We start from the raw sequence: 115,343 nt of genomic DNA, 5'->3' as shown, positions 1-115,343 counted from the left end.
AGCCCACACCATTTCCAGCGTCACTTTTAGCTTGCCATTGTGCACCACTGTCACACCTTGCAAGTCCGTTACTTCCCGCATTTTTTCTTGGTAATAAATATCAATATCCCATGCATCAAAATTCATCGGTTTATCTTCAAAAACTTGCAGCACATTGCCTCGTTCACCGCTCGCCAATACTTCTCGCTGATTCTGCTTATCATAGAGCCGTGTCCATTGCCCCGCCTCATTCCAAGTCAGCACATAGTGATTCGTTTCCAAACATTGCTCACCAACCTCCGCAAGCTTCTCCTCATTCACGGCGCCATCAGCCACCTCATAAACAAGCGTCCCAGCTCCCATCGAAGGCAACTGTTCCACAGCCACAAGCCAGCTTCCAGCCTCATTTTTCTCCGCATCCAATAACTGCCCAGTCTCATCCTTCCAAACAACAGTATCCTCCGTCGGAATCGCAATCTCCGCCAAACGAGGCCGCTCCCAAATCGAACTATTTAGCAATGTCACACTACCAGCCGCTGTCTCATCCATCGAGCTCATTTCATCATATGCCGCAAGCGCTAAATTCTCTGCCTCCTCATATTCCACAACACAGTCCTCATATACCTCCTGAATCGAAGAACCCGGAATAATATCATGAAACTGATTCCGCAACACAATGCGCCAACTCTCACGCAACAAATCGCTCGGATACGCCGCGAAATCCCCATTCGAAAGTCCTTGCAACACTTGGAACCATTCCGCATCCCGCAACAACAGCTCTAATTTTCGGTTCATCTTCTTGTTATACGCCTGCGAAGTATACGTCCCGCGATGGTACTCAAAATAAAGCTCCCCATTCCACGTATGCACATAATCCTCCGTGTTCTCAATCCGCTCATGCAACCGCTCAAAATAAGGCCCCGCAAGACCTGTCTCCACTTTTGGCATGCCTGGCATCTTATCAAATCGCGCAATCATCTCAAGCATTTCCCGCGTCGGACCACCGCCACCATCACCAAAACCATACGACACCAGCATCTCATTGTTCAAATTCTTGTCCCGATAACTATTCCAAACACCCTTTACTGTTCGCGCCGTGATATTCCCATTATACGTATAATAAATATCATGCACTTCCGGCGTCGTAATAAAGTGCGTCAAAATCTCCGAACCATCTATCCCACGCCACCAAAACGTATCATGCGGCATTCGATTAAACTGATTCCAGCTAATCTTCGTCGTCATAAATGTCTCAATCCCAGACTTCTTCAAAATCTGTGGCAGCGCCCAGCTATAACCAAACACATCTGGTAACCACAGATATTTACTCTCCTTACCAAACTCCTCCTTAAAGAATCGCGTTCCTTGCAAAATCTGCCGTACAAGAGACTCGCCCGAAGGAATATTACAATCCGCTTCCAACCACATCGCGCCTTCCGCTTCCCAACGCCCATCCGCAATCCGCTCTTTCATTTTCGCATAAATGTCTGGATAGTCCTCTTTAATATACGCGTACAACTGCGGCTGAGACTGTAAAAATTCATAGTTCGGATACTGCTCCATCAAACGCATCACCGTCGAAAACGAACGCGCCGACTTCTCACGCGTATGCTTCAATCGCCATAGCCAAGCTACATCAATATGCGTGTGCCCAACACACGTCACCGTCACATCGAAATTTTTAGGCATCGCATCTATTTTTTCATTCAGCAAGTTTCCCGCAACATACAATGATTCCAAATGCATCTGACTCCCCGGTTTCGTCCAATCAATTACCCGAAAGCTATGATCCAGTGCCTGCAATAAACCATGGCGCTCCGTACTTTTCTCATCCAAATAATCCAACGTTTGCACAGCCGCATGCGCCGTATAATACAAGTCATCAATTGTCATATCTAAGTAACCAATAAACGCTTCATTCAAGCGATGCTCCTGCGTCGTTACCTTCCCTCCGCCTTCAAGCCCCGACCAAAGTCGAAACGTTAATTCTAGCGTCTCCCCGGCAAGCCCATCATCAAAAAATACTTCCTTATGATTCTGATCTACGCCTTGATACGGCTTTCCGTTCACATACAACAATGACTCAAAACCAGAATTGTTCCCCGCTCCCGTTTTACCAAAATCAAAAAAACCCAGAATTCGCTTCCCATCCTGTTTCTCCGGTAACGTCACAGTCGCACGCAACCACACATACCGATCTCGACCTCGCCAATCACTTCCAAGACCAATCGTGTCTTTAAAAACCAAATTATCCGGCCGGCTCCCAATCTCACCAGCCATATCTTCCAATATACCAAACTCTCGAATGACTTCCGATTTGTTATAGCGATACAACTCTACCTCACGATTCCGATTTTGCACCTTTTCCTTCGTCCAAAACATTCATAGCCCTCCTAATTTAAACGCTTTCATTTATAGCAATTAATATATCATATAAACCAAATATGTCAAATAGACAAATTAAAGAAAGAAGCCACAGCAAACATGCTAGAAACCGTATTTCTACCTATTAATGCTATATACATATGGACAACCCACCTAAAAAACAGGAATCATCGCTCCGTTAAATAAATATATAGCTCCAAATAGTTACTTTTCATGGCAAATTTTCTTTATTTTATCATGAAATTCTAATTTGATTTCTCCCCCTTGGGATGATACGATAAGTAGTAAGTATCGATTCTCACACTATTGATATTTCTATGCAATTTTGTAATTTAATCTACTAAAATAAGACGTGTCAATACACAGAAAGACAGGCCAAATTATGGATACTATTGATTTTCAGCCGTATGAGAAGAAACCGTCCAAGCTTGCACACTGGTTGCAAGTATCATTTGTCGTATTATTAGGTATTGCTTTTACAATCGGTACCTTTGGAATTCATTACTATAACAGTATTCAAGAAACGTTAAACAACATCCATGTGCCACTTTCCAAAGATAAAGCTTCTACAAGTACATTAACAGATGGGCATTCTTTTTCTATTTTACTTATCGGAACTGATGCTCGTGCTGGTGAAAAGAATGGTCGCTCCGATTCGATGATACTAGCTACAATTAATAAAGAGAAAAATTCTGTGAAGATGCTTAGTATTCCACGTGATACAAAAGTAACGTATGACAATGGTGATATCGGAAAAATAAACGGGAGCTATTCTAAAGGTGGCGCAGAAGGTACCGTAGACGCGGTTGAGAAGCTAATGAACGTTCCCATCGATTATTATGTTACCATTAATATGAAGGGCTTTAGCGACCTTGTATCAGCTGTAGGCGGTGTTCGCGTTACAAACGACATCAACCTAACAGAAGTAAATAAGAAATTCGTCAAAGGAAAAATCGACTTAACCGGAAAAGAAGCATTGCAGTACGTCCGTATTCGTCATGAAGATCCTCGAGGCGACTTTGGTCGTCAAGACCGTCAACGCGATGTAATTATGGGAATCAGTAACGAGCTTGCTGGCACTACATCTATCACACACTTCAATAAATTGATGAAAGCAGTCGGCGATAATTTCACAACAAATCTCAGTATGGATGATATTGTTGAAGTTGCAACAAAATATGCAAGCGTCCGAAATGACGTAGAAACACTAAAAATGGAAGGCGAAGGCGTCTCTATCTATAGTGAGGCATATGGCTTTAACTTATACTACTATGAATTAGACAGCAAATCTAAAGCCGCAGCAACAAAAATTTTCCGCAATCACTTAGGCTTATCTACAGATACCACAACAACCGAATAACAAACAAAAACCAGCTGGACAGGAGGATTTTTCTTCCTAACAGCTGGTTTTTATTATATCGCCTGCATTTTTTGCTCTGTTTTCATATATAACTTCTCAAAAATTTGTTCATGGAACGCAATCACTTCCTGTACTTCAGCATCTACTTCTGGATGATGATATAACACTTCCATGTTCTGTAACATCTGTTCCAAATCATGAATCATCAACAGCATTGGCTCAGCTTCCTCTATTTTCGGTACAAAACTACTATCTTCTATCATTTTCGCCCGTTCTTGCTTCAGCCCCTGTAATGCCTTCCAAGCCGCTATCAAATCGTCATGTAGATTTTCCTTATTTCCATACTTCGTTCGAATGTCCCTAATCTGGGCAAAACAAGCTTTGGCATGGTAATTAAAAGTTTGATTCATCTCCGTCTTTTTCTTCGGATACAAGGCGTAAATAATAAAACCAATTGTCAGGCCGACTAACGTATCAATCATCCGGTTGTTAATATAAAGCACTGGCTCTCCCTCACCCTTACCAACAAGTACCATCACCGTAATAACCGCAATAACTGGCGTAAACTTCCCAACAAATAAATAACCCCATAACACAGCAATCGTTGCACCAATCGGAATCATCAAAAAGTGATTATCTGGCAGCAAAAAATAAAAGAAAACACCTGTCAAGCCACCAAGAATCGTCCCCAAAATCCGCTCCACGCTCGATTTATATGTCGCACCTTTCGTTAACTGGGCCGTGATATAAATCGCATTAAATACATATGCTGGATATACAATATACTTCCCGAAAAACGGATACAACAACACACAAATTAGCAGACTAAGCAAAACTTTGGCTACGCGTGGATCTAACGCTACACGTTCTTTAAATGTTGTTTTCATTCTGCTTGTCCTCCTTTCAGTGTTTCTAAACTTGTTCGTATTTCTCGCATTCCCTCCACGTATTCGCCAAGATGGAAAGCCAAAATAGGATCTTCCATTTCGCTTACAGGAACTTTTTGAAAGCCGAGGCTGGCAAGTTCTTTCGCTTTTGTCTCACTCACTTGATATTGATTCAGCTCTGAAATAGTCGTTAAACTAAAATAGACACGTAAATACGAAGTTAATACCTTTTGATAAACAACAACATGTGCCTCCTGCTTATTTTTGCCACTCGCATATTCATGAATCAACATCTGCGATTGGATGAAAATTCCATACAATGGTTTTGGACGACCTTTTTCACCTTTTATGAGCATAGTTTGTAATTCTTTTTGAAAGAGTCCCATTGTTTGCTTCATCATCATTTGGATCATTTTCTCGATTGGAATGTGGATAAAATGAACAATGAGGCGGACAACTACGAAAAAAATAGCAACGTCAATAAGCGCAATAATCAGTACAAACCAGTATGGCACGCTCATATCCGATGTATCAAGAAAGAACAATGCCGTTCCAACCGCCATCGTGATAACCATATATTTTTGCGGCATTAAAAAGTTGATGATAAGTAACGCAATCACCATCACGACAAAATAAACATATACATTCGTATCAAAAAATGTGGACGATATGCCAACGATAAAGCAAGCCGCAGCAAACATGATACCGATTTTAGGCATCGCCTTTTTTGTGAATCCGCTTGTTGGTTGAATAGATATAATCCCCATTAAAAGTGCGATGGGAAGAAGTCCAACGAATTGAGGAACAAGTACCGTATGGGCAAACACACAAATAACAGAAAAGACAAAGACTTGGAGCATATGTATTAATCCCTTAATTCCCAGTTTTGATAATATTACTTTTTTCATTCTATGTTGCCCCTTCTTTTTTTAGTTTATATTACTTAAAAATTTTATCACACATTGCATTTTTCCGATAGTTGTTTCTTCTTTACCCTTATTTCAAGCCACTAAGACAGCAAAAGCCAAAATAAAAAGGCTTAGCACACAATCCGTCACTTCGCCTCCTTACTTTATTGAATTTGTTCTTGCAATCGTTCAATATCATCATCGCTACCTATCACAATCAAAACATCGCTGGATTGTAGAACATCGTTTGCTTCAGGTGTGATAATCATTTGTTTGTCGCGCTTAATACCTACAATATTAACGCCAAACGAGTTTCGGAAATCGAGTTCATGTAAGCTTTTTCCGAGAAAGCGACGATTTGAAACAGAAATTTCGACCAAGCTGTATTCATCGGATAGTTCCAAATAATCCAGCATATTTTTGGAAACAATGTAATGCGCAATGCGTCGACCCATATCACGCTCTGGATGAACAACTCGGTCCGCACCAATTTTGTCGAGTAACTTAGCATGTTTATCGTTAGTTGCCTTCGCAGTGACATATTTTACGCCCATTTCTTTTAAAATCAGCGTCGTTAAAATACTGGATTGAATATCTTCACCAATGGACACAATCACATGTTCAAAATTACGAATACCGAGTTGGCGTAATGCATTTTCATCCGTCGAATTACAAATTACGGCGTGTGTCGCAATTGACATGAATTCATTTACGCGCTCCTCATTGGAATCGATGGCCAACACTTCCATCCCTTGTTCCACAAGCGATTTACAGATGCTCCCGCCGAAACGTCCTAAACCAATAACCGCAAATCCTTCTTTCATCGCAGTAATCCGCCTCCTTACTCTTTTTCCACTAGATCATGCTTAAACGCATAGATTGCCGCTTGTGTACGGTCTTGTACGTCTAATTTCGATAAAATATTGCTGACATGTGTTTTCACTGTTTTGAGTGTAATAAAAAGTTCGTCCGCAATTTCTTGATTGGACTTTCCTTCTGCAATCAGTAACAAAATTTCATTTTCACGATTCGTTAAATCATCATGTAGATTCTTCTCTGGTTTCGCCGTCAAACGTTGCATCATCTTACCAGTCACTTCTGGTTCTAAAACCGAGTCCCCACCGTATGTAGCACGAATAGCATCCGCAATTTCGCCAGCAGTCGATGTTTTCAGCATATAACTCGATGCACCAGCTTCAAGTGCAGGATATACTTTCTCATCATCAATAAAACTCGTCACAATAATAATTTTGGCTGTCTTCCATTGACGCATAATTTCCTTTGTCGCTTCAATGCCATCCATTTCATCCATTACTAAATCCATTAAAATAATATCTGGGCGCAATTCCATCGCAAGCTCTACGCCTTCACGACCATTTTCTGCCTCGCCAACAACTTCCATATCGTCTTGCACAGAAAGATACGCTGAAACACCAATGCGCACCATTTCATGATCGTCAACTAGTAATACTTTTATCATTCGCTGTCCACATCCTTTTTCACCAGTGGTATTTTAATTTCCACACTTGTTCCCTTCTTAGGAAAACTGATAATCTTAATTGAGCCACCAAATTCAGCCACTCGTTCACGCATATTTTGCAAGCCATAAGAACCTGTCTGTACTTTGTTCATATCAAAACCAATCCCATCATCGACTACTTTTAGTACAACCAAATTATCAATGACAATCATCCGCACTTCTAGTAAATTGGCTTTGGAGTGGCGCAACGTATTCGATAACAATTCTTGAACAATACGGAATAAATGATCTTCAATTCCTTTTTGAAAAGAAATGTCCTCGATTTGCCATTCGACTTTGATCGGTAATTTTGTCGTTAATTCTTTTAGCAACTGCTCAATTCCCGTTTTTAGCGACTTTCCTTCTAGCTGGATTGGTCGCAAGTGAAGTAAAAGCGCGCGCATTTCAGATTGTGACTCGTTGACGATGGATTCTACCATTTTCAATTGTTTTTGCATCGTTGGTGTTGCATTCTTCTCGCTTTGCTCGTTCAATGCCGATAAAAGCATCATTGCAGCAAACAACTGCTGGCTCACCGAATCATGCAATTCCCGCGCAATCCGGTGCCGTTCTTCCGCCAAAATGGCTTCCTTTGACTGGCCTGTTGTCTCGGCACGCTCATTCGCAATTTCTTGTGTCATAACAGTCTGTGCTTTCATTTTATCGCGTAATCGGTCAATTTGTTTATACACCTGCTGAATTTCCGCGTAAGTATCTTCCTCATCCGCCGAGCGTTTCTCAAGCTCGCCTTGTTCTAGTAATCGCAACGAAAAATCAATCGCTTCAAACTTCCGCTTAATGATGTAGCCAATAACGGCCCCAACAATCAATCCAATCGAAATCGCCATCAGTACAATAAAAACAATATACGGCAAATAAAAAAATCTTCTGGCCTATCAATAAATCATACCAAGACATCTTGCTTCCCGTCTGATAAACCAAAGTCGTTCCAAGCGTTGCTAACAATAATAAAGTCGTCGTTGTTGCCATCGAGATACGTGTGAACGTCATAAGCGAATCACCTCTAAATCTCCAAGCACAACCGACGTTATAATTTTCACCTTCCGCGGTGCTTTCTCATAATTATCCGAGTAAATCTTAATCGTGTCATTTTGGACAACCGTACTTTCTTTATCGTACTGCAAATGACCGAAAATCGCGGAGTGCTCCAGACAAATACCTAAGTCAAACGGCACAAGCAAACGAATTTTCCCTGAAAAGCTCCGAATTAGCACAACACTATCTCCTGTTGGCAAAACCGTATTCCCAAGATCAATAATCGTATCACCAATTCCAGTCTGAATATTAATATCATCCCATTCATATACAACATCTAGCACCCGCTGGTTACCAAACCATTGATTGCGAATAAATGTATTACGCGGATTGTTGTTCTCTGCGGTCTCTTTCGTCTTCACCATCAACAATTGTGGCGCACGTTTCCTGCTAATATAATAATAAACTGCAAAAATACCCGCAACAACTAAACCGATTTTAAATGTTGCCGTTAATAATACCGATATCAGAATAAATACAGCAGCAATAAAAAGTCTTGTCCGCGCTTTCTTTTTCGGTATACCTTCTTTCCGCGATATGAACAAGAAGCAAATACCAATCGCAAACAAAACAAGCAATTCCCACCTAAAAAGCATCTCAAAAGCAATACCTACAGCAATTAATACCAAAAACAAGAAAATAAACGAACCTTCTAGTTTTTTCATCTGAATACACCCCCCTTCGCTGTTCATTTTTTGAGTTAATCAAACCTCAAGGAACGGACACTGGAAAACTAGCTTCTGCTCTATTATAAATAGTTTGGCAGAGCGAAAACAGCCGCTATAGCTGGACATTTCACTCATACTCGAGCCCTATTTTTTCGCTCGATAGTTATAGTATTGTCCAGCATATTTGTTCAAAGTTAGGCTTCTGATGTTTCGTCCTTTTCGACGAGGTAGGTGAAACCTTCTTCTTGTTTGATACGGCGTTCTTTCATTAGTGTCCCAAGGGCGCGTTTAAACTGTGCTTTGCTTACACCAAATTTAGCGCGAATCGCATCGGGATCAGATTTATCGCCAAATGGCATTTTGCCCCCAACGCTTCTTAAATACGTTAAAATCATTTCGGCATCATCACTTAATACTTCGTGTACACGTCCACGCAATGATAAATTTAGTGTGCCGTCTGGTTTTACAGCGATAACTCGCGCGTCTAATTTTTCACCGACGCGAGGTTCTGATGTACGCTCACTTTCATGTATAAACCCGATATGAAAATCATCCGTAATCACAAACGTACCAACTTTTAAAAGACGATATACAGTTCCTGTCACGTTTTTATTGAACATGTCTTGTGTTGCTTTAGTTGCGATAGCTTTGAATTCTTGTTCCTCACCTAGCACACCCCAAATGCGCTCCTTCTCATCTACGCGTAATGCAATCATTAGGCGGTCGCCTTTTTTGGGCCACAAATGGTTTAATGCTGGCATGTCATCCATTGAAACAACTACATCTTTTGGAATGCCAATGTCGACGAATACGCCTAAATCTTTTCGAACATCCGTCACCGTTCCCCAAGCATAACGTCCCACTTGAATTTTTGGAATAATCGTTGTTGCCACAATTTCATGGTCATAGTCACGATAAATAAATACAGTTTCCGTGTCACCAACAGTTAAATTCAAATTCGCAGCATTCGTAAATGGCAGCTTTACTTGTTCTCCATTTTTTTCTAACAAAAATGCCTCTTCTTCTCTTGCAATAACGGTCATTGTTTGCGCCGTTCCAATCATATTTATCAACGTCTCCACCTCATTAGTTATTCTTTCCTCATTATAGCTTAAATAAATAGTCCGGTACAGCTAAATCGAGTAAAAAGAATTTGGAGATTTAGCCCAAATGAATCGACAGCAAGCACTCGCGTTATTGAGGTAGTTCCAGGGCACGAAACTAAATCCTCCATATACCTAAGAGTCTGCGTTGTATTTCAGTATAACTCGTATCCTAGTCAGAGTATAGAATTGGTGGATTCCTGTGCGCTTTATTTGAAACTGATTTTTACCTCTGTTTCTTCTTTCTCTTATTTTATAGCATCTTGCAAAACTTTAACCTTCTCTAAATCGAGTCCTTGGCTAAAATCTCCGTCAATTCGCGCGCCGCCGCCAACATGGTATTGTCCGTTTTGCAAGTTTTCATGCAACAACGCTATATTTTCTGTCGTCACGCCACTACCTATCAAAATTTCAAAAGAGTTGCTGTCCTTTTTACTATCAGTAATCCATTGCGCTAAGCGATCTATCGAATCTGTTGCTTTTGCGCCGCCACCTGATGTTAAAATTTGTGTAATGTCACTACCGTATTCGCGGAGTTCTAAATACGCTTGATCAATGTCTCGTGCATCTTCAATTGCGCGGTGGAACGTTAAATCCATGCCACCTTTCCAATCAATAACGTTTTCTAGTAGGTCACGATCAATATCTCCATATTTTGTCAAAGCACCGAAAACAATGCCTTGTGCGCCGAGCTCGTTTGCCATGATAATATCTTCTTGCAAGACTGCAATATCGTAATCGTCATAACAAAACGAATAGCTATGCGGACGAATCATAATCATTGCCGGTACTTTAATGTTCTCCGTAATTTGCTTGATGACACCATAACTCGGAGTCAAGCCACCTTCACTAATTGCCGAAACTACTTCCAACCGGTCTACTCCAAAATGCTCTGCTTGTGATGCCTCTCGAAGATTTTCCACGATAACTTCTAAAACCACGGACTCCAACTCCTTTTTTTCATTATTGCTATGTATTATTTTATCCTAATTTCTTTACAAAAGAAACGAAAAGCATTACTCTGCCGCTTCGCAAAATAATGCTTTCTCGTCTCTTATTTATTTTCCAGTTAAATCATGCATTTTATCCGCTACAAACTCGACGTCTGCGCCAACGATGATTTGGACATTTTCTTTGTTTAGTTTTACGACACCACGCGCACCTGATTTTTTCAATTGGGCTTCGTTTAGAAGTTCGGAGTCTTTGACTTGTAAGCGTAAGCGAGTTGTACAGTTGTCCACTTTAACAAGATTATCTGGACCGCCTAGACCTGCTAAATAGCCAATTGCCATCACTTCATATTTATCGCGTTTTTCACCACCAACTGGGAAATCAGCTTCCGATGAACCTAATGCAGCAGTAGCCTCTTGAACGCCAACATTATCCATCTCTGCGGCCAGCTCTAATTCTGACTCATCTTCACGACCCGGTGTTTTCAAGTTGAATTTTTTGATGATAAAGTAGAATAAGAAGAAGTACACGGCTGCGAACACGAGCCCAATTGGAACAAGCATCCATGCTTTTGTCCCCTTCGTAAAGTTGAGTGCAAAGTCAATGAAACCGGCACTAAATGTAAACCCGAGCTTAATGCCGAGCAAATTCGTAATGTACATCGATACACCGGTTAACACAGCGTGAATACCATATAGGAATGGCGCGATGAACATAAATGTAAACTCAATCGGTTCTGTAATACCTGTCAAAAAAGCTGTGAAAGCAAGCGAGAACATCATTCCGCCGACTTCTTTTCGTTTGTTCTTTTTAGCAGCAAGCGTCATCGCAAGCGCTGCACCTGGAAGAGCGAACATCATGATTGGGAAGAAACCAACTTGGAATGTTCCGGCAGTTGGGTCGCCCGCGAAGAAACGGTTAATATCCCCTGTCGCAGTAACGCCAGTAACCGGATTTGTGTAATCGCCATACGCGAACCATAAATAGGAGTTCAACACGTGATGCAAACCTGTTGGAATCAAGCCACGGTTTAGTAAGCCAAACACACCAGCACCAAACGCGCCCGCACTTGTAATCCAACCATTCAATAAGTCTAACCAATCTTGAATCGTTGGCCAGCACCAGCCGAAGATTGCTACAAGTAACAATGCAGCGATTGCATTTACAATAATCGCTAAATGCTTCCCATCAAAAAATGCTTGATCTCCGAAAGGCTTTTTATCATACAATTTGTTATATAAAATAGGTGCACATAAACCAGCAATGAAACCTGCAAATACACCCATTGCAATGCTATCATTAACACCGATAACACCGAAGTTCAAAATAAAGTAAACAAGTGCTCCATTCAAACCAGCAGCCCCACTATTGTCTTTAGAAAGACCAATAGAAAATACCAATTGCAAAAAGTAATGCTAGAAAATCAAATATCGCGGCTCCACCAGCATGAATAAAAGGTACATTGAAAACGTCGTCCGCCCCAAGACGGTTTAATAGTCCCGCTGCCGGTAATACGGCAATCGGTAACATAAGGGCTTTCCCTACTTTTTGTAATCCACCTAACATTTTTTCTCCTCCATTCTATTCTATATCTTTAGAATATTGCTGCAACGAATGACCCGATAAAAAGTGCTACAACAGCAGTAATAATCGGAACGAAACGTCGCCCTCCGAAAAATGCCAACCATTCTGGCAAGCGAATATTATAAAATCGGTTATAAAGAATTCCAGCAGTAATCCCCATATAAATACCGCTTAAAAAGTTAAAATTCGCAGACATTGTTGTTGGATTAAATGCACCATCTTTTGGATAGTTGAGTGAAACGATGACCGCTCCGTAAACTAACCAACCGACTGCACCAGCAAGTGCTGCGGCTCCACTTTGATCTTTTGACATCCCAATTGCAATTCCGATTGAAACAACAAGTGGGAACATCAAGATGAGTCCGTTATAAATTGAATCCATTGCCTTCAAACCGCTTAGTTGAGCTATCCAAAAAATACCGATAATAATTAATACAACAACTGGATAAACGGCACCAACGGCGAATCTTTTTAAAGCATCCATTCCTATTCCTCCTAAAAATTATTTTTCCCAAAAACTCTGTAAACGTTCCACATGTAGCGCTATATATCCTAATTCCGCATCTGGCAACACTTTGTTATAGTTCTCCCTTAACAAGTCAGCTACCTTCCTAGCGGTATTAAAACTAAATTCAAACTTACTTTTAATCATGTTTAACATTTCTACATCCATCGTGTGCAATTCTCGTTGGTCGACACGATTCAAAACAAAACGTAGATGTGTCATCAAGCGTTGGTATGCAATATCATGTTCGGATAAATCAATTTTTAACTCGTCCGTAATAACCTGCACCATGCTTGAGATAATAGTTGCTTGACGCACCGTTTCGTGAATATCGCTTGCCCCTATTTTTGCTGTGTGAATATGTAAGGCGATATACGCGGCTTCATCAATTGGAATGTCCATTTGAAAGCGTTCCTTAATAAGTGCTACAGCCCATAAACCGATTTTAAATTCTATATCGTAGAGCACCTTAATCTCGCTTAGCAGCTTATTTTTCAGAATAATTCCTTCTTTTAGACGCTCAATGGAAAAAGCGATGTGATCCGTCAACGCGATATGAATATGTTCGCTCATCTTGTTCCCTAATGTGGCTTCTGCATATGAAATGATTTCCTCTGAGACGACGAAGTATTCCTCGCTAATATGTTGTAATAACTGTTGAAAACGCTCATTTTCTTCTGCCATAATAAACATTTTTTCTATCTTGTTCACATTGACAATATCATTTCTTTTTTTTCTGAAAAGCAATACCAGCGCCAATCGCAATTTTTTCCTGGTCTCCGTCCATTACAACCACTGCATTATTATTCAATATTTTGCTTATTTTCACGCGTTTGGACTCCCCTTTACGATTGGCTTGGTGGGAACGACATGGCTCCCACCAAAGCGGTATTATTTTGTTTTTGCTTCGAAAACGACTGTTTCTCCGGCTACAACGTCTGTTATCTCTTTCCAATCGAAATCGAATTTATCTTCCATGCTGTTTGTTACAACAACGGGAATGACTGTGCTACTTGCATTTTTTTCGATGAAATCAAGGTCTGCTTCTACAACCGGTTGGCCTGCTGTTACTTTATCACCAAGTTTTACAAGAACATTGAAGCCTTCCCCTTTAAGTGCTACTGTTTCTAAACCGATGTGTACTAGAATTTCTTGACCTAACTCAGTTCTAATACCAAATGCATGTTTTGTTTCAGCAACTTGAATGATTTCTCCTGCTGCTGGTGCAACAATTGTGCCGTTTGTTGGCTTCACCGCAACGCCTTCACCCATCATTTTTTGGCTGAATACAGGATCTGGAACTTCTTCTAATTTCACAAATTGTCCTGTTGCTGGAGCAAATACAGCCTCTTCTTTGTCTTTTTTAAACATCTTCTTAAACATATTGAATTCCTCCTTAATAAAAATACATCTCTTTCATTGTACATTAAACAGCAAAAAAGGCACAGAGAAAACCTTAGTGAACGTAAACTGTGTCACCGAAGTCTCTCCATGCCTGTTCGAATCAGTAACATGAATTACGATATGTAGATTCCTTACAAAACTTATCTTAACGCGTAGCTCGCAAAATTGCAACCCTTTTTTCTGCAAAAGTGAAAAAATGTTAAATTCAATTCATTTTGTTATATATTCTCGTATGATAGACAGTTGCTTTGTTTTTTTGGTAGAATAGACTATAAATGCTTGAGGGTAGATAAGGAAGTGACATTGTTGGATCGTTTAATGCAATGGTTTTCCCAAATTGATTGGGATAAATTCTGGCTAGATATGATTTCAAAAAGTATAAAAATATTGATTTTGTTAATTTTATATTTTGTATTGTCTTGGGTTGGACGCAAACTAATTCGTGGCTTTTTCCGTAGATATCGGACGCAACAGATGGTGTCGGAAAATCGAGCGAACACATTAGAAAGCTTGATTCTAAATTTATTTGGTTACCTCATATTCTTTACGTTTGCGATTCTGATTTTGCAGAACTTTATTAATGTAACTGCGATTATTGCAGGAGCCGGTGTTGCCAGTTTGGCGATTGCATTTGGTGCGCAAGGCTTAGTCAGCGATGTTGTGACTGGATTCTTTATTTTGCTTGAAAGACAGCTCGATGTTGGTGATAGTATTACGCTAGAGCAGGTAAATGGGAATGTGGAGGCGCTAGGATTGAGGACGACGCAAGTGCGAGATTTTGATGGTACATTGCATTTCATTCCAAACCGCCAAATTATGATTGTCAGCAATCATTCGCGGGGAAATATGCGTTTTTTGGTAGATGTGCGAATTGCGCCGAAAGCTGATGCGGAAAAGGCAATGGAAATTATTAAACTTGCTTGTGAACAAGAAAAAGCAACAAATAAAAATATCGTAGACGGGCCAACTGTACTCGGTGTGCAAGAAGTAAGCGCGACAAATACCGTGATTCGTGTCATGGGAAAAGCTGTGAACGGAGAACAATTTGAAGTCCAGCGTAACCTTCTGAAAGATATTCGTGAAGAATTGGTTGCCAATCAGATTGAGCTACCGCTTTCTTACTTAGCTCCTTTAGAACCAGGAAAATAGCAATAGCGCAAAACCGCTTTCTACATTGCAGTTTTGCGCTATTTTTATATACTTTTGAGATAACCTGTTAAAACTTCGATTGCAAATGGAATTGCATTTTCATCTGGGTTTAGTTTGGCATGATGTAGACTATATTCTGAGTCTACGCCAAGCCAAAACATGAATCCAGGTATTTTTTCAAGAAAGTACCCGAAATCTTCGCCTGTCATAGCTTCTTTGCATGGGATGTAGCTTTGCGGATAGTTTTTTTGTAAGTAGTCGATAAATTGTTCCGTTTGGGCTGTATCGTTGTCAACTTGCATATAATCAGAACCTGGAATAAAGTTAACTTCGCATTGATATGCTTCTTCCCAGCCTTTTGCGAGCTGCTTTAGACGTGCCCAGACAATATTCATCGTCTCTTTAGAAAGCGTGCGAATCGTGCCATCCAAGTAAGCTTCTTCAGCAATGACATTTTGCACTTCCCCGCCCCGAATTTGGCCAATCGTAATAACTGCGGAGTCAAGTGGATCAATATTTCGGCTAATAATCGTTTGCATTTGGCCGACAAATGCACTTGCCGCTACAACCATATCATTCGCTAAGTGAGGATATGCCGCATGTCCCCCTTTGCCTTTAAACGAAATAAATAACTCTGATGTATTCGCAAAAAGTAAACCAGGTTTCACTGCGATTTCTGAAACTTTGTATTCTGGCGCAATATGCAGCCCCACCATTATATCCGGCCACCATGATTTAAACTCGGAGCTCTCCATAATTGGTTTCGCGCCGCCTGGGCCTTCTTCTGCTGGCTGGAAAACAATCAGCAAATTATCACGTAAAGGCTGACTTGCAAAATGTGTCAGCAATCCAAGCGCAATACTCATATGGCAATCATGACCACACGCGTGCATTTTTCCAGGATGCTTACTAGCAAAAGATAAACCTGTTTCTTCAGTGATTGGCAACGCGTCAATGTCTGTCCGATACCCAATTGTTTTCAATGGCGCACTCCCTGCTATGCGAACCAAGACACCCGTACGCCACGTCTTCACTTCCAAATGCTCTTGCGGTAATTTCGCTATGTAATCTAATAAAAATTGCTGCGTCTTCACTTCTTCATACCCAACCTCAGGTATTAAGTGAAGTTCCCGTCGCAATTGTATAAATGGATTGATTTCTGTCATACATATCTCCTCCTAAAAAAGCGCCCATCTCCAGCAAAAAGCCGAAAACAAACGCCATTTCGTAAATGCCTATAATTCGCGAAGTTCTTGCATAATTTCTGTTTTTGATTGTGTTTTCGCGTCAATTTTCTTGATTTCCTTTGCCGGAATTCCAGCTACAACTGTGTATGGTGCCACATCCTTAGTAACAATCGCGCCAGCTGCTACGACAGCACCTTTTCCAACGCGCACACCTTCTAGTACAACAACATTTGCACCAATAACAACATCGTCCTCAATGATGACTGGTTGCGCAGATGGTGGCTCAACAACGCCCGCTAATACGGATCCTGCACCAACATGGCAATTTTTGCCAACAGTAGCGCGACCTCCAAGAACTACATTCATATCAATCATCGTACCTTCACCAATAACAGAACCAATATTAATGCTTGCGCCCATCATGATTACTGCATTGTCGCCGATTTCGACTTGGTCACGAATTACTGCACCCGGCTCAATCCGCGCGTTAATATTTTTCATATCTAATAATGGAATCGCGGAATTACGACGATCGTTCTCCACCACGAAATCCTCAAATTTATCTTTATTCGTCTCAAGCAGCTCACTAACAACCGCCCATTCACCAAAAATTGTTCCAACTTCACCAGTAATAAATGTTTTTACATCTTCTGGAAAAGTAATATTCGCCAAATCACCCTTCACATAAACCTTGACAGGTGTTGCCTTCTTGCTATTTTGAATAAACGCAATAATTTGGTGTGCATCCATTTGTTCCATCAATAAAAAACCCCTTTCAAATATGTGTCTACCTCTAATAGTGCCATAGCTAGTTATGACTTTCAAGATATTTATCTACAATTCCCAAAAATGCCTTCACTTGGGGCAATGCGAGCGACTGCTCATAACCAATCAACGACGTATCACGGCTTAAAATTTCTCCTGTTTTATCCACAAGTGGGATTTTGTGAATATCGTCTGAAGCATCCATTAGAGTCACCTCTGGCAAAATCGCAAATCCAATACCGTTAAAAGCCATTTGGCGACATGTCTCAATCTGATCCATCACCATCGCTTGACGCGGCATTTTTCCATAGTTTCGTTGCCAATAATCTTGAATAACTTGATAATAATTCGAATCGCTTTGAAACTGGATAAATGGACGCTCCGAATCTAATACATCTTCTAATCGATTAATTTCTTTGTCCACTAAGAATAGCTTGTCTTGGAATAACGGTTTATGGACACTTTTCCAAGCAATATTTCCACGAACAATACCGACATGCGCCGAACCATCAACAAGTGCCTGATGAATCTCACTACTCCAACCAGTTACAACAGAAATATGGACGTCTGGATATGCTTTAATAAATTCCTTTAGCACACGAGGTAACCACATTTGCGCGACGATGCTAGCACACGCAATTTTTAGAGTGCCTCGAACAACACCATCTTGGGCCTCTAGCCGCTCTTGAATTTGCCGTTCTCGCTCAATAACGCGCTCGGCATGCTGAACGATAGCTTCTCCTTCTGGCGTTAATAATAAGCCTTTTTTGCGTTCGTAAAAAAAATCTTGGTTTCCCATCTGCTTTCAATGGTTTGTAAACGTTGTGAGAGCGCGGGTTGCGATAAGAATAACTTCTCGGCACTTTTTCGCATATTAAGCTCTGCCGCTAAGCAAACTAACAATTCATATTCGGTGACAATCACTTGGCTCTCTCCTATCTATTCATGAATATAGCGTTGTACTTGTTTTAAAATTACATGGCGCGTAATAATACCTTCAAAAATACCAGCATCGTCTACTACGCAAATAAATGGGTTATCTACGAGCAATTTCACGATCTTTTCAACATCGGTAGCATTGGTTAGCACGGGCATTTTGGTTTGCATCACGTCTTCCACTTTCAATTGTTCTAACCGCTCATATTCAATTCGTTCCAAGCCAAGGATGGCATCGGTTATCATTGCTGAGCTAATAAGTCCGTGTAATTTGAATTCAAAATCTAAAACAGGGATAACAGAATAGCCACATTTAGTAAGAACTAGTAACGCATGCTCTAAGTTATTTCCCATCTGTACATGGGCAACTTTCTCGGCCGATATCATATAGCTATCTAACTTATCACTTAAAAAATTCCCTAATTTACTAGAGATCATTGCAATCTCCCTCTTCTCTATACGTATTGGTGGTTTGAAAATAAAGCCGGCCAGTTACTGAAAATCAGTGTATTTGGTTGTTCATTTCAAGTCCTCTGTATGTTTAACCTTAAATGGAAGCCATTAAACCTGTCTGTGTTTATTTTACCACAAAGGAGAGGGATTCTAAAGAGAATGGGTTGGGGGTTAAATGAGCTCTTTCGGCTTTTCATACAAAAAGATTACCAAAAGCAACAGAGTTTGTCGTCTTTGGTAATCTTTCCGTTTTATTTTGCTTTGGAGACTGATTTGCTTCGTATTAGTCGTTTACTGCTACTGCAAGATGTCGTAGATTTCTAGTGTTGTCATGTCGATATCGTCAAATTGATATTTGTTGTTATCGCCATAGATTTCAATTTCATATGAGTTGGAAGCATGGAAATACCTTACTTCGCACAACGGTTCACCGTCTTTTTCGAATCGACGCGACTGCGTTTCAGATGATTCGTCCTCCTGCATTGCTTGTAAACGTTGAATAATTCCCAATAACTGAGACATTGTACATTCTCCTCTCTATTCAACCATGGATTGTCATTTGTTTAAAACCGTACTAACAGATTTTATCGCACATCGTACCTATTTAGCAAGTGTTCTGTTGAATTTATAATAAACAAATAATTTACTTCTCACTATTACTGCTTTCCTCCTATCACCCGCCTTGAAACCTAAATATGAACGAAAGCGTAAAAAAACTGCAAATCAGACTTGAAAGGCCTTATTTACAGCATCATCTATTATTTCAAAATTTTTAACCTTGTTTTTTGTTCACATTTGAATCCAACATCATTTTCACAGAACGCATAATTGTTTTGTGACGATGGAACCCTTTAACACACACTGTTTGTTCGTTTAAAGTCGTGTATACTTCTCCCCAAGAACCTACTGGATTAAAGCCATATACATACAATTTCAACATCCCGTCCTTGGTCGGGAAATAAAATGATTCTACTTTGCCGATTTTATTCAATTTCCATCAAGCTCCTTCCAAAACAAATCCAATTCTTCTAAATGAAAATGATTATCATTATTGATAGTATACTCGAAAATTTTAAAGAATACAAGTAACGATGCAAAAAAATTGTTCGACAATTCTATAAATGTTGCATTATCGACTGAAATAGTTCAAATCGCCGACACATTTATGAATTTTTTAAGTTTTTTTAGCTATTTCCCTTTTTTCAATCCTTGTTTTCCGTTATAATTAGTTATAACTGGAAAGGAGGTTCACAATGTCTGACTCAAGCAAGAAAATTGCAGAAGCCATCTTTATTGTCAATCGTCATAGCAAAGCCGCCACTGATCCGCGTTATTTGTATCGTTTGAAGAAAGCTGCGATCGAGAAACTCATTCAAGAAGGCCAAGCGAAAAAGTTAGGATTACAATATTCTAATAATCCAAAAAAATCGTATCAACATTCTAATCTATTAATTGATTGTCACGGCTTCTTATTTCACCTGCCGCCTCAAAAACAAGATATGAAAGATTTGCCACATTTGGGTACTATGCAACCAGTGAAAGCAACGGCGCAAGTACGAATGTCGCTTTCCCATGCCAAATCTACCTTAGAGAACTACACCGGCGTCAAGCCTGACCCTCTAAAAAAATCTGCATTTTATGAGAATGCCTCCCCCTATTTCCGTTAAAAAATGCTATGATAGAACTAGCCTTATGTTGGAAAGGAAGTTGTATCATGCAAAAACATGTAAGACAGTCCGTTCAGGAAATTGAAATTAGTGGTATTCGCAAATTTAATAATCGTGTTGCAGGCATTCCCGATATGATTCGGTTAACGCTTGGTGAGCCTGATTTTCCGACTCCCGATCACGTTAAAAATGCAGCGATAGAAGCCATTCATCATGATTTTACGAACTACACACCGAACGCTGGGACACAAGAACTCTTACAAGCAGCCTCTCATTATTTCTACGATAAATATGACCTCACTTACAGTCCGAAAGAAATTATTGTTACTGTTGGTGCTACAGAAGCAATTAGCGTTGCCTTACAGACGATTTTGGAAGCCGGAGATGAAGTTCTATTGCCTGATCCGATTTATCCTGGATACGAGCCGATTATTCATTTAATGGGCGCCGTGTCTGTCAAAATCGACACCACGGAGACTGCATTTAAGCTAACTGCCAAACAATTGCGCGCAGCGATTACGCCAAAGACTAAAGCACTCATTTTGCCTTATCCATCTAATCCGACTGGCGTGACACTAACTGCTGAAGAATTAGCGGAAATTGCAGAAGTTGTGCGGGAAACAGATATTTTAGTTATTGCCGACGAAATTTATAGTGAGTTAACGTTTTTTGGGACACACACCTCGATTGCCACAATGATTCGCGAGCAAACCATTGTTATCAACGGGTTATCTAAGTCACACGCAATGATTGGTTGGCGAATTGGCTTCTTAATGGCTCCAGAGGCACTAATAAGCCAGATGATAAAAGTCCACCAGTACGCCGTTACATGCACGTCCTCGATTTCACAAAAAGCAGCCGAAGAAGCGTTGCGCAACGGGAAAGACGACGCGGTGCAAATGCGTACGGAATACAATACTCGTGCAGGTTTCGTCCATGAGCGCCTTATCAAAATGGGTTTTTCGATTATTGAACCCGATGGCGCGTTTTACTTTTTTGCGAAGCTACCTGACAGTGTGTCGGAGAATTCTTTTGACTGGGCAATCGCACTCGCCGAAGAAGCCAAAGTCGCAGTTGTTCCAGGCGATGCTTTCTCTGAAAAAGGAGATCGGTATTTCCGCCTATCGTTCGCAGCATCCTTTAGCCAACTGGCCGAAGCGATGGATCGGATGACATCTTTCATGAATAAGTATGCATAAACAAAAGCTGTGCTTGGCGCCTAAGACGTCTCGCACAGCTTTTTTGCTATTTTTCATAATGTTTAATTAGTGCCTGTGTTCCATTTTCTGCAAAGCCAGCATCAGCTAGCTGCTGATACATCTGCTCTGCTAGCGCCAAACCTGGAAGCTCCAAGTTCATCTGTTTTGCCTCATCCAGCGCAATCCGCATATCTTTGATGAAATGCTTAATGAAGAACCCCGGTGCAAAATCGTCTTGTAACACGCGCGGAATCAAGTTGGATAAAGACCAGCTTCCTGCCGCACCGCCAGATATTGAAGCTAGCACTTTTTCAGGATCTAACCCCGCTTTTTTCGCATAGCAAAGTGCTTCTGTCACGCCAATCATGTTGGATGCAATGGCGATTTGATTGACCATTTTAGTATGCTGGCCTGCTCCTGCAACGCCTTGTAGAATTACGCTTTGCCCCATCGCATTTAGCACAGGCTCAGCCGCTTCAAACGCTTTCTGTTCACCGCCAACCATGATTGTTAGCGTTCCATTTTTAGCACCGATATCCCCGCCAGAAACTGGAGCATCAAGCACCGCAATGTTCAGCTCCTCGCCCTCTTCGGCAATTTGTTTCGCCAGATTCGGAGAAGAAGTCGTCATATCAATAGCAATAGCTCCCGAACGAAGCGTAGTCAACAGCCCGTCCTCCGCCAAGTAAAGCTCTTCCACATCAGTCGGATATCCAACCATCGTGATTAGCACATCAACCTGAGGCGCCAAATCTTGCGGTGTCTCATGCCAGATTGCCCCCTCTTGCATCACGCTTTCCGCCTTACTTTTTGTCCGCGTATAAATATGTACCTCAAACCCCGCCGCCATCAAATTCCGCACCATACTAGCGCCCATAACCCCAACACCAATAAATCCAATTTTCGTCATCGCAAAAACTCCTCCTTCTATCCCGTTCACGTCTAAACAAAGTGTACATCTGGGGGAGTAAAAATGCAAATGGAGTTGGTTCGAGATTGTTAAATGATAATTGATTCTTTAAAAAATGACTAAAGCGCTGGAATATAAGAATGACTATCACACTTCGCGAAAATTTACATTTCAGATTACTTAGATAAAAACAAAGCTGGAATCATTGTAGATCGTGACGGCGAAATGAATTTACATTTCACATTACTTAGATAAAAACCTTACCTTGATGCGAAAAGCGCAAAAAAGGCAGGTGAATTTACATTTCACATTACTTAGATAAAAACGCCGTAAGCCATCGTTATTTCGCTTTCTAATTGTTATTTACATTTCACATTACTTAGATAAAAACAAAATCGTCTACACACTGCGGCACCTTAACTAACGCATTTACATTTCACATTACTTAGATAAAAACTCGGTTCGGTGTGCATAAAAAACCGAGATATGAAATTTACATTTCACATTACTTAGATAAAAACCATTGCGGCGGGAAGAAAAGCCGCGACTGAAAAAGGATTTACATTTCACATTACTTAGATAAAAACATCCATATGACAGAAGGCGAGAAGTTTATCAACTATATTTACATTTCACATTACTTAGATAAAAACCGAAAGCGAAAAAAAACAATTATTTAGCGCCAGCAAAATTTACATTTCACATTACTTAGATAAAAACCAGCAGCAGTGGCATCGGAAGCCATTGCCAATTGGTATTTACATTTCACATTACTTAGATAAAAACGGCTAACGAATCGGGAGCTGTGTCTAAAGCGAACGTATTTACATTTCACATTACTTAGATAAAAACGAGGAGGAATACGCATGACAGCAAAATTTAAAGATTTACATTTCACATTACTTAGATAAAAACCGCTTTTCGTGCTGCCAGTACTGCTTTTGGAACAACATTTACATTTCACATTACTTAGATAAAAACTCGTTATAACTATAGTCATTATCAAATGTGACTTCTAATTTACATTTCACATTACTTAGATAAAAACGAGGAATTTAAATGTATAACGTAGACACAACAAAATTTACATTTCACATTACTTAGATAAAAACGGAAAACTGTCCGCACTATGTACTTGAGTCCTCTATTTACATTTCACATTACTTAGATAAAAACTAGGATGTTTTAAGAAACATATGCAACTTACTAAATTTACATTTCACATTACTTAGATAAAAACGAGGCGCGGATCCTTTCTAACGCAACGTGGGTTAATTTACATTTCACATTACTTAGATAAAAACAGGTGGCATGATTACAGGCGATTTAGATAAATCGCATTTACATTTCACATTACTTAGATAAAAACAATAGGCGCAGTGCTTTTAAAAATGTAGCAGTTGGATTTACATTTCACATTACTTAGATAAAAACAAAATACTCGTCCCGAAGCTGCAACTTCAAAGACGAGATTTACATTTCACATTACTTAGATAAAAACAAGAAGAGCGTGTGCAACATAAAGTAGGCGGGCAGATTTACATTTCACATTACTTAGATAAAAACAGGTACCCCATCAACGCCTACTCCCATCATACCTCAAACACCCAAATCTGTCGACCGGTAAACAAATTCTAAATTTCCGCTCTCTAACCTTACAATCAAATCTTCGAAAAAAGGCTCAAACCCTTTCATACCAACGCTTAACAAAAATCTGTCGATGCCCCCATTATTTTGCACTACTGGAGGTCGACAGATTATTGTATCCGCTTTTCCAAACACCATCTATCTGCCGTCCTCTCTTTTTCCACAAAGAAAAACCCGAGGAACATCCTCGGGCCTTCCGAACAACGAAATTACTCCGCTGTATATTTATTAACTAACGCTACAACTTCTTCTTCTGTAGCTTGTTGTAGGGCTTCGTCCGCTAGTTTCGCCATTTCTGTGCGATCTAGGCGTTTGATTAATGAACGTGATTTTAGAATGCTTGATGCGCTCATAGAAAACTCATCTAGCCCCATTCCTAACAACAATGGTACAGCTGTTTGATCGCCGGCCATTTCGCCACACATACCAGCCCATTTGCCTTCTTTATGCGCTGCGTCGATTACCATCTTCACAAGGCGTAGAATAGAAGGATTGTATGGTTGGTACAAGTAAGAAACTTGTTCGTTCATACGGTCTGCTGCCATTGTGTATTGAATCAAGTCATTTGTTCCAATACTGAAGAAATCTACTTCCTTCGCAAATTGATCCGCTAGAATCGCTGCTGCTGGAATTTCAATCATGATACCAAGTTCGATGGTGTCAGATACTGCAACACCTTCGCTTGCTAAGTTCTTCTTCTCGTCTAACAAAATTGCTTTTGCTTGGCGGAATTCATTTACTGTCGCAATCATTGGGAACATGATTTTTAGATTGCCGTGAACACTTGCGCGCAACAAAGCACGTAATTGCGTACGGAATAATTCTTCATTTGCAAAACATAGACGAATCGCACGGAAACCTAGGAAAGGATTCATTTCATGCGGTAAGTCAAGGTATGGCAATGTTTTGTCGCCACCGATATCCAGTGTACGAACAACAACTGCTTTTCCGTCCATGCCAGAAAGCACGGCTTTGTAAGCTTCATATTGTTCTTCTTCTGTTGGGAAATTCTCGCGGCCCATGTACAAGAATTCTGTACGGTAAAGTCCCACTGCTTCCCCACCGTTTGAAATAACACCTGTTAAATCTTCTGGCGTACCGATGTTCGCACCTAATTCCACGTGATGACCGTCTTTAGAAACAGTTGCTTCATTTTTTAGTTTCTCCCATTCCGCTTGTTGTGCTGCAAAATCAGATTTCACTTTTTCGTAATGAGCAATTTGTTCTGGCGTTGGGTCAATGATAACATTGCCTTCTAAGCCATCAACGATAATCATTTGGTTCTCCTTCGTATCATGTGTTACATCACCAGTTCCAACTACTGCTGGAATTTCTAGTGAACGAGCCATGATTGCCGAGTGAGAAGTACGTCCGCCGATATCTGTTACGAAACCTTTGACGAATTGACGGTTCAATTGTGCTGTATCAGAAGGCGTTAAATCTTTTGCTACAACGACAACTTCTTCGTCGATAAGTGCTGGGTTTGGAATAGTAACGTTCAATAGATGCGATAGTACACGTTTGCGCACGTCGCGAATGTCCGCTGCACGCTCACGCATATATTCGTTATCCATGGATTCGAACATGCCGATAAACATATCCGTTGTTTCTTGTAACGCAGATTCTGCATTCACTTTATTGTTCGTAATGTTCTCAGAGATTGGTGAGATAAGTTCAGGATCATTTAGAACCAAAAGATGCGCATCGAAAATTTGAGCTTTATCTTCGCCCAAGCTTTCTTTCGCAATATCACGAATCTTTTCAAGCTCTGTACCTGAAACAGCTACTGCATCCTGAAAACGTTTAACTTCAGCTTCTGTATCAGCAACTTCCGTTTTATCAAACGACAAATCTGGTTCCACTAATAAATAAGCTTTTGCGATAGCGATACCATCGGATGCTGCGATACCTTTTAATTCCTTAACCATTACTCAGCCAAGCCTTCTTTTTTAAGAACTTCTGTTAAGCCAACGATTGCGTCTTTCTCGTCGCTACCTTCTGCATAAATAGTGATATCAGCGCCTTTGCCAATTCCTAGAGACATAACACCCATGATTGATTTAAGGTTTACTTTCTTACCAGTATACTCAATTTGTACATCAGAGCTGTATTTGCTTGCCGCTTGAACTAATAAAGTAGCTGGTCGAGCGTGAATACCTGTTTCATCAATTACTACAAAGCTTGCTTGTTCCATAATTACATTCTCCTTCGTATAAGAAATTTTATTGTGACTTTCCTCACTAAAAAAAAAATTCAGCAAAAAAAGACTATCCCTCAATTAAAAAGATTACCATGTTTTCGCGACTGACACAACTATTTGGTGCAAATTTTATATCGAAAAAAGCTAATTTATTTAAAAATGGCATAAAAACAGCAAAAGCGCTTCCTATTTTCAACCATTTTCAGGAATATTTACAGGAGGTTTCATTTGCATTATCACCGTATTTCAGGCAGAATAGATTCAAAGTTCTATCAGTTAGTAGAAAGACTTGAATTTGACGTTTCTAATGAATTAGGAGTGATAAACATGGCAAAAGCACAAGTTGGAGATATTATCGAATTTAGAGATGGCCTTACAGGTGTCGTTGAAAAGATAAATGAAAACTCTGTTATCGTAGACCTAACACTAATGGAAAATTTCAAAAGCCTCGCTTTAGAAGAAAAAACCGTCGTAAATCATAAGAATTATAAAGTCATTCACGCTGCTAATGAAGAGAAATAAACCTAGAACGAACATGTGAGACTGATACAAAACTCGAGATAAAGCAAAATCGCTCATCCATTTACTTCGGGTAGGATTGAAATTTTGCTTCACACGGATCGAGCGAAAGCGTTTATATTCAAGGAATTTGGTGGAAGCCAGAAACGGAACCTACTTAAATATATGAGCAATGGAAGTCCGCCAAGTTCCTAGAATACGAGCATTTGTCGCCGGTTTATCGGAGGTATGTCCCAGACTTACAGATTCACTTAAGGGGATGAGCAACGATGCCTACGAAACAAAAAGTAATTGTAATCGGTGCAGGGCCAGGAGGACTTGCTGTTGCAATGCAGCTTTCCGGACAAGGCTATGATGTACATATTTATGAAAAGGCTGCCAGTATAGGTGGACGTACTGCGCTTCTTAAACAAGATGGGTTCTCCTTTGATTTAGGTCCCACTGCTCTAAACATGCCGAATGTTATCACGACACTATTTGCTGATTGCGGTCGTAATATTAGCGACTACGTGAACCTTATATCTATAGATCCTTTATATAGCTTGCACATTGGTGATATTGTTTTTAATCCCTCACACGATAGTGAAAAAACAAAACGCGAAATTGCACGCTTATTTCCTGGTGAAGAAGCTAACTATGAACGTTTTATGCACGATAACGCAAAAAAAAATGGTCTACTTACTTCCCATCTGGCAAGAACCGTTCACATCGCTTTGGTCATTATTTAGCATGCGAACTATTCGCGCCTTGCCTAGCTTAACATTAGGAAATCATCTCATTGACGAACTCTCCAAATATTTTGAAGATCGCCGGCTACGCCTTGCTTTTTCTTTTGAGACTAAGTTTTTAGGCATGTCACCTTGGGAAACGCCCGGCGCTTTTTCGGTCATTCCTTTTGCAGAACATTATTTTGGTGTTTTTCATATCATGGGCGGGATTAATCAGTTAACACGTGCTATGAGTGAAATTGTACTAGAAAAAGGTGGTGTAATCCATCTAAATCATGAAGTAACGCAGATTCATACAAGCCACAAAGAAATAACGTCCATCACATTAGCAAATGGCGATACCGTCGAGGGCGATTATTTTTTCCTGAACGGTGACTACGCCTATACGATGAGCCATCTTTTCTCAGAATCTAAAGCCCCTATTAGCCAGCAAAAATTAGCCAATAAAAAATATTCTTGTTCAGGCTTAGCCATTTATCTTGGCTTGGATACGACACTTCCACTAAATGTTCACACCGTCCTATTTCCTGACGATTTCCGCACACATATGGATGAAATTATGCAGCAACAACGTATACCTGACGACTTGTCCATCCATATCTCCTATCCAACAGCAGTGGACCAAACAATGGCGCCAATAGACATGTCATCGATTCGTATCCTCGTCCCCATGCCAAATAACGAAAGTGGCATTGATTGGGAGAAAGAAAAATCAGCACTGCGCCGAAAAACACTAGACACTATCGAACGCAAATTAAACATACCTGATATAGAATCCCACATACTGACCGAGAAAGTCATCACCCTTCTGACTGGGAAAACGACTACCACATTTACAAAGGCGCAATCTTCAATCTAACGCACCAATTATCACAACTAGGTCCATTTCGTCCTAGCAAAACACCCACTATCAAAAACATGCAAATTGTTGGTGGCGCAACACACCCAGCGAACAGCCTCCCATTCATACTAGAAAGTGCCAATATCGCCGTACGAAAATTTACTAAAAAATAGTTATTGAAGCCTCAAAAAAGCCGAAAATCTCATCAAAGATTGCCGGCTTTTTTTCATACAGTTATTTCCTTCTCGTCAGGGCCTAAACTTAAGTAGTAACAGATTGTAAACAAAACATTACCGCCTAATGTAATTAATAAAATATTGCCAAGACCCATAAAGTACCCTAGCACGAGAAAAAATGACAATACAATCCAGTAAACAAGTACAAGTTCTGATTTTAGCGATGGATAATGCAATTTTCCCCACTGATCTGTCAGACTCAACATGAAATAAATCATCAGATGCAAAATCAAACCAAGTAACCACCAGTTCGCCGCATCCGTCATTTGAATAATCGTCAATGTTGGGCTTTCCGTCGCCAATTGCTTCACCTGCATCGCAACTGGTTCAATTAACATTTCAAAAACCATCACCATCGTAGCTGCAATAACAGCATAAATTCCGCCGCGAATCCAGTCAATTTTGATTTTCAATGTAATTTCGCGGGCAACAACATGCGTTGCAACAATAAGAACCAGCCATATAAAGCCAAACGCCACCGGTATGCCATTTATAACTAAACCGAAATTTGTTGTCACCGAGCCACCACCTGGACCACTATTCGTCAAACTCGTCTGCATCCATTCAATACTCGTACTAACCACAAATATCAAAATTGTAATCGCCGAGCCAAGCCCTATTCCGTACTGCAAAATTAGAAACACCACAGCAAAAACGCCCGATACAATAAAGAATAAAGCGTGAATCACCGTCAACCGTGCTGGCAAAATATCCAACACAATAAAAACCACGGCTATAAAAAACAAGGCCATATAAAGCCAAACAAAAAATCGAAATCGCTTTTCTACCATGCCATAACTCAACTCCTATCCTCTAATTATAAAGGATTTTCCTAAAACTACAATCAATTACCGTCCTATCTTCCGAAAAAGTAGAGTTCTTTGTTGCTAAATCTTCTTAATTACATTAAAGTATTTATAGATGGTAATGGAGTAAAGAGGTGTAAATATTGAAAAGCAGCAAGATTGATTACCGCCTGTTTTTAGGACTTATACTAGCAGCCGGGTTGATGTATGTGACATTTGAGTACAAAGCCGTCTTTTGGTACTTATATGGCGCATCCATGTTATTTCTTATTAGTTGGGTTATTTTAAACGATGAATTAAAAAAGCATTTTTCTTTCTTTAGAAATATTATTCCAGGTATTTTTAGTGGCATTATTTTGTATATCTTGTTTTACATAGGTGCACTTATTTTGAAATTTATTCCGGGAAATCTGGACGCGCTTGTCGCGAAAGGCTATGCGAAATACGAACCAGATGTCTGGTATATTTGGCTTCTACTCGTGGTGGCTATTATTCCAGGAGAAGAGATTTTCTGGCGCGGTTTTGTTTTAAAACGATTAGAAAATGATTTAGTTCCTTGGGTAGCCGTTGTGATTATGGCGGTTCTAAATGGAGCTTTCATGTTATTTAGTGGTAACTTTATTATCGCACTCGCAGCAACACTTGCCTCCATATACTGGGGCTTTATCTACTTGAAACGACCAAGTTTATCGCTCGTCATTGTCTCCCACTGGACGTTTAATCTACTATTACTACTACTTTTACCAATCTACTAAAAATCAGCGTGTCGACAAGCATCCATTTTCGTCGTTAAAAAGCTCCGTTCCGATGCTCACGTACGCTAGTACGCTCCGCTTCGGTACTCGCTTTTGCCTAGAAGCTAGGCATTGGTCGACACGCTGGGGTTTGGAAGCACGGACAGGCTTTTGCTTATATATGTTTTTTCTATAGGCTGTGCTAAAGCTTTTTATCTTAGCAAAAATTCATTCACCTTTATTATAACAAAAATATAGTGAAAAGAATTAATTTTCTTTTTGATTTTTTACCGCTCGTTCATAACTATACTTCATTATGCACCAATGCGTCATAAATTGCCTAGGCCTGTGGTTTGATTTTTTATCATCCTTACGCCTTTATTTAAGAAAACACAACTTTCTCGATGATCTCGATTTTCGGATCAAGAGACATCGCTACTGGACATGATTTCTTCACGAGATGCAGTGCCTTCTCTGCCTTATCACGGTCTTCTTGTGCAATTTTCAAAGTAAATGTTACCTCAATTTTTTTTAGAACATGGATGACTGTTTCTTGATCTTGTTCGAATGTCACGTTTATCCCTTCAATTGTATAGGCAACTCGCTTCTTCTCCAAAATTGTGTCATAAACATAACCGCTACATGCTGCGACTGCCGCGACCGTTGCTTGTGTTGGTGAAAAGCCTGTTTCGCGATTTAGTTGCCAATTACCATTTTCGTGAATCACTTCAAAACCATTTGTACCTCTAACTAAATCCATTTACTTATTCCTCCTAATATACTTCATAATTCTGACCAGTTTGACTGCCAGATACATTTTTCGCAAATGCTTTGGCAACTTTTTCTACGGGCACTGGGTTGAAACCTACGAAGTGGTCTTTGTATTTCTCCCGAGATTACTCTGAGCATTTCAATTACTGCTGGCTTTTAATAGCTAGTCTCACTCATTCAAATCGCGTCTCACCGTTTTCGTATTAGCAACAAGCAATGACAAGAGTAGCACCAGAATTGCTCCTGATAAAAGCAACGTCGTCATCGCACTCTTATGATCAATAATGATATAGCGTACAATCGCCGTAATTCCAATATAAATAAAATACCGAAGCGGAAAATGATATCCCTTCTCAAAGTATTTAATAATAAGCGCCAAAAATTCAAAATAAAGAAAGAAAACGAGAATTTCTTCTGTTACTTGATAAAAGTTTTCCGTGGTGTCATAAAACACACTATGAAAAATCTCCCACGTTTCTTTAAACATAGAGATCACCAATGTAATTGCAACAAGAATAAGCGCTACGTTCAATGCAGCTTGCAGTATTTTCGGTGTCCTATCCGACCATTTCTTAATAAACTTCACGTTGCATCTCCTTTCAGGTGCTCTTTATTGTACCAGATTCTAGGCTGAATTTCATGTTTTAAAGTAGCTACACCAAAAGCTGTATCATGTATCACTTTTATTTCACGATACACGTACAGCTTTTGTCTTATTTATTATTTTTAGCAACCTTTTGAACGAACGTTTCAAATAACGGGCACATTTTGTCGTCTTGTTTTACCATTATTTCAGGATGCCATTGCACACCGACAACGAATAAATCGCCTTCTCGCTCCATGCCTTCAATCACACCGTCTGATGCCCAAGCGGTAGCATGAAATCCGTCAGCCACGTCCCGAATGACTTGATGATGCAATGAGTTCACCATTGCTTTCTCGCCAAAAATCGCATGCAATTCAGAATCTAGTTTTGTCGTAATCGAATGAATCGGAAAAACAGGATCTGTGCGTTGCAAATGCTGGCGTTCAATATTTGGCGCATAACTAATATCTTGATATAGCGTCCCGCCAAACGCCACATTCATTAATTGTACCCCACGGCAAATCGCAAGTACAGGTTTATTTTGTGCCAAAGTCGCTTTTACCAATGCCATCTCGTAAAGATCACGTTCTGGCAACGTCGAGCTAAGTTGCGCCAGTGGCTCCTCACCATATAAAAACGGCGAAATATCATCGCCCCCCGTCAACACCAATCCGTCAATACGACTTACAATCTCCTCAGCATACGTCGTCGTTGTTACTGGCAAAATCAGCGGTGCTCCACCAGCCTTAGCAATCGCCTTGACATACGTATCATTCACAGTTGCCCGTGGTTCGAAAATATTTTGTGGAAACTCCATACTACGAAGCGTTCCAGAAATCCCAATAATAGCTGACATGATTTATCGCATCCTCTCTACTTTGACTGTTTCCAAGTTTTAGCTACCTCCCTTATAGTACATAACCCTTTTTCAAAATTCGAATCATCTGCCTTGCGAATTCGTGCCTATTTCTTTATAATGAACCATACCAATTAAAAGAATTCGGCTTTATAAAAGGAGGATTTTTATTTATGCATACAGACCAATTCAAATATTTACGTTTATTATCCCGTAATTATCCTACTATCGCCAGCACTGCCACGGAAATTATTAATCTTGAGGCTATTTTAAACTTACCGAAAGGAACCGAACATTTTTTAAGTGACTTGCATGGTGAATACGAAGCATTTGAACAAGTAATTCGCAATGGCTCTGGTGTTGTCAAGCGCAAAATTCATGATGTATTTGGCGACCGGCTATCCGATTCGGAAATCAACGGGCTTGCAACTTTGATTTATTATCCCGAACAAAAAATGGATATCGTCTTAGAAACGGAAGAAAATCTGGATTTTTGGTATCGAAATACACTTTTTCAGTTGATTGAGCTGGCGGTTCACGTCTCTTCTAAGTACACTCGTTCGAAAGTGCGCAAAGCAATGCCTGCTGATTTTGAATATATTTTGCAAGAATTGCTGCATGAAAATCATCATTTGATGGATAAATCACTCTACTATCAGGAAATCATTACAAGTATCATTGCGTTAGATCGCGCATCCGAATTTATTGGTGCGCTTGCACGACTTATTCAGCGCCTTGTGGTCGATCATTTACATATCGTTGGCGATGTTTATGACCGTGGCCCTTATCCGGACAAAATTATGGACACATTGATGACCTATCATTCCCTTGATTTCCAATGGGGCAACCACGATATGCTTTGGATGGGTGCTGCAAGTGGCTCACGTGTTTGCCTTGCTAATGTTCTCCGCATTTCCAGCAGGTATTTGAATTTAGATATCATTGAAGATAGTTATGGCATTTCGATTCGGCCATTAGCCTTGTTTGCCGAAGCACATTATGGTGAAGATCCTTGTACTGCCTTTTTGCCACAACAGTATGAACAAGCCCCACAAAGCACGACCGAGATTAACCAAATTGCGAGGATGCATAAGGCGATTGCAGTCATCCAGTTCAAACTCGAAGGAGAAATTATCGCGCGCCACCCCGAGTTCGAGATGGAACACCGACTTTTACTCGATATGATTGACTACAAAGATGGCACCGTAACAATTAAAGGAAAAACCTATCCGCTAAAGGATGCCCATTTCCCAACCATCAATCCCGCGAACCCTTACAAACTAACCACCGATGAAAAAGAACTCATTGACAAACTCACCGCCTCTTTCAAAAATTGCGAGAAGTTGCAACGTCATGTTTCCTTCTTATATGCAAAAGGAAGTATGGTACTCACTTACAACAACAATTTGCTATACCACGGCTGTATTCCACTAAATGAAGATGGCAGTTTTATGGAAATGACATTAAAAGGGGGAAAAATATGCTGGGCGCGCCTTGTTAAACCAATTCGAGCAAATCGCACGCGAAGGCTACTTCCGGCCAAGTGGTACCCCAGAAAAGAAATACGCCCTAGATATCGTTTGGTATTTATGGACAGGAGCTGCCTCATCCTTATTTGGAAAAAGCGAAATGACCACATTCGAGCGTTATTTTGTAGCAGACAAAGAAACTCATGTTGAGCAAAAAAACGCCTATTACCGGCTGCGAAACGAAGAAGAAACTTGCCAGAAAATTTTAGCGGAATTTGATTTAGACAGTAGCGGTCACATCATCAATGGCCACACACCCGTCAAAGAAGGAAAAGGTGAAAGCCCAATCAAAGCAAAACGGCAAAATGCTCGTAATCGATGGTGGTTTCTCTCCAGCCTATCAAAAAACAACAGGACTAGCAGGCTATACGCTTCTCTATAACTCATTCGGCTTACAACTCGTATCGCATCAGCCGTTCACATCCACCGAAGACGCCATCACCCAAGAGACCGATATTTTATCCACACGACAAGTCATCGAAACCGAAACAGAACGCAAATTAGTTCGCAACACAGACATCGGAAAAGAACTTTTGCAACAAGTAGACGAACTAAAGTGCCTGCTAAGTGCCTACCGTCAAGGTCTAATTAAAGAGCAACATTAAATCAAGTTGAAGCATGAGAATCTAAATTTGAATCTCATGCTTCATTCTGGTTATTGCAATTATTCTAAATACATATTGTCTTTTCTTGCAAAAAAGTTCATAATGGATAGATATAAAATAAAACCTAACAGGAGTGTGAGATATGAAAGTTATTAAATTCGGCGGAAGTTCGCTGGCCTCGGCTACGCAACTCAAAAAAGTATACAAAATCGTGGTAGATGATCCGAAGCGAAAGTTCGTTGTTGTATCAGCTCCTGGGAAACGTTTTGCAGAAGATGTAAAGGTAACGGATTTATTAATTGACTGTGGCGCGAAGCATCTATTAGGCGAAACAGCGACAGAATTAGAGCAAGCCGTCTTGACTCGTTACGCGTCGATTGCCGATGAACTCGGGCTTGGTCATGAAGTGATGGAACGAATTGAACGAGATTTCAAAGAACTTATTAGCTCGGATAAAACAAATCCAGATCGCTACATGGATCGTATTAAAGCAAGTGGTGAAGACAATAACGCCAAACTAATTGCTGCTTTTTTTCGCAGTCAAGGAACGGAAGCGCACTATGTAAACCCGCAAGATGCTGGGCTATTTGTAACCGATGAGCCTGGAAGTGCACAAGTTTTGCCTGAAAGTTATGAGAACTTATATCGTCTGCAAGATCGTGATGGAATCGTTGTTTTTCCTGGCTTTTTTGGCTATACGAAAGATGGGGAAATCAGTACTTTTTCGCGCAGTGGCTCAGATATTACAGGAGCTATCGTTGCTAATGGCGTCAAGGCCGAGGTCTATGAGAATTTTACAGATGTCGATGCAGTGTATGCGGTCAACCCCGCTATCGTACATAAGCCAAAGGAAATTATTGAACTGACCTATCGCGAAATGCGGGAGTTATCCTATGCTGGCTTCTCTGTTTTTCACGACGAAGCACTTGTTCCAGCCTTCCAAGCAGGCATCCCTGTACAAATTAAAAATACAAATCGTCCAGAATTACCAGGAACACGCGTGATTCACCGGCGTGAAGCAACGAACGGGCCAGTTGTAGGAATTGCGAGTGATGGTGGTTTCTGCAGCATTTACATTACGAAATACTTGATGAACCGAGAAATCGGTTTTGGTCGTCGCGTGTTAGAAATATTAGAAGGTGCCGGTTTGACGTATGAGCACATGCCATCTGGAATTGATGATTTAACGATTATTCTTCGAGAAAACCAAATGGATTGCCATACCGAAGATACCCTTTTAGATTGTCTAAAAAATGAGCTATCATCTGATGAAGTCGTCATTGAACACAAAATCGCACTCGTCATGGTAGTTGGTGAAGCCATGAAACACAATGTAGGCATCACCGCTCGTGCAGCCAAAGCTCTTTCCGACGCAAAAATAAACATCGAAATGATCAATCAAGGCTCCTCCGAAGTCAGCATCATGTTCGGTGTAAAAGAAGAATCAGAAAAGAAAGCCGTACGCGCATTATATAATGAATTTTTCAATTAACAAAAAGGATTGGCGTAGGAACTCCTGCACCAATCCTTTTTTCAGTCTTTTGCTCCAGCCCATGTAAAACGCATAATCAAATGCCTGATAAACCAATACAACGGTCCGCATGACACGAGTAGCGGTACATAAATCAGCATCATTTGCCAGTCGAAAATCGATACTAATGAGAATATTTTGCCGCCGAATAAGAACAAACAAACGAAAGCCACCATTAAAGTTCCAACGAGGAGTTTTGTTTTGCGTCCAAATGGATGTCCAACACTAATCAAAGCGACGAAGCATGTCGCACCCGTAAGCATGACATTCATCGTTGACGTTTGTGCGAAGTTCAGACCAAGCATATTGCCGAATCCTAAAATCAACATGATATACGTAATAACACAGGTCGCAGCTGGTACCGATGTTTGCAGTACTTTATGCAAAAATTGCCCTTTAATCCGTTCATAATTCGGTTTCAAAGCTAGGAAGAATGACGGAATCCCAACGGTCAACGAGGAAATCGGGCTAAGTTGAATCGGCTGGAAAGGATACGCCCCAGCTAGAAAAATAAAAGCAAGCGCCAAAACCGTTGAATACATCGTTTTAATCAAATACAGTGACGCCACACGTTCAATATTATTCACCACGCGTCGCCCTTCACGTAGCACATTTACCATCGAATCAAAATTATTAGATAGCAAAACAAAATCCGAAACACTGCGCGCCGCATCACTTCCCTCAGCCATCGCAATACTACAATCCGCTTCTTTTAAGGCGAGGACATCATTGACACCGTCACCAGTCATCGCAACGGTATGTCCTTCCTTTTTATACGCTTGAATCAAATCTTTCTTTTGATGTGGTGTAACTCGTCCGAATACTGTATAAGCTTCGATGAGTCCCAACATATCCGCGCCCTCGCCAACCTCACTCATGTCTACATATTTATCGCCATCCGCAATACCCGCACGAACCGCAACATTCGACACCGTCACCGGATTATCACCTGAAATCACTTTAATCGAAACGCCCTCATTCGCAAAAAACGTAAATGTCTCAGGAGCCTCTGCACGAATATTATCCGCAATTAAAATAAACGCTAAAAGTTCACATTGCTCCGGCAAAACATTCTCTGATAGCATCTCTAGCGAATGCGCCACAGCCAAAACACGGAAACCTTGATTCGCATAGCCATCTAACTCCTGCCGATTTGCCGCAGATAAATCTCTAAAAATAAATTCCGGTGCACCAATCAAAAACGTCCCTTTTTCCGCAAAACTGCAACCGCTCCATTTACGCGCAGAAGAAAACGGAATACGCTTCTCCATTTGCCATTCTGGGTTTTCCGTAAAGTGTTTCCCAAGCGCAATACTCGTTGCATTATTATCATCCAGAGAACCGACAATAGCACCAACACTTGCTGTAATTTGCGAAGATGTCACACGAGGATGTTTCAAAACAATGTCCGTCACATCCAATTTACCATCTGTAATCGTCCCTGTCTTATCCAAGCAAAGCACGTCCACGCGCGCTAAAGTCTCAATACAAGGCATAGATTTCACGAGCACTTTTTGCTTGGCTAAATTAATAACCCCAACAGCAAGCGCGATACTTGTAAGCAGCACAAGCCCTTCCGGAATCATCCCAATCATAGCCGCCGCCGTACCTAGCACTGATTCCTTTAATGGCAACCCTTGCAAATATTTCGAGAAAAATAAAGCTAAACCAATCGGAATAATGATAAACGTCAATACTTTAATAATCTTCTTAATTGAGCGGATTAACTCACTATCAGGCCGCTTTTCCTGCTTAACTTCCATTGAAATTTTCGAAACAAAGCTATGTTCTCCAACAGCAGAAACCTTCACGTATGCCTGGCCACTCACGATATAGCTACCTGACATCACATAATCATCTGTCCGTTTCAAAACAGGCTCAGCTTCCCCTGTCAACTGCGATTCATCGACTTCCAAACCATCCGTTTGAAAAATCATCCCATCGGCACAAATTTGATCCTCCCGATTCAAAACCATTATATCCCCAAGCACAAGCTCGTCCTGCTCCAACTCGCAAAGCTCTCCGTTTCGCATAACCTTCACTTTTGCTTGCGTTAAAATCGTCAATTTATCAATATTTCGCTTCGCCCGAATCTCCTGAAAAATCCCCATCGCCGTGTTACAGAGCGCAACACCAAGAAACAACAGATTTTTATAACTTCCCACGAGAATAATAAAGCTCGCGATAACTACATTAATCATATTAAAAAGGGTAAACGTATTGTCTCGTACAATTCCTAACACACTACGCGTCAATGGTTTTAGCGCGTGATTGACCTGTCCATTTTTAACCCGCTCAGCAACTTCCTCATTCGTTAAACCTGGCGGAATTCGTGTTTTATTTTCCATATTAACAGATCCTTTTCGATTTAGAGTCTCGCTAATTTAAAGATAACAAATGATGCGGCGAAATACCATCCTAAAACACCGCTACCATTGTATGTATTGCTCGCATTGTATCAAACCAACTTAAGAATCCGATGAGAGTTTTAAGAGAGTTTCATATTTTCTATAATACCCGTTACCCACCTTAGCTATGCCACTTTTTTATTTTTGTCCTCTTCCATGACAATATTGAATTTCGCAAAAATCGAATTCATGGTTTAATGGTTATAGAGCAGTTAAAAAATCGCCCAAAAAATTAGGAGGAAAAAAATATGAGTACAAATACATTAGATACAAAGATTCAGGCTGGAAAATTCCTTACATTATTACTTGATTCAGCAATTTCCCGCGAAAGATTGGCTCTAAAGAAAAATGATAAAATCGAATTAACATCAGGCAATAAAACCCCGTACATCTTTGTTATTGTATCAGGCGTTACTGGTATTTTTTCTAAGACTAATGTGGTGATTGATTTTGCTGGTGAAGGCGATTTATTGGATTACAACATTTACTCTAGTCAACTATTTGGTAAAGCTTTGACAGATGAAGTGACTATTTGGAGATTCGAACAAGCTGAAGTATTGAATGCAATCGCGCAAAATAAAGATATTCAAGTTCAACATTACCATATGCTACAAACCATGCAACACCGGTTAGAAAAGAAACAAATGCAAGCAACACTTGATACAAAAGAAATGATTGCAGCATTTATTCACACGTTAGCATCCCGCTACAATCCAAACGCGGATGACCAAGGGATGATTGAGCTACCAAGATACTTTACACGCAAAATGATTGCTAACTATGCAGGCGTAAGCCTTAGTACACTAACAACACATCTACACCAACTTGCAGAAGAAGATCGCGTCCTTTTTAATACACGTGTCCTTCTCATTAGTGAAATAAGATAAAAAAGCCCAGAACTGATAGTCCGTTTTCGTTTTTTTCAAAACAGGGCTTCTCTTCTTGGCTTTTTTCATTATTTACTTACATACGGTATAAAAAATGGACCTTTCACTATATTTTAATAGCATTATTCACTAGAAAAGACTAATATAAAGGTAGCTATGCGTTAGTCAGTTAAACGTGAAATATAATGTTTATATAATTGTTGGACAATTTCTTTTGCTTGGTCGTAATTGCGCTCTTCTAAAGCGGTTAGTAAAGACTCTACGGATTTGAGCGTTTGTATGGCAAATGACCAAATAAAATCCTTACCAAACCCATCGTCTAGCTCATTTAGTTGGTGATTCATTTTTCGCAAAGTCTCGCCAAGGATGCTCATCTTAGCCTGATTACACAGTTCACAGTAAAATCCTTCACAACTAGCGACATACCCAGCATACTGACACTGCTCTATATTATCTCTCATTGTCTCTACATAGACAGCCAGTGAATCCGTAGCAATCATGATACTCTCTGATTTCAATTTCTGAATCATATATTCCATGTTTAAAAAGATTACCTGAAATCTGCCAGAATAATAAAATTCTTGGCTATGCGTTTCTTTCACAACAAATGCTTCTTCCGCTACAGGAGCTAGTAATCCGCGTTGGCATACTAATTGCAAAGCTTGTTCTGCAATATTGCCAGATACACCAAATGATGCCGCTACAGAGTGCACCTTAATCACTTGCCCAACTTTGTATGTCCCATTTAGCACATCGGATTTCATGATTGCATAAATTTCATCCGCTACGCTATGATTATCTTTATCAATGTTATTGAGTACCATCATTATTACCTGCTTTTTTTTCGATTTACAACCTACTTTCATTGTATATGATTTGACATAACTAAAAAAAGGGGGGGGATGCCTCAAAGTTGGCTTTCACCAAGCGCAAAAATAAGAAGCAATATAAAGGGAGGCTTCTCGTCATGCAAGGTATTTTAGAAAAAGATAAAGAACGACAACTCCTTATTATCAAAGTATTGTTATCCGATCACAAAGTTTGGGACCGTCAAGAAATTTGCGAACGCGTTCAATGCTCTAAGAAAACTTTAGCCCGTGAGCTAAAAAATCTCAAACAAGCATTACCACCAAACTGGCAATTAATCAAAAGTATTGAGGGCATCCTACTCGAAAAACCATTCGGCGACAACTTTATCCATTTATTCTCTGCCTTTTTCGCCGACACATACTTATTTCGAATTTGCTATGATATATACGATGAGAAAGAGCTGACATTAGCGATGTGGTGCCAAGAAAATTTCATTAGTCAAGCCACTGTGTATCGCAAATTGCAACCCGTTCATCGCTATTTAAAATCCATTCATTTAGAGCTTGAGAATACACCACTGCATCTAAGCGGGAAAGAATCGCAAATTCGCTTTCTCTTTTATGATTTGTTTTTCAACGCATATCCCGCGCATGATTTATTATTTACAAACATTAGTTGGCGCATAATCGATCGTTTTATCGAAGAACTGATGAAGCGGCTAGAGATCTATTTCTCTCCCGCTGCCAAAATTCAATACGCTACTTGGATTGGTCTGTCGCTTTCACGGATTCAAAACGGCCATCCCATTGATATTCGAGGTATACGGACAACAAAAACATGGGAGATTTTCAATGAACGGAATGATTTGGCATCTTGTTTCCAAATGCTCGCCGATGAATTACACATCGAGATTTCCGAGAATGAGTCCATCTTTCTACTTTCCTGTATGTTTTTCTGTTCGCTCTCATATACATCCACAGCTTCAAAAAAAGAGCGCATCATCATTTGTCAGCAAGCATCTCCCATAACATATCGTCTCGTCGAAGCGATATTCAAGATTTTGCCGAATGTTGGTTGGGACACTGATGATTTATTAGTTAGTTTGATTGATACTTTTTCGATGTTTCACGCTGTGGAAAGCCCTTTGTTTTTAGCGCAGGAACGTTTTTTAGTTCATCCAGAGCATATTTTGTCTCCCGAATTGGAACGTGCAATTCTCCGAGTTTTTGATGATTTTACAGATGAGCCGATGTATTCTTACCTTCTTGAGAATCACGAAGTCTTACTCTATCGCATCGGCATGAGTATTCAGAGTGCTAAACAGCGAATCAGCCAAGCCAGTGTTTTAACTACCAAAATTTTTTCGCAGAACGGCTTTTTATGGGAAGATCTCGTGAAGAAGACGATTCGATCTCGTTATTCCGCACAGCAACTTGTCATTATTGCGAACTCGCATCCGCAGCAAGCTGACTTTGTTATTACTGATTTACCTTTACCACATAGTGATATTCCGCAACTTGTCTGGAATACCAACCCGACAGCACGCGATTGGCAAATGCTAGATGCCTATATAGAAACGCATACAACACATGAAAAAGAAGATTTATTGTAAAAAGGAGCTGGAAAAGACATGCTACAAGTGAACAATGTAACCAAACAATTCGGCGATAAACTAGCCGTCGACAATCTCCATTTTCAGATTAGCCCAGGGGAAATTTTAGGCCTAATCGGGCAAAATGGTGCTGGAAAAACAACAACCTTCCGTTTAATTCTTAATTTTTTAAAACCAAATAGCGGAGAAATTCTCTGGGACAACAAAGAAATTTCTAAAATTAATACAGATATCATCGGTTACCTTCCAGAAGAACGCGGACTGTATCCAAATGTCACCATTGAGGATCAAATCATCTTTTTCGCGGAACTAAAAGGCTTTTCACGCGCTAAAATTAAGCCCGAAATTGATAGCTGGATGGAACGTGCCGAAATTGTGGGCAAAAAAACGGATCTCGTTAAAACACTTTCTAAAGGAAACCAACAAAAAATTCAACTGATCAGCACGATTATTCACCGACCAAAATTAGTCATTCTTGACGAACCATTTAGCGGGCTCGATCCAGTTAATGCCGAGATTCTCAAAAAATTTGTATTCGATTTAAAAGAAGACGGCGCAACTATAATTTTCTCCAGTCATCGGATGGAAAATGTCGACGAACTTTGCGACTCTCTTGTCATGCTAAAACGAGGGCAAACAGTTCTTCGCGGCAAATCCGAAGACGTTAAAAACAGCTTTGGCCGCAAGCGCATCATGCTGGACGCACCACAGCCAACAGAAGCCATAGCAGCCTTACCCGGTGTTACCCAGGTGGAAAATCATAAAGGCATCCGGATTGTGCATCTGAATGAAGAATCCGACGCCAGCACCGTGTTTGATTTTGTTACGAAAGATGGCTTTATTCCAATGTTTAGCTTAGAACCACCGACACTCGAGGAAATTTTCAAATGGAAGGCAGGGGAAAATAATGAGTAAATTCTGGGTCATCACATCACAAGTCTACAAGCGTCGCGTCAAAACAAAATCATTTCTAATTTCACTACTCCTACCATTAATTATTGGTGCACTCATTTTCGCACTACCTAAAATCATCGACTATTTCGGTGGTAGTGACGAACCAAGCGAAATCGCGGTCATCGCAGAAAACCCTGCTTTTTCAATGGCTATTGCTTCAGATAAAGCTAATTTCAAAGTAGACAAGGACATTAAAACCGAGAAAGAGGCCAAGAAATCATTGGTAGACGGAGACATTGATGGCTTCGTCACGATTACGCCAGTTGGCAAAGAAGTAAAGGCCGTCTATACATCTGAAGAAACAGCCGGAAACGCCCTGATTACCGCATTACAAAACGATATCACAAGCGTCACACTACAACAAAAAATTAAAGACTATAACATCACCGAAAAACAACTCGCAAGCCTAACAACACCTGTTCCTGTCAAAAACGAATTACTTTCTAACGATCAGCTTACAAGCAGTCAAAAAGAAGCCATGAGCGCTGCAATTCTGATGCTAACACTCGTTATTTTCATCTTTGTTATGAGCTACGCTAGCATTGTTGCCGCAGAAATCGCCAATGAAAAAGGTACGCGAATCATGGAAATTATTTTATCTAGTGTTTCATCCACGACACACTTACTTGCGAAGCTTACTGCTATTCTACTCATGCTGCTTACTCAGATTGCCTTTTACGGGATTTGTATTGCAGTTGTCATGATTGGCGGTAAGAGTACAGAAACCATTCAAGGTGTTATTAAACAGCTCGCCGAATTCCCAGCTTACTATTTAGTTTTAAATATTTTATTTGTCGTACTAGGTTTGATGCTTTACATTCTTCTTTCAGCTATTATTGGTTCGATGGCACCAAATGTGGAGACCGTCTCACAATTTATGTATCCGATGACGATGCTTGCGATTATTGGTTATTGGGGTTCCATTGCTGCTGCAAATGCTCCGAACAATATGCTCGTTATCATCGGCTCCTATGTCCCGACTTTCTCGCCAATGATGATGCTTGCACGAATGGACTTGCTAGCGGTTGACGCCACGGGAATATTCATCTCACTTGGCCTGCTAGTTTTAACCAATGCGCTTGCTTTTTGGCTCGCAATCAAGCTATACCGCGGCAATGTCCTACTTTACAGCAACGACGGTCTATTCAAAACATGGAAAACATCTTTAAAATACGCAAAACGCGACTAGAAATGAGGTTTTAAAATGATTATTCGTAAATCAACCCAACAAGACGCAGCAGACATGTTAGAACTAGAACATCTTGTGTGGACGCCTGGAACAACACCCGGTGAAATCCACTTCGAAAATGAGGCGGCATACTTATTAAGAAATCCAGCAGGCTCCAAAGTTGTCGCTGAAATCGATGGCAAAGTGGCCGGCATCCTTGGCTACCGCTCACCAATTCCAGTCAAAGCAAATGAACACGTTCTTGTATTAGACATCGCTGTTCATCCCGATTTTCAAAAACACGGCGTCGGTTCAGCACTCATGGACGAACTATTTCGCATTGCTAAAGCCGAGCACAAAGAAAAAATCCTCCTTCGCGTGCTATCCAACAACGAAAAAGCCATTAAGTTCTATACAAAACTAGGCTTTCAAGTTGAAGGACGTCTGCATAAAGAATTTATCTTAAACGGCGACTATGTAGATGATATTTTCATGGCTTATTTCTTGTAAATTAGTTACTTTTGACATCATTAATTGCGAATAAAAACCATTTATGATTATTAAGACATGTTTCCAATGTATCATTTTTAATTTTTTATGTTTCAACTTAAGAAAAAACGGATATTGTTTAGTATCAAAAGAACAAGAGGTGATTGGGTGACAGAATCGCACAGACTGAAAAATAAGCGAAATGGTGAAAAGGACAAATTAGCCACGGATGCCAAGAATCAGTTTTGTAAGTTAACCAATGACAATGTCGGAGCCGCCAGTTTTTAAGACGAATTTTTTAATTGAAGTGTCATGCGATTATCTTGATTCTAGTTTGCACAAGTTTTCGTATCTTATTCTCCATTCTCGTTAACGAAAGCGATGTTTGTTTTGATGGAATATCGTGCGAGTAATCTATATGTTTTGTCTCACTAATTGTGCATATAGATGTATGGATGAGATACCCAAGCTTTGCTATAGTCGGATATCGTCTGGTGAAGGAAATTTTAGTAACTGGTCAGTCTTGCGGGAGCTTGAGGAAGGCCACGGTAAATGAAAAGGTCGCGTCAAGAGTTATACCCACTCGTCAGGGCAAGGAATACGGAATTACGTGACATGCGCTCCAAACATATTAGAATTATTTTACCTCACTTCTAATATGTCTAGCGAAAAAGTTTCGTATTCAGTTTACGTTTCTACTTAATAACCTATGGTAGTTGATATTTATTAGTTACATTGTTATCTAGTAAGTATCGGGATTTTCTAATTCAGGTCTACCGGTTGTTTTTGGAAGCTAACGTATTCCGCTATTTTTATTAAATCCAGTTATTCAGACAAATTCCGACACATCACGAGGAAAGAGGATGAATAGGAGTCGATGTTTATCATATCGATTTCCTACTTCATCCTCTTTTTTTATGTTATTCTAATTCCACTCGTAAATCTCCATTTCGTAGCCACGATGATCGCAGTAAAAATGGTCTGGCAATAAGTGCAATCACAGCTGGAATCACGACTGCTACTAATACAAACGCACCGAACGCAAGCCATCCTGAATTTGCGATTAAATACAGCGGTGCTACAAAAGCGCATAATCCCATTCCCGCAACTTCCGCTGAAGCTTGCAAATGAAATACCAATACGCCGATAGGGCTGGCAATCACGGCTGAAAGTAACGGTACAACCATAACCGCTGGGCGCTTAATAATATTTGGCGTCTGCAATTTTGGTGTACAAATCAGTTGTGCGAAAAAAGCACCCCAATTATTATCACGAAATCCTAGCACAGCAAAAGAAACAAACTGAACCGAGCAACCGATAAGTGCCGCAGCGCTCGCCGTAGGATCTAACTGTAATGCAATTGCTAGCGCCGCCGATGATGCTGGACTCAAAATAAGAATCGCGAACACAAGTGAAATCACCATGGAAGACAAAATCGGCGAACCCGACACAAGCGATGTAATCCCGCCACTAGCAGCCGTCAAAACTGGTGCCATAATTTTGGAGAAAAGCAATCCGCTAATACCCCCTGCTAAAAGCGACGCAGCTGGAATTAAAATCATGTCGAAATTTGTTTTACCAGTAACACGTTTTCCGACCCACACGGCTACAATCACGGCTAGAATCGCACCAATTGGTTCCCCGCCGATAATCGAAAATCCACCGTTGTCTAACGCGAGAATTGCGCCTCCGCCAATAACTGACGCGGCCGCTGCACTAATCACAACGAGTGTATTCGCACCAAGGCATATCGCTATACCAACACCTAGACCTGGAATTAAGAGTAATTTACCAACTGCTCCAATTTGCGCTAGCCATTCAAAACCTATCATTTGTCCAATCGTTTGCAGTAATAAACCAATTCCTAACGTTACAAGCACCGCATTAGCAATCCCCATTGATGCTTTGTACGAGCGGTCTACGATATAATCTTTCATGTTCTTTCCCCTTTTCTCATTTAATCTTCTTCATCTTAACGAGAAATAGTACTTTAAGCAAAGAATGTTTTACTTACTAAACACACAAAAAATATTTTTTGAAAAAAATGCTTTAATATAGCCAAAAAAAGATGAATATTACTATTCATCTTTTTTAAAACCTTATGAAATGTTTAATATATTGTTTAGTGTAGTATTTCATTTTCATTTCATGCCGAAATGCCCTTATTTTTTTTCTATATTTTTAGTTATAATAGTTTACATACTTAATTTTTGAAAGGAGTTTTTCTATGAGCAAACTTATCGGCATACTACTACTTATCTTGGGCATTTTTGGCTTTGGATTTTCATTTAGTATTTCTGGAATTGTAGGCTTTATTACTTGTCTGCTTTCGGTTGTCTTTGTTGTGTTTGGTATTTTATTTATGATTCGCGCCAAACGAAAACGCAACCGCTCTTATTCATATAGATAAATTAGATACGTCTCGCCAAGACTAGGTGAGGCGTTTTTTAATTATCGCTAGCCTTCAAACCGTCTACTATTTTTTTGCTTAGTGCTTGAATATCCGTAAAATGATACGATTTCTCTATTTCAGAGAGCGCTCGCGGTTTTGCTAGATTGTTTAGTTGATGTAATTCATCATCTAGTGTAAAAGCTTGATTTGCGCTGGCTTTTTTGTTGAACATTGTTTGCCAGTTTGGACTGTCTACTTCATCTAGCGCGGAAGAAAGCAGTGCACCTGAGTCGTAGCGGTTCCATTTAATCTCTGAAATAAAGCTTGGATCATAGGCAATACCTTCAAATAAGACAGAAAATCTTCTACTCTTCTCGTCTCTAGCGCCTTCTAGTAGTTTCAATTGTTTTGGCTGACCACCCGTAATTGCAGATGCTTTAATTCCGACGTACGTTGCGGTACCTTCAATTGTTTCATGCTGTTTTTCATTTTGATAGTCGCTTTTATCCTGTTTTCTTCGAGCATCAGATACGACAACATAGTCAGATAATGCCTTTTTCAGTGCTACTTCATCCTGTTTCCCGGTTGCATCCATGATTGTGTCTAAAATGCTGTATTGTAGCCCTAATAAGCTATACCATTCAGCATTTTTAGAAGCTACATCAATATTGCCGTCCGTTGATTTCCAATCGTATTGCTGTAAATAGTGAAAAGCTTCATGCGCGAAAAACGGCATCGCTGACTGTGACGCTTTCACTGGATTTTCGATGTTATTCTTACCATATTTAAAATAGTACACATAGGAACTATCAGCTAACTGCATATTAGAACGCACTTCTTGTCCAGAATCATTTGTGGAAAAAGAAGAAAAATTCCCTACTGGGTTCCATGTAGACCAAATACCCGGAGTTGTTACAGCTAAACGATACACATCTGGCATTTTGTAAGAACGAGGCATCTTGATTTTCGTTGCATACCATTTTCCTTCCAACCCTTTCACACCAACTGCATAAACATTTCCACGAATTAAATTTATTGTATCTTCGCTAAAATTAAGATGATCGCCTTTTCTGACAAATAAGACAGGGTCCTCCGCCAAATTATATCCTTGCCATAGCGCTTTCTTATTTGTTTTAGTGTACAGCGTGTTTAGTTGCTTGAAAAAAGATTGATCCGTTGTATCCATCTTGTCATAGCTAGTATGATAAGTTTTGTTTAGAATCGTTAAGCCTCCAAGTAAGATTAGTATACTCCCTATAATGATTAGGCTTACCTTGAGTGCTCGCTTGCTTTTCATGTCTTAATCACATCTTTCCATTTTTTTATGTTGTAAAACTTGCCTGAAACTAGTATACCTTGTATTTCAAATGTATACAAGGTAATAATTATAACTTTTAAAAACTGCTTCTTATACAAAAAATGGACAGTGCATGAATCACACTCTCCATTGTTTTTTATCTCGGGATTACTTTTTCGATATTTATAAGTCGTTCAATGTGTTGCATTGCCATGCTTGTACCTACCGCTACAGCTTCGAATGGTGCTTTTGCAACATGAATTGGTACGGAAACTTTGCTGTTTAACCACTCCGGTAGCCCGTCTAATAAAGCGCCACCACCAGTCAAGGTCAAACCGCTTGCTCGTATGTTTCCACTTAGTTCGGGTGGGCTGTTTTCCAATGTTGTTTGAACAACGCTTAAGATACGATTTAAGAACTCATCCACACCTGCTTGAAATTCACTTGACGCTACTTCGATTGTAATCGGGAAACCTGTCACTAAATCACGACCTTCGATTTCAATCATCTCGCTGGCATCCTGCATATCACAGTGTAATTGCCACTTCACTTTCTCAGCAGATTCGAGACCAATCAACACATTATATTTATTGCGTACTAATTGAGCGATTTCGCGATCTAATTCATTACCTGCTTTGCGAACTGTTGCACTTGTTACAATACCGCCATAAGATACGAGCGATGTCGTAATTTTGCCAGCACCGATGTCTACAATGACGTTTGCCGTCGGTTTCTCAAATGGGAGTCCTGAACCGATTGTAGCCGCGAGCGAACCTTCTATAAAATAAAGCGATCTCACACCCAACGAGAAGAGAATGTCACCAATAGCCTGTCGTTCAATGTTTGTTGCACCTGGCAGTAAAGAAACAACCAAATTCATCTGTTTAAAACGTTTACCAGTTGTTGCACTAACGCGGCTTTCAACCTTCTTTATAAGACGTAATGTCATATCAAAATCAACAATAATACCGCCTTGAAGCGGACTAATAACTGCTATAGATCCGGGCGTTTTCTCAACTAACTCTTTCGCCTCGTGACCAATTTCTAATACTTTATTTTTCTTCGTGTCATATGCTAGAACGGTAGGTTCATGAAAAATCATTTGTTCCGTATCTGAGTAGATGCTAATATTTGCCGTTCCGATATCAATACCGATTGTCGGTTTCCCCATAATTTTTTCCCACTTTCCAAAAAGCTCATTTTCAAAAACATCACTGTTCCAATAGCTATCCGATATTAAGTATAGCAGGTATAAAAAATATAATCCATGACAAAACCATGAACTTTCATGAAAAAATGTACAAAAAATCGCGAAAAAGCATCTAATCTTGCTTGACGCTTTTTGGCGGATATTTCGTAGCATTCTTGGCTAGCTTCTCCTGAACAATCGCTTTAATGTCTAAATCAAGGGCAATAGCAAGTTGCGTTGCGTAAATAAATACATCAGCAAGTTCCTCTGACATCGCTACACGTTTTTGCGCTACTGCCTCTTTATCGCTTTTCCACTGGAAACATTCTAACAGCTCCGACGCTTCCAATGTTAGTGAGATAGCTAAATCTTTTGGGGCTTGGTATTGATCTTCCCATCCTCTTTCTACTAAAAACTGATGAACATCTTTTTTTATTGTATTCATGACTCTTCGCCTCACTTCTCTAAGAAAAGTGTAGCATAATTCGCTTTCTTTATGCCAGTTTTAAGTAAGAATCCTTTACTTTTTCAAATAGTTTGGAATAACTTTCTATGCCTGTCACATCAGCAATTGCCTTTTCGAGACCTACTGCTGCAACTAAAGCCTGTAATTCAACCGCTTCTTCATCTTCTGGATTATTGAAACGAAGCGCTGCCGCAATGGCATCTGCTAATGCTTTTGGTGTTTCATTGAAAGCTTCAACAAACTGACGCGCTGGTTGTACAAAGCGGTCATTTGGCCCTAGTTTACGTATTGGCGAGCGCCCAACACGAGATACGTAATCAGAGATGTAAGGATTTTTGAATCTTTCGATAATTTTGTCAATATAAGCTTGATGTTCCTTGTGTGAGAAGTCAAATTTCTTTTCTAATAACGCTCCAGTCTCTTCTAGTGCGCTACGGACCGCAAACAGCACTTTATCATTATGAATCGCGGCTTCAATCGAATCGATATTTTTCATATGACCGATGTAAGCTGTTACTGCATGGCCAGTGTTTACCGTGAAAAGTTTGCGTTCGATATATGGCGTCAAATCCTTCACGTATGTTATGCCTGGAATGAAAGGAACTTCGCTCTTAATCGCCGTTTCTTCCACTACCCACTCATAAAATGGCTCCACTAAAACAGTTAACGGATCATCATGTGTCTGATTAGGAACGATACGATCCACCGCCGCATTTGGAAACGAAATGAACTGATCCGCGTATTGTTTCTCCGCGTCCGTCAACTCCGCGTATACATATTCCTGGAGCGAAGCCGATGCGCCAATCATATTTTCACAAGCCATAACGATAAGCGGTTTTTGAATAGCTGTCCTGGCTTTAATTCCCGCCACTAAAACTTTCGCAATAAATGGCAAAATGGTCGGACCTACCGCAGTCGTCACGAGCTCCGTTTCTGAAATCGCGCGGATAACTTGTTCTGGATTTTCTTGACTATTAATCGCATTCACATTCGTAATCATATCGACTTGTTTCGAATTATCTGCCAAAATAACATTGTATTCCTGCTTTTCATTCAACGCATCCACAACTGTCTTGTTCACGTCTACAAACGTTACATGATACCCCGCTTTATGCAACAGTTGCCCAATAAACCCCCGTCCAATATTACCAGCACCAAAATGTACTGCCATCATGCGCTCTCACTCCCTTCAAAGAAAGCAATGATTTCCTGTTTCGACTCAGCCGCAACAATTTGCGCCACATTCTCTTCCTCCGAGCACACAATCGCGATACTGCTAAGCAAATCCATATGTTCCCCGTCAGCACCCGCAATCCCAATCAGCACTTTTACCTCATTGCCATCAAACGAAACACCGTCTGGCACTTGCAACAACACAATCCCCGAATTTTTAATCATATCACGCGAATCATCCGTACCATGCGGAATCGCCACCATATTGCCGATAAATGTCGATGTCATCGCGTCACGTTCTTTCATTTTTTCAATATAAGGCGCATCCACATAGCCTTGCTCCACTAACAACTGCCCCGCCGCCGTAATCGCCTCTTCCTTCGTGCTAAACGCCTGTTTCAGCGCAATATCCTTATTTTCTAATGCTACCATCCTTATTTCCTCCTCATATCTTGCAAAAATTGATTTAATTTACTAATCACAAACGCCGTAATGTCCGCTCCGTTCCCAGACTCCAAAAGCCGCGTCGTCTCCCCGCTCTCCACAACCATCGCGCTAATAAAACTCATCACTTCCAAGCCCTGCGGTGCTAGCCTCTCTGGCGCAAGCAATACAAGTAATGTCGTAGCCGCCACATTCCCGCCTCCCATTGCCGGCACATCTACTGCGTCCTGCAACGTAAAAACCTGAAACACTGGCTGATGGACAAACTCATTTCTAACATGAAACAGCGCTAACTGCGTTTCTGGAATACCAAATCCGCTCCATTTTTCGCGTTCTAGCAATGATTTCAGTAATATTTCCACCTGAATATCCCGTTCTTGCTCAAACATCGCCATACAAACCGCGCGCAACGTATCTTCCAAATTATGCTGTGTCTCCTCCATCTTGGCTACCTGAAACCCTTTCAAAATCGCCAAAACCGTGTTCGTATATTCCTGCTCCGCCTCCAAATGATGCACCGCCTCAAGCAATGTCATCTGCTCCTCTTGTTCTTGCGGCGCCCTCTGCGGAATAAACATTTCCTTCTGCTTCAAAAAAACTTCAATTTGCGAAATTTCCCGATTCGACAACATCGGACTCACCAGAAAATACTCAAAATCCACTTTTCCAAGATCAATCGTCGACACAATCACATCGAAATGTTTCGTATTTTGCTGATTTAAAAGCTCGAACAACGAGACATTTTGCAAATCTTTCAATTGCGGTAATGCTTGTTTTAAGCGCGTAGCCAACATTTTCGACGTTCCGATTCCGCTCGAACAAACGACAAGCCCCGAGAAAACACGACTTTCATTTTTCTGTAGTAACGCTGCCCCGAAATGCAGAACCAAATAACCAATTTCCTCATCCGGCACACCCGCTTGCTGGTAAATTTCTCGAAATGCCACCTTCACAATTTGAAAAAGCTCCGGATAATCATGTTTAATCGTTTTAATCAATGGATTGTGAATCCGCATTTGCTGATCCATCCGCCGTAACGCTGGCCGTAAATGCGCCGTCAAGCCATTAAGCAATGATGCCTCCTGAAAATGACTACCAAGTTCCGACTCCACTTTTGAAATCAAGCGCTTAGCTATGGTCACCGCCTGCACATTCTCATTCCCAGAGAAAATACCCGTCTCACCTTGTGCCTTCGCCCCACGAATATGCATTGTCACATAAAACGCTTCCCCATCTGGCACAACAAACGGCTCCATTTCCAAACATGCCGCTAGCAATTCTTTCGCCACAACAAATTCTGGAAAATTCCGAAAATATTCTTGTTCTGGCTTCATCTCCTGCAAATAATTCCCGTTAATCATTCTCTCCACTGAAATCGCAATATGCACAACTAGCGTCAAGTATGCATCATCCGTAATCTCATACGCCAAATCCTTGCGCCAAGCACGCACATTTTGCTCCACTTTTTGAATTAGCGCGTTGTCCACAACATGAAGCAATCGCTCATCCGCAAGCATCTCCACCTCATCTTGCTTCTTCTGCTGAAACAATTGGAAAAGGGAATTTTTAGACCCCGATAACGTCATTAAATCACTAAGCAATGTACGCTTCACCATCTCATCCGCAATTAATTTCACACCATAACCACGTCTACGCTCAATTTCGGCACGTCCGATTAATTCATCTTCTAATTTTGTTAAATCGCTGCTGACCGTCGATATCGTGACGTTCAAATCATTAGCCAGCGCGATTAATTTGATTGGCTCATTTTCCTTTAACAACGCTTTTAAAATAAACTGTTGCCGCTCCATCGGTGTAAACTCATTGTAAGACAAGTCGAGCAATTGCCATTTGAAAGCTTGGCGGCTAGACTCTGAGCCAAACACCGTTAATTTAGCATCTTTACGCTCCAATGCTAGCTGGTAAGAGCCGAGCACCGCCTCCACTTCCTTCAAATCGCGTCGAATCGTTCGTTCACTCACATCCATATATTCCGCTAACTCCGCTGTGGCCACAGGTTCATGGCTCATTAAAAGCTGTTCCAAAATAAGTCTCGTTCTCGCCGAAATATACATTTCAAATTCCCCCAGTTATTTCTGACCAGACAAATTCTCCACTAACTCATCATACTTATGACTGTTCAAGAAATTGTCCACCGAAATATGATAGGCTTTAGGTAGTTTCTCCGTTGCGCGGTCCGTTAAATCACGGTGTGTCACTACGATATCCGCATCTGATGGCAATTGAGAAATCGCAAAGTTCACCACTTCAATATCAAGCCCCGCCTTTTTCACCTTGTTCCGCAAGACCGAAGCTCCCATCGCACTGGACCCCATTCCCGCATCACAAGCGAAAATAATTTTGCGTGTACCTAATGGAACACCTTCCGCTGCAAGCTCCGCATCACTCGTCCCAACAACCGCACTCGCTACCATTGCCTTCTTACCTTTCATTGTAGCCATTTTTGTCTCCGCTGTCTTGAGTTCTGCATCATCCGTTGCTTTCGATGTTTTCAAAATAACCGCAGATACCGCAAAGGAAACCAGTGTTGCAAATAGAACCCCACAAATAATTCCTATATAATCCCCACGCGGCGTCAAAGCAAGTATCGCAAAAATACTACCCGGAGAAGCCGTCGCAACTAATCCTACATCAAACAGATTAAACGTAATAATACCAGTCATCCCACCAGCAATGGCACCAATCAGTAACGCTGGTTTCATCAACACATACGGAAAATAAATCTCATGAATCCCACCTAAAAATTGAATAATCGCTGCCCCAGGAGCCGTCTGCCTTGCCGTCCCACTTCCAAAAATCGTGTACGCCAGCAAAATCCCCAGACCAGGACCAGGATTCGTTTCCACTAAAAACAAAATCGATTTCCCCGTATTAACCGCCTGATCAATCCCGAGCGGTGCCAAAACCCCTTGGTTAATCGCATTATTCAAGAAAAGCACTTTTCCAGGCTCCACTAAAATACTAACTAACGGCAACAAATGGTGATCAATCAAATACTGCACACCCGAAGCCATTGTCGTATTCACCGCTTGAAGAGCAGGCCCAATCGTTTTCAAAGATACAATCGCCAAAATCCCTGCTAAAATCCCCGCTGAGAAATTGTTCACCAACATTTCAAAACCAGCTTTAACTTTGCCCTCGATTAATTTATCAAATTTCTTCATCAGCCAAGCCGCTAGAGGCCCGAGAATCATCGCGCCAAGGAACATTGGCATTGATGTACCAACAATGGCTCCCATCGTCACAGCTGCACCCACGACACCACCACGCGTATCATACACTAACTTACCACCCGTATACCCAATCAAAAGCGGTAACAAGTATTTAATCATCGGATCAACCAGTTTGGCAATCTCCTCATTCGGATACCAACCAGTCGGAATAAATAGCGCTGTAATTAATCCCCACGCAATAAATGCCCCAATATTCGGCATAATCATACCACTTAAAAAACTACCAAAATGCTGTACCTTCACACGAAAACCAGATTTCGCTTGTTGTTGCTCCATTTCTATGTCCTCCTCCGCCCTTTTCTAATACTCTAAAAAAGAAGCCCCTTTAATTAATCTGCTTCGAAGCACTGCTACACCTGACCGACCAATGGAACTGCGCAATTCCAATCCTTAGCCTCGCCTATCAGCCTAGCTCATATATCCATTGTATGACAGCGGTAACAACATAGCAATACAATCAAAATTGGAATTTGTCCTAAAGCCGTGGACAAGATTGGAGAAGGAGAAAATCGTTAGAAAAGCTGGGCTAGTGATTAGGTTAAACCCCTACTCTTTCATGCAAGTGCAAAAAGAATAAGACATAGCCTACTCTCATTTGAGCAGAATGTCTTATTCTTTTTAACCCCTATTTTCATCAACAGACTAATTAACTAAGTACATGTGGCATTCAAGGCTAGATTCCTTACTTTATGCAGTGCAAAACCCCATCGTAATTTTCGCTAAAATTCTTTCAATGATACTGCTAAGAAAATATATTATTTCTATCTTAGTTTAGATCAACTAAATTTGATATACTTCCAGGACTCATTATTTATCACAAAACATTTTTAATCGCCGCCTCTAACAGCTCATTCAATGTAGCATACTTACAAATTATATCCCCGCTTGGCTTATCCAGTTCCATAAAAGTATTCTTCGTCTTACTGAAACAATACCAAGAAATATTAGAATCTCCAAAGAATACGTAACTATCCTCCCATTCGTTCTCATTCCATATTTCATTTGCCGCAATAAATCCGTTATTCTCATCATTAATATTCGCGTTATAAATAACCAATCCATCATAATCGAGACCATTTTGTATTTTTAGGAAGGCTACATAGTCAGAAAACCAAAATTCCTCATATTTATTATTATCGACTTTCTCTTTTAGCTTCAAAATTTCTGCTTTTGTTGCAGGTGCTTCTGGTTCTTCACCAAAATTTTTTTTGCTCCTCAGCGATTTGTTTTAATAAATCCATCAGCATCATTAGTCCTCCTTATTTGGGGGATAGATTGAGCCTTTAGGTATTGGCCAATCTACTTTTTTGGTCTCCCCTACATTTAAATCTTTCGTTAATGTTTTCTGAGTATTAGTAAGTACTTTATGGAATGGATCATTTTTAATTAATATCAAATTTTTAAAATCGTTTGTTCCCCCATCATCTAATGGTAGCTTATGATGAACTTGATATCCTGTCGGTACTTTCCCCGCTTCCATTTTCTTGATATCTTGTGCTGACAATCCAGCTTTTTCAAAAGTACCAACCAAGCTATTGTCATTTGCCAATGATTTTAAAAATTTACTTCTAACCCCATTATCAAATTCTTTTCTTAAAGTATTAAATTCAACTCTATCTCTTTTCGTGTAATTGACCGATTGTTCGAATACATCTGGCAATCTCACTTCTTGTTTCTTTAATGTTCCTACATGTTCTTTTCCCTTATTCACTTTATAAATGTCATTATTTTTTAAATTAGCTTCAACCTTTTCCAGATAAGATTTTTGATAGATTCTTCCACGACTTTTGTAGCCTACCATTCCTGTTGCCATTCCAGCAAGAATAGAAAAACTTTGCATACTCGTCAGTTCGTTCCCTGTCATTACATCGTAGTGCTCCATAATTCCTTTAATTCTCTCGGCATCAAAGTTAGCATTGGAATCCTGTGGTACCTTAATAAACCCGTCTTTAATGCCTTCGTTATACGCTTTCGTAGCCTCTGCTGCCTCTGCATCCGTTTTCCCATTTTTATGAGTACCCAATAACTACCTTGCCATGTTTTCTCGTATTTCGCATAAGGATCTTTTTTCGGGGCAGGTGTTAAGTTATCCAACCATCCCAGTTTCATATGCTTTGTATTAAATGTATGGCTAACGATACTGTAGGCTTTACTACTCTGGATTTCAGTCAAGCCTTGTTTCACTTGATGCAGTTTACGAAGAACATCTTCCATGGCATTTTGGTGGCTGAAATCAAAATCTAAATATTTCTCAATAATTTGCATCTCGTGTTGTAGTTTCCCTATCGCCGTTTGCATCCCTAATTGCATGCCTATCTGCTCACCTAATGAAGAACCGCCTGATGCTGACTTCATTTTGACTAGTAAATCTTCATAACGATTTTGGCATTTTCGGATATCTGCTTGGAGGTCTTGTAATTCGTCCGAATCGATTCTAGCATTGGGTGATGGGTCTACTTGGCTCTCGAAATCTGCTATGTATTGCTTTAAAATCATTTCTGCATCTGTCATACACGCTTTTGTCGTATCAATAATTGGATAATGGACGGTTTGATAGTATTCTTTCGCGCTATCCGCCATGTCTCCTTTTATTTCTTTGTCCGCCACAATTTTCGCGACTACTTTTCGATATTCTGTAAGTGCCTGCTTTAACAATCCAGATTCTTTTAAAAATTGGTCAACAAAATAACGTACCTCACCAATATCAATGCGTGGCATCTGTTTTCACCTCTTTCGCTCGTTCGAAATCGGCTTGTACTTGTTTGTACTCTGCTTGTAATTGTTCTTCTAATTGGTATAAACGTTTCTGCATTATTCGCTGTTCATGGGCTATATCTTCTCCAATAGCGCCTAACTTGTAGTCTGCGTGATTGCCCCGCCAAGCGTTGCCTACTCGTGTAAGTAATTCCGCTTGCTCCCGTTGTAATTGTCGGAACGCCAGTGTTACATCTTCCAAATCTCGCTTTTCTAATGGCTTCTTCGTGTTGTCTCATCCCTTCTTACCACTCCTTCTGTCTTTTTATTTGTCTAAATGAAGCGCTTTACTCCACATATCTGCTAATTTCTTTTCCGAAGCAACAAAGGCTTGTTCCACATTTTTCAAGTTCTGTACGTCTTTGTTAAAGGCTTCTGGCATAGTTTTAAGCATCTGCGCCACGTCCATACTGCTTTGTACTAGTTGCCGCGCCGAGCTTGTGGAATAAGACACAGTGGGTTGTAGGTTAAATGAGATTTCATTTGCTTTGCTACCAATTTCTTTAGCATGCTCAGATAGTCGCCCGCTTGGTAATTGAATTTTCTTGGACATGCGCTTACTTCCTTTCTAGTTGAGATTATTATCAATCACTTTAATTATAGCATCACTTTTAACATGAGGAAAATAAATACTTTAAATTCTAAATAACCCTCGCGGAAAGTACAAAAAAACTAAGAAACCATTTATCGATTTCTTAGTTTATCTTACTATTAAGCTTCTTGCGCCACAACTGCTTCCTCAATATGTTCTGGAGGAATAAACCCGTTCAAACGTGAAACCTCTTCGCCGCCTTTATATAGTACTAATGTTGGTGTTTGGCGAACATTGCGGTCAAAAAAGAAGTTTTCGCCGACTTCTTCTAGTTTTACTTTCAATACTTTTACTTTATCAGCAATCGATGAATTTTTGAATTCTTGAAATGATAGGTCTAGCATTTTGCAGTTCGGACAGTTGTCTTTCCAGTAGTCTACATATACTAATTCTCCTGCTGCTATATGTTGTTCGAATTCTTCCATTGTTTTAATTTCAATACTTGTCATTTTACTACCCCTTCTCTCATGGACAATATTTGCGCGACCCAGTCTTGAATTGCTGTGTGATCACGCTCGGTATGCGGCATTTGTTCGATTTTCAGTGTCGGATATTGGGAGTCGAAATACTTCGCCATCCGGTCCACTGCCCCACAAAAATATGCCATACTCCATTGTGTTTCACCTGTCCCAAAAATCGCGACGTGTGGTGGTTTCGTTCCTAATTCTGCTATGAAATCCTTCATATCTGGCGGTGTCCTACCTAAATCTGCTGTCCATGCCCCTAAAATGAACAAATCGTAGTCCGTCTCAAGTGGATACTGGGCATCTGGGTGAACGCGAAAGGAAGTCACATCATGTTGCGCCTTCTTAAGTTCCGCCTCTACCTCATCTGCTACCATTTTTGTGTTCCCACTCAGAGAATCATACGCCAAGAGGATTTTCATAGGTCATCAAAACCGTTATCAATGTTTGTCTTTTTATAACTACTATTGCGCATTTCGAAAAAGTCCGTTTTTGTTTCGGTAAAATTATCTGCGTAAGCTTTAATCCATGTCATTGTATTATCGCTATGACCTGGATATAGCTCTGGAATTCCTAGCATGCCTAGCATCTTGTTGGCACGGTATTTCACGTAATCAACCATTTCTGACACGTCGATCCCTTCGATACCATTTAATACTTCTTCTGACCAAACAATTTCTAGTTCCACAGCGTGGCGGAATGCTTCATGCGTATATTCTACGAGTTCATCGGTTTGCAATTCCGGATTTTCACCAAGAATTGCACGAATTACTTCCGAAATGAACTTCGAATGTGCCAATTCATCACGATTAATAAAACTAATAATTTTACCTGTTCCCGTCATTTTATTTTGACGAACAAGGTTGTAGAAATAAGCAAAACCGCTGTAGAAATTAATACCTTCTAAAATGGATGACTGAATCAGAGCTTTTACTAAGTTCTCGCCTGTTTTGTTGTTCATAAAGTTGTCGTAAGCTTCCATAATTGGTTCGTTACGCTTAATAATCGTCGGATGCGTACGCGCCAATTCAAAAATGCGTTTCTGTTCTTGTAAGTTCGTAATCGAAGCAAGCACATAGGAATAGCTCTCGTTATGAATCACTTCTTGTTGCCCGATAATCGCTGTATTTGCGTGTACAGCAGGATCTGTAATATATTCTGCGACATTATAAATAAACCGTGTTTGCGGAGAATCTAACGTCGCCAGCAAACCAATAATAGCGTCAAAAGCGTATTTCTCTTCTTCAGATAGCTCTGGGTATTGTTTCGCGTCACCCTTCATATCTACTTCATCAGGAATCCAATAGTTTGTCGATAATTCCTTGTATGCACGGTAAAACGATGGATACGGGATATCATTCCAATTCAAAATCCCACTCGTGTCACCATTTATAATAGCCGTTGAACGATTCGGGCTAAGCGGCTCTAATATTTTAATACGGTGCAATTCTTCTCTTTGTTCCGTCATCTAAAAAACCTCCTCCTAGGTATATCCATATGTAAAGCACGAGCAAAGACAGATGCTTTGCTCGCTGTTGCTATTCGTTTATCAGCTTGAACACCATTCGCACTCTTCTACATCAATATCGTTAGAGCGGACGTAATACGTTGTTTTCAAGCCCTCTTTCCATGCTTGTAAGTGAAGTTCTAACAATTTGCTTGCTTTGATACCACTTGGCACGTAGAAGTTAAAGCTTAATGATTGATCGACGTGACGTTGACGGCGACCATTTTGACGTACACTTGCGAATTGATCGACTTGATACGCGCCTTTTCCGTAGTACGGATACGTTTTAAGCGATAAGTCCGGCGCAATCACTGGACGGCGGTAATCTTTCTTCTCTTCATAATAAAACGGACTGAAAATTGGATCGATAGAAGCCGTTGAGCCTGCGATTTGTGCTGTACTCATGTTTGGTGCCACTGCTACAAGATAGGCGTTACGAATACCGTTTTGTGCGACGTCAGCTGCAAGTTCTTGCCATGCTTCTGATGTGTAGTCGCGACGTTCGAAATATTCGCCTGTATTCCAGTCACTGCCTTTAAATACGGAATATGCGCCTTTTTCTTTAGCTAATGCGGCACTTGCTTTAATAGTTAGGAAGTTGATTTGCTCATATAACTCATCGGCAAATGTTTCTGCTTCTTCGCTATCCCAAGCAATATTTTTAAGGGCTAATAGATGATGCCATCCAAAAGTACCCAAACCGATAGAGCGATATTTCTTATTAGTAATCGTTGCTTGCGGTACTGGTAGTTCGTTCAAGTCGATAACATTGTCTAACATGCGAACTTCAATGGCAATAAGGCGTTCCAATGTTTCTGGGTCTTCTGCAAGCACTGCACGACCTAAGTTCACGGAAGATAAGTTACATACAACGAAGTCTCCAGCTTGTTTCGTAATAACGATTTGGTCGCCACTTATCATTTCTTGAATCATGCGTGTCGGGCTCATGTTTTGCATGATTTCGGTACATAGATTACTTGAGTAAACCATGCCGGCATGTTTGTTCGGGTTCATACGATTGACTTCATCCCGGTAGAACATGAACGGATTTCCTGTTTCTAATTGACTTACCATGATGCGTTTCATAATATCGATGGCTTTGACAATTTTCTTGCTAACTGTTTCGTCCGCTACTAGTTCTTCGTATTTCTCGCGGAAAGAACCGTCACCTTTTTGCTCGTCGTAGAAGTCTTGTAGATACCAGCCTTTCTTCTCTTTGACTTCGTGTGGGTCAAATAAGTACCAGTCACCACGACGTTCTACTGTTTCCATGAATAGGTCCGGCATACAAACGGCTGTAAACACGTCATGAGCACGCAGTCGTTGGTCACCATTATTTAAACGAAGATCAAGGAATGCTTCAATATCTTTATGGAAAACGTCTAGGTAAACCGCAATGGCACCTTTACGTTGGCCTAACTGATCGACACTAACTGCCGTATTGTTCAATTGTTTAATCCACGGAACGACACCACCACTTGCACCGCGTACACCGCGAATTGCTGCGCCAGAAGAACGAACGTAACCAAGATAAGCGCCAACGCCACCACCATGTTTACTTACACGTGCTACATCGGTATTGCTATCATAAATACCTTGCAAACTATCATCTACTGTATCAATAAAGCAACTGGATAATTGACCACCAACTTTACCAGCGTTTGCTAGTGTTGGAGTTGCAACCGTCATATAAAGATTACTTAACGCCCAATATGCTTCGCGCACTAAGTCCATCCGTTTTTCTTTCGGCTCATCTTGCATTAAATATAGCGCAATCGTCAACCAACGTTCTTGTGGTAACTCATAGACGTTACGTGCTTGGTCTGTTGCTAGATAACGTGTTGCTAACAAGTACAAACCATTATATGTGAACAACTTATCTCTTTCTGGTTCAATCATTTCACCGGCTTTGATAAGTTCATCTTTTGAATAATTCTTCAAAATGCTTCCTGAGTAAATACCGCGCTCGCCAAGGCTTTCTTGTAAGCCAACATACGAACCGTATTTATCATCATCATTATAGAAACGATTCTTACTCGCTTTCTTATATAACTTGTTCAAATAAAGACGCGCTGCAAACAATTCCCACGCTGGTAAATGAATGTCGGTACGCGCTTCTGCTTCACGAATCAAGTAGTCCACTAATTCATCAGCTGCGTAGTCTTCTTTCTTCTCAATAAATGTGAAAATCTTGCGTTTGTAGTCTTCCATTTCTAAAGTTGGAAATTCTGCATGGATTGTATCTAAATATCGGTTTAGTCGTTCTTTGTCGAAAGGTAGTTTGCGATTCCCTCCGTCTTTCACTATGTAAGTTGTCATTTGTTATCCCCATTTCTTCCATATATTCCAAGTTATACTTAGCCACACTCATCCATCGAACCAGCCTATTCGGAACAAAAAAATTAACTTTTGCAAAAGTCTAATCCTTTGTAAAAGTTAAAATAGCAAATCGTGTTTTAACGGCTTTCGATACTATATATAGTATCTCTTTTTGAATGTGAATGCAAGATATAGTGCTTAGGGAATTTTTTAGCAATTACTGAAAAGCGTTTAACAGCAAGGTTTTTCTATTAAAATTTTTTATTTTTTTGGGAGATTTACTTGTGAATAGACCTACATAAATTCACTATAAGTTGTGATATCAAGGTGGGCTAACACTACATTTGGTGTCAAGTTTTTTTTTCGGATTTTTTTAATTCACAAACTCTATAAAAAACCGCTTGGCCAAGACTGAAATTTTTGACTAAGCGGTGTTTTTTACTGAATGCCTTTTGTGAAAATATGTTTGCGACGTGCATAAATGACGATAGACGTTGCAACTACTGCTTCTGATAGCGGAATGGATGCCCAAACACCCTCTACTCCGAAGAACGGTGGCAATATAATGAGGAAAGCAACCATAAATAACATTTCGCGGGCCACTGTAATCCAAATTGCCATGCCAACGCGATTGCTCGTTTGGAAATAAGTCATCATGACAAAGTTGAAACCCATGAAGATGTAACCAGCGAAGAAAATCCGAACAGCCATTGTCGCTAGATTAACAATCTCTGGACTGAAATCACCAAACATCTGAACAATATGGTTCGCTCCAAAAAAGCCAATAATAAAGAATCCTAGCCCTGTTCCAATCGCCGTTTTGACTGCTAAACGGATGGTTGCTTGTTCGCGATCTTGTCTTTTTGCTCCGCGATAATAACTAATAAGGGGTTGAATTGCCGAACTCATCCCTAAAAACAGCATCAAAATCACGCTATGTGTATAGTTTAAGACAGAGAACGCCGCGACACCAGCGGTTCCTGCTACAGCTGCAATCGCGATATTGTAACCCATTGTGAAGACGGATAATCCTAATTCAGATAGGAAACTCGGCATCCCGATGGAAAACGTTTTTGCGACTGATTTTTTCGTAAAGCGGAATTTCACGAATTTTAGACGACTGCTCTTTTTGAAGAAATGGACGGAAAGTACGCCAATACCGACGGTCACCGCCATAATCGTCGCTCCTGCTGAACCGCTTACGCCCCAATCCAAAACAAATAGGAAGTAATAGTTCAAAATGACATTCACGACTGCCGTTACAATCAGGGCAATCATCGCCAAGTTCGGGTCCCCATCATTCCGCACGAAAATGCTCAAAATATTTTCTACTGTAAAAGCAAAACCGAACATTAATAAAATCGTCATATAATCCATCACGTACGGCAATGTTTCCGGATTCGCACCAAGCACGTTGGCAAGTGGCACCCGGAAAACAAACGCGATACTCGCTAATGTAATTGTAATTAAAAACACCATAATAATAGAACGAGTGAAGATTCGCTGCGCCTCCGGAATGTTCTTCTCACCTAATGCGAATGAATACTGCGTGGCTCCACCAATCCCAATCCAAAGCGAGATTGCCGTGAAAATCGAAAATACCGGCACAGCAATATTAATTCCAGCAAGTGCCACTCCACCGAGCCTATGTCCAACAAAAATCCCGTCTGCCACAATGTTCACCGACATGAGCAACATTCCGACTAGTGAAGGAATTAAATAGCGCAAAAATACTTTTCCAACCGAATCTGTTTCCATTCGTTGATCGATTTCTTTCATTTTTTCGCCTCCTAACCTAACGTTAATTAGCTAACTATATTATTTAACCATATTTATAGACAAAATGCAACATGACAGCAAACATTGCAAAATTGTAAGGTTCCCCTCCTGTTTTGTTAGGTAGGAAGCGGGAACCAGATTGTAAGCCAAGCTATAATAAGAGTATCAAATGAAGGAGCTGACAACTTATGAAAAAATTATTTATTTCACTTATTATTATTATCGTAATTATTGGCGGAGCATTAATAGCTGGACGTTTTATAAATTTCCATCGGTTAGGCGCAGATACATACTACGTCAAGATAACCAAAGATCCTAAAATAACGAGCGGGCATGCAAGCGATGGTTCAGCTTATACCGACTACAATTACGATCTTCCAGGATATAGCGAAGATGGTAAAGAAAAAGATATGGAATTTATCGCACAGAAAAATTTACGAAAAGATGCGTATTTAGAAGTTTTTTGGAAAGAGAATAGGGGCGTTACCTCCTATGAAGAAGTTAAAAAAGCGGACATTCCGAAGAAAGCCGCTGAACAGTTAAACTAGGAAATCGAAAGGTTGAGGGAAATGAGGAATAAAAAAGGATTGTTACTTATACTAGCTGGACTACTTATTACAATATGCGTTATTTGTGAGTATGCACTGCCCTCAGATGCTACAGCTAAAGCCTATTTTGTACATGTCAACACAAACGGGGAAAAAGTTCAAAAAAACCAGTTTTCAGGTTATAAATATACGTTGAAATGCTATAAAAAAGATGGTAGCGCCGAAACACGCACATTCTACTCTGCTAATAAATTAGAGAAAAAATAAAAAAATTCAAGATCCATGTAGCGAATAACCAGCTTCTTTCTAACTATAAGCAAGTAAAAGAATTACCCTCAACGATTCAATATTATGCAGAAAAATAAGGGAATAAGTAGCAAGAAGCTGTGTTAGCGCATGGCTTCTTTTTTATTCAAGAGCGTTTGAACCAAGCTCGAATCCTTGCTTGTAAGCGCTGGAATGCTAAAAGTTGCTGGCGCGTGCGCTTCATTTTTTTATACCGCTTCGGATTTTTTCGGTAAAACTGTTGGTGGAAGTTCTCTGCTAGCCAAAAGGTCGTGGCTGGTTCGATTGCCGTCACTATGGGGCGCTTGTATTTAGCGGATTCGGCTAGTTCCTTTTTCTCCCGCTCGGCGATTTCACGTTGTTCTTCATTCATGAAGAAGATAACTGGACGATAATTACTGCCCCGATCAGCCATTTGGCCGTCTCCATCTGTCGGGTCTGTTAGTTGCCAATATAGTTCGGCTAGCGCCTCGTAACTCCAAATCCTAGTATCGAAAATAATTTCAACGGCTTCCACATGCCCAGTGTAACCGCCGAGCACTTGTTCATAGGTTGGAGAATCCACATGACCACCAGTATACCCTGACAATACAGCGATAATTCCTGGTTTTGTTTCAAACGGTTCCACCATACACCAAAAACAGCCACCAGCAAATATCGCACGTGCTTGATACGGCGCATCTTCTTGATAGTGTTTGGACGTATCAAACGTTTTTCCGGCAGTAGTATTATCCGTAATTTTCAAATAAAAATCGGCAACATCGGGAGTCAAGTTGTTTCTTAGTGCAAGTGGTCGCAGTTCTGCCTCTAGTTTTGCGATTTGGGTATCGATATTCGCGCCAGTCTCAATTTGCGTTTTTGCTGTTTGCATTAAGGAGCGTTCCCAATCTCGGGTACCAGGATGGAGAATGAGATTATATAGGTCTCTCAGGACTTCTTCTTGGTTTTGTTTCATTTTTAGGACCGTCCTTTCTTGGTGATGATGTCTTGCAAGATTTTGCCAACTTTTGGTGCATCTTGTTCGTTTAGTCGTGCAAAGGTGAGACGGATGGCGCTTTCATGAACGCCGAATAGGAATGCGGGCATGACTAGGAGTTTATGCTGTAAGAAAATATCGAAATCGCGCATTTCCCATTTTTCATTTGGGAGTCGACACCAGAGATGGAAGCCACCTGTGGGAACCGTATAAGTTACTTCTTTGGGTAAAGTGGCGATTAGTGCGTCTTTGCGTTTGGCCAATGTTTCGCGTAAGTTCGCGATGTGGGAATCAAAGGCGATGTTATTGAGCACGTGATTAGCGAGCACTTGCGGGAAAATACTTAGCCCAAAATCCATTTCTTGTCTTGCTTCAGCTAGTCTTTTCACGACGGCTGCTGGTCCTACAAGCCAACCAATTCGAGTCGTTGAACCCATCAATTTTGATAGGGAGCCGATGTATAATACGTTATCTGGGTCGATTTTTTTGAGGGACTCGGGTTGTTCTTGTTTTTCGTCGAAATGAAGAAGGCTATATGGGTCGTCTTCTACGATAGGCACTTGCATTTTGGAACATAACGCGACGAAATCGTGTCTCCTTTTGGTTTTCATTGTTAGGCTTGTTGGGTTTTGAAAGGTTGGATTTACAAACACCATTTTAATACGGTGTTTTCGATAGAGTTGCTCGAGTTCTGCTAATTTCACGCCGCCGTCATCCATTGGTAGTGCGTATATGCGCAGTCCTGCCGATTGAAAAAGGGATAATGCGTAAAAGTAGGATGGGGCTTCAATAGCAATGGCATCTCCGCTCTTTAATAAACATTGAGTAATTAAAAATAAGGCTTGTTGGGCACCTGATGTGATGAAAAGTTGATCCAGCTTCGTTGGAATGTCATAGTTATCTGCTAGCATTTTTTGGATGGTGGAGCGTAATGGTTTGTAGCCTGCGATGTCTTCTGAGCTTTCTTCGGATAAGAAGCTTTGCCAAGATAGGGCTGGTGTTGAAATTTTTGGGATTAGATTTACGGGTAGTTCGCCGGATGCTAGGTCGATAATGTCTTTTGGTGCTTCGGTTTGGAGCCGCTTAATTTTGTCGAGATATGGCGTAGCTTGTAAGAATGCGCCTTGTGAGACATAATGACGCCAGTTGGTTTTGCGACCTGTAAAAACGCCCCATTTGTCTTCACTGATTCTTGTGCCACTTCCCTGTTTTCGGGTGACAATGCCACGAGCGCTAAGTTCGTCGAGCGCGCGAACAAGTGTAGAGCGATTGACTCCGAGTGTTGCTGCGAGTTCGCGTTCTGGTGGTAATTTATCGCCAGGAAGTAATTGGCCATCTTGGATGTGGGTTTCGATTAGGGCGATGATTTGCTGATAGATTGGATATTGAGTAGTTTTTGGAATTTGCCACATGGGTTTTGCCTCCTTTGTTGAAGCTATTACGAAGCGTACTTTCTGAATTAGAGCTTCAATATGTATTAGAGTGAAACGAGAATGTAATCCTTCAGCGGTTCTTATGACGCAAAACAATGTTTGGACCTTTTGGAAGAATGCTCCCTACTTAAATTGGTTTGTTGCCAAATTTTTTTGGTTTGGTTACTTGTTCTGGGGGTGGTGGTTTTTCTATGTCTGGTAATCATGTTTTTAAGAAATTCGATGTCTACCGTCTCTCATTCTTGTTTCGCGATCCAGCTTCAACAGCCAGCCCTTCGGAGCTTTCACAGCCTCCGCAAAAATCAAGAGAGGATTTTTACTGCGCCTGCTCCAAGCTCTTTCAGGGCTAAACGGGCGTGTTCAGCTTTTCATGTGATCCAGCTTCAACAGCCAGCCCTTCGGGAACTTCACGCTCTCCAAAAAAGTCAAAAGAGGACTTTTTCTACGACCGCTCCAGTTCCTTTCAGGGCTAACGGGCTGTTTCAGCTTTTCATAATTGGACCACCTTTTCTCCCTCCAATTGGACGTTTCTTAAAAAGTGGTTATAGCTTAACATAGAATTTACAGAATGCCAAAGCAGAAGTTTTACATATGAAGGAGGAATTTTAAATGGAAAAACAAGTTGGTAGTGAGGTCGTTAAGCGTGGGATGGCGCAAATGCAAAAGGGTGGCGTGATTATGGACGTTATCAATGCGGAACAGGCCAAAATTGCGGAAGAAGCTGGGGCTGTTGCCGTAATGGCTTTGGAACGGGTGCCTTCTGATATTCGGGCGGCTGGCGGGGTTGCTCGTATGGCTGATCCCCGTATTGTCGAGGAAGTAATGAACGCGGTTTCTATTCCAGTTATGGCTAAAGCGCGTATCGGGCACATCACGGAAGCTCGTGTCCTAGAAGCGATGGGCGTCGATTATATCGATGAAAGTGAAGTTTTAACGCCTGCGGATGATGAATTTCATTTGCTAAAAAGCGATTTTACCGTACCATTCGTATGTGGTTGTCGTGATTTAGGTGAAGCGCTCCGCAGAATCGGTGAAGGTGCTTCGATGCTTCGTACAAAAGGAGAACCTGGAACAGGAAATATCGTTGAAGCGGTTCGTCATATGCGTCAAGTAAACAGCCAAATCCGCAAAGTGAGCGCAATGAGCGATGATGAACTGATGACGGAAGCCAAAAAATTTGGGTGCGCCGTACGAACTTTTAAAAGAAATTAAAACACTTGGCAAATTGCCAGTTGTTAATTTTGCGGCTGGTGGTGTTGCCACTCCTGCTGATGCGGCGTTAATGATGGAACTCGGTGCGGATGGTGTGTTCGTCGGCTCTGGTATTTTCAAATCAGACAATCCAGCAAAATTCGCGAATGCCATCGTGCAAGCAACGACATACTACACAGACTACGAACTCATTGGCAATCTGTCGAAAGAACTCGGTGCACCAATGAAAGGTATTGAAATTTCTCGCCTAAATCCTGAAGATCGTATGCAAGATCGAGGTTGGTAAACATGAAGACTATTGGTGTTTTAGCATTACAAGGTGCGGTTTCAGAGCATTTAAAAGCCATTGAAAATGTTGGTGCTACTGGTGTCGCTGTAAAACATCCTAATCAATTAGAACAACTTGATGGGTTGATTATACCTGGCGGGGAAAGCACAACTATGCGTCGACTAATGAAAAAATATGATCTTTTTGAAACAGTACAAACCTTCGCAAAATCTGGAAAAGGTATTTTTGGAACGTGTGCTGGTTTAGTTTTAACGGCTCGTGCTATTGACGGCAGTCAAGATGAGACGCTTCAACTGATTGACACGACAGTTGTTCGAAACGGGTTTGGGAGACAAAAAGATAGTTTTGAGGCTATGATTGAGGTAAAAGGTGTGGAGGGACTAGCTTTTCCAGCAGTATTTATACGTGCTCCATATATTTCTGCTATTGGCGAAAAGGTCGAGGTTTTAGCAAGTATAGATGATAAATGTGTCGCGGCAAGACAGGGAAACACACTTGTCACTGCTTTTCATCCTGAATTAACTGGAGACACGCGCTTGCTAGAATTATTTATTTCCACATTATAAATGAGAAAAGTAGCGTAATGATTGGAGATTTCTCCGCATTACGCTACTTTTTATCCTTTATTCGGCCACTGCTTGAGCTGCAGTAATTAACGTTAAATTATATACATCTTTCGTGTTACATCCACGTGAAAGGTCATTAACAGGTGCATTCAAGCCTTGTAAAATAGGGCCAACTGCTTCAAAGTTACCTAAGCGCTGCGCAATTTTATAGCCAATATTTCCAGCTTCTAGGCTTGGGAATATGAAAACATTTGCGTCCCCTTTTAGTACAGAATCTGGTGCCTTACTGGATGCTACAGACGGGACAAACGCTGCATCAAATTGAAACTCGCCGTCCAAAACTAAATCTGGTGCTTTTTCTTTTGCGAGCGTTGTTGCTTCCACAACTTTTTCTGTTTCTGCTGATTTTGCGGAACCTTTTGTTGAGAAGCTAAGCATTGCTACGCGAGGATCAATGCCAAATACAGAAGCTGTTTGAGCGCTGACAATCGCATTTTCTGCCAAGTCTTGTGCTTCAGGTGCAATATTGATTGCCACGTCACTGAAAACATATTTCTCATCACCGCGAACCATAATCATGGCGCCTGCTACTTTAGAAATACCTGGTTTTGTTTTGATAATTTGCAATGCTGGGCGAACTGTATCTGCTGTCGAATGCGCCGCACCACTTACAAGACCGTCTGCGTTGCCAGTGTAAACCAACATCGTACCAAAATAGTTCGGATCTACAAGAATCTTACGAGCATCTTCTTCCGTTGCTTTTCCTTTACGACGCTCTACAAAAGCCGCTACCAATTCATCAAAAAGTGGATCTGTCGCTGGCTCGTGAATCGCAATCCCGTCCAATGATACTTGTAATTCCTTCGCAGTTGCTGCAATGGCCTCTTTATCCCCCAATAAAATCGGCGTTACAATACCGTCTTTCAAAAGCTCCGCCGCCGCACCAACAATACGCGCATCTTCACCTTCTGGTAATACGATTCGTAAATTCTTCCCCGTTACTTGCGCTTTTAACACTGTAAATAAATCACTCATAGTTTCTTTTTCCTCCAATGGATAATAATATACTACCTACATTCTACTACGAAAATCTGTACTTGAATAGTATTTCAAATCAGTTATAACAGTTTTAAAAATTCTCATTTTGTATTAGTACAAGTAAGGTAGTAGCTTTGTAACATTCTACTAAAATAGTAATACAGGAATACTAAAAAAAATAGTACAGTTTATCCTCCTATATTCATTAGCTTGTCTAGTTCCTCACTGGTTAACGCGCGGTATTCGCCTAATTCAAGTGTCTCGTCAAGCGTAATCGGCCCCATTTGTAGCCGTTTCAAATAGATTACCTTCTTATCAACAGCTTCAAACATCCGCTTAACTTGGTGAAACTTCCCTTCTTGAATCGTGATTTCAATTTCTGATGCCCCATTTTCTGCTTTTAAAATAACTAATCTCGCGGGTTTGCATGTATAATTATCCGAAATCGTCACACCTTCTTGAAAAATTGCGATGTCTTCGTTTGTTACTATCCCTTCAATTTTAGCAAAATATGTCTTGTCTACGTGTTTCTTCGGAGATAATAAATCATGAGCCAGCACACCGTCGTTTGTAATGAGCAGCAAACCTTCTGTATCTTTATCCAAACGCCCTACTGGGAAAACTTTTTTCGCGCGATCTTGGGGTTCTAACAAGTCAATGACCGTCTCGTCCCAATTATCTTCTGTGGCACTAACAACGCCAGGCGGTTTATTCAACATGAGGTATATAAACTCTTCGTAGTGTACGGGTTCGCCATGAACTTCGATGCAATCTGTGTTTTCATTGACTTGGAATTTGGCTTCTTTTTTGCGAACATCGTTGACTGTGACAGCACCTGTTTTCAATAATTGCTTGACTTCAGTGCGGCTGCCGAAACCGCTATTGGCTAGTAATTTATCTAGTCTCATTATTTTTCGCGTCTCCCCCTCGTTTCTTCTACACCCTATTCTAACGGTTCATTTGCGTTCTGACAATCGGGTTGTAGGATTTTGCTTTTCGGGTGTGAAGATTTGTGTTACAATGAGAATGAGAATCATTATACATAAGAACGGAGGCTTTACGCATGGAAAAACAGCTAAATGAAGTGGCCATCGGGGAATTGGCGACCATCACCAAGCTAGATGTAACGAACCCAATGCTTGAAAAACGGCTTTTAGCGCTTGGTTGTAAAGCGGGTTGTGAAGTTTGTATCAAACAAAAAGGCTTATTTGGCGGGCCTTGTACATTTGAGACGAAAGGGCAGTACATTAGCATCCGAAACTGTGATGCGTGTACCATCAAGGTAGAAATGCAATGACAACGGTTTGTTTACTCGGAAACCCAAATACAGGAAAAACATCGCTTTTTAACGCGCTCACTGGCTCTTATGAAACCGTTGGGAATTGGAGCGGTGTGACAGTTGAGAAAAAATTAGGAACACTTCGCAAAAATGCTGGAAAATTGATTGATTTGCCTGGTATTTATGATTTGAGTCCTATTTCTCGTGATGAGACGGTTGTGACTCGTTTTTTGTTGGAAGAGTCTTTTGATGCGATTTTGAATATTGTCGATGCCTCGCAAATTGAGCGGAATTTGCAGCTGACGATTCAGTTGTTAGAATACGGGGCGCCTGTTGTGATGGGACTGAATATGGTGGATGTGGCCGCTGGTCGTGGTGTGCGGATTAATATTCCTGCGATTGCGCGCAAGCTTCGCATTCCAGTGTTGCCTGTTGTTGCGAGAACTGGCAAAGGTGCAGACGATGTGTTGAGGGCAATTACAGAAGATCAGGTGGCGCCAGCGCGCGGGCTTGTTTTGCCTTATGGTACGGATGTGGAAGAAGCTATTGCCGTGTTTTCAAAATGGATTGCATTTGTACCTGCCAAGCAAAAACGATGGTTTAGCGTTCAGTTTTTAAGTGGGAATGAAGCGATTCAGCCGTATTTAATGCAGCATGGTATTTTAGATGAAGCGCTTGCGATTCGAGAGGCTTTGGCCAAAAAATTGTCTGTTCCATTATCCCAGTATTTTCATACGGTACGAGAGGCTTTTATCGAAGATCTTTGTCTGCAATCGGTGGAATATACAAAGCAACATAATATGCCGCTTTCGGATAAACTTGACCGCATTTTCACGCATCCGTGGCTGGGAATTCCATTATTTTTATGCGTGATGTACTTGATTTTTCAGGTAACGTTTACTTGGATTGGCGTGCCACTTTCGGATATGCTGGATGGCTTTTTTTGGCGGGGCATTATCGGATTGGGTCACTACCGGGCTAACCTATATCGGTGCCTCACAATTTATTATTGATTTAGTTGTGAATGGAGTTATTGCAGGAGTTGGTGGTGTACTCGTCTTTGTTCCGCAGATTTTGGTATTATTTTTCTTTATTTCGCTATTGGAAGATTCGGGTTACATGGCACGTATTGCAGTCGTGATGGACCGGGTGATGGAATTCTTTGGACTCAATGGGAAGGCGTTTATTCCAATGATTATCGGATTTGGTTGTAATGTGCCTGGAATCATGGCAGCACGGTCGATTGAAGAGTCAAAAGAGCGAACATTGACCATTCTGGTGACACCATTTATGTCTTGCTCTGCACGATTGCCAGTATACGCGCTTTTTGCAGGTGTTTTCTTCCCACATAATCAGGCGCTTATTGTCCTGTCTTTTTATCTTATTGGTATTGTCCTAGCACTACTCGTAACAAAAATTTTATCCATGACTTTGCTTAAAAAGGAAAACTCGGTTTTTATTATTGAGCTTCCGCCTTATCGCGCGCCGTCATTGCGAACTTTGTGGCGTAGCACATGGGAAAAAGGAAAAGGATTTTTGCGCAAAGCTGGGACATTTATTTTTGCCGGTTCTGTGATTATTTGGTTGCTTAATTATACCGGTCCTGCGGGTATTAATGTTCCGATGGGTGAGAGTTTCCTTGCTATGATCGGTGGCTTTATTGCTCCGATTTTAGCGCCACTCGGCTTTGGGACTTGGCAAGCTGGCGCGACATTGATTCCGGGGTTTTTGGCGAAAGAAGTCATCATTTCAACGATGTCGATTATTTATTCAGTGAAAGAAAGTACGCTCGCCGCTGTCGTTAGTACGCATTATACGCCGCTTTCTGCTTATTGTTTTATGTTGTTTATTTTGCTGTACATTCCGTGCTTGGCAACGGTCGCTGCCATTCGAAAAGAAGTTCTGTCGTTTAAGTGGACGGCGTTTTCAGTCGTTTATCCCCTCGTGACAGCATATGTAATAACCTTACTCGTCTATCAAATCGGTTCATTATTTATATAAAGGAGGCGCTTGATTTGGTAAATTTCATTATCGGCGGACTAATTTTTGGCTATGCAGCCTATGCCCTCGTTACATACATTCGTAAAAGTAAACAAGGCAAATGTGGCGGCTGTGAGTTAGAAAAGTCTTGCGATCACGAAACGCAACAATAAAAAAGATAGCCTGCATAAAAGCAAACTGAACTGCTCCCTGTCAAGTAGACAGGGAGCAGTTCATATTTAGCTATTCCCAGCGCTCTTTTTTATTTATTCGTTAAAATAGACTACTTTACCTTCTTCACCTGCTTCAAAAATAGCCTCAATTAGGCGTAATACACGGTGAACTTCTTCGTTTTTGACGATAGGTTCTGCTGTGTGATTTAGAACTGCTGCAAAATTATCGTAAAAACCTGCCATATCTGGGGCTACTTGCACAATTGGGCTTCTTGTTGTCGATTCTTCGGATGGTGGCGCCATTGTTTTGGTAAGACCTTGACCGGCTTGAATTGGCTTTGGTTCTACTTTTGCGACGGTGCGGTCTGGTGCGATGATTTCGCCGCTTAAATCCCAATCTTGGATGACCGCTGTGCCTTCTGTACCTTTGACATACCAACGCGGTAGTTTCACATAGTTCGTCGTTCCTACTTCGATTAAGGCTGTAGTGCCATTTTCAAAAGTGATGAAGCTTGTAAAACCGTCATCGACCTCGTCACCAAGAATGAAACTGAGATTCGCAGATACGGTCTTTATTTGGCTGTCTGTCATGAATAAAAGCTGATCCAGCAAATGAACTCCCCAATCGAGTAGCATTCCGCCACCTTGTGCTTTCAAATGACGCCAATCACCGGGAATTCCGTTTGCTCCTTGAACGCGGGATTCAACGTGAAAAACATTGCCGATTTGCGCTTCTTTTTGTACCATATCGCGGACAATGAGGAAATCGCTATCCCAACGGCGGTTCTGGTGTACCATGAATGTCTTGTTTTCTTTTTTTGCCACGTCTAAAATCGCTTCTAAATCTGCGCTTGTAATCGTGACTGGTTTTTCGCAAACGACGTTTTTCCCAGCTTCTAGGGCCTGAATCGCAAGGTCTTTATGGCTATCGTTTGGGGTTGCAACCAGTACTGCGTCTACCGCTTCATCAGCCAAAACGGCTTCAAAACTCGGATAGGTCTGCAAGCCTTTTTCTTTAGCAACTTGTAACCGGGCTTCGGCAATGTCATACACACCAGTAACGGTGATGCCTTCTGCTGCGCCAACTAGCTCCACGTGATACGTTCCCATACCGCCAAAACCAACAATAACTAGGTTTTTCATTTCTATCAACCTTTCCCTAGACCCACCAAATGTCTAGCGGTTCATCTTTGATTAAAATACTTTGTAAATTCGTCACGGCGCGTTGGAATCCTTCGTCGATAGACATTAATGGATCTTCATGCTCAATACTGACAACGTAGTCATAGCCATACGTGCGTAATGCACTCATCATATCGGACCATTCTTTCACATCATGACCGCATCCAACAGAGCGGAAAGTCCATGCTCGTGTTTGTACGTCGCCATATGGCTGCATGTCTAGCAAGCCGTAACGATTAATATTGTCTTGATCTAAATACGTGTCTTTGGCGTGAAAATGGTGGATTGCTCCTTCTTTTCCGAGAATTTTAATCGCGCCAACTGGATCAATTCCTTGCCACCATAAGTGACTCGGGTCAAGATTTGCGCCAATGGCTGGGCTTGTCGCCGCGCGTAACGCTAGTAATGTATGTGGCGTGTGAACTAAGAAACCACCATGAAGCTCGATACCAATTTTGACATCGTATTCTTCTGCTAAATGACCAATTTCTTTCCAATATGGAATCAGTTTTTCTTCCCATTGCCATTTCTTGATGTCGCTATATACGTTCGGCCAAGGCGCTACTGGCCAGTTCGGAGCTTTCGCATCTTCACTGTCACCCGCTGTCCCTGAGAACGTATTAACGACTGGAACACCCATCATAGAAGCCAATCGAATCGTTTTTCGCAAAATTTCATCGGAAGCTTTTGCTTCTTCTGGATCTGGCGAAATCGGATTATCATGGCAACTAAACGCACTAATAATCAAGCCACGATCTTCAAATTTCTTCAAATAAGCCAAGCGTGCGTCTTCACTTTCAAGTAGTTCGTCGGTTGGGCAATGATGGTTGCCAGGATTTCCACCTGTTCCAATTTCTACTGCGCCAAGACCTGCTGCTGCTACTTTGTCCAACATTTCTTCCAAACTTAAATTTGCAAATAACGGGGTAAAAACACCTAATCTCATCTTATTTTCCTCCGATCTTTTCTAGGGCTTCCGCATGTCCATATTTAGGGTATGTCCAAGACGTTGGCGCACACCAATTGACACCGTTCGTAATTACTTTTTGAATCGCTTCGTTATGGTACGTCGGGTATGTTTCATGGCCTGGCTGGAAGTAGAAAATCTTGCCGTTTCCGCGTTTATACGTTGCGCCACTGCGGAATACGTGCCCTCCTTCAAACCAGCTAATGAAAATCAATTCTTCGGGTGCCGGGATATCGAAGTGTTCACCGTACATTTCTTCTTTTTCCAATTCTATATATTCCGCAATGCCATCTGTAATCGGATGATTCGGCGCCACAACCCACAGCCGCTCCTTCTCATCCGCTTCACGCCACTTCAAGTCACAACTCGTACCCATCAGTTTCATGAAAATTTTTGACATATGCCCCGAATGCAAAACAACCAAACCCATGCCTTCCAAAATTCGTTTATGCACCCGATTAACAATAGCATCATCTACTGCATCGTGGGCCATATGACCCCACCAAACAAGAACATCTGTCTCTGCCAAAACTGCTTCTGTGAGTCCATGTTCCGGCTCATCTAGCGTCGCTGTTTTCACATCAAGACCCGATGCCGTCAAGAATTTAGCAATTTGACCATGAATCCCATCCGGGTAAATCGTGGCAACCTCTTCGCTCTCCTTCTCATGAAGAAATTCATTCCAAACTGTTACTTTTGTCATTACTTTCCCACCAGCTTTCTTAAATTTAAAAGCCCAATTTTTACACTTTCAAGCGGATCTTTGTCGAAGGCTTCTTGTTCAATCACAAGCCATTTCACACCGCTTTGCTCGGCTAATTCTGCAAAGCGCTTAATAGCTAGTACGCCATTGCCAATTTCCGTACTTTCCACTGGATCGCGTTTCATATCTTTCAAGTGTACAAGTGGCATCCGGTCTGCCCAGCGTTGCATATATGTCACAACATCCACGCCCGCATGATGGACCCAATAAGTATCAAGTTCCACTTCCAAACCATGCACACCTGCCAGTAGCACATCTAAAATATAATCATTGCCTAATTTCTCAAATTCATGTGCATGATTATGATATACAAAATGAAGTCCAGCAGCGTTTACTTTTTCAGCAATAATACGCAATGTTTTCGCGAACTCTAGCCATTCTGCCTCCGTCTCAAAATCAGCCCATGGACAGACAAGGTATTCATTCCCCAGTTCTTGCTCAAATGCGATTACCTCATCCAGTTCATCCCTAAATTTTTCGTAAGGAATATGTGAAGCGGCAACAGCAAGGCCAAGGTCTGCCAATTTAGCCTTCAGTTCTGTTGCCGATTTATCGTAATATCCCGCGAACTCCACGCCATCATAACCCATTTCTGCTACTCGTTCGAGCGTCCCGAAAAAATCTTCTTGGCACGCATCCTGCACACTCCACAATTGAAGCGCTATCGGTTTCGCCATTTGAAAGACTCCTCTCAATTAAAAAATACTGGTTTTCCGGTTTGCGAAGATTCATAAATTGCCTCTAAAATTTGCGTCACGACAAGCGCTTGCTCAGGTTTTACAACAGGATCTGTGTCATTTAAAATACTGTCAATCCATTGCTGTGCCTCAAGTTCTGCTGGATCATCACCTGTGCCATCGTAAAAATCAACGCCGCCTGCTTCTAACTGGATTTGTTTTTCATACATTTGACTATGTGATTCACCGTTGATGCGCAAACCATTCTCCATATCCGCGCCGCCTTCTGTTCCGCAAAGCGCTGTCATTGCTTCACCGACATCTAATGTATTCAGTGCCCAGCTTGATTCCAACACAATTGTTGCGCCATTCTCCATCGTGATAAAACCAAATGCAGAATCTTCTACTGTAAACTTTGAAGGATCCCAAGGTCCCCAAGCGTTCGCCGCGTTTTCACGTTTGGATAACTTATGATACGCGTTCCCAACGACATATTTCGGCTTATAATTGCCCATCATCCATAACGTTAAATCAAGCGCGTGTGTACCAATATCAATTAATGGACCGCCGCCTTGTGCTTCTTCATCTAAGAACACACCCCAAGTTGGCACGGCACGACGACGGATTGCTTTTGCCTTCGCGTAATAAATTTCGCCTAACTCATTATTGGCACACACTTCTTGTAAGAACTGTGAATCTTTTCTAAAACGGTTTTGATAGCCTATTGTCAATTTCATGCCTGTTTTCTTGCTGGCATCAATCATTAACTGCGCTTCTTCCGTTGATTTCGCCATTGGTTTCTCGCACATCACATGTTTGCCAGCTTCCATCGCGGCAATTGAAATTTCTGCATGCGAAATATTTGGTGTACAAACATGAATAACATCAATCGTCTTATCCGCCAATAATTCTTTATAATCTGTGTATACGTTTGCATTAGCATCCCCGAAATCCGCTTTTGCTTTCACTGCGCGTTCTTCTACAATATCACAAAATGCCACCATTTCTGCTTCGGCAACACTCTTTAAACTCGGCATATGTTTACCATTTGCAATACCGCCACAACCAATAATCCCAATTTTTAAAGTCATAAGAAAACCTCCATTTGTTTTATTATCTCCATGATACAAAACAAACCGAGGTTTTTCTTCCTAATTTCTTGCTTATTTATTCCCGAATATTGTCCTCCTATATTTCAACGGCGACACACCCATTGCCCGTTTAAAAGCATGGTGAAACGTCTTCACGCTACTAAAACCAGCCAGCTCAGCTACTTCTGTCACCGGGGTCTCCTCATTTAACAATATCCATTTTGCCTTGCTTAAACGATAATCATTCACAAAAGTCATAAAAGTAATCCCCATATTGCGCTTAAAAAGCTTCGTGAAATAGTACGAACTAAAGCCAACATAATCCGCGACCTGTTGCAGTGTAATCGTTTCTTGATAATGGTCTTCCACATACGCAAAAATCTGTTGCAATTTCTCCAGCGTATCTTGCGATTTGCTCGTCATATCTTCTGCCACATCACGCACCTGCTTTGGAACCTCGCGATCAAGCACCGCTAGCATTTCATACAATTTCGCCTTCACCACATAGCGATATCCCTCACGGCGCGCGAAACTCTCTTCATGAATCACCTGCAAAAGCCCAGCAACCCGTTTCGCCACATCCACATCCCAATCATTGCTTGCGGGAACAACTTTCAAAAACAAATCGCGCAATCGTTTGCCTTCTACTTCCGTCAATGAAAATTCTTGAAAAACCGATAAATCAAACTGCAGCACAATCCGTTCACTATTTGGCGATGCCAAGAAATAATGCACATCCCCGCCATTAATTACATAAATTTCGCCCTCAGCCATCTGAATCGGCACATCATTCACGCCCAAATTCAGCCGACCTTGCGTCACATAAATCAGCTCAATCTCCTTGTGCCAATGCGGATAAACAATGACGCCGCCCTCATTCGTAAAACTCCGCATCGGAAAATCGCGGTCCAGCGCCGGAAACTCTAAATAAAGCCCCACGCCTCACGCCGCCTCATTCATATGCGCAATTTGAATCAAATTTCCGCACGTATCATCAAAAATCGCGACCGTGACAGGACCATGCGCCATTGGTTCTTGCTTAAAAACAACGCCAAGCTCCCGCAAGCGTTCATGTTCCGCATACACATCGTCCACCGCAAAAGACATAAACGGAATCCCTTGCGCGTAAATCGACGACTTAAACGGGCCAACCGCAGGATTATCATCCGGTTCCAGCGACAACTCCACGCCGTCCGGTTCTTCTTTTGACACGACCGTAATCCAGCGAAACGCGTCCGACACAGGGAAATCCGAGCGCTTCTTAAACCCTAAAATCTCCGTATAAAATCGCAACGCTTTCTCTTGATCATCCACAAAAATACTCGTGACATTAATTCTCATTCTAGCTTCCTCCTCACGTTAAGTACGGATTCGTTGCCTTTTCATGACCAATCGTCGTCGCATCTCCGTGCCCCGCGTACACAGGCATCTCATCCGGTAGCACGAGCAACTGCGTCGTAATACTTTCAATCAACGTATCGAAGTCTCCCGTATACAAATCCGAACGACCGATGCTACCTTTAAATAACGCGTCCCCAACCACTACAAAATCATCAAAAATAAAGCTCACACTACCGATTGAATGGCCTGGCGTTGGCACTACGCGAAACGTAATTCCTTCTATATTATAATCGCGAATCTCAAACTCGTTCTCCGCAGGCACACAAATAATTCCCTTATTGCTATACTGCGACATCCCAACCGAACCGTTCAATTCAGGATTACCAAGCCATTCTTGCTCTAGCGGGCTCACAAAAACCGGCACCTGATAATGCGCCCGAATTTCCTCTAACGCCCCAATATGATCATAATGACAATGCGTCAATAAAATCGCGACGGGCTTTGTTCCCGTTTCCTCCACTTTGGCAATAATATTTTCCGCATCACTGCCTGGATCTACAATAAGACAATGTTTTTCATTATAAATTACGTAACAATTCTCCTGCAACAATCCCGTTGCTAAACCACTAATTTTCACCATCGAATACGCCACCTTTTTCTTCTTGTTTCTTAAAGTATAGCGCAAACGAAAAGCATTTGCCAACTCGAATAAACCTCCGCTCCTCACTTCCTCATATAGTTAATAACGCATAACAAAAATTACCGCACTATCAAGATAACGTTTAAGAATTACAACTGTAGGGGAAATCCATATATAAGAAGCCATTTTACGAAAGGATGTAAATCACATGCCATTAAAAGCCCAAACAAAAACCAAACTAAAACAAGTAGGAGAAATCGCCAAAACAAACTGGAAAAACGCTCGAGTTACCTCCCACGCCGCCCAGCTCACCTTTTACATATTGCTATCCATTCTCCCAATGATGCTCGTATTCGGCAATCTAATACCACTCTTTCCAATCCCGAAAGAGGAAATCTACGCTACACTCCAAACATTCATGCCACCAGAAGTATATGATATTCTCCATCCTGTCATCGAAAGCATGCTAACCAATGCAAGTGGTACTGCCATTTCACTCGGTTTGATTACTGCTATTTGGTCCGCATCGAGATGTTTCAGTGCCTTACAAGAAGTGCTAAACATCGTCTACCAAGCCCCTGACCGCAAAAATTTCATCGTGACCCGCATCATGTCTTTCCTGATGATGCTCCTTATCATCGTGATTCTCGGTGCTGTCGTCTTTATCTTTGCATTTGGCGAACAAATCGTGACTTTCCTGCAAGACCAATTCGACCTGAAGCTTGACGCTCTCGCTAATCTAGGTGCTGCAAAATGGTTCATCACGCCAATTTTCTTATTTACCCTATTCCTCATCATCTACTGGCTCGTTCCAAACGTAAAATGGAAAATCAGAAAAAGTGTCATTGGCGCTCTATTTGCCACCATTGGCTGGCTCCTTGCAACCGAACTGCTTTCTGCGTATGTTAGTTTTCAAGGCGATAAAATCCTAGGGTTCGGCAGTCTCAGCATCATGATCGTCATTATGCTATGGCTCTACTTCATCTCGATTATCATGCTACTCGGTGCCTTTGTAAACGTTACTATCGACTCCTACAAACAACAACATTTGTAATCAAAGCGCGGATATATTACAATGAAACCGAGACAAAATCTATATTTAGGAGGAATTTTACCATGAGTATTAAAATGCTACATACATGTATTCGCGTCAAAGACCTAGACACATCGCTAGCCTTTTACACAGAAGCATTTGGTTTAAAAGAAACACGTCGCAAAGATTCCCAGATCATAAATTCACACTTGTTTATTTGGTATTTGAAGAAGGTGGCTTTGAGTTAGAATTAACGTATAACTACGATCAAGCAGAACCTTATGACCTTGGTAACGGCTACGGGCATTTAGCAGTGGGCGTTGACGACCTTTCCGCAACCCACGAACAATTCGAAAAAGCCGGCTACAGTGTAACCGACTTGAAAGGCTTGCCAGGAACGAAACCAACGTATTTCTTCGTTATGGACCCCGACGGCTACAAAACCGAAGTTATCCAAAACCGCTAATTCACACGCAAAAAAGAGAGTAGTTTCGCTGACTGCTCTCTTGTTTTCTATATATAAGGAGGAAAAACATGCAACACGCTGCATTTCAAAAAGAAGTTTACCAAATCGTGAAACAAATCCCTGCCGGAAAAGTCACGACCTACGGACAAATTGCATACATGCTTGGACGTCCGAAAAATTCGCGCCTCGTCGGTCAAGCGATGCGGTTAACACCTAGTGATGCCAAAATTCCAAGCCACCGCGTTGTCGGCGCAAATGGTCGCCTCGTTCCTGGCTGGCACGCCCAATATGAACTACTTCGCGCAGAAGGCGTTCCATTCACACCAGGCGGTAACGTGCAACTAAAACGCTGCTTTTGGCAAGGCTGAGCCGGCCGATTCCAGACGCAACAACTGTTCCTTCATCGCGATGCCGCCACGGTAGCCCGTTATTTTGCCATTTTTTCCAATGACGCGATGACACGGAATGACCATCAAAATTGGATTCGCACCAATCGCCGTCCCCACCGCACGCACCGCCTCCGGTTTACCAATCTCAGCCGCAATGTCCGAATACGTCCGCGTCTGACCGTACGGAATCCTAAGCAACGCCTGCCATACCGTCTCCTGAAACGCCGTCCCCTCAAAATCAAGCGGCAAATCGAACTCCCGTCGCGCCCCACTCAAATACAACACCAATTCCCGCACAAAAGGAGCAATTTTATCCTGATTCTCCGTCAAATCAATCCCTTTTTTCCGCACTGCCCACCGTTCCAATTCCCCGATATCTGCACCATCCGAGCCTACAAACATCAACCCGCGCTCACTAACTCCGACATACAGTCGCATCCTAGCCGCCTCCATCAAACCATAATAAACCTTACTATTCTCCATCAATACCCACCATCCTTCTTTTTCGATACACACTCGGCGTCACGCCCTCCAACTTCCGAAACAGCGTCGCAAACTGCGCAGCATTCGAAATCCCGACAGCAACCCCAATATCCATCACGCTCATCCCAGTCATCTCAAGCAACACACACGCCCTGCGAATCCGCACCTGATGTACAAAATCAAGCGGCGTCATCCCTTTTTGCGCTTTAAAAACACGGTGCAGATGATACGCACTACCATGGCAGCCATCCGCAATCCTATCCAGCGTCAAATGTTCCGCATAATGTTCCAACACAAACGCCTCAATCTGCGCCACCCATTCCACATCCGGCATCCTTGCCCCACCAGACTTGCATCGCTTACAAGGCCTGTACCCCGCAGCCATCGCATCCTCCGCATTCCGAAAAACGCTCACATTCTCCCGTCGTGGCACCCGCGACTTACAAGACGGCCGGCAAAAAATCCGCGTCGAACTCACCGCATAAAAAAACTTCCCGTCATACCTCGCGTCATTCTCACAAATCGCGCGCCACTGCTCCTCCGTCACCATTTTGCCACCCCTTCCGAACTTTTCCTTACATCCATTATACCCCTTCCCCCACAAAAAAATAACCGTCCCCGCACATAAAAGCAAGATTTGTAAAGTCTTCCCCACAAAAATATGGTACAACTATAAGTACCAAGAAAATCAAGGAGGCCCCACATGAACACATTCACCATCCCAACACCCCCCAACATTCCGTTTCGCACCAAATCTCGCATACCTAAACCGCGACTCAAAAGAATGCATGCATCACATCCAAAACGACCAAGTTAGCAAACTCATTCCCACAAGCCACGGCAACACACTCATCCAAGTCCGCGAGTCAGCCCCAAACACATTACAAATCACGCTCCCAGCCATAACAAGCCCCATCCCAGCATCCCACCAACAAGAAATCACCCAATACATTCACGACTGGTTCGACCTAGACCGCGACATCACGCCATTTTACCAACTCGCCGAAACCGACACACTACTTCATCCCGCAGTCAAAGACCATTACGGCCTACGTATCATCAGCATTCCCGACCTCTTCGAAGCACTCACTTGGGGCATCATCGGCCAACAAATCAACCTCTCATTCGCCTACACACTTAAACGCCAATTCGTCGAAAAATTCGGCACCAGCACCACACACGCCGGCATCACCTACTGGACATTCCCAACTCCAGCCACCATCGCCAACCTCACACCCGAAGACCTCACAGCCATCCAATTCACCACCCGCAAAAGCGAGTACACCATCGGCATCGCAAAACGCATCACAACAGGAGAACTATCCAAACAAGCACTCCAACAACTTCCAGACCTCCCAGCAATCGAAAAATCTCTCACCAAGATCCGTGGCATTGGCCCATGGACAGCCAACTATGTCCTGATGCGCTGCCTCCGTTACCCAAACGCCTTCCCAATCGACGACATCGGGCTTATCAACGCTATCAAACACGCACTACAAATGGAACAGAAACCCATAAAACAAGAAATCCTCTACCTCGCACAAAATTGGTCAAACTGGGAAGCATACGCAACGTTTTATTTATGGCGAACATTATATTAAACAAAAAAGTTATCATTTCAACGCGGTAACTTTTTCTACTAACTAACAAAAAACTTGCATTTTCACTCTCATTGCATTAAACTAAATTTGTTGCACAAAGGAAACATTGAGAGGATTTTTAACATGACTAATAAAAAAATAATTAAACACACACCACCAAACGGTTCCAGTTTGGGCGAAATAAATAATTCTGTAAACATTCCAACCAAAGGCGGCTTTTGGCGTAAACTCATCGCCTTCTCAGGCCCAGGCGCACTTGTCGCAGTCGGCTATATGGACCCCGGCAACTGGATTACTTCCATTCAAGGCGGTGCTCACTACGGCTATTTACTACTGAGCGTCATCCTCATGTCCAGCCTTATCGCGATGCTCCTACAAAGCATGTGCGCCAAGCTCGGCATTGTCACAGGACTCGACCTAGCCCAAGCAACCCGATTAAAGACAGGCAAAAAAGGCGGCTTCACACTATGGATTATCGCTGAACTTGCCATCATGGCCACAGACATCGCTGAAGTTATCGGTAGCGCCGTAGCCTTAAACCTGCTATTTGGCTTTCCATTAATACTAGGCGTTATCATCACCGTTCTTGACGTCTTCCTACTACTTATACTTGCAAAATTCGGCTTCCGCAAAATCGAAGCCATCGTTGTCACACTTATAGTTACCGTGTTGCTCATCTTTTTATACGAAGTCATCCTATCCCAACCAAACGTATCCGACATGCTCGGCGGCTTCGTACCACAAAAAGAAATCATCACAGACAAAGGCGCACTATTTCTAGCACTCGGCATCGTCGGAGCCACCGTCATGCCCCACAACCTGTATCTGCACTCATCCATCGTCCAAGCTAGAAAATACGACCGCAACGACAAAAAGGCCCTAAAAGAAGCTATCAAATTCTCAACTATTGACTCAAACATCCAGCTAACCGCCGCATTCGTCGTCAACTGTCTGCTACTCATACTCGGCGCAGCCCTATTCTTCGGACAAGACACAAGCAATCTTGGCCAATTCACCCAACTCTACGACGCCTTGCAAAACAACGCCATTGTCGGCTCCATCGCAAGTCCCGTCCTAAGCGTCCTGTTCGCCGTAGCACTACTCGCATCCGGCCAAAATGCAACCATCACAGGCACCTTGACAGGCCAAATCGTCATGGAAGGCTTCATCCATATGAAATTACCCGTCTGGATTCGCCGTCTCGTCACGCGCCTTCTAGCTATCATTCCAGTCATCATCTGTATCGTCATCTACGGCGACCAAGAAAACGCAGTCGAGCAACTCCTAATCTACACCCAAGTATTTCTAAGCATCGCCCTACCATTCTCCATGATTCCACTCACCATATTCACCAGCAGCAAAAAACTAATGGGCGAATTCAAAAACCGCATGTGGGTAACCGTCCTCGCTTGGGCAATTACCGCCGTACTAACCGTCCTTAATGTCCAACTAATTATCCAAACACTATCTGGAATTGGTTAATCGAAATACGAAAAAAGCCGCGGCACAATGCCACGGCTTTTCTCAGCGCAATCAAAAGGAGAAATTCACACAATCAAATAAAGGGGGTATTTGTATTGTGATTTATTTCACGACATTAATATACCACATTTAAATTCAAAATTCAACATTTCACAAAGTTTATTTTTCCTCCCAAAAGGCATCCGCATCACATACATAATTTTTATTAGTAAGTAATAGTCAATACATCTACCATAATAAACTAAAAATCATGCCAATTCGTATTTATTCATAGCCAAAATCAAATAAAACGTGTCATTCCTATGCAATAGTCCACTAAAATAAAAAAATAGGATTCTCAATTAAGAACCCTATTTTATCATTTAAAATCTTAAAAAAATATTTCTACTTAACAACTATTTTCACAAAGTCGCAATATAGCTACTACTTATTTCACCAATTTTTCCAACTCGTTCAACCGTTGCTCAAACACCTTCAACGCATCCGTTACAGGTTTCGCCGTTGTCATATCAACCCCAGCTTTCTTCAATACCTCAATCGGAAAATCCGAGCTCCCAGCTTTCAAGAAATTCAAATAATGCGTTACAGCTTTCTCACCACCATGCAAAATCAAATCACTAAGCGCAGATGCCGCACTGAACCCCGTCGCATATTGATACACATAATAATTCATATAAAAATGCGGAATTCTCGCCCACTCGAGGCCAATTTCCTCATCATACACAATCTCATTACCATAGTATTTCTCATTCAAAGCAAAATAATTCTCCGTCAAGAACTCCGCTGTCAATGCTTCCCCACGCTGATCCGCTTGATAAATAAAATGCTCAAACTCCGCAAATTGCGTTTGGCGGAAAACTGTTCCCTTAAACCCATCCAAATAATGATTCAGCAAGTAAGCACGCACTTTCGGGTCTTCATATTTCTTCAACATGTAATCCGTCAACAAATTCTCATTCGTCGTCGAAGCCACTTCTGCCAAGAAAATCGAATAATCGCCGTACACAAAAGGCTGGTTATTGCGCGTATAATAACTATGCACACTATGTCCCAACTCATGCGCTAACGTAAACACATTGTCAATCGTGTCCTGCCAATTCATCAAAATATACGGGTTCGTACTATACGCACCAGAAGAATACGCGCCACTACGCTTACCCTTGTTCTCCACGACATCAATCCAACGGCTCTCAAACGCCTCTTTCAAAATCGCTTGATACTCTTCTCCCAAAGGAGCCAAGCCGTTCAACACAATGTCTTTCGCTTCCTCGTACGTAAATGCTAAGTGCACATCCGTTGAAAGCGGTGTATACATATCGTACATCCGTAATTCATCTAAGCCCAACAATTCCTTGCGAAGTCCCACATATCGCTGTAACAGCGGCAACTGATTGTTCACAGCCTCCACTAAAGCATCATACACAGCTTCAGGAATATGATTCCCAAACAAAGCACGATGACGCGCCGACTCAAATCCATGAACCTTCGCATAAAAATTGCCCTTCTTCACTTGCCCAGTCAAAGTTGTAGCAATCGTGTTCTTCAAATTATCATACGAGCTATACATGCCTTTAAACGCAGCCTTACGAACGTCACGATTCTTGCCTTCCATCATCTTGCCATAACGACCATGCGTTATTTCTACCTTGTTGCCGTCCTCATCTTCAATCTCAGGAAACTTCATATCCGCGTTATTCAAAATACTATACGTCCGCGAAGCATTACCTAGAACTTCACCAGCCTGTGCAAGCAAAGCCTCCTCCTTCTCAGAAAGTACATACGGTCGGTTCAAGTTCACTTGCTCCAACAAATGCGCATACAATTGCAAATCAGCATTATCTGCTACAAAGCCTTTCAACTTATCCTCATCTATCGCTAAAACTTCTGGCTCAAAATACGAAATCGCTGCCGAAGCCTCCGTTAATAAACTACCAGCACGGCTATACAACCCTTGATAAGTCGTATTCGTCGTATCCTGATCTTGTTTTAGATGCGCGTATACATATAAATTCCCCAATCGATCATATAACTCATCTTGATAACGCAATGCCTTCAGTAATGTCTCACTGCTCTCACCGAGCTTTCCTTGAAATGTCTGCGCTACCTTAATCTCATCCTTCAATAACGTAAACTCAGACTCCCAAGCCTCATCATCTTTAAATATCGTCGTTAAGTCCCACGTTGCATTCACTGGAACTTCTTCACGCGTAGGCAATGCCGCTATCTTCTTCTCACTCATAAATCGAAAACCTCCAATAACATCTTTTCATTCATTATGAGCTAATCTCTATCAAAATGCAAAAATCAGATATCCAAAAATCGAGCTTCTTCATTCACCACTTCTTTCATTCGCTTCAACACAGTGTAATGCCCCATCCCATTTGAACGCAAAATTCCCAATTTACAAAGATAATGCAAATACTCCACACAAAGCACCGTCCGCTCCTCTTTCCAAATCAACGGCATCCAAATAATATGCTTCTCGAATACTTGTAAAACATTCGCACATGGAAATGAATCCCCAATATCCAACATCCGTAAAAATGATACCCATACATAATACTGCCACTCAAGCGCCGGCGTCTTTGCCCGAAATTGCGTCGGCAAAATAACACCAATCTCTAGCGGCAAGTGCTGCAAATAAAGGCCTTGTTCGTACACATCATACATAAACTTATTCTGTTTCTTAAAACGCGTATAAAAGTAGCACTGCTTCTGCCTTTCAAACGCCAAATCACGCTTCACATATAGCGTAGCAAACTTAATATGAGACACCGCCTGCTTCATCACTTCAAGCTTCACACGCCCCTCAAATGTCAACGCCTTTGCAAAAAAACGATTCGCCGTATCCATCGTAATATGATAAATCATCGTCCACCGATTATTCTCCGGTAAGTATTGCACCAAATAATAACCCAAATCCGCATCCTTTCGAATAAATGCTTGCTGAAAAGCCGTTAAGTAATACCTCCCCTTCACCATTCGTAAATCTTGCCCTAAAATCCAATGCACTTGCAATCCCGCTAATTGATAGTCCTCCGTCCGCTGCTCCAACTCCTTCACAGATACCGTCGAACACTGATACTCAATCACAATCTGTTCATCGACCAATATATCCGCCTGCCGCTGTATCCCTTTCAAATACACCTCTAAATCCGCCCTGCGATCCTGCAAAATCAACCATTCTAAGAAGTATTTCTTCCCGCTCAAATGCCTCTGCGTCTCTCCCTCTGATGCAAAACTACACCGACTAGAACTTAAGTGCGCAAAATGCGGCATATTTATCTCTCCAGCCTTCAAAATCACCCGCTCCCCACAACAACCACACGTATACTGCTCCCTCCTATCTTTCAGACGCTTCACATTTCCCCGTGTCACAACAACATCATGCCCATCTCTATCTTTCGCGGTAAACATCATCATCACTGCCTCTCTTGTTCGTCTATACTAATCATATTCGCCCCCATTTTCAAATCTCCTTCCCATTTTTCGAAAAACGCAAAAAGACTCGATCTACGTGTTTTTCAACAGCATAAATCGAGCCAAAAAAGCTTTTTAGTTAAAGTATTTCTTTACTTGCGGTAGGGCAGGGTCATCAAAAATAACCTTGGCATATTCATTTAGGACATACCCAGTTAAGTTTGTTTCATCGCCATATTCTAATAAAATACTGACAACATTGTCAATGTTTCTTTCGTCAAATTTCGCTTCAGGAAACTCAACATATAAATAGTAACTATCTTTGTAATGATAAAGCTTCGTTGATAACTGCTCCAGCCCTGTCGCTTTCGATAAGGTAATCAAATCCTCAAAGTCGCGGAACTGTAAGATAAACTCTAGCGTGTCATCTTCCCCGTTCTCCGTAATTGTAGTAGGGGTAAAATGCTCTTCTAGCAGCTTCTCAATACGTTCCTCAGCTAAGTCGTCGGCCTGATCCATATTAATCTCAAAACCAGACTCACCTTTACCAAGATTGGCTTTGGTAACAAGCACTTCTAGTCCGTGCTTTAAAGCCTGCACCTGAATCCAGAGTGGTCCATCCGGAGAGAACTCATCTTCGTACTTAAGTTCGTCCATCATATCCCAAAAAAGCTCCTCACTCTTCTCACGGTCATACCAAATTTCCTCATGGTTAAAACCGCGCTCTTCTAAATCCATATAAGAGATATAAAACTTTATGGTATTCTCATTAATACGTTCAATTTCCATCGTCACACACTCTCCCTTCCATCTTCAACATTGACAATGAAGGGTAATTCATTTGTTGTTAGTATCATTGTAGCCTAATTCAAAAAAAAAGGGCTAATAATTGATTTTAAAAAAGCCAATTTTATTGATGAATACTATCTTAGCCTATATTTACCCATATTTCAAGGGTAGAAACTCCTCATTTCAAGAAAAACCCGATATTTATTTATAAAACAGCGGATTCGGCCTTAAAATCCTTCATTTCCTCAAAAAAAACTACCAATACCCCTAAAAAAGCATTGGCAGTCCAAATAAATAAGATTAATTAACCAGTTTTTGCGCTTCGCGTAATTGATATGTGCGAACACGACGTGGTAGGAAACGGCGAATTTCGTCTTCGTTATAGCCTACTTGCAAACGTTTCTCATCAATAATGATTGGACGTCTTAGCAATCCTGGATTTTTTTGGATTAATTCAAACAGTTCTTGAAGCGGCAAGCTATCTAAATCCACATTTAATTTTTGGAATGTCTTAGAACGTGTGGAAATTATCTCATCCGTACCATCCTCTGTCATTCTTAAAATTTCTTTGATTTCCCCTAAACTTAATGGTTCAGAGAAAATGTTTCTTTCCTTATAAGGGATATCATGTTCCTCTAACCAAGCACGAGCTTTACGACAAGACGTGCAACTTGGTGAAGTGTATAACGTTACCATTAGACATTCACACTCCTTATTGGTTTATTGTTTCATTCAAGTAACGAATTTCCTAACAATATATCTATTGGAAACGATCTCTTTATAAGATCTACTTTCATTATACACCAAAATAGCCAAAAGCAATATACTATTTTAAAAAAAAGTTCTCCGAGATATGATGTTTTGAAAGTAAGCCGTTATATGTATGTTACCCCTACTATACCGCTTTAAAACAAGAATCAGATGAAAAAACGGGCTATTATATTAGAAATTGATGAGAATGATGTTAAAAAGCAATTGGATTCAAGTCAAAAAAAAAAGCCATCTCAATCAAAATCAAGATGGCTCTAAATTATTCAGCGGGTACTGTGGCTTCCGCAGTCAATTTAGCATGTTTCTCTTTGTAAGTAGCTACTTCTTCTGGAGAACAGTACACAAAATGACCAGGCGCAATTTCACGCATTTGTAAATCTTCATTACCCGTATAATTATGAATCGCAGGATCGTATGTTTTACGAATACGTGTGCGCTCATAATTCGGGTCAGGCAATGGAATCGCCGAGAGCAATGATTCTGTATAAGCATGCAGTGGTGCACGATACAAATCATCAGCTGGCGCCAGTTCCACTAGTTTCCCAAAGTACATAACACCGATACGATCACTAATGTATTTAACCATCGACAAATCATGCGCGATGAATAAATAGGTTAGACCTTTTTCTTTTTGAAGTTGTTTCAATAAGTTCACGACTTGTGCTTGGATAGAAACGTCTAGTGCTGAGATTGGCTCATCGGCAATGATGAATTCTGGTTGAACGGCTAACGCGCGGGCAATACCGATACGTTGACGTTGACCACCAGAGAACTCATGCGGATAACGCCCAGCATGTTCTTTGCTCAAACCAACTGTTTCAAGCAAATCATATACTTGATTCGTCAGTTCAGATGGTGTTTTTGCTAGGCCGTGAATACGGATGCCTTCTGCAATAATATCTTTGACCTTCATACGTGGATTTAACGACGCATACGGATCTTGGAAAATCATTTGCATTTTGCGACGGAATTCATGCATTTCAGAGCGGGATTTGCGACCATGCACATCTTTCCCATCATAAAGTACTTGACCATCTGTCGCATCGTACAGACGAATAATCGTACGACCAGTTGTTGACTTACCACAACCAGACTCACCTACAAGCCCAAGTGTCTCACCGCGATAAATATCAAAAGAAATACCATCGATAGCGCGAACTTCACTTGCTTTTCCTTTATTAAAATATTGCTTTAGATTCTTGATTTCAAGTAATTTATCAGCCATCTACTTCAACCCCCTTCGCGTGAACAGCTTGCATTCCAGGATGTTCTGTTGCAAATTGTTCTTGACGACGCAATACAGCATCTGGAGGCCTCACTTCTGGTGCATCAGGGTGCAACAACCATGTCGCTGCATAATGCGTATCAGAAACTTTGTACATTGGCGGTTCTTGTTCCAAATCAATCTGCATCGCAAATTGATTACGAGCAGCAAATGCATCCCCTTTTGGAGGATCTAGCAAGTCTGGTGGCGTACCTGGAATAACGAAAAGTTCCTCTTCTTCTGTATCAAGCGTTGGCATCGAACTAATAAGACCCCATGTATACGGATGTTGCGGATTGTAGAAAATTTCATCTACTGTTCCGATTTCAACGATTTTACCACCGTACATAACGGCTACACGATCGGCTACATTCGCAACAACACCAAGGTCATGCGTAATGAAGATAATCGATGTATCGATTTTTTGTTGTAGGTCTTTCATTAAATCTAAAATCTGTGCTTGAATCGTTACATCAAGCGCGGTTGTTGGTTCATCGGCAATGAGGATCTGTGGGTTACAGGCAAGTGAAATCGCGATAACCACACGTTGACGCATACCACCAGAAAATTGGTGCGGATATTGCTTCAAACGTTCTTCTGCTTTTGGAATACCAACTAGTTGTAGCAAGCGAAGCGCTGTTTTTAAGGCTTCTTTTTTGCTAATTTTTTGGTGCTTGATAATTGGCTCTGCAATTTGTTTTCCGATGGTCATTGTTGGATTTAATGAGGTCATCGGATCTTGGAAAATCATTGAAATTTCTTTACCGCGAATTTTTTGCATTTGTTTTTCAGATGCTTTCGCGATATCTATGCCGTTAAATAGGATTTCTCCTGATTTAATTTTGGAATTGCTTTCAGGTAGCAAGCGCATGATAGATTTGGTCGTTACGGATTTACCAGAACCAGATTCACCAACGATAGCCAATGTTTCACCTTTGATAAGGTCAAAGCTTACGCCACGAATTGCTTTTACTTCACCAGCATACGTATGGAACGAAATATGCAGGTCTTTTACTTCTAATAGTTTTTCCATTCTTCCTCACCTCACCTTTAATCACGCATTTTCGGATCAAACGCATCACGTAAGCCGTCAGCAATTAAGTTAAATGCAATCATGATAATACATAGTACGAGCGTCGGATAAAGAACCATGTAAGGCAATACTTGCAATGTCTTATATCCTTCACTAATCAATGTTCCAAGAGATGCCATCGGTGCTGGAATACCCAATCCAATAAATCCTAGGAATGCTTCAAAGAATATCGCACTTGGAATACTAAACATAACATTAATGATAATAACGCCTGATAAGTTAGGCAATAAGTGTTTGAATAAAATGCTCGGAGTAGAACCGCCTAGCGTTTTAGAAGCTAGAACGAACTCTTGATCTTTTAATTTCAAAACTTGTCCACGGACAACACGCGCCATCGTAATCCAACTGGTCATGGCAATCGCGATAATGATTGACATGATACCCGGATCGAGCACGAGTAACATCAAAATAACAACAACCAAGTTCGGAATTGCCGAAGCAACTTCCAGAATACGTTGCATCACGTTATCGACACGTCCACCAGAGAACCCTGAAATCATACCGTAAGTAACACCGACAATTAAGTCAAAGAATGCTGCTACTAAACCGATAAATAGTGAGATTTGCGTTCCTTTCCACACACGTGTGAATTGGTCACGGCCTAATGTATCACTACCGAACCAGTAGTAAGTGTCTTCTGGTACGTTCTTTTGTTTATATACATCGACTTCTTCGCCACCGATGTTCTGTTTACCATTCCAAAAAGGCATGTTTTCAAAACCTTGTACTTTTGGTGGAAGAGAAGCTTGAGATGTCGTTTGTTCAGAGAATGTATAACCCGAAATTAGCGGACCCACAAAAGACATAACAATGATTATAGCAAGAACAATCATACTAACGAGAGCCGCTTTATTTTTACGAATCCGAATCCAAGAATCTTGCATAAATGTCAAACTAGGACGCGAAATTTTCTCATGTTCCGAAGCCTTCATTTGTGCGGGTTGGAATAATTCTTTTGAAATTTTCTGTTCAGACATAATTATTTACCTCCCGACACACGGATACGAGGATCAATCAATCCGTAAAGAATATCTACCACTAGAATTACGAAGACAAGCATTGCTGCAAAGAGTAATGTTGTTCCCATGATTACTGGGTAGTCATTTGTTTGTATAGATGATACGAACTGGCTTCCGATACCTGGAATACCAAAGATATTTTCAATAACAAGGGAACCAGTCATTAGCGCAACGGCTAGTGGTCCAATAACGGTAATAAGCGGAATAAGTGCATTACGAATCGCATGCTTCCAAGCAACTTCAAAACGGTTATTCCCTTTCGCTTTCGCTAGTAGTACATAATCAGAGCCGAATACATCAATCAACTCGGTCCGCATAAAACGGGCTGCGGTGGCTAGCGGGAACATCGCGAGCGCTAAAGCAGGCAATATCGTGTATTCAAACGTCCCCCACCCAGCTACTGGTAGCCATTGTAGTTTTGCCCCAATCCAATATTGTAAGAGTGCGGCAAATACGAATGAAGGTATCGACTTACCTAAAATAGCCACAAAGGTACTCGTGTAATCCGGCCATTTGTTCTGGTACATCGCTGCGATAACCCCGAGAATAATCCCGAAGAGCAAACCAAATACAATTGCTTCAACCGCAATAGTTATCGATGGGCCAATTAAGTCTCCTAATATTTCTGAAACAGGACGATTATCCAATTGAAAAGATACTCCTAAATCTCCGTGCAACAAGTCCCCCATGTAGCGAAGATACTGTAACGGTACTGGATCATTTAATCCGTACTGGTCATTCATAATCTGGATTTGTTCTGGTGTCATCTTTGCTTCATTACGATACGGTGAACCTGGTAGATATTGCATTAAAATGAATGTCACTGACGCGATAATGAAAAGAGTAATCACCATGTATAGAAGCCTTTTTAATCCATATTTAATCATCTCTACACCCCCCGAAAAAATTATTTTGTAGAATATTTTCTTATTTTATCATAAGCCTGCTACCATAGCGAGCTTTGTTTTCTCATTTAATTAATTTTTAAGTATCATTGCGTCATTTTACTGAGTTTCAAAGACAAACTATCTAAAAATTCATTTCCAATATTCTGCACTTAAGCAATAGCCACTGTTTTACAACTAATTAGGAATCCATTATTCATCATCAAAAGAGAGAGTATATAGAATATACTCTCTCAATTAAAGTCAAGCATTTCTTAAATCATATGCGTTCTAAATTATTTTCCGTCAATATATGTGTTCTTGAATGTGTAGTCAGGACCAAACGCATTTTTTTGTAGATCTTTTACGTACGGTTGTTGCAAGAATGCTTTCGCACGTTGGTAAACTGGTTGAATTGCTTGGTCTTTCGTGATTAGAATTGGTTCTGCTTTAAGCATTTCATCCCAGCGAGCTTGTGTGTCGCCAGCAAGTGGACCTGCAGCTTGATCGATAATCTTATCGTAATCAGCATTGGAGTAGCTCATTCTGTTTTGAGTGTTACCAGTTCTGAACAAGTTCAAGAATGTAGATGGATCTTGATAATCAGGACCCCATGCACTCATAGAGAAATCATAATCTTGTTTTTGGTCATTAGCTAAACGGATTTTGAATGGTACGTTTTTAAGTGATACTTTAAGGCCAGATAGGTTTTTCTCCCATTGGTTTTGTAAGAATTCACTTGATTTCTTCGCATTTTCTGTATCATCACTTGTAAACTCAAGATTTAGAGATGTTACACCAAGTTCTTTCAAACCTTGTGTCCATGCTTTTTTCGCTGCATCTAAATCATAAGAACCAACATCGCCTACTTCATCACGGTAGTCTTTGTTATCTTTAGGGTCGAAAGTGAATTTCTTAGGTACTAAACCGTTGGCTGGGATAGAACCATTTTGTAGTACAGTGTCCACATAGCTTTGTTTGTCAATTGACAATGCCAATGCTTTACGGATATTTTCATTTGCTAATGGCGTTTTCTTACCATTACGTTCTTGGTTAAATTTAATGTAGAATACAGAAGATTCTTCTTCTACTGTGTAGTCATCTTTGTTTTTGTTTTGAGCAGCGTATTCAGCTGTCAATAGTGCTTTGTCTAGTTTACCTGTATTGTATAAGTTAACGCTAGTTCCTGCATCTTGAACTACTTGTACATTGATTTTCTTCAACTTAACAGCTTTTTTATCCCAGTACGTATCATTTGGTACGAAAGCCCAGCTTTTTCCTGTTCCATTCCAGTCAGTTAATTTGAACGGTCCATTGTAAAGGATGCTGTCGCTATCAAGTGCATATTTGTCGCCTTTTCCTTCCACGAATTTTTGGTTAAGTGGGAAGAATGTTGGGAATGCTAATAGTGAGTCAAAGTAAGCTGTTGGTTGAACCAATGTTACTTCAAGTGTTTTATCATCAACTGCTTTAATTCCTAGTTCAGAAGGTTTTTTCTCACCTTTGATGATTTCAGAAGCGTTTTGAACTAATCCATCAAATAAGTAAGAATAAGTGGCTGCTGTTTTTGGATCAACGGCACGTTGCCATGAGTATACATAATCTTGCGCTGTAACTGGGTCACCATTTGACCATTTAGCGTCATCGCGTAATTTGAATGTATAAACTTTTTTTGTCGTCGCTCACTGTCGCTTTCTCAGTAGCGCCTGCTGGTTGTGCTACACCATCTTTATCAAGTGCATACAAACCTTCGTTCGTTTGGTTAATAACGTTTAATCCAACTGCATCATCAGCTTTTGTACTGTCAGCGGATGGGATAAGTGCAGATTCAGATAAGTTCAACACTTGTTCAGAATCTTTTGAGCCCCCACTACCGGATTTTGAATCGCTTCCGCCGCCACATGCCGCCAATACTAAGCTTAGTACTAATGTTAATCCTAAAACTAAAAATAATTTAGATTTTTTCATTAGTAAACCTCCCTTTTTTATTTTTCTGAAAAATCATTTCGATTACTATTATACTCTAAAAATTTAAGCTTTGTAAATTATTTTTTCGAAATATACGAAAACAAGGATGAAAGTTATAAGTTATTGCAAAATTTCCGCAAGATGACCCAATTAGCCTATCCTTGCGCGTTTAGGGCACATAGATAAAACTGTATTAAGCCTCTAATTAGAGTAGTTCACAATTTACGTTCACCTTTTATTAAGTTTTCAGAATAAATAAATCGATTAAAATAAAATTCCCCCAAAACTTCACTGTTTCATACATACCTATGTAGAATGAAAACATATTTTAGAAAGTATACTATTCTCGAAAAGCAACCCACTAACACTTTTAGTTGGATTATATTTATTTATATACTTTTTTTTTTGCCTTCTGTCTACATAAATACATCAAAAAATCAATTAATTTTTTAAAAAAAATTTACAAAGCCTTAATATACGGGGACTCATAAGGACTTTATCCATGACAGTAAAATTCACAATCGTTGTTAGATATTTCGATTTCAATGGTCATGTTTACCATAATAAAGATAAAGAAGGGATTCTGTTTTTGTGACGGAATCCCTTCTTACTCGAATTATTTCATTGTAATCCATTGATACGAATATGGCGCACCGAATAGATGTGATACAAAACCGGTCATTTTTGGATTTTGTAGTGCGGCTACACCGTTTTGGTATAGTGGCGCAATCGCTGTATCGTCTGAGATTAAGATTTTCTCTGCTTTTAAGAGATTATTCCAACGTGCTTCTGGTTGTGTTGCAAGTGTTGTTGCAGCTTCTTTTAGCAGCTTATCATATTCTGGATTGGAGTAGCTTGAACGGTTGTAGCTGCTTGTTGTTTCAAATACGCCAAGGAACGTAGATGGGTCCTGATAGTCTGGGCCCCAACGTGATAGTTGTAGTTCATATTGCTGTGTTTCATCCAGTTTTAGACGGGATTTGTATGGCACTGTTTTGATGTTGACTTTTAGACCGTCTAGGCTGGTTTCTAGTTCATTTTGGATATATTCGGACATTTTTTTACTGAACTCTTGGTCATCACCTAGGAATTCAATCGTAATGTTGTCTTGGCCTAGTTCTTGTTTTGCTTTTTTCCAATACGCTTGTGCTTTGGCTTTGTCATATGTGATGAGGTCGCCGCTTTCTTTACGGAAGTCTTCTTGTGTTTCTGGATTGAATGTGAATTTGGCTGGTACAAGACCATCAATCGGCTGCGATCCGTTAGCCAGCACTGTATCGACCATTGTTTCTTTATTAATAACTGTGGCAATTGCTTTACGAACATTTTCATTTGCAAAAATGGTTTGTTTACCATCTAATTTTTGGTTAAATTTTAAGAAGTAGACGAAGGCGTCCAGGTTGGATGTGAAGTCTTTATCGTTTTGTTTTTGGTTCGCATAGTCACCTGAGAGTGTCGCGCGGTCTAGTTTGCCCGTTGTATATAAGTTTACTGCACTTCCAGGGTCTTTGATAACTTGGAGATTAATTTTGTCTAGTTTGATGTCGCTTTTATTCCAATACTTATCGTTCTTTTCGTAAGACCATGATTTGCTTGTATTTGTCCAGTCTTTCATGGTGAATGCGCCATTGTAAATCATGTGATTGCTGTCTTTGGCGTAGTCAGAGCCCTGCTTTTCCACGTATGCTTCATTTTGTGGATAGAAGGTTGGGAATGTTAACAAGGAATGGAAATATGGTACTGGTTGTTCTAATGTCACTTCTAATGTTGTGTCATCAATTGCTTTTACGCCAAGTTCTTCTGGCTTCATTTTGCCCGCAGTGATTTGTGTAGCATTTTTTACAACTCCACTAAAAATAACGGCGTATTCTGCGGCTGTTTTTGGATCAACAATTTTTCTCCATGAATAGACGAAATCATTGGCAGTAACGGGGGTGCCATTAGACCATTTCGCATCATCTCGCAGTTTAATTGTGTACACGGTTTGGTCTGCATTTACTTCTGGATCTGCTTTTGCAACACCTGGTTGTACTTTATCGTCTTTGTCTAGGTAGTATAAGCCTTCAAATACAGTATTTTGAGCCGTGAAACTAACACCATCTGTCCCTTTTTTAGAGTCCATTGATGGAATTTCTGCTGACTCCATCAAGTTTACTTCTTTTTTGTTTGATTTGTTGACACTATCTTTTGCCGTGTCGCCGCCTCCTCCGCATGCTACAAGAACTGCAGCCATTGCGCTCAATACAAGTGCTAGTACCCAACTTTTTTTCAACTTCATTTTTTACACTCTCCCCTTTTTTGGATGTAGGAATACTATATACTATTTTTTTCAGAAAAATAAAGTAGTTTTTATAAATCGAATTAATTTTATTATTTTACATAAATGGAAAAACCTTTCGCGCTTTATCATTTTTAGGTGTTAAAGTTTTATTGCTTACATTTATTACTTTGGCTTATATATCATCTATAACTGAAAACACTTCGAGAAAGCGATTCCAAAAATGGAATATGCTAGAAAAATTTCACATTATATCTACAGTATTGTAATAGCTTATGTCCTATACTTGAGTTGAAAGGTGTGAATTACGCTCGCCTTTCGAAACTCGAGTATACACAAAAATAGAGTAAGGAGATTAAACAAATGAAAACATTTTTAGGCGTAGCGTTAGCAGTGGCTTCCGTACTTAGTTTACTTTTAGGCTTGGTCGATTACCCTAAGCAAGTGCAAGCGCAAGAAAACACAGAAAACGCTGAACTTAAAGGGGAAGCGCCAACATTAGAATCAACAATTACAAAAACTAAAGACCCTACTATCAAAGCACTTAACCAAACAGAATCGCAATCTATTTCAGCAAAAAATCTATTTACATTAACACCTGCATCGTATCAAATTGGAAATATCAATGTAACTGGTACTTATTCTGCGACAGATTTAAGTAGCATTACCAAAGTTGTGTTGCTAGTTGATGGTATCATTGTTAAAAATGGAGCCTTCAATCATGCTACGAAAACTTTTCAAATCTATGCTACAGGTCTCATTACAAGCTCTAAGCAAAAAGTTGAAGTTGCTTTGTTCAATCGAAATACAGAGTTGAAACGAGAAATTGTACCTATAACTGAATTACCCACCCATGATTATGTTATAACCCCTATGCCTTACCAAATTGGCAATGTTTCTGTTGTGGGTACCTATTCTGGTACTAACATTAATGCCATTACGAAGATTGTACTTTTAGTTGATGGCACTATTGTTAAAAATGGAGCTTTCAACCATACTACGAAAACATTCCAAATTTCAGCTGATAGTAAAATTACAGACATCCACCGTAAAGTAGAAGTTGCTCTGTTTGAGGGCAATAAGGAATTGAAACGTTCGCCTGTTACCATCGTTAGCAACTATAATTTAGCAGTTTCCCCATATCAATTAGGGGCTGACTCTATTATCGGCACTTATTCTGGTACTAATTTACAAAATATTACTAGAGTTGCACTATCAATTGATGGGCTCCTTGTTAAAGAAGGAACGCTAGATTCCTCCACAAACACATTCCAAATCCCTGTAACTAATCTTATTACTAATCTGAATCAAAAAGCAGAGGTGATTATTTTTAATGGAAATGCAGAATTAAAGCGCGCATCTGTCCAAATTATTGGAAATTATAATTTGATTGCTTCTCCTTATCGGGTTGGAAATATGTTCGTTACAGGCACTTATTCTGGCACTGGGCTTGATTTAATAACTAAGGCAGTACTAGCAGTTGATGGCGTTATTGTGAAGAACGGAACTTTCAATGCTACTACCAACACATTCCAAATCTATGCCAGTGGTCTCGTTACGAGTAGTAAGCAAAAAGTAGAAGTCATCTTGTTTAGGGGAAACCTCGAATTGGGACGAACAGAAGTTGAAGTCTCTAGCTACGGTGACTATAGTTTAGAGGCTGCACCATTCAAACTTGGTGGTTCATATGTTACAGGCACTTATTCTGGTACCGATTTAGATGCTATCACTAAAATTGTACTCTTAGTTGATGGCATTATCGTAAAAAATGGTACTTACAATCATACTGCGAAAACATTCCGAATCTACGCAAGTAACCTTATCACCAACAGTAGCCAAAAAGTAGAAGTAGCCATCTTTAGTGATAACGACGAATTGAAACGAACACCTGTAATAGTGAACGCTATTTAGCTAACAATATTATCAAAAAACAGCTCGTCCATGGGTGCATAGTTGCTCTCATGTATGAGCTGTTTCTGGTGCTAGAGACAGATTGCCACATTATATTTTGAAGATTATTAAGATATGGTGGTTTTCATATGCTTCTTGTGATAAAGTGAAAGGAGAATTTGGATTGGATGGTGACATTTCTTGCTCAAACGTGTGACAATTTTTGCGGTAATTCAAGAGATTTTGATTTTCTTTATCATATTGACGTTTTATTGGCAGGTTTCGCTGCTTTATTATATTAATGTGTCGTTTATTGTAGCTGCTGTTGTATTTTTAATCGGCCTGCTACTCTATGTAATGCAGTCGGGTTTTTTCGATTTAATCCATTCCGGAATGCGCAAGGTGTTAAGGCGAATGAAGCGTGAAGATGAAAATGAATTTGCGAATGTTCCTTTGTCAGAATTGATGAACGTTGGTTATGTAAGTTTATTGCTTAGTTCATTGACAGTGCTTGCTACGAGCTTTATTGCACTTGCTTTTTACTATCATTGACGAGCTCACGATTTATTGATACTATTAAGTGGCATAGTGTTGAATGTGTTAGCAAAGAGAGTAGTATAGTTTAGTCGCGCTTCTTAGAGAGTCTGTGGGTGGTGGAAACAGATAACGCGCTTTTCTGGAATGGACTCTTTGGCATCATTTGTGAACAGTGAAGTAGCAAATGGCGGGTTAGACCGTTATCTCCAGAGATGTTGTTGCATCTCGCTAAGTGGCTCTGGAATGGAGTACTTAGGGTGGTACCGCGGATTTTAACGTTCGTCCCTATTGATGTAGGGATGGGCGTTTTTTTGTAGTTAATTGAAGGAGGAAATGATGATGAAAAAGACGATTTTTTCGGGAATTCAGCCGAGTGGTGATTTGACGTTAGGAAATTATATTGGTGCTTTGAAGCAGTTTGGGCAATTTCAGGAGGATTATAACTGTTTTTATTGTATTGTGGATGAGCATGCGATTACTGTTCCACAGGATCGTTTGAAGCTGCGTCAAAGCATTCGTAATTTAGCGGCGCTTTATTTAGCGGTGGGGCTTGATCCAGAGAAGTCAACGTTATTTATTCAATCGGAAGTTCCAGCACATGCGCAGGCTGCTTGGATTCTGCAGTGCAACGTGTATATTGGTGAGTTGGAGCGAATGACACAGTTTAAAGATAAGTCTTCTGGAAAAGCTGGAGTTAGTGCTGGCTTGCTGACATACCCACCACTGATGGCTGCAGATATTTTGTTATATCAAACGGATTTGGTTCCTGTTGGTGACGATCAGAAACAACATATTGAATTGACGCGGGACTTAGCGGAGCGTTTTAATAAGAAAAATACGGATACAGATGTGTTTGTCGTTCCTGAAATTTACGTGCCAGAGCAGGGCGCGCGCGTAATGGCGTTGCAAGACCCTACTCGCAAAATGAGTAAGTCGGATGATAATAAAAAGAATGCGATTTTCTTGCTTGATCCGCCAAATGTGATTACGAAAAAAATTAAAAGTGCTGTAACGGACTCTTCGGGAATCGTGCAGTTTGACAAGGAAAATAAACCGGGAATCTCGAATTTACTTGCGATTTATTCGGCTATGACTGGTGAATCGATAAAAGATTTGGAAGCGAAATACGAAGGAAAAGGTTATGGCGATTTCAAATCGGACCTGGCAGAAGTTGTGGTTGGTGAACTAGCACCCATTCAAGAACGTTATGAGCACTTCTTAGCTTCTCCGGAACTAGATGCTATTTTAGACCAAGGTGCTGAAAAAGCGGCAAGGGTTGCTAATAAAACATTAAAGAAAATGGAAAACACGATTGGTCTTGGTCGCAAAAAAAGATAAAAAAATCCCGTCACGCATTTAGGACGATTGCGTGACGGGATTTTTTTATTTAAATAATATTTAATTCTACTTCAATATTGCCGCGGGTTGCTTTGGAGTACGGGCATACTTGATGCGCCGTTTCAACGAGTTGTTGTGCGGTCTCTGGGTCAACGCCTTCAATGTGTACGCTTAGCACAACACCAATTTTGAAGCCATTATCTTCTGGGTCGCTGTATAATGATACAGTTCCTTCGACAGTGCTTGCTGCTTCGATTTTTTGTTTGGACATAACAAGTTCTAGTGCGCTATTAAAACAAGCCGAGTATCCTGCTGCGAAAAGTTGTTCTGGGTTTGAGCCTGAGCCACCTTCTCCGCCTAGTTCTTTCGGTGAAACGATATCTTGGAAAAAGATATTGTCTGGAGAGTGTACTTCTCCTTTACGTCCGCCGGTATTAATAACTGTTGTTTCATACAATTTTTTCATTTTTAGTTCCTCCATTATTTTCTTTGAATTTTGGTTGTTAGTTCTTTCATTCCCGTCAATAGTTGGATATACGCTTCTTCGGTGAACGATAATTTGGAAATGCAATCTGCTACGCTTGTTAATACGTCGTCTTTCATGGCGATTGCTTTGTCTGTCAGTTCAATGTAAACTTTGCGTTCGTCGGCTTTGCTGCGTGTTCGTTTGATGAGCGACATCGTCTCCATGCGTTTAAGCATTGGCGTTAATGTGCCGCTGTCTAGGGCCAGATGCGTGCCTAATTCTTTTACTAAAAGCTTCGGTTCTTCCCAAAGCACTAGCAAAACTAAGTATTGTGGATAGGTGAGCTCGAAAGGTTCTAGCGCCTGTCGGTAAAATTTCGTGAATTCTCGTGATGCTGTGTAGATGGAAAAACATAATTGTTCGTCTAGGATTCTTTTTTGGCTTACCATCGTTCTTTCCTCCTAATTTATTTGTGCACAATTTAATTGTAAGCTATATTTTTAAGAAAAGCTATTCTTCTGCTCAAAAAAAGAGATATCACCAAAATTGGGACATCTCTTTTTGTTATTATTGATATTTCTTAAATACTAATGTGGCGTTATGTCCGCCGAAACCGAATGAGTTAGACATTGCTACGTCTACGTTCATTTCGCGGGCTTCGTTTGGTACATAGTCTAAGTCGCACACTGGATCTGGATTTTTCAGGTGAATGGTTGGCGGGACAATGCTGTCGCGGATTGCTAAGACACTGAAAATTGCTTCGATTCCGCCTGATGCGCCTAGTGTGTGTCCTGTCATTGATTTGGTAGAGCTGATTGCAAGCTGAGGAGCAACGTCGCCGAATACGGTTTTGATGGCTTGTGTTTCGTAGTCATCGTTGTATGGCGTACTTGTGCCGTGTGCATTAATGTAATCCACGTTTTCTACTGCAATATCAGCGTCATGTAACGCCATTTGCATGGAGCGGGCAGCACCTTCGCCACCTGGCGCTGGTGCTGTAATATGATACGCGTCTCCTGTTGCGCCATAGCCAACCACTTCGGCATAAATTTTAGCACCGCGAGCTTTGGCGTGTTCTAGTTCTTCTAAAATGAAGATGCCTGCGCCTTCGCCGATGATAAAACCGTCACGTTCAGCGTCGAATGGACGACATGCCGTTTCTGGATCTGGATTTAAGGATAATGCTTTGTTCGCAACGAATCCTGCTACGGACATTTTTGTAATTGGGGCTTCGGCGCCACCAGTAATCATCACGTCAGCGTCGCCGCGTTGGATGACTTTGAATGCGTCTCCGATTGAGTTCGTAGCTGTAGCACATGCCGTTACGGTCGCTGAGTTAATGCCTTTTGCGCCGAAACGGATGGATACTTGACCGCTCGCCATATCAGGTATCATCATTGGTACAAAAAATGGACTAACACGACGATGGCCACGATTTAAAAAGGTATCATATTGTGTTTCAAATGTTTCCATACCGCCAATTCCTGAGCCAATCCAAACACCAACACGTTCTGCGTTTGAATCGTCAATTGTTAAACCTGAATCGGCAACAGCCATATCCGCACTTGCGATGGCGTAATGCGTGAAGCGGTCCATTTTGCGAGCTTCTTTCTTCTCAAGGTATTGCTCAATATCGAAATCCTTTACTTCCGCAGCGATTTTCACTGGGTAGTCGTCTGGATTAAGCCGTGTAAGTTCTCCGACACCATTCACACCTTTTTTCGCGTTCTCCCAAGCTGTATTAGCGTCATTACCTATTGGTGTAACAGCACCGACTCCCGTTACTACAACACGTTTCTTCTCCATTATTTCATCTCCTGTTCTCATAAAAATAAACTTCTGTTCATATATAACAGTAGCTAAACTTGCTAAAAATGCAATTTCTCATAGCAAAAAAAATATAAAGACAGACTTATTATATCATAAATAATACATGATTTCCCGAAAAGTCCTGAAAGAAAGCGTTACCTGAAACAAAACATCGTTCGCTTCAGGCTTATCACGCTTTTATTTACCCCATTTAATGACTAGCGCGCCCCATGTTAAGCCAGCGCCAAAACCTACTAATAGTAAGTTGTCATCATCATTAATACGACCTTCTTCTACGGCATCTACTAAGGCTAAAACAATCGATGATGCAGATGTGTTGCCGTATTTATGCACAGTTTTCATTAGTTTTTCTTCTGGTAGTTCAAGACGTTCGCGAGATGCTTCCATGATGCGAATATTTGCTTGGTGTGGGATGAGTAAGTCTAAATCATCTTTGGCGATTCCTGATTTTTCAAGAACACGTAACGAAGCATCGCCCATTTGACGCACTGCAAAGCGGAAAACTTCGCGGCCGTTCATATATAATTTGCGTTTTTCGTTTAGATTTAAATGTTTGCCACCAGAACCGTCTGAACCAAGGTCAAATGCTAATAAGCCGCGACCGTCAGAAACTGGTCCCATCACGATTGCTCCAGCGCCATCTCCAAATAGAACGGCTGTGCTACGGTCTTCCCAATCTGTGATTTTGGATAATTTATCAGCGCCGATAACGACGATGTTTTTGTATGCGCCTGTTTGGATGAATTGGGCTGCTGTTACTGTTCCGTAAGTGAAGCCAGCACACGCTGCGCCTAAGTCCATTGCTGCGGCGTTTATTGCGCCTAGGCGATCTTGTATTATATTTCCGACAGATGGGAAATTGGATTCTTGTGTTACGGTTGCTACGATAAATAAATCGATGTCTTCTGGTGTTAGACCAGCGTTTTCGATTGCGGCTTTGGCTGCTTCGTACGCCATATCGTGTACGTATTCGTCCTCACGTGCTATGCGACGTTCTTGGATGCCTGTTCTTGTGCGAATCCACTCGTCGGATGTGTCCATCATTTTTTCTAAATCTGCGTTTGTTAGGACGCGTTCTGGTACGTATTTGCCAACACCTAAAATACCTGCATTCATTTTGTATTCCTCCAAGAAAATAATAGTTTGAGCTGTTTTGAGAGCTCTGGTATAGATAAAATTGATACGGATAGATAAATAGTAGTGCGAGAATCTGTTGTTTTTTTTTGTTGTTTTTTCTTTTGTATGGCTTTTTTGGTCAATCTAGCCTCACGCGCTAGCCCCTCGGAAATAGTGACCCTAACGGCAAAAGCCAAAGTGACGGCTTTCACCGTTAGGGTCACTATTTCTGTCGGGGCTGGACGAGCGCGTTCGGCTTTTTTTATTACCTGGTCCTAATTCTAACAGACAATCCCTATTTCCACAACCAAATTATCCTTAGCTTGGGGAATAAATGTTGGTTTAATTGTCTTATTTGTGCTAGAATAACAGAAGGAATCCTTGAATGGAGGTGTTGTGTCATGCGTTATATCGTGACCTTTTTCTGGGTGTTTATTTTGGCGCAAATGTCTGAATATGTTGCTGCGTCTGTTATTGCAACAACGTATGATTTCACCATGGGTACTATTATGGCAGTCGCTATTTCGATTGCGATTTTCTTAATTCCTGTACTGATGCCAAAAGAAAGCGAAACTTACGATATCAAATAAAGAAAGTGGCTATAAGCATGTGTTGATCTTTTGATTGGCAAGTGTTTAGCCGCTTTTTTTTATGTTATAATATGCGCGGAAGAGGTGTTTCGACTTGAAAGAAAATATATATGATAATCCTACTTTCTTTGAGCAGTATAGCAAAATGAACCGATCTGTAGAAGGCTTAAAGGGTGCTGGAGAATGGCATGAATTCCAGAAAATGATGCCTGATTTTCATGGTAAACGCGTGCTCGACTTAGGTTGCGGTTTTGGTTGGCATTGCTTGTATGCTGTGGAAAATGGGGCAGTGTCTGTGGCTGGTGTCGATATTTCTGAGAAAATGCTGACAGAAGCGCGTAAAAAGACTGATTCTCCAAAAATTAACTACGTGCAGCAAGCGCTTGAGGATATTGATTTTGAAGCGGATAGTTTTGATGTGGTGCTTAGTTCACTCGCACTTCATTATGTTGCGTCGTTTAAGACGATTTGCGAGAAGGTGAATCAGTGTTTGGTTCATGGCGGCGCGTTTGTTTTTTCGGTGGAGCATCCTGTTTTTACAGCGCAAGGCACGCAGGACTGGTATTATGATACGGATGGGAATAAGTTGCATTGGCCTGTGGACAAGTATTTCATGGAAGGTTTGCGGACGGCGAATTTTCTTGGGGAAGATGTGATGAAGTACCATAAGACATTGACGACTTATATGAATACGTTGTTGGAAACTGGATTTGAGCTTGTGAAATTAGTAGAGCCAGAACCAGATGCGGCCATGTTAAACAGCCACCCTGATATGCCGGATGAGTTGCGTAGACCAATGATGCTACTTGTGTCTGCTCGGAAAAAATAATGATATAAAAACGATTGAGCGTCCAAATCTGGATTTTCAATCGTTTTTATGTTTATTCGCCTAAGTAATATTTATTGGTAGGTTTTAAGTCTTCATCCAGTTCGTAAACTAGCGGGACACCTGTTGGAATTTCTAGTTCCATGATGTCATCGTCGCTGATGTCTTCGAGGAATTTCACTAAAGCACGTAAGCTATTGCCGTGTGCTGCAATAACGACGCGTTTTCCGCTTTTTATTTCCGGAGCAATCGTGTCCATCCAATACGGGATAACGCGTTCTAATGTAACCTTTAAGTTCTCGCCTCTTGGAATCGCGCTTGTGTCTAAAAGTTGATAGCGACGATCATTTTTGGCTAAGCGTTCGTCGTTGTCTTCAAGTAATGGTGGCAATGTATCGTAGCTACGACGCCATTGCTGTACTTGATCAGCGCCATATTTATCGGCCGTTTCTTGTTTATTAAGGCCTTGAAGTGCACCGTAATGACGTTCATTTAGACGCCATGACTTGTGAACGGGAACCCATAATTGTTCGGAGCCTTCTAACGTGTAGTCAAGCGTTTTAATCGCGCGGGTTAGGACAGATGTGAAGGCGACGTCGAACTCTAGGCCTGCTTCTTTGACTAGCTGACCTGCGCGTTTAGCCTCCTCGACACCTTCTTCCGACAAGTCGACATCGTGCCAGCCGGTAAATAAGTTCAGTTTGTTCCATTCGCTTTGTCCATGACGAATCAATACTAATTTCATTTCTTTCATCCTCTCCACGTTTCAATTTCATACACTAACAATTTTCCCTACTTCTCTAAGTATAAAACGCTTTGCCTAGAAAATCTAATCTAAACACGGACTGTAGATAAACTATATTTTAAATAAAAAACCGGTCCATGCCTCCAAACCTCAGCGTATCGACAAATGTCCAGGTTCTAGGCATGGACTAACCATGTGAGAAGTTATGCGTAGCGCAGCGTAGAAAAGCATCGGAACAGAGCTTTTAACGACGAAAATGGGCGTTTGTCGACACGCTGAGAGCTAAGCATTCTTTTATTCTATGTCAAAATGGAAACTGTTGTCCTGTAATGTAATCGCAACTTTGGAATGTGGCATAATTTTTCCAGCTACGATTTCGCGGGCAAGAGGTGTTTCGATTTGTCGTGTAATGTAGCGTTTCAATGGACGTGCTCCATAAACTGGATCATACGCTTCCTCTGCAATATAACGTTTCGCATCTTCTGTCATCGTAATCGCAATTTCTTGACTTGCAAGACGAACTTCCAATTCCGCGACCACTTTTTCAACGATGCCTTTAATATTTTCCAATGTTAGCGGTTTGAAGAGAATGATGTCATCCACACGGTTTAAAAATTCTGGCTTAAATGAAGCTTGCAAAACTTCTAGCACATCTTCTTCTAGTTGCTCAGAAATTTCTCCGTCTACCGTTCGTTCCAGTAGCATTGTGGAACCAATATTAGACGTCATAATGATGACGGTGTTTTTAAAATCAATCAGGCGGCCTTGAGAATCTGTGATGCGCCCGTCATCTAAAACTTGAAGTAAAATATTGAAAACATCCGGATGCGCTTTTTCAATTTCGTCTAGCAAAATAATGGAGTACGGGTTACGGCGAACTGCTTCGGTTAACTGACCGCCTTCTTCATACCCAACATAGCCTGGAGGTGCGCCGACAAGCCTTGATACGGAATGCTTTTCCATGTATTCAGACATATCAATGCGAATCATATGATCTTCGGAGTCAAAAAGATTAAATGCAAGTGCTTTTGCCAGTTCAGTTTTTCCGACACCAGTTGGCCCTAGGAAAATGAAAGAACCAATTGGACGGCGCGGGTCTTTGATACCTGCACGAGCTCTGATAACAGCGTCGCTTACTAGTTCTACCGCATTTTCTTGTCCAATGACTTTTTCGCGGAGTGATTCGGCGAGTTTTAGCAGTTTTTCGCGTTCGCCTTCGACTAATTTGCTAACTGGAATACCTGTCCAACGACCGACGATGTCTGCGATTTCGTTCTCGGTTACTTCTTCTTGCAACAAGCGGTCTTCGTTTGCTGTTTTTTCGCGGTTTTCTGCTTCTAGTTCGGCAAGATGTTTCTCCGCTTCTGGGATACGGCCATGACGCAACTCTGCGGCTTTGTTTAGGTCGTAATTGTTCTCTGCTTCTTCTAGTTCGTGGCGCAAATGGTCAATTTGTTCGCGGACTTCGCGGATATTGCTGATTTCGTTTTTTTCCGATTCCCATTTCGATTTCATTTTGTTTGCTTCTTCTTTGTAATCAGCCAACTCTTTTTGTAGCATTTCAAGGCGTCGTTCGCTGGCTGGATCTTTTTCTTCTTTTAGCGCTGCTTCTTCGATTTCTAGTTGCATCACTTTGCGCGTCACTTCGTCCAGTTCACTTGGCATTGAATCGATTTCCACGCGAATGGTGGCGCAAGCTTCGTCGACAAGGTCAATCGCTTTATCTGGCAAAAATCGGTCGGTGATGTAGCGGTTTGACAAGCTCGCCGCTGCGACAAGCGCGTTATCGTGAATATTGACCCCATGATGGATTTCAAAACGTTCTTTTAGCCCGCGCAAAATGGAAACTGTGTCTTCCACGGTTGGCTCTGGAACAAGGACTTTTTGGAAACGTCGTTCTAGGGCTGGATCTTTTTCAATGTATTGGCGGTATTCGTCCAATGTGGTGGCACCGATACAGTGAAGTTCACCGCGAGCAAGCATTGGTTTTAGCATATTGCCTGCATCCATGGCACCGTCTGTTTTTCCAGCGCCGACAATCGTATGAATTTCATCGATGAAAAGTAAAATTTCGCCGTCGCTATCTTTTACTTCTTGCAAGACGGCCTTTAGACGTTCTTCAAATTCGCCACGATATTTCGCACCAGCGATAAGTGAACCGATATCTAGTGAAATAATCGTCTTATCTTTTAGTCCTTCGGGAACGTCTTTACGTACGATACGTTGGGCTAAACCTTCGACGATAGCCGTCTTACCAACACCTGGTTCGCCGATTAAGACTGGGTTATTTTTTGTTTTCCGTGATAATATCCGGATGACATTGCGGATTTCTGTATCACGCCCGATGACTGGATCGATTTTCCCAGCGCGGACTTCGGCTACTAAATCGCGGCCGTACTTTAGTAATGCCTCATATTGATCTTCTGCATTTTGTGATGTCACTCGTTTTCCTCCTCTGATTTGTAAAATGGCTTCATTTAATTGTTTTTTCGGAATCCCGATGGCCTCTGTAATTGGGCTTTTTTTCTGATTCATAATCGCTAGTAATAGATGTTCAGTCGAGACATAGTCATCTTCTAGCGTTTGGCGCTCTTTTTCTGCGTCACGCATGAGTTCGTATAAAGCCGGGCTCATTGCTTGGCCGTACTGCACATTACTTCCCGTTACAATCGGCAACTTCTCTATTTCGGTTTCTATGACGCTAAGTAATTGTTTCGCATCAACACCCGCGACTTCGTACACCCGTTTTGTAAAATCGCTATGTGTTAAAAGTGCGGCAAACACATGGACCGTGTCAATTTGTTGTTGTTGGCCGTCTACAGCCAATTGTTGTGCCGACGCAATCGTTTCTTGGACTTGTTGTGTGAATTTCTGCATTTCCATAAAAATGATGCACCTCATTTCTTGATTTTCTTTTTATTATAGGCCTCTTCGTTTCAAATAACCTCCGCTTTAAGATGGATATTTTTCTAATCTGACCTTTTTTGACCATATAGTTATTATAATACTTTATCCTAATTTTGTCCAAAGAAAAATATCTGCAAATTTAATCGTCATACTCCGTGATTTCTAGTATAATGAAGGCGAGATGAACAATTAAGGGGGCAAAATCATGGGAAAAAAAGACGGATATACGATTCAGTTGGAAAATATTCATTACTTAGCGCCGACAGTGAATAGTGGCACAACTATCTTTTTCGTTTTGGAGGGAGAACTTCGAGTCTCTTCAGCTGGTCAGACGTTTTTGCTACAAGAAAGCGACTTAATTGTAATCAATCATCAGCAACATTATTCGATTCGTGGAATAAAGTCTAATACTGTGATGAAACTGCAGATCACTGGACCATTTTTTGCATTATATTACCCTGCTTATTTTCAATATTCTTTTGATTGTTTCTCTAGTGGACTTGATACAGGGCGTGAAAAGATGGTAACTTTGTTGCGCAAGAACTTGGCGAATATGATGATTGCAACAGCAAATGGTTTTGAAAATAGCATTTTGGAGTCGCAAAGTGCACTTTTTCAAATGATGTTGTTACTAACTCGCTTTTTCAAAGAGGAACACGTGTCAGAAGATAAATTCGCGGTTCATGACACTCGGATTACGCGCATTATTCAGCAGTTAGAGCAACAGTTTGATGAGCCGATTACGCTCCAAAGTATAGCAGAACAGGAATATTTATCGGTCGCTTATTTGTCTCGGTATTTTAAAAAGATGACAGGATTAGGCTTTTTGCAATATTTAACACAGATTCGTCTGGAGCATAGTTTGGAAGATTTGTGTTATAGCTCAGCCACGATTTCACAGATTGCCCAGAAAAATGGCTTTTCTTCTTCTAAAAATTTCACGACTTCTTTTAAAACATATTATGGTAAATCGCCTGCATCTTATCGTCGAGATTTCCTTGCTGCGCCTTTAGATTCGGACAAACAGCAGACTCCGATGCCTGAAGTAACACCGATTAAGCCATCCCCTGCTGTTTTAGTGAAACTTTCGCATTATCGCCAAGTTGCTGAGAAAGTGAACTTCATGAATGAAATTCCTTTTGAGCAGAGACGAATTTCGATTACCATGGGAAAACAAGAAACAATTCCTGAACCAATACATATTTTGACGATTGGGGAATTGAAAGAAGTGTTGAATCACAATGTGCAACGTCAAATTGAGTCAGCCGCAGCAGAACTTCGTGTTCGCTATGTTGGCATTCGCCATCTAATCTTTGGCTCCACATTGCTTTCGGAAAAAGAAACGGATGAAGCTATGCCGACTTCTTCCCCATATGCCAATGCTTCTTTAGCCATTGATTACTTAAAAAAGCATGGTATCAGCTTGTTTATTCGCATAGAATATCAGGATATTTCGAGTGATGAGACGCTCTATTTTGAAAAACTGACGCAGTTTATGCAGCATATGATTCAAGTGTATGGGTCACCGTTTGTTAAGACATGGTATTTCATGTATTATGAGCCATACAATACGGTTGCTTCAAAAAAGGAACTGCAACGTGTATATTTGAAATTACGCGAAGTGATTAAAAGTTTCCACGCCTCTATTCAGGTTGGGAGTTATTTGCCATTTTCTGAGCGACGGGAAACACCGTTTGCGAATCATGCGTGGATTTTACAAAATCGGGATGCAGTTGACTTCCTCGGTTTTAATGCAAACCAAAACGAAGCGGTCGATTTCACGAAAAGTGCACAGAAGGACTTTATTATTACGAAAGATTATGTTTTATCAAAAACGCAAAAGTTAAAGCGATATTTGAAGGAAAATCGGTGGGATAAGCCTTTGATGTTGACGAATTGGAACACATTGACTGGAAATACGCGTTATACAAACGGGACATTTTTTAGAGGAGCTCTTATTTTTCAAACGGTTCTAGCGGTTAGTTCGGAGGTAGCCGGGCTTGGATTTTGGATTAACACGGAGCTACATGAAGAGGATTTGAGTGGGCACAATATCCGATTGGATGGGCTGGAATTGTTTCATTTTTTCAATGGAAAACGACCAGCGTATTTTTCGCTTAAGTTTAAGGAAAGGTTACACGGAAAGGTGGTGGCACGTGGCGAGCATTTTGTGATGACAGAAAATGAGGATGGGTACCAGCTTGTATTGTTGAACTGTACGAATATGAACCCACTCTATTCAGTGGAAGATTCGTTTTTACAAGATTATCGAAAGGAGTTCCATGTGCAGTTTGATGGGCTTATACCTGGAGAATATCAGTTGCGCAAATTCCAGTTCGATCAGGAGAATGGTGCACTTTATTCAAAGTATTGGCAATTAAACAGTAAGCATGGGCTCGATTCGGAAATTATGGATTATATTGTGCAAGACGCACAGCCAACACTTTCGGTGAGCGACGAGTTAATTACAGAAAATTGGTCGTTTTACGCATATTTGGATGTCAATGCCATCCAGTTTTATGAATTTCGACGAACATTGTAGAAAGAATCTTAAGGAAATACCAAATAAAGCCCGTGTCTATGCCCTATCAATTAAAACGAATAAGGCATAAACGCGGCTTTGCAAAAATCGAGCGGAAGTGTTTGGTGATACACAATTTGGCGTCGAACAGTCCCAAGAGATTGTTGCTGGTTTATTTGGTTTGTGTTCCAAAACTGTCTTTTTTTACATTCGGTATTAGTCCAACAAATATCGCGGTGATGATGGATACGACAGCGATTGAAGTAAAGACGCTATCGTATGTACCGAATTTGCCTACTAGAGTCGCGACAATAATCGGTGCGAAAACGCCTCCCAGTGTTGCTCCTGTGTTGATAATGCCAACGCCAGTTCCGACGATAGATTCATCTAGTCGTTTTAATGGTAAGGTGAACATCGTTGAGAAAATCATGACGGAACACAGGTAGCACAGGAAGAGCCAGAATGTGGCGCCCGCGATGTTTTCTGTATGGTAAACAAGAATTGCTGACACTGCTGCAATAACTGCTAAAATAAAGATGACACGTTTTTCGCGATGCTGGAAATAGTGGCCAACGATGAAGGCTGTTCCAAAACTTCCGAGTAAGCTACCAAGTCCTGCAATAGCTACGATGATAGAGCTTATACCAAGTGTTACACCTCGCTCATCTACAAAATAGGTTGGCATCCAGTTCGCGACGGTGTATAATGCAATATTAATGCTACACATCGCGATAAATAGTAAAATAACAACGGGATTTGCTAGTACTTTTAAAAATGGTATGGTTGGTGCATCGCTTTTTTGTGCCGCTTTTTGCTTTTCTTTATGCGTGTTTGGCAATTTCCAAATGACGAGAATTAGCGCCAAAACAAAAATGAATGCAATGCAGAAAACAGCTCCCCTCCAGCCAAATTGAGCAATAATAATCGGGATTAACAGTGGTCCGATGATGGAAGCAATTCCTGATGTAGAGATTAGAATAGATTGCGCCCAGGTTCTTTTTTCCATTGGATATGTGTCAGTCACAGTTCTGGCGGATGATGTTGGGTAACCTGCGTGTCCAATTCCTGCAAAAAA

Annotated in this window: 102 protein-coding genes, 10 pseudogenes, 1 CRISPR repeat array and 1 other annotated feature (1 of these 114 running past the window's edge); of the genes and pseudogenes, 35 read left to right on the top strand and 77 right to left on the bottom strand. The window is 41.0% G+C overall.

Translation table 11 applies throughout. The features are described 5' to 3' along the window. Positions 1-2,361, bottom strand: the 5' portion of a protein-coding gene (locus tag PRIP_RS00760) for an alpha-mannosidase (protein ID WP_036098946.1). It extends 747 nt beyond the left edge of the window; 2,361 of the gene's 3,108 nt are visible here — the first part of the coding sequence; it begins with the start codon at positions 2,359-2,361; its stop codon lies off the left edge, out of view. 385 nt (positions 2,362-2,746) lie between these two features. Here PRIP_RS00760 and PRIP_RS00755 point away from each other — a divergent pair, with 385 nt between their 5' ends. Then, positions 2,747-3,724: an LCP family glycopolymer transferase gene (locus PRIP_RS00755; RefSeq protein ID WP_036098945.1), complete on the top strand. Its 978-nt coding sequence runs from the start codon at positions 2,747-2,749 to the stop codon at positions 3,722-3,724. A 53-nt stretch (positions 3,725-3,777) separates the two neighbouring features. Here the strand turns inward: PRIP_RS00755 and PRIP_RS00750 are convergent, their stop codons facing one another. From PRIP_RS00750 to PRIP_RS00695, 12 genes and pseudogenes are all read right to left on the bottom strand, one after another. Next, the gene (locus tag PRIP_RS00750) at positions 3,778-4,611 is read right to left on the bottom strand and encodes an FUSC family protein (RefSeq protein WP_036098944.1); all 834 of its coding nucleotides are present in this window, start codon (positions 4,609-4,611) and stop codon (positions 3,778-3,780) included. Continuing rightward, entirely contained in the window at positions 4,608-5,519 is a 912-nt protein-coding gene (locus PRIP_RS00745; protein ID WP_036098943.1) for a hypothetical protein, read from the bottom strand. The genes PRIP_RS00750 and PRIP_RS00745 overlap by 4 nt, the downstream gene beginning before the upstream one ends. A 164-nt stretch (positions 5,520-5,683) precedes the next feature. Then, the gene (locus tag PRIP_RS00740) at positions 5,684-6,343 is read right to left on the bottom strand and encodes a potassium channel family protein (RefSeq protein WP_036098942.1); all 660 of its coding nucleotides are present in this window, start codon (positions 6,341-6,343) and stop codon (positions 5,684-5,686) included. Between the two features lie 17 nt (positions 6,344-6,360). Further along, positions 6,361-6,999: a response regulator gene (locus PRIP_RS00735; RefSeq protein ID WP_036098941.1), complete on the bottom strand. Its 639-nt coding sequence runs from the start codon at positions 6,997-6,999 to the stop codon at positions 6,361-6,363. Further along, positions 6,996-8,049: pseudogene (locus tag PRIP_RS00730) on the bottom strand (sensor histidine kinase). Before PRIP_RS00730 ends, PRIP_RS00735 begins: the two are co-directional and overlap by 4 nt. Continuing rightward, positions 8,046-8,759 carry a cell wall-active antibiotics response protein LiaF gene (gene liaF / locus PRIP_RS00725; RefSeq protein ID WP_036098940.1) on the bottom strand — a complete coding sequence of 238 codons (714 nt, stop codon included), beginning with the start codon at positions 8,757-8,759 and terminating at the stop codon, positions 8,046-8,048. The pseudogene PRIP_RS00730 and the gene liaF overlap by 4 nt, the downstream one beginning before the upstream one ends. 197 nt (positions 8,760-8,956) lie before the next feature. Continuing rightward, positions 8,957-9,835, bottom strand: a complete 879-nt coding sequence (locus PRIP_RS00720; RefSeq protein ID WP_077912863.1) for a CvfB family protein — start codon at positions 9,833-9,835, stop codon at positions 8,957-8,959. A gap of 278 nt (positions 9,836-10,113) precedes the next feature. Further along, on the bottom strand, positions 10,114-10,806 hold the full coding sequence (locus PRIP_RS00715) for a copper homeostasis protein CutC (RefSeq protein ID WP_036098939.1): 693 nt from the start codon (positions 10,804-10,806) through the stop codon (positions 10,114-10,116). Between the two features lie 117 nt (positions 10,807-10,923). After that, positions 10,924-12,382 (bottom strand): annotated as a pseudogene (locus PRIP_RS00710) (PTS transporter subunit EIIC). Positions 12,383-12,410: 28 nt separating this feature from the next. Then, positions 12,411-12,884: a PTS transporter subunit EIIC gene (locus PRIP_RS00705; protein ID WP_036098938.1), complete on the bottom strand. Its 474-nt coding sequence runs from the start codon at positions 12,882-12,884 to the stop codon at positions 12,411-12,413. An 18-nt stretch (positions 12,885-12,902) separates the two neighbouring features. Next, positions 12,903-13,692 (bottom strand): annotated as a pseudogene (locus PRIP_RS00700) (PRD domain-containing protein). Between the two features lie 104 nt (positions 13,693-13,796). After that, entirely contained in the window at positions 13,797-14,288 is a 492-nt protein-coding gene (locus tag PRIP_RS00695) for a PTS sugar transporter subunit IIA (RefSeq protein WP_036098937.1), read from the bottom strand. Between the two features lie 339 nt (positions 14,289-14,627). Between PRIP_RS00695 and PRIP_RS00690 the strand changes: the two genes are divergently transcribed. Then, entirely contained in the window at positions 14,628-15,458 is an 831-nt protein-coding gene (locus tag PRIP_RS00690; protein ID WP_420912101.1) for a mechanosensitive ion channel family protein, read from the top strand. A 44-nt stretch (positions 15,459-15,502) separates the two neighbouring features. On the opposite strand, the gene PRIP_RS00685 is transcribed toward PRIP_RS00690, so the two are convergent. The 6 genes and pseudogenes from PRIP_RS00685 to PRIP_RS00660 all read right to left on the bottom strand — a co-directional run bounded on the left by PRIP_RS00685 (position 15,503) and on the right by PRIP_RS00660 (position 19,790). Continuing rightward, positions 15,503-16,624: an N-acetyldiaminopimelate deacetylase gene (locus PRIP_RS00685; RefSeq protein ID WP_036098935.1), complete on the bottom strand. Its 1,122-nt coding sequence runs from the start codon at positions 16,622-16,624 to the stop codon at positions 15,503-15,505. Between the two features lie 69 nt (positions 16,625-16,693). After that, positions 16,694-17,404, bottom strand: coding sequence for a 2,3,4,5-tetrahydropyridine-2,6-dicarboxylate N-acetyltransferase (gene dapD / locus PRIP_RS00680; protein ID WP_036098934.1), 711 nt, complete (start codon positions 17,402-17,404; stop codon positions 16,694-16,696). 49 nt (positions 17,405-17,453) lie between these two features. Beyond that, a pseudogene (locus tag PRIP_RS00675) lies at positions 17,454-18,334 on the bottom strand (LysR family transcriptional regulator). 15 nt (positions 18,335-18,349) lie between these two features. Beyond that, positions 18,350-18,784 carry a cyclic-di-AMP-binding protein CbpB gene (cbpB, locus tag PRIP_RS00670; RefSeq protein WP_036098933.1) on the bottom strand — a complete coding sequence of 145 codons (435 nt, stop codon included), beginning with the start codon at positions 18,782-18,784 and terminating at the stop codon, positions 18,350-18,352. A 312-nt stretch (positions 18,785-19,096) separates the two neighbouring features. Then, entirely contained in the window at positions 19,097-19,321 is a 225-nt protein-coding gene (locus PRIP_RS00665; RefSeq protein ID WP_036086531.1) for a YkuJ family protein, read from the bottom strand. A 250-nt stretch (positions 19,322-19,571) separates the two neighbouring features. Next, a complete protein-coding gene (locus PRIP_RS00660; RefSeq protein ID WP_036098932.1) occupies positions 19,572-19,790 on the bottom strand; it encodes a hypothetical protein in 219 nt (72 codons plus the stop codon). 262 nt (positions 19,791-20,052) lie between these two features. Between PRIP_RS00660 and PRIP_RS00655 the strand changes: the two genes are divergently transcribed. Continuing rightward, positions 20,053-20,466: a YkyB family protein gene (locus PRIP_RS00655; RefSeq protein ID WP_036098931.1), complete on the top strand. Its 414-nt coding sequence runs from the start codon at positions 20,053-20,055 to the stop codon at positions 20,464-20,466. Positions 20,467-20,513: 47 nt separating this feature from the next. Then, positions 20,514-21,665: an aminotransferase class I/II-fold pyridoxal phosphate-dependent enzyme gene (locus PRIP_RS00650; protein ID WP_036098930.1), complete on the top strand. Its 1,152-nt coding sequence runs from the start codon at positions 20,514-20,516 to the stop codon at positions 21,663-21,665. A 46-nt stretch (positions 21,666-21,711) separates the two neighbouring features. On the opposite strand, the gene PRIP_RS00645 is transcribed toward PRIP_RS00650, so the two are convergent. The 3 genes from PRIP_RS00645 to PRIP_RS00630 all read right to left on the bottom strand — a co-directional run bounded on the left by PRIP_RS00645 (position 21,712) and on the right by PRIP_RS00630 (position 26,416). Beyond that, on the bottom strand, positions 21,712-22,575 hold the full coding sequence (locus PRIP_RS00645; RefSeq protein WP_036098929.1) for an NAD(P)-dependent oxidoreductase: 864 nt from the start codon (positions 22,573-22,575) through the stop codon (positions 21,712-21,714). A 162-nt stretch (positions 22,576-22,737) separates the two neighbouring features. Beyond that, a CRISPR array of direct repeats spans positions 22,738-24,141; the repeat unit is 30 nt; unit sequence ATTTACATTTCACATTACTTAGATAAAAAC. A gap of 290 nt (positions 24,142-24,431) precedes the next feature. Further along, positions 24,432-26,150 (bottom strand): phosphoenolpyruvate--protein phosphotransferase, encoded by a 1,719-nt coding sequence (gene ptsP / locus PRIP_RS00635; protein ID WP_036098927.1) that lies wholly within the window; start codon positions 26,148-26,150, stop codon positions 24,432-24,434. Next, complete coding sequence (locus PRIP_RS00630) at positions 26,150-26,416, bottom strand: phosphocarrier protein HPr (protein WP_036058844.1); 267 nt, start codon at positions 26,414-26,416, stop codon at positions 26,150-26,152. Before PRIP_RS00630 ends, ptsP begins: the two co-directional genes overlap by 1 nt. A gap of 333 nt (positions 26,417-26,749) precedes the next feature. On the opposite strand from PRIP_RS00630, the gene PRIP_RS00625 reads away from it, so the two are divergent. The 3 genes from PRIP_RS00625 (at position 26,750) to PRIP_RS16580 (ending at position 28,528) form a co-directional block, all read left to right on the top strand. Beyond that, on the top strand, positions 26,750-26,944 hold the full coding sequence (locus PRIP_RS00625) for a YkvS family protein (RefSeq protein ID WP_036099078.1): 195 nt from the start codon (positions 26,750-26,752) through the stop codon (positions 26,942-26,944). 266 nt (positions 26,945-27,210) lie between these two features. Continuing rightward, a complete protein-coding gene (locus PRIP_RS16585) occupies positions 27,211-27,669 on the top strand; it encodes a phytoene desaturase family protein (RefSeq protein WP_077912862.1) in 459 nt (152 codons plus the stop codon). 1 nt (position 27,670) lies between these two features. Then, a complete protein-coding gene (locus PRIP_RS16580) occupies positions 27,671-28,528 on the top strand; it encodes a phytoene desaturase family protein (RefSeq protein WP_077912861.1) in 858 nt (285 codons plus the stop codon). Positions 28,529-28,736: 208 nt separating this feature from the next. On the opposite strand, the gene PRIP_RS00615 is transcribed toward PRIP_RS16580, so the two are convergent. Continuing rightward, positions 28,737-29,537 carry a hypothetical protein gene (locus tag PRIP_RS00615; RefSeq protein ID WP_036098926.1) on the bottom strand — a complete coding sequence of 267 codons (801 nt, stop codon included), beginning with the start codon at positions 29,535-29,537 and terminating at the stop codon, positions 28,737-28,739. Positions 29,538-29,695: 158 nt separating this feature from the next. Between PRIP_RS00615 and PRIP_RS00610 the strand changes: the two genes are divergently transcribed. After that, positions 29,696-30,307, top strand: coding sequence for a CPBP family intramembrane glutamic endopeptidase (locus PRIP_RS00610; protein ID WP_036098925.1), 612 nt, complete (start codon positions 29,696-29,698; stop codon positions 30,305-30,307). 361 nt (positions 30,308-30,668) lie between these two features. Here PRIP_RS00610 and PRIP_RS00605 read toward each other — a convergent pair whose 3' ends face one another. The 3 genes from PRIP_RS00605 to PRIP_RS00595 all read right to left on the bottom strand — a co-directional run bounded on the left by PRIP_RS00605 (position 30,669) and on the right by PRIP_RS00595 (position 32,499). Next, positions 30,669-31,046, bottom strand: coding sequence for an OsmC family protein (locus PRIP_RS00605; RefSeq protein ID WP_036098924.1), 378 nt, complete (start codon positions 31,044-31,046; stop codon positions 30,669-30,671). 180 nt (positions 31,047-31,226) lie between these two features. Then, positions 31,227-31,643 (bottom strand): phosphate-starvation-inducible protein PsiE, encoded by a 417-nt coding sequence (gene psiE / locus PRIP_RS00600; RefSeq protein WP_036098923.1) that lies wholly within the window; start codon positions 31,641-31,643, stop codon positions 31,227-31,229. A 127-nt stretch (positions 31,644-31,770) separates the two neighbouring features. Beyond that, a complete protein-coding gene (locus PRIP_RS00595; protein WP_036098922.1) occupies positions 31,771-32,499 on the bottom strand; it encodes a gamma-glutamyl-gamma-aminobutyrate hydrolase family protein in 729 nt (242 codons plus the stop codon). Between the two features lie 173 nt (positions 32,500-32,672). Between PRIP_RS00595 and PRIP_RS00590 the strand changes: the two are divergent. Both PRIP_RS00590 and PRIP_RS00585 read left to right on the top strand, forming a co-directional pair. After that, positions 32,673-34,633, top strand: a pseudogene (locus PRIP_RS00590) (fructose-1,6-bisphosphatase). Between the two features lie 142 nt (positions 34,634-34,775). After that, complete coding sequence (locus tag PRIP_RS00585) at positions 34,776-36,125, top strand: aspartate kinase (RefSeq protein ID WP_036098921.1); 1,350 nt, start codon at positions 34,776-34,778, stop codon at positions 36,123-36,125. A 41-nt stretch (positions 36,126-36,166) separates the two neighbouring features. Here the strand turns inward: PRIP_RS00585 and PRIP_RS00580 are convergent, their stop codons facing one another. Continuing rightward, positions 36,167-38,512 carry a cation-translocating P-type ATPase gene (locus PRIP_RS00580; protein ID WP_036098920.1) on the bottom strand — a complete coding sequence of 782 codons (2,346 nt, stop codon included), beginning with the start codon at positions 38,510-38,512 and terminating at the stop codon, positions 36,167-36,169. A 308-nt stretch (positions 38,513-38,820) separates the two neighbouring features. On the opposite strand from PRIP_RS00580, the gene PRIP_RS00575 reads away from it, so the two are divergent. Further along, positions 38,821-39,459, top strand: coding sequence for a Crp/Fnr family transcriptional regulator (locus PRIP_RS00575; RefSeq protein ID WP_036098919.1), 639 nt, complete (start codon positions 38,821-38,823; stop codon positions 39,457-39,459). Between the two features lie 161 nt (positions 39,460-39,620). On the opposite strand, the gene PRIP_RS00570 is transcribed toward PRIP_RS00575, so the two are convergent. Next, entirely contained in the window at positions 39,621-40,286 is a 666-nt protein-coding gene (locus PRIP_RS00570) for a GntR family transcriptional regulator (RefSeq protein ID WP_159101502.1), read from the bottom strand. 140 nt (positions 40,287-40,426) lie between these two features. On the opposite strand from PRIP_RS00570, the gene PRIP_RS00565 reads away from it, so the two are divergent. From PRIP_RS00565 to PRIP_RS00550, 4 genes are read left to right on the top strand one after another with little or no spacing between them, the layout of a single operon-like run. After that, a complete protein-coding gene (locus PRIP_RS00565; RefSeq protein WP_036098917.1) occupies positions 40,427-41,881 on the top strand; it encodes an AcpB/EbpR/MafR family transcriptional regulator in 1,455 nt (484 codons plus the stop codon). An 18-nt stretch (positions 41,882-41,899) separates the two neighbouring features. Beyond that, positions 41,900-42,796: an ABC transporter ATP-binding protein gene (locus PRIP_RS00560; protein ID WP_036098916.1), complete on the top strand. Its 897-nt coding sequence runs from the start codon at positions 41,900-41,902 to the stop codon at positions 42,794-42,796. Beyond that, the gene (locus PRIP_RS00555) at positions 42,789-44,024 is read left to right on the top strand and encodes an ABC transporter permease (RefSeq protein WP_036098915.1); all 1,236 of its coding nucleotides are present in this window, start codon (positions 42,789-42,791) and stop codon (positions 44,022-44,024) included. Before PRIP_RS00560 ends, PRIP_RS00555 begins: the two co-directional genes overlap by 8 nt. Positions 44,025-44,039: 15 nt before the next feature. Next, positions 44,040-44,513: a GNAT family N-acetyltransferase gene (locus tag PRIP_RS00550; protein ID WP_036098914.1), complete on the top strand. Its 474-nt coding sequence runs from the start codon at positions 44,040-44,042 to the stop codon at positions 44,511-44,513. 899 nt (positions 44,514-45,412) lie between these two features. On the opposite strand, the gene PRIP_RS00545 is transcribed toward PRIP_RS00550, so the two are convergent. Continuing rightward, positions 45,413-46,429, bottom strand: coding sequence for a PTS sugar transporter subunit IIC (locus tag PRIP_RS00545; RefSeq protein WP_036098913.1), 1,017 nt, complete (start codon positions 46,427-46,429; stop codon positions 45,413-45,415). Positions 46,430-46,719: 290 nt separating this feature from the next. Here PRIP_RS00545 and PRIP_RS00540 point away from each other — a divergent pair, with 290 nt between their 5' ends. Continuing rightward, on the top strand, positions 46,720-46,902 hold the full coding sequence (locus tag PRIP_RS00540; protein ID WP_036098912.1) for a hypothetical protein: 183 nt from the start codon (positions 46,720-46,722) through the stop codon (positions 46,900-46,902). Between the two features lie 37 nt (positions 46,903-46,939). On the opposite strand, the gene PRIP_RS00535 is transcribed toward PRIP_RS00540, so the two are convergent. The 17 genes from PRIP_RS00535 to PRIP_RS00455 form a co-directional block, all read right to left on the bottom strand. After that, positions 46,940-48,181, bottom strand: a complete 1,242-nt coding sequence (locus PRIP_RS00535; protein WP_036098911.1) for a hypothetical protein — start codon at positions 48,179-48,181, stop codon at positions 46,940-46,942. A gap of 157 nt (positions 48,182-48,338) precedes the next feature. Next, on the bottom strand, positions 48,339-49,352 hold the full coding sequence (gene mreB, locus PRIP_RS00530; RefSeq protein ID WP_036099077.1) for a rod shape-determining protein: 1,014 nt from the start codon (positions 49,350-49,352) through the stop codon (positions 48,339-48,341). A gap of 151 nt (positions 49,353-49,503) precedes the next feature. Beyond that, a complete protein-coding gene (locus PRIP_RS00525; RefSeq protein ID WP_036098910.1) occupies positions 49,504-49,815 on the bottom strand; it encodes a nucleotide pyrophosphohydrolase in 312 nt (103 codons plus the stop codon). Between the two features lie 49 nt (positions 49,816-49,864). Then, entirely contained in the window at positions 49,865-51,010 is a 1,146-nt protein-coding gene (locus PRIP_RS00520; RefSeq protein ID WP_036098909.1) for a mannitol-1-phosphate 5-dehydrogenase, read from the bottom strand. Then, complete coding sequence (locus PRIP_RS00515) at positions 51,007-51,441, bottom strand: PTS mannitol transporter subunit IIA (RefSeq protein WP_077912859.1); 435 nt, start codon at positions 51,439-51,441, stop codon at positions 51,007-51,009. The genes PRIP_RS00520 and PRIP_RS00515 overlap by 4 nt, the downstream gene beginning before the upstream one ends. A 2-nt stretch (positions 51,442-51,443) precedes the next feature. Beyond that, a complete protein-coding gene (locus PRIP_RS00510) occupies positions 51,444-53,528 on the bottom strand; it encodes a BglG family transcription antiterminator (RefSeq protein WP_036098908.1) in 2,085 nt (694 codons plus the stop codon). Positions 53,529-53,543: 15 nt separating this feature from the next. After that, positions 53,544-54,983, bottom strand: coding sequence for a PTS mannitol transporter subunit IIBC (locus PRIP_RS00505; RefSeq protein ID WP_036098907.1), 1,440 nt, complete (start codon positions 54,981-54,983; stop codon positions 53,544-53,546). Positions 54,984-55,521: 538 nt separating this feature from the next. Further along, on the bottom strand, positions 55,522-55,926 hold the full coding sequence (locus tag PRIP_RS00500) for a YrhA family protein (RefSeq protein ID WP_036098906.1): 405 nt from the start codon (positions 55,924-55,926) through the stop codon (positions 55,522-55,524). A 30-nt stretch (positions 55,927-55,956) separates the two neighbouring features. After that, entirely contained in the window at positions 55,957-56,571 is a 615-nt protein-coding gene (locus PRIP_RS00495; protein WP_241434057.1) for an HNH endonuclease signature motif containing protein, read from the bottom strand. After that, positions 56,571-57,425 (bottom strand): T7SS effector LXG polymorphic toxin, encoded by an 855-nt coding sequence (locus tag PRIP_RS00490; protein WP_036098905.1) that lies wholly within the window; start codon positions 57,423-57,425, stop codon positions 56,571-56,573. Before PRIP_RS00490 ends, PRIP_RS00495 begins: the two co-directional genes overlap by 1 nt. Then, positions 57,412-57,663, bottom strand: a complete 252-nt coding sequence (locus PRIP_RS00485; protein ID WP_036098904.1) for a DUF3958 family protein — start codon at positions 57,661-57,663, stop codon at positions 57,412-57,414. The genes PRIP_RS00490 and PRIP_RS00485 overlap by 14 nt, the downstream gene beginning before the upstream one ends. Positions 57,664-57,726: 63 nt before the next feature. After that, positions 57,727-58,014: a TIGR04197 family type VII secretion effector gene (locus PRIP_RS00480; protein WP_036098903.1), complete on the bottom strand. Its 288-nt coding sequence runs from the start codon at positions 58,012-58,014 to the stop codon at positions 57,727-57,729. A 158-nt stretch (positions 58,015-58,172) separates the two neighbouring features. Next, positions 58,173-58,502 (bottom strand): thioredoxin family protein, encoded by a 330-nt coding sequence (locus tag PRIP_RS00475; protein ID WP_036086318.1) that lies wholly within the window; start codon positions 58,500-58,502, stop codon positions 58,173-58,175. Then, the gene (locus PRIP_RS00470; protein WP_036098902.1) at positions 58,499-58,939 is read right to left on the bottom strand and encodes a flavodoxin; all 441 of its coding nucleotides are present in this window, start codon (positions 58,937-58,939) and stop codon (positions 58,499-58,501) included. The genes PRIP_RS00475 and PRIP_RS00470 overlap by 4 nt, the downstream gene beginning before the upstream one ends. Next, positions 58,936-59,985: a ribonucleotide-diphosphate reductase subunit beta gene (locus tag PRIP_RS00465; RefSeq protein WP_036086316.1), complete on the bottom strand. Its 1,050-nt coding sequence runs from the start codon at positions 59,983-59,985 to the stop codon at positions 58,936-58,938. The genes PRIP_RS00470 and PRIP_RS00465 overlap by 4 nt, the downstream gene beginning before the upstream one ends. 81 nt (positions 59,986-60,066) lie before the next feature. After that, positions 60,067-62,343 carry a ribonucleoside-diphosphate reductase subunit alpha gene (locus tag PRIP_RS00460; protein ID WP_036098901.1) on the bottom strand — a complete coding sequence of 759 codons (2,277 nt, stop codon included), beginning with the start codon at positions 62,341-62,343 and terminating at the stop codon, positions 60,067-60,069. A gap of 438 nt (positions 62,344-62,781) precedes the next feature. Next, positions 62,782-64,122 (bottom strand): MATE family efflux transporter, encoded by a 1,341-nt coding sequence (locus tag PRIP_RS00455; RefSeq protein ID WP_036098900.1) that lies wholly within the window; start codon positions 64,120-64,122, stop codon positions 62,782-62,784. Positions 64,123-64,310: 188 nt separating this feature from the next. On the opposite strand from PRIP_RS00455, the gene PRIP_RS00450 reads away from it, so the two are divergent. Further along, positions 64,311-64,670 (top strand): YxeA family protein, encoded by a 360-nt coding sequence (locus tag PRIP_RS00450; RefSeq protein WP_036098899.1) that lies wholly within the window; start codon positions 64,311-64,313, stop codon positions 64,668-64,670. Positions 64,671-64,691: 21 nt separating this feature from the next. Continuing rightward, positions 64,692-64,937: a YxeA family protein gene (locus PRIP_RS00445; RefSeq protein WP_149023723.1), complete on the top strand. Its 246-nt coding sequence runs from the start codon at positions 64,692-64,694 to the stop codon at positions 64,935-64,937. A 145-nt stretch (positions 64,938-65,082) separates the two neighbouring features. Here the strand turns inward: PRIP_RS00445 and msrA are convergent, their stop codons facing one another. Together msrA and PRIP_RS00435 are read right to left on the bottom strand one after the other, a co-directional pair. Beyond that, positions 65,083-65,910: a peptide-methionine (S)-S-oxide reductase MsrA gene (gene msrA / locus PRIP_RS18070; RefSeq protein WP_036098898.1), complete on the bottom strand. Its 828-nt coding sequence runs from the start codon at positions 65,908-65,910 to the stop codon at positions 65,083-65,085. A 2-nt stretch (positions 65,911-65,912) separates the two neighbouring features. Next, positions 65,913-67,343: an aminotransferase-like domain-containing protein gene (locus PRIP_RS00435; RefSeq protein ID WP_036098897.1), complete on the bottom strand. Its 1,431-nt coding sequence runs from the start codon at positions 67,341-67,343 to the stop codon at positions 65,913-65,915. Between the two features lie 630 nt (positions 67,344-67,973). On the opposite strand from PRIP_RS00435, the pseudogene pdxS reads away from it, so the two are divergent. Together pdxS and pdxT are read left to right on the top strand one after the other, a co-directional pair. Beyond that, positions 67,974-68,862: pseudogene (pdxS, locus tag PRIP_RS00425) on the top strand (pyridoxal 5'-phosphate synthase lyase subunit PdxS). Between the two features lie 2 nt (positions 68,863-68,864). Then, positions 68,865-69,431, top strand: a complete 567-nt coding sequence (gene pdxT, locus PRIP_RS00420) for a pyridoxal 5'-phosphate synthase glutaminase subunit PdxT (protein ID WP_036098895.1) — start codon at positions 68,865-68,867, stop codon at positions 69,429-69,431. Between the two features lie 57 nt (positions 69,432-69,488). On the opposite strand, the gene pta is transcribed toward pdxT, so the two are convergent. Further along, complete coding sequence (pta, locus tag PRIP_RS00415) at positions 69,489-70,466, bottom strand: phosphate acetyltransferase (RefSeq protein WP_036098894.1); 978 nt, start codon at positions 70,464-70,466, stop codon at positions 69,489-69,491. A 191-nt stretch (positions 70,467-70,657) separates the two neighbouring features. Then, positions 70,658-71,377: a pseudouridine synthase gene (locus tag PRIP_RS00410; protein WP_036098893.1), complete on the bottom strand. Its 720-nt coding sequence runs from the start codon at positions 71,375-71,377 to the stop codon at positions 70,658-70,660. Between the two features lie 155 nt (positions 71,378-71,532). On the opposite strand from PRIP_RS00410, the gene PRIP_RS00405 reads away from it, so the two are divergent. The 3 genes and pseudogenes from PRIP_RS00405 to PRIP_RS16575 all read left to right on the top strand — a co-directional run bounded on the left by PRIP_RS00405 (position 71,533) and on the right by PRIP_RS16575 (position 73,901). Next, a complete protein-coding gene (locus tag PRIP_RS00405; protein ID WP_036098892.1) occupies positions 71,533-71,766 on the top strand; it encodes a FeoA family protein in 234 nt (77 codons plus the stop codon). Then, positions 71,763-73,749, top strand: a pseudogene (gene feoB / locus PRIP_RS00400) (ferrous iron transport protein B). Before PRIP_RS00405 ends, feoB begins: the two are co-directional and overlap by 4 nt. Before the next feature lie 14 nt (positions 73,750-73,763). Then, positions 73,764-73,901 (top strand): FeoB-associated Cys-rich membrane protein, encoded by a 138-nt coding sequence (locus PRIP_RS16575; protein WP_077912858.1) that lies wholly within the window; start codon positions 73,764-73,766, stop codon positions 73,899-73,901. Positions 73,902-73,994: 93 nt separating this feature from the next. On the opposite strand, the gene PRIP_RS00395 is transcribed toward PRIP_RS16575, so the two are convergent. The 8 genes from PRIP_RS00395 to PRIP_RS00360 form a co-directional block, all read right to left on the bottom strand. After that, a complete protein-coding gene (locus PRIP_RS00395) occupies positions 73,995-75,050 on the bottom strand; it encodes a Gfo/Idh/MocA family protein (RefSeq protein WP_036099075.1) in 1,056 nt (351 codons plus the stop codon). A gap of 10 nt (positions 75,051-75,060) precedes the next feature. Continuing rightward, a complete protein-coding gene (locus PRIP_RS00390; RefSeq protein ID WP_036098891.1) occupies positions 75,061-76,029 on the bottom strand; it encodes a sugar phosphate isomerase/epimerase family protein in 969 nt (322 codons plus the stop codon). A gap of 1 nt (position 76,030) precedes the next feature. After that, entirely contained in the window at positions 76,031-76,753 is a 723-nt protein-coding gene (locus PRIP_RS00385; RefSeq protein WP_036098890.1) for a ThuA domain-containing protein, read from the bottom strand. Then, the gene (locus tag PRIP_RS00380) at positions 76,753-77,490 is read right to left on the bottom strand and encodes a sugar phosphate isomerase/epimerase family protein (protein ID WP_036098889.1); all 738 of its coding nucleotides are present in this window, start codon (positions 77,488-77,490) and stop codon (positions 76,753-76,755) included. Before PRIP_RS00380 ends, PRIP_RS00385 begins: the two co-directional genes overlap by 1 nt. 14 nt (positions 77,491-77,504) lie before the next feature. Continuing rightward, positions 77,505-78,581, bottom strand: coding sequence for a Gfo/Idh/MocA family protein (locus tag PRIP_RS00375; protein ID WP_036098888.1), 1,077 nt, complete (start codon positions 78,579-78,581; stop codon positions 77,505-77,507). A gap of 72 nt (positions 78,582-78,653) precedes the next feature. Next, entirely contained in the window at positions 78,654-79,475 is an 822-nt protein-coding gene (locus PRIP_RS00370) for a helix-turn-helix transcriptional regulator (RefSeq protein ID WP_420912099.1), read from the bottom strand. 48 nt (positions 79,476-79,523) lie between these two features. Further along, complete coding sequence (locus tag PRIP_RS00365) at positions 79,524-79,922, bottom strand: VOC family protein (RefSeq protein WP_036086282.1); 399 nt, start codon at positions 79,920-79,922, stop codon at positions 79,524-79,526. Positions 79,923-79,935: 13 nt separating this feature from the next. Then, positions 79,936-80,562, bottom strand: a complete 627-nt coding sequence (locus PRIP_RS00360) for an MBL fold metallo-hydrolase (RefSeq protein WP_036098886.1) — start codon at positions 80,560-80,562, stop codon at positions 79,936-79,938. 208 nt (positions 80,563-80,770) lie between these two features. Here PRIP_RS00360 and PRIP_RS00355 point away from each other — a divergent pair, with 208 nt between their 5' ends. From PRIP_RS00355 to PRIP_RS00345, 3 genes and pseudogenes are all read left to right on the top strand, one after another. Beyond that, positions 80,771-81,616: a YihY/virulence factor BrkB family protein gene (locus tag PRIP_RS00355; protein WP_052008647.1), complete on the top strand. Its 846-nt coding sequence runs from the start codon at positions 80,771-80,773 to the stop codon at positions 81,614-81,616. 62 nt (positions 81,617-81,678) lie between these two features. Next, positions 81,679-82,061: pseudogene (gene gloA, locus PRIP_RS00350) on the top strand (lactoylglutathione lyase). A gap of 68 nt (positions 82,062-82,129) precedes the next feature. Continuing rightward, positions 82,130-82,429 (top strand): MGMT family protein, encoded by a 300-nt coding sequence (locus PRIP_RS00345; protein WP_036083029.1) that lies wholly within the window; start codon positions 82,130-82,132, stop codon positions 82,427-82,429. Here the strand turns inward: PRIP_RS00345 and PRIP_RS00340 are convergent. Then, a complete protein-coding gene (locus PRIP_RS00340) occupies positions 82,403-82,933 on the bottom strand; it encodes a methylated-DNA--[protein]-cysteine S-methyltransferase (protein ID WP_036098885.1) in 531 nt (176 codons plus the stop codon). The two genes, PRIP_RS00345 and PRIP_RS00340, sit on opposite strands and share 27 nt — an antisense overlap. Further along, a complete protein-coding gene (locus tag PRIP_RS00335; RefSeq protein WP_036098884.1) occupies positions 82,923-83,483 on the bottom strand; it encodes a bifunctional transcriptional activator/DNA repair enzyme AdaA in 561 nt (186 codons plus the stop codon). Before PRIP_RS00335 ends, PRIP_RS00340 begins: the two co-directional genes overlap by 11 nt. A gap of 196 nt (positions 83,484-83,679) precedes the next feature. Between PRIP_RS00335 and PRIP_RS18145 the strand changes: the two are divergent. The 3 genes and pseudogenes from PRIP_RS18145 to PRIP_RS00325 form a co-directional block, all read left to right on the top strand. After that, a pseudogene (locus tag PRIP_RS18145) lies at positions 83,680-84,009 on the top strand (DNA glycosylase); the annotation flags it as partial. Then, on the top strand, positions 83,989-84,534 hold the full coding sequence (locus PRIP_RS00330) for a DNA-3-methyladenine glycosylase family protein (protein WP_420912098.1): 546 nt from the start codon (positions 83,989-83,991) through the stop codon (positions 84,532-84,534). The pseudogene PRIP_RS18145 and the gene PRIP_RS00330, both read left to right, overlap by 21 nt. Positions 84,535-84,657: 123 nt before the next feature. Continuing rightward, on the top strand, positions 84,658-86,016 hold the full coding sequence (locus PRIP_RS00325; protein ID WP_036098882.1) for an Nramp family divalent metal transporter: 1,359 nt from the start codon (positions 84,658-84,660) through the stop codon (positions 86,014-86,016). A gap of 427 nt (positions 86,017-86,443) precedes the next feature. On the opposite strand, the gene pepF is transcribed toward PRIP_RS00325, so the two are convergent. The 10 genes and pseudogenes from pepF to PRIP_RS00275 form a co-directional block, all read right to left on the bottom strand. After that, positions 86,444-88,255 carry an oligoendopeptidase F gene (pepF, locus tag PRIP_RS00320; protein ID WP_036098881.1) on the bottom strand — a complete coding sequence of 604 codons (1,812 nt, stop codon included), beginning with the start codon at positions 88,253-88,255 and terminating at the stop codon, positions 86,444-86,446. A 65-nt stretch (positions 88,256-88,320) separates the two neighbouring features. Continuing rightward, positions 88,321-89,439 carry a competence protein CoiA family protein gene (locus tag PRIP_RS00315; RefSeq protein WP_077912857.1) on the bottom strand — a complete coding sequence of 373 codons (1,119 nt, stop codon included), beginning with the start codon at positions 89,437-89,439 and terminating at the stop codon, positions 88,321-88,323. Between the two features lie 132 nt (positions 89,440-89,571). Next, positions 89,572-90,225: an adaptor protein MecA gene (gene mecA / locus PRIP_RS00310; RefSeq protein WP_036098880.1), complete on the bottom strand. Its 654-nt coding sequence runs from the start codon at positions 90,223-90,225 to the stop codon at positions 89,572-89,574. 300 nt (positions 90,226-90,525) lie between these two features. Continuing rightward, complete coding sequence (spxA, locus tag PRIP_RS00305) at positions 90,526-90,921, bottom strand: transcriptional regulator SpxA (protein WP_036059428.1); 396 nt, start codon at positions 90,919-90,921, stop codon at positions 90,526-90,528. A gap of 334 nt (positions 90,922-91,255) precedes the next feature. Next, on the bottom strand, positions 91,256-92,221 hold the full coding sequence (locus PRIP_RS00300; protein ID WP_036098879.1) for an ABC transporter ATP-binding protein: 966 nt from the start codon (positions 92,219-92,221) through the stop codon (positions 91,256-91,258). Then, positions 92,214-93,293, bottom strand: coding sequence for an ABC transporter ATP-binding protein (locus PRIP_RS00295; RefSeq protein ID WP_036098878.1), 1,080 nt, complete (start codon positions 93,291-93,293; stop codon positions 92,214-92,216). The genes PRIP_RS00300 and PRIP_RS00295 overlap by 8 nt, the downstream gene beginning before the upstream one ends. Before the next feature lie 17 nt (positions 93,294-93,310). Next, positions 93,311-94,330, bottom strand: a complete 1,020-nt coding sequence (gene opp3C, locus PRIP_RS00290; RefSeq protein WP_036098877.1) for an oligopeptide ABC transporter permease — start codon at positions 94,328-94,330, stop codon at positions 93,311-93,313. A 2-nt stretch (positions 94,331-94,332) separates the two neighbouring features. Further along, positions 94,333-95,259 carry an oligopeptide ABC transporter permease gene (opp3b, locus tag PRIP_RS00285; RefSeq protein WP_036098876.1) on the bottom strand — a complete coding sequence of 309 codons (927 nt, stop codon included), beginning with the start codon at positions 95,257-95,259 and terminating at the stop codon, positions 94,333-94,335. Between the two features lie 293 nt (positions 95,260-95,552). Beyond that, positions 95,553-97,224, bottom strand: a pseudogene (locus PRIP_RS00280) (peptide ABC transporter substrate-binding protein). Between the two features lie 616 nt (positions 97,225-97,840). Beyond that, positions 97,841-99,502 carry a peptide ABC transporter substrate-binding protein gene (locus PRIP_RS00275; protein WP_036098875.1) on the bottom strand — a complete coding sequence of 554 codons (1,662 nt, stop codon included), beginning with the start codon at positions 99,500-99,502 and terminating at the stop codon, positions 97,841-97,843. 393 nt (positions 99,503-99,895) lie between these two features. On the opposite strand from PRIP_RS00275, the gene PRIP_RS00270 reads away from it, so the two are divergent. The 3 genes from PRIP_RS00270 (at position 99,896) to trpS (ending at position 103,267) form a co-directional block, all read left to right on the top strand. Beyond that, positions 99,896-101,413 carry an immunoglobulin-like domain-containing protein gene (locus PRIP_RS00270; RefSeq protein ID WP_149023722.1) on the top strand — a complete coding sequence of 506 codons (1,518 nt, stop codon included), beginning with the start codon at positions 99,896-99,898 and terminating at the stop codon, positions 101,411-101,413. A gap of 180 nt (positions 101,414-101,593) precedes the next feature. After that, positions 101,594-101,944, top strand: coding sequence for a DUF3899 domain-containing protein (locus tag PRIP_RS00265; protein WP_036098873.1), 351 nt, complete (start codon positions 101,594-101,596; stop codon positions 101,942-101,944). 41 nt (positions 101,945-101,985) lie between these two features. Beyond that, positions 101,986-102,219: a binding site (T-box leader), on the top strand. A gap of 49 nt (positions 102,220-102,268) precedes the next feature. Then, entirely contained in the window at positions 102,269-103,267 is a 999-nt protein-coding gene (trpS, locus tag PRIP_RS00260; protein WP_036098872.1) for a tryptophan--tRNA ligase, read from the top strand. Between the two features lie 49 nt (positions 103,268-103,316). Here the strand turns inward: trpS and PRIP_RS00255 are convergent, their stop codons facing one another. From PRIP_RS00255 to PRIP_RS00240, 4 genes are all read right to left on the bottom strand, one after another. Beyond that, entirely contained in the window at positions 103,317-103,733 is a 417-nt protein-coding gene (locus PRIP_RS00255) for an organic hydroperoxide resistance protein (protein ID WP_036098871.1), read from the bottom strand. A gap of 14 nt (positions 103,734-103,747) precedes the next feature. Beyond that, positions 103,748-104,182, bottom strand: a complete 435-nt coding sequence (locus tag PRIP_RS00250) for a MarR family winged helix-turn-helix transcriptional regulator (RefSeq protein WP_036098870.1) — start codon at positions 104,180-104,182, stop codon at positions 103,748-103,750. Positions 104,183-104,300: 118 nt separating this feature from the next. Next, complete coding sequence (fabF, locus tag PRIP_RS00245) at positions 104,301-105,539, bottom strand: beta-ketoacyl-ACP synthase II (protein WP_036098869.1); 1,239 nt, start codon at positions 105,537-105,539, stop codon at positions 104,301-104,303. Between the two features lie 201 nt (positions 105,540-105,740). Beyond that, the gene (locus tag PRIP_RS00240) at positions 105,741-106,679 is read right to left on the bottom strand and encodes a beta-ketoacyl-ACP synthase III (protein WP_036098868.1); all 939 of its coding nucleotides are present in this window, start codon (positions 106,677-106,679) and stop codon (positions 105,741-105,743) included. 401 nt (positions 106,680-107,080) lie between these two features. Between PRIP_RS00240 and PRIP_RS00230 the strand changes: the two genes are divergently transcribed. Then, positions 107,081-107,269 (top strand): YjzD family protein, encoded by a 189-nt coding sequence (locus PRIP_RS00230; RefSeq protein WP_036083055.1) that lies wholly within the window; start codon positions 107,081-107,083, stop codon positions 107,267-107,269. 94 nt (positions 107,270-107,363) lie between these two features. Beyond that, positions 107,364-108,098: a class I SAM-dependent methyltransferase gene (locus PRIP_RS00225; RefSeq protein WP_036098866.1), complete on the top strand. Its 735-nt coding sequence runs from the start codon at positions 107,364-107,366 to the stop codon at positions 108,096-108,098. Between the two features lie 52 nt (positions 108,099-108,150). On the opposite strand, the gene gpmA is transcribed toward PRIP_RS00225, so the two are convergent. Both gpmA and clpB read right to left on the bottom strand, forming a co-directional pair. After that, positions 108,151-108,840, bottom strand: coding sequence for a 2,3-diphosphoglycerate-dependent phosphoglycerate mutase (gene gpmA / locus PRIP_RS00220; RefSeq protein ID WP_036098865.1), 690 nt, complete (start codon positions 108,838-108,840; stop codon positions 108,151-108,153). 294 nt (positions 108,841-109,134) lie between these two features. Continuing rightward, positions 109,135-111,723: an ATP-dependent chaperone ClpB gene (gene clpB / locus PRIP_RS00215; RefSeq protein ID WP_036098864.1), complete on the bottom strand. Its 2,589-nt coding sequence runs from the start codon at positions 111,721-111,723 to the stop codon at positions 109,135-109,137. A 229-nt stretch (positions 111,724-111,952) separates the two neighbouring features. On the opposite strand from clpB, the gene PRIP_RS00210 reads away from it, so the two are divergent. Then, entirely contained in the window at positions 111,953-114,289 is a 2,337-nt protein-coding gene (locus tag PRIP_RS00210; RefSeq protein ID WP_036098863.1) for a helix-turn-helix domain-containing protein, read from the top strand. A 151-nt stretch (positions 114,290-114,440) separates the two neighbouring features. Here the strand turns inward: PRIP_RS00210 and PRIP_RS00205 are convergent. After that, positions 114,441-115,343: MFS transporter (locus PRIP_RS00205; protein ID WP_036098862.1), on the bottom strand; the 903-nt coding region annotated here is incomplete at its 5' end.

It is taken from the genome of Paenilisteria riparia FSL S10-1204 (assembly GCF_000525995.1).
Lineage (GTDB): Bacteria > Bacillota > Bacilli > Lactobacillales > Listeriaceae > Listeria_A > Listeria_A riparia.
The sequence above is the reverse complement of the archived record's forward strand: the minus strand, read 5'-3'. Positions and strand labels throughout refer to the sequence as shown.

Bases quoted from the DNA above. Each gene is read 5' to 3' on its own strand.
- PRIP_RS00755 (WP_036098945.1), top strand. From the start codon at position 2,747: ATGGATACTATTGATTTTCAGCCGTATGAGAAGAAACCGTCCAAGCTT.
- PRIP_RS00750 (WP_036098944.1), bottom strand. From the start codon at position 4,611: ATGAAAACAACATTTAAAGAACGTGTAGCGTTAGATCCACGCGTAGCC.
- PRIP_RS00745 (WP_036098943.1), bottom strand. From the start codon at position 5,519: ATGAAAAAAGTAATATTATCAAAACTGGGAATTAAGGGATTAATACAT.
- PRIP_RS00740 (WP_036098942.1), bottom strand. From the start codon at position 6,343: ATGAAAGAAGGATTTGCGGTTATTGGTTTAGGACGTTTCGGCGGGAGC.
- PRIP_RS00735 (WP_036098941.1), bottom strand. From the start codon at position 6,999: ATGATAAAAGTATTACTAGTTGACGATCATGAAATGGTGCGCATTGGT.
- liaF (WP_036098940.1), bottom strand. From the start codon at position 8,759: ATGAAAAAACTAGAAGGTTCGTTTATTTTCTTGTTTTTGGTATTAATT.
- PRIP_RS00705 (WP_036098938.1), bottom strand. From the start codon at position 12,884: ATGGATGCTTTAAAAAGATTCGCCGTTGGTGCCGTTTATCCAGTTGTT.
- PRIP_RS00695 (WP_036098937.1), bottom strand. From the start codon at position 14,288: ATGTTTAAGAAGATGTTTAAAAAAGACAAAGAAGAGGCTGTATTTGCT.
- PRIP_RS00690 (WP_420912101.1), top strand. From the start codon at position 14,628: ATGCAATGGTTTTCCCAAATTGATTGGGATAAATTCTGGCTAGATATG.
- PRIP_RS00685 (WP_036098935.1), bottom strand. From the start codon at position 16,624: ATGACAGAAATCAATCCATTTATACAATTGCGACGGGAACTTCACTTA.
- dapD (WP_036098934.1), bottom strand. From the start codon at position 17,404: ATGGAACAAATGGATGCACACCAAATTATTGCGTTTATTCAAAATAGC.
- cbpB (WP_036098933.1), bottom strand. From the start codon at position 18,784: ATGATCTCTAGTAAATTAGGGAATTTTTTAAGTGATAAGTTAGATAGC.
- PRIP_RS00665 (WP_036086531.1), bottom strand. From the start codon at position 19,321: ATGTCTCAGTTATTGGGAATTATTCAACGTTTACAAGCAATGCAGGAG.
- PRIP_RS00655 (WP_036098931.1), top strand. From the start codon at position 20,053: ATGTCTGACTCAAGCAAGAAAATTGCAGAAGCCATCTTTATTGTCAAT.
- PRIP_RS00650 (WP_036098930.1), top strand. From the start codon at position 20,514: ATGCAAAAACATGTAAGACAGTCCGTTCAGGAAATTGAAATTAGTGGT.
- PRIP_RS00645 (WP_036098929.1), bottom strand. From the start codon at position 22,575: ATGACGAAAATTGGATTTATTGGTGTTGGGGTTATGGGCGCTAGTATG.
- ptsP (WP_036098927.1), bottom strand. From the start codon at position 26,150: ATGGTTAAGGAATTAAAAGGTATCGCAGCATCCGATGGTATCGCTATC.
- PRIP_RS00630 (WP_036058844.1), bottom strand. From the start codon at position 26,416: ATGGAACAAGCAAGCTTTGTAGTAATTGATGAAACAGGTATTCACGCT.
- PRIP_RS00625 (WP_036099078.1), top strand. From the start codon at position 26,750: ATGGCAAAAGCACAAGTTGGAGATATTATCGAATTTAGAGATGGCCTT.
- PRIP_RS16585 (WP_077912862.1), top strand. From the start codon at position 27,211: ATGCCTACGAAACAAAAAGTAATTGTAATCGGTGCAGGGCCAGGAGGA.
- PRIP_RS16580 (WP_077912861.1), top strand. From the start codon at position 27,671: ATGCGAACTATTCGCGCCTTGCCTAGCTTAACATTAGGAAATCATCTC.
- PRIP_RS00615 (WP_036098926.1), bottom strand. From the start codon at position 29,537: ATGGTAGAAAAGCGATTTCGATTTTTTGTTTGGCTTTATATGGCCTTG.
- PRIP_RS00605 (WP_036098924.1), bottom strand. From the start codon at position 31,046: ATGGATTTAGTTAGAGGTACAAATGGTTTTGAAGTGATTCACGAAAAT.
- PRIP_RS00595 (WP_036098922.1), bottom strand. From the start codon at position 32,499: ATGTCAGCTATTATTGGGATTTCTGGAACGCTTCGTAGTATGGAGTTT.
- PRIP_RS00585 (WP_036098921.1), top strand. From the start codon at position 34,776: ATGAAAGTTATTAAATTCGGCGGAAGTTCGCTGGCCTCGGCTACGCAA.
- PRIP_RS00580 (WP_036098920.1), bottom strand. From the start codon at position 38,512: ATGGAAAATAAAACACGAATTCCGCCAGGTTTAACGAATGAGGAAGTT.
- PRIP_RS00575 (WP_036098919.1), top strand. From the start codon at position 38,821: ATGAGTACAAATACATTAGATACAAAGATTCAGGCTGGAAAATTCCTT.
- PRIP_RS00570 (WP_159101502.1), bottom strand. From the start codon at position 40,286: ATGATGGTACTCAATAACATTGATAAAGATAATCATAGCGTAGCGGAT.
- PRIP_RS00565 (WP_036098917.1), top strand. From the start codon at position 40,427: ATGCAAGGTATTTTAGAAAAAGATAAAGAACGACAACTCCTTATTATC.
- PRIP_RS00560 (WP_036098916.1), top strand. From the start codon at position 41,900: ATGCTACAAGTGAACAATGTAACCAAACAATTCGGCGATAAACTAGCC.
- PRIP_RS00555 (WP_036098915.1), top strand. From the start codon at position 42,789: ATGAGTAAATTCTGGGTCATCACATCACAAGTCTACAAGCGTCGCGTC.
- PRIP_RS00550 (WP_036098914.1), top strand. From the start codon at position 44,040: ATGATTATTCGTAAATCAACCCAACAAGACGCAGCAGACATGTTAGAA.
- PRIP_RS00545 (WP_036098913.1), bottom strand. From the start codon at position 46,429: ATGAAAGATTATATCGTAGACCGCTCGTACAAAGCATCAATGGGGATT.
- PRIP_RS00540 (WP_036098912.1), top strand. From the start codon at position 46,720: ATGAGCAAACTTATCGGCATACTACTACTTATCTTGGGCATTTTTGGC.
- PRIP_RS00535 (WP_036098911.1), bottom strand. From the start codon at position 48,181: ATGAAAAGCAAGCGAGCACTCAAGGTAAGCCTAATCATTATAGGGAGT.
- mreB (WP_036099077.1), bottom strand. From the start codon at position 49,352: ATGGGGAAACCGACAATCGGTATTGATATCGGAACGGCAAATATTAGC.
- PRIP_RS00525 (WP_036098910.1), bottom strand. From the start codon at position 49,815: ATGAATACAATAAAAAAAGATGTTCATCAGTTTTTAGTAGAAAGAGGA.
- PRIP_RS00520 (WP_036098909.1), bottom strand. From the start codon at position 51,010: ATGATGGCAGTACATTTTGGTGCTGGTAATATTGGACGGGGGTTTATT.
- PRIP_RS00515 (WP_077912859.1), bottom strand. From the start codon at position 51,441: ATGGTAGCATTAGAAAATAAGGATATTGCGCTGAAACAGGCGTTTAGC.
- PRIP_RS00510 (WP_036098908.1), bottom strand. From the start codon at position 53,528: ATGTATATTTCGGCGAGAACGAGACTTATTTTGGAACAGCTTTTAATG.
- PRIP_RS00505 (WP_036098907.1), bottom strand. From the start codon at position 54,983: ATGGAGCAACAACAAGCGAAATCTGGTTTTCGTGTGAAGGTACAGCAT.
- PRIP_RS00495 (WP_241434057.1), bottom strand. From the start codon at position 56,571: ATGACAGGGAACGAACTGACGAGTATGCAAAGTTTTTCTATTCTTGCT.
- PRIP_RS00490 (WP_036098905.1), bottom strand. From the start codon at position 57,425: ATGCCACGCATTGATATTGGTGAGGTACGTTATTTTGTTGACCAATTT.
- PRIP_RS00480 (WP_036098903.1), bottom strand. From the start codon at position 58,014: ATGTCCAAGAAAATTCAATTACCAAGCGGGCGACTATCTGAGCATGCT.
- PRIP_RS00475 (WP_036086318.1), bottom strand. From the start codon at position 58,502: ATGACAAGTATTGAAATTAAAACAATGGAAGAATTCGAACAACATATA.
- PRIP_RS00470 (WP_036098902.1), bottom strand. From the start codon at position 58,939: ATGAAAATCCTCTTGGCGTATGATTCTCTGAGTGGGAACACAAAAATG.
- PRIP_RS00465 (WP_036086316.1), bottom strand. From the start codon at position 59,985: ATGACGGAACAAAGAGAAGAATTGCACCGTATTAAAATATTAGAGCCG.
- PRIP_RS00460 (WP_036098901.1), bottom strand. From the start codon at position 62,343: ATGACAACTTACATAGTGAAAGACGGAGGGAATCGCAAACTACCTTTC.
- PRIP_RS00455 (WP_036098900.1), bottom strand. From the start codon at position 64,122: ATGAAAGAAATCGATCAACGAATGGAAACAGATTCGGTTGGAAAAGTA.
- PRIP_RS00450 (WP_036098899.1), top strand. From the start codon at position 64,311: ATGAAAAAATTATTTATTTCACTTATTATTATTATCGTAATTATTGGC.
- PRIP_RS00445 (WP_149023723.1), top strand. From the start codon at position 64,692: ATGAGGAATAAAAAAGGATTGTTACTTATACTAGCTGGACTACTTATT.
- msrA (WP_036098898.1), bottom strand. From the start codon at position 65,910: ATGAAACAAAACCAAGAAGAAGTCCTGAGAGACCTATATAATCTCATT.
- PRIP_RS00435 (WP_036098897.1), bottom strand. From the start codon at position 67,343: ATGTGGCAAATTCCAAAAACTACTCAATATCCAATCTATCAGCAAATC.
- pdxT (WP_036098895.1), top strand. From the start codon at position 68,865: ATGAAGACTATTGGTGTTTTAGCATTACAAGGTGCGGTTTCAGAGCAT.
- pta (WP_036098894.1), bottom strand. From the start codon at position 70,466: ATGAGTGATTTATTTACAGTGTTAAAAGCGCAAGTAACGGGGAAGAAT.
- PRIP_RS00410 (WP_036098893.1), bottom strand. From the start codon at position 71,377: ATGAGACTAGATAAATTACTAGCCAATAGCGGTTTCGGCAGCCGCACT.
- PRIP_RS00405 (WP_036098892.1), top strand. From the start codon at position 71,533: ATGGAAAAACAGCTAAATGAAGTGGCCATCGGGGAATTGGCGACCATC.
- PRIP_RS00390 (WP_036098891.1), bottom strand. From the start codon at position 76,029: ATGAGATTAGGTGTTTTTACCCCGTTATTTGCAAATTTAAGTTTGGAA.
- PRIP_RS00385 (WP_036098890.1), bottom strand. From the start codon at position 76,753: ATGACAAAAGTAACAGTTTGGAATGAATTTCTTCATGAGAAGGAGAGC.
- PRIP_RS00380 (WP_036098889.1), bottom strand. From the start codon at position 77,490: ATGGCGAAACCGATAGCGCTTCAATTGTGGAGTGTGCAGGATGCGTGC.
- PRIP_RS00375 (WP_036098888.1), bottom strand. From the start codon at position 78,581: ATGACTTTAAAAATTGGGATTATTGGTTGTGGCGGTATTGCAAATGGT.
- PRIP_RS00370 (WP_420912099.1), bottom strand. From the start codon at position 79,475: ATGCGGAGTTTTACGAATGAGGGCGGCGTCATTGTTTATCCGCATTGG.
- PRIP_RS00365 (WP_036086282.1), bottom strand. From the start codon at position 79,922: ATGAGAATTAATGTCACGAGTATTTTTGTGGATGATCAAGAGAAAGCG.
- PRIP_RS00360 (WP_036098886.1), bottom strand. From the start codon at position 80,562: ATGGTGAAAATTAGTGGTTTAGCAACGGGATTGTTGCAGGAGAATTGT.
- PRIP_RS00355 (WP_052008647.1), top strand. From the start codon at position 80,771: ATGCCATTAAAAGCCCAAACAAAAACCAAACTAAAACAAGTAGGAGAA.
- PRIP_RS00345 (WP_036083029.1), top strand. From the start codon at position 82,130: ATGCAACACGCTGCATTTCAAAAAGAAGTTTACCAAATCGTGAAACAA.
- PRIP_RS00340 (WP_036098885.1), bottom strand. From the start codon at position 82,933: ATGGAGAATAGTAAGGTTTATTATGGTTTGATGGAGGCGGCTAGGATG.
- PRIP_RS00335 (WP_036098884.1), bottom strand. From the start codon at position 83,483: ATGGTGACGGAGGAGCAGTGGCGCGCGATTTGTGAGAATGACGCGAGG.
- PRIP_RS00325 (WP_036098882.1), top strand. From the start codon at position 84,658: ATGACTAATAAAAAAATAATTAAACACACACCACCAAACGGTTCCAGT.
- pepF (WP_036098881.1), bottom strand. From the start codon at position 88,255: ATGAGTGAGAAGAAGATAGCGGCATTGCCTACGCGTGAAGAAGTTCCA.
- PRIP_RS00315 (WP_077912857.1), bottom strand. From the start codon at position 89,439: ATGATGATGTTTACCGCGAAAGATAGAGATGGGCATGATGTTGTTGTG.
- mecA (WP_036098880.1), bottom strand. From the start codon at position 90,225: ATGGAAATTGAACGTATTAATGAGAATACCATAAAGTTTTATATCTCT.
- spxA (WP_036059428.1), bottom strand. From the start codon at position 90,921: ATGGTAACGTTATACACTTCACCAAGTTGCACGTCTTGTCGTAAAGCT.
- PRIP_RS00300 (WP_036098879.1), bottom strand. From the start codon at position 92,221: ATGGCTGATAAATTACTTGAAATCAAGAATCTAAAGCAATATTTTAAT.
- PRIP_RS00295 (WP_036098878.1), bottom strand. From the start codon at position 93,293: ATGGAAAAACTATTAGAAGTAAAAGACCTGCATATTTCGTTCCATACG.
- opp3C (WP_036098877.1), bottom strand. From the start codon at position 94,330: ATGTCTGAACAGAAAATTTCAAAAGAATTATTCCAACCCGCACAAATG.
- opp3b (WP_036098876.1), bottom strand. From the start codon at position 95,259: ATGATTAAATATGGATTAAAAAGGCTTCTATACATGGTGATTACTCTT.
- PRIP_RS00275 (WP_036098875.1), bottom strand. From the start codon at position 99,502: ATGAAGTTGAAAAAAAGTTGGGTACTAGCACTTGTATTGAGCGCAATG.
- trpS (WP_036098872.1), top strand. From the start codon at position 102,269: ATGAAAAAGACGATTTTTTCGGGAATTCAGCCGAGTGGTGATTTGACG.
- PRIP_RS00255 (WP_036098871.1), bottom strand. From the start codon at position 103,733: ATGAAAAAATTGTATGAAACAACAGTTATTAATACCGGCGGACGTAAA.
- PRIP_RS00250 (WP_036098870.1), bottom strand. From the start codon at position 104,182: ATGGTAAGCCAAAAAAGAATCCTAGACGAACAATTATGTTTTTCCATC.
- fabF (WP_036098869.1), bottom strand. From the start codon at position 105,539: ATGGAGAAGAAACGTGTTGTAGTAACGGGAGTCGGTGCTGTTACACCA.
- PRIP_RS00240 (WP_036098868.1), bottom strand. From the start codon at position 106,679: ATGAATGCAGGTATTTTAGGTGTTGGCAAATACGTACCAGAACGCGTC.
- PRIP_RS00230 (WP_036083055.1), top strand. From the start codon at position 107,081: ATGCGTTATATCGTGACCTTTTTCTGGGTGTTTATTTTGGCGCAAATG.
- gpmA (WP_036098865.1), bottom strand. From the start codon at position 108,840: ATGAAATTAGTATTGATTCGTCATGGACAAAGCGAATGGAACAAACTG.
- clpB (WP_036098864.1), bottom strand. From the start codon at position 111,723: ATGGAAATGCAGAAATTCACACAACAAGTCCAAGAAACGATTGCGTCG.
- PRIP_RS00210 (WP_036098863.1), top strand. From the start codon at position 111,953: ATGGGAAAAAAAGACGGATATACGATTCAGTTGGAAAATATTCATTAC.